This is a genomic window from Bacillus sp. 16GRE42 (assembly GCF_019837435.1).
GTDB lineage: Bacteria > Bacillota > Bacilli > Bacillales > Bacillaceae_G > Bacillus_A > Bacillus_A wiedmannii.
Map to the genome: position 1 here is coordinate 230686 of NZ_JADAXF010000001.1, position 115343 is coordinate 346028.

General features: G+C 33.1%; 120 protein-coding genes and 5 pseudogenes (2 of these 125 only partly in view). 32 read left to right on the top strand and 93 right to left on the bottom strand.

Going from position 1 to position 115343, the window contains the following annotated elements; translation table 11 throughout:
- The 3 genes from dnaN to ILS93_RS01250 all read left to right on the top strand — a co-directional run.
- Positions 1-166: the 3' end of a DNA polymerase III subunit beta gene (gene dnaN / locus ILS93_RS01240; protein ID WP_222659730.1), read on the top strand. The gene continues 965 nt to the left of window position 1, outside the view; 166 of the gene's 1131 nt are visible here — the last part of the coding sequence; its start codon lies off the left edge, out of view; it ends in the stop codon at positions 164-166.
- A gap of 22 nt (positions 167-188) precedes the next feature.
- Positions 189-668 carry an NUDIX hydrolase gene (locus ILS93_RS01245; RefSeq protein WP_064475405.1) on the top strand — a complete coding sequence of 160 codons (480 nt, stop codon included), beginning with the start codon at positions 189-191 and terminating at the stop codon, positions 666-668.
- A 130-nt stretch (positions 669-798) separates the two neighbouring features.
- A complete protein-coding gene (locus ILS93_RS01250; protein WP_064475406.1) occupies positions 799-1737 on the top strand; it encodes a hypothetical protein in 939 nt (312 codons plus the stop codon).
- Between the two features lie 60 nt (positions 1738-1797).
- On the opposite strand, the gene ILS93_RS01255 is transcribed toward ILS93_RS01250, so the two are convergent.
- Entirely contained in the window at positions 1798-2760 is a 963-nt protein-coding gene (locus ILS93_RS01255; RefSeq protein ID WP_064475407.1) for an MBL fold metallo-hydrolase, read from the bottom strand.
- Positions 2761-3056: 296 nt separating this feature from the next.
- Here ILS93_RS01255 and ILS93_RS01260 point away from each other — a divergent pair.
- Positions 3057-3649 (top strand): annotated as a pseudogene (locus ILS93_RS01260) (hypothetical protein).
- A gap of 152 nt (positions 3650-3801) precedes the next feature.
- The gene (locus ILS93_RS01265; RefSeq protein ID WP_064475408.1) at positions 3802-4197 is read left to right on the top strand and encodes a RidA family protein; all 396 of its coding nucleotides are present in this window, start codon (positions 3802-3804) and stop codon (positions 4195-4197) included.
- A 723-nt stretch (positions 4198-4920) separates the two neighbouring features.
- Here ILS93_RS01265 and ILS93_RS01270 read toward each other — a convergent pair.
- From ILS93_RS01270 to ILS93_RS01295, 6 genes are all read right to left on the bottom strand, one after another.
- Entirely contained in the window at positions 4921-5736 is an 816-nt protein-coding gene (locus tag ILS93_RS01270; protein ID WP_222659732.1) for a YwqG family protein, read from the bottom strand.
- 78 nt (positions 5737-5814) lie between these two features.
- Positions 5815-6222: a DnaJ family domain-containing protein gene (locus ILS93_RS01275; RefSeq protein WP_064475410.1), complete on the bottom strand. Its 408-nt coding sequence runs from the start codon at positions 6220-6222 to the stop codon at positions 5815-5817.
- A gap of 21 nt (positions 6223-6243) precedes the next feature.
- On the bottom strand, positions 6244-7419 hold the full coding sequence (locus ILS93_RS01280; protein ID WP_222659734.1) for an alpha/beta hydrolase: 1176 nt from the start codon (positions 7417-7419) through the stop codon (positions 6244-6246).
- Between the two features lie 79 nt (positions 7420-7498).
- Complete coding sequence (locus ILS93_RS01285) at positions 7499-7864, bottom strand: hypothetical protein (RefSeq protein ID WP_088046690.1); 366 nt, start codon at positions 7862-7864, stop codon at positions 7499-7501.
- Between the two features lie 238 nt (positions 7865-8102).
- Entirely contained in the window at positions 8103-8474 is a 372-nt protein-coding gene (locus ILS93_RS01290; RefSeq protein ID WP_222659736.1) for a YxiJ-like family protein, read from the bottom strand.
- A gap of 12 nt (positions 8475-8486) precedes the next feature.
- Positions 8487-9338: a patatin-like phospholipase family protein gene (locus tag ILS93_RS01295; protein ID WP_222659738.1), complete on the bottom strand. Its 852-nt coding sequence runs from the start codon at positions 9336-9338 to the stop codon at positions 8487-8489.
- A 179-nt stretch (positions 9339-9517) separates the two neighbouring features.
- On the opposite strand from ILS93_RS01295, the gene ILS93_RS01300 reads away from it, so the two are divergent.
- Entirely contained in the window at positions 9518-9895 is a 378-nt protein-coding gene (locus ILS93_RS01300; protein WP_002032364.1) for a PH domain-containing protein, read from the top strand.
- A gap of 121 nt (positions 9896-10016) precedes the next feature.
- On the opposite strand, the pseudogene ILS93_RS01305 reads toward ILS93_RS01300, so the two are convergent.
- The 5 genes and pseudogenes from ILS93_RS01305 to ILS93_RS01325 all read right to left on the bottom strand — a co-directional run.
- Positions 10017-10487 (bottom strand): annotated as a pseudogene (locus ILS93_RS01305) (GNAT family N-acetyltransferase); the annotation flags it as partial.
- A gap of 1 nt (position 10488) precedes the next feature.
- Complete coding sequence (locus ILS93_RS01310) at positions 10489-11010, bottom strand: YfiT family bacillithiol transferase (RefSeq protein WP_064475413.1); 522 nt, start codon at positions 11008-11010, stop codon at positions 10489-10491.
- 17 nt (positions 11011-11027) lie between these two features.
- The gene (locus ILS93_RS01315; protein WP_222659743.1) at positions 11028-11555 is read right to left on the bottom strand and encodes a GNAT family N-acetyltransferase; all 528 of its coding nucleotides are present in this window, start codon (positions 11553-11555) and stop codon (positions 11028-11030) included.
- A 44-nt stretch (positions 11556-11599) separates the two neighbouring features.
- Complete coding sequence (locus ILS93_RS01320; protein ID WP_222659745.1) at positions 11600-12940, bottom strand: FAD-dependent oxidoreductase; 1341 nt, start codon at positions 12938-12940, stop codon at positions 11600-11602.
- Between the two features lie 62 nt (positions 12941-13002).
- A complete protein-coding gene (locus tag ILS93_RS01325; protein ID WP_088046686.1) occupies positions 13003-13782 on the bottom strand; it encodes an undecaprenyl-diphosphate phosphatase in 780 nt (259 codons plus the stop codon).
- 132 nt (positions 13783-13914) lie between these two features.
- On the opposite strand from ILS93_RS01325, the gene ILS93_RS01330 reads away from it, so the two are divergent.
- Positions 13915-14121 (top strand): hypothetical protein, encoded by a 207-nt coding sequence (locus tag ILS93_RS01330; RefSeq protein ID WP_222659747.1) that lies wholly within the window; start codon positions 13915-13917, stop codon positions 14119-14121.
- Between the two features lie 53 nt (positions 14122-14174).
- Here the strand turns inward: ILS93_RS01330 and ILS93_RS01335 are convergent, their stop codons facing one another.
- From ILS93_RS01335 to ILS93_RS01350, 4 genes are all read right to left on the bottom strand, one after another.
- Positions 14175-14555, bottom strand: a complete 381-nt coding sequence (locus ILS93_RS01335) for a nucleotide excision repair endonuclease (RefSeq protein ID WP_001048941.1) — start codon at positions 14553-14555, stop codon at positions 14175-14177.
- 77 nt (positions 14556-14632) lie between these two features.
- Entirely contained in the window at positions 14633-15196 is a 564-nt protein-coding gene (locus ILS93_RS01340; RefSeq protein WP_222659749.1) for a GNAT family N-acetyltransferase, read from the bottom strand.
- A 39-nt stretch (positions 15197-15235) separates the two neighbouring features.
- On the bottom strand, positions 15236-15808 hold the full coding sequence (locus tag ILS93_RS01345; protein ID WP_064475419.1) for a hypothetical protein: 573 nt from the start codon (positions 15806-15808) through the stop codon (positions 15236-15238).
- 74 nt (positions 15809-15882) lie between these two features.
- Positions 15883-17313, bottom strand: a complete 1431-nt coding sequence (locus ILS93_RS01350) for a PQQ-dependent sugar dehydrogenase (RefSeq protein WP_222659751.1) — start codon at positions 17311-17313, stop codon at positions 15883-15885.
- Between the two features lie 202 nt (positions 17314-17515).
- Here ILS93_RS01350 and ILS93_RS01355 point away from each other — a divergent pair, with 202 nt between their 5' ends.
- Together ILS93_RS01355 and ILS93_RS01360 are read left to right on the top strand one after the other, a co-directional pair.
- Positions 17516-17773, top strand: a complete 258-nt coding sequence (locus tag ILS93_RS01355; RefSeq protein ID WP_064475421.1) for a hypothetical protein — start codon at positions 17516-17518, stop codon at positions 17771-17773.
- A gap of 48 nt (positions 17774-17821) precedes the next feature.
- Entirely contained in the window at positions 17822-18271 is a 450-nt protein-coding gene (locus ILS93_RS01360) for an NUDIX hydrolase (RefSeq protein ID WP_064475422.1), read from the top strand.
- Between the two features lie 441 nt (positions 18272-18712).
- Here ILS93_RS01360 and ILS93_RS01365 read toward each other — a convergent pair whose 3' ends face one another.
- The 8 genes from ILS93_RS01365 to ILS93_RS01400 all read right to left on the bottom strand — a co-directional run bounded on the left by ILS93_RS01365 (position 18713) and on the right by ILS93_RS01400 (position 24892).
- Entirely contained in the window at positions 18713-18901 is a 189-nt protein-coding gene (locus ILS93_RS01365; protein WP_048560902.1) for a hypothetical protein, read from the bottom strand.
- Between the two features lie 16 nt (positions 18902-18917).
- Positions 18918-19595, bottom strand: coding sequence for a DNA alkylation repair protein (locus ILS93_RS01370; protein ID WP_222659753.1), 678 nt, complete (start codon positions 19593-19595; stop codon positions 18918-18920).
- A gap of 470 nt (positions 19596-20065) precedes the next feature.
- A complete protein-coding gene (locus tag ILS93_RS01375; protein WP_064475424.1) occupies positions 20066-21181 on the bottom strand; it encodes an NAD(P)/FAD-dependent oxidoreductase in 1116 nt (371 codons plus the stop codon).
- A 126-nt stretch (positions 21182-21307) separates the two neighbouring features.
- Positions 21308-21961: a YdeI/OmpD-associated family protein gene (locus ILS93_RS01380; protein ID WP_064475425.1), complete on the bottom strand. Its 654-nt coding sequence runs from the start codon at positions 21959-21961 to the stop codon at positions 21308-21310.
- Between the two features lie 153 nt (positions 21962-22114).
- Positions 22115-22885 (bottom strand): arylamine N-acetyltransferase family protein, encoded by a 771-nt coding sequence (locus ILS93_RS01385; RefSeq protein WP_222659756.1) that lies wholly within the window; start codon positions 22883-22885, stop codon positions 22115-22117.
- A gap of 194 nt (positions 22886-23079) precedes the next feature.
- Positions 23080-23583, bottom strand: a complete 504-nt coding sequence (locus tag ILS93_RS01390; RefSeq protein ID WP_064475427.1) for a MepB family protein — start codon at positions 23581-23583, stop codon at positions 23080-23082.
- A gap of 102 nt (positions 23584-23685) precedes the next feature.
- Positions 23686-24057, bottom strand: a complete 372-nt coding sequence (locus ILS93_RS01395) for a DUF4180 domain-containing protein (protein ID WP_064475428.1) — start codon at positions 24055-24057, stop codon at positions 23686-23688.
- A gap of 157 nt (positions 24058-24214) precedes the next feature.
- A complete protein-coding gene (locus tag ILS93_RS01400) occupies positions 24215-24892 on the bottom strand; it encodes an HAD family hydrolase (protein WP_222659758.1) in 678 nt (225 codons plus the stop codon).
- Between the two features lie 461 nt (positions 24893-25353).
- On the opposite strand from ILS93_RS01400, the gene ILS93_RS01405 reads away from it, so the two are divergent.
- The 4 genes from ILS93_RS01405 (at position 25354) to ILS93_RS01420 (ending at position 28685) form a co-directional block, all read left to right on the top strand.
- Positions 25354-26019 (top strand): response regulator transcription factor, encoded by a 666-nt coding sequence (locus ILS93_RS01405; RefSeq protein ID WP_064475430.1) that lies wholly within the window; start codon positions 25354-25356, stop codon positions 26017-26019.
- Complete coding sequence (locus ILS93_RS01410) at positions 26012-27487, top strand: sensor histidine kinase (RefSeq protein WP_222659760.1); 1476 nt, start codon at positions 26012-26014, stop codon at positions 27485-27487. Before ILS93_RS01405 ends, ILS93_RS01410 begins: the two co-directional genes overlap by 8 nt.
- Before the next feature lie 324 nt (positions 27488-27811).
- Positions 27812-28348: a DinB family protein gene (locus ILS93_RS01415; RefSeq protein WP_222659762.1), complete on the top strand. Its 537-nt coding sequence runs from the start codon at positions 27812-27814 to the stop codon at positions 28346-28348.
- A 154-nt stretch (positions 28349-28502) separates the two neighbouring features.
- Entirely contained in the window at positions 28503-28685 is a 183-nt protein-coding gene (locus ILS93_RS01420) for a hypothetical protein (RefSeq protein ID WP_000273229.1), read from the top strand.
- 295 nt (positions 28686-28980) lie between these two features.
- Here ILS93_RS01420 and ILS93_RS01425 read toward each other — a convergent pair whose 3' ends face one another.
- Entirely contained in the window at positions 28981-29658 is a 678-nt protein-coding gene (locus ILS93_RS01425; protein ID WP_000447847.1) for an ABC transporter ATP-binding protein, read from the bottom strand.
- A gap of 11 nt (positions 29659-29669) precedes the next feature.
- Complete coding sequence (locus ILS93_RS01430) at positions 29670-31100, bottom strand: ABC transporter permease (RefSeq protein WP_098274239.1); 1431 nt, start codon at positions 31098-31100, stop codon at positions 29670-29672.
- 667 nt (positions 31101-31767) lie between these two features.
- Here ILS93_RS01430 and ILS93_RS01435 point away from each other — a divergent pair.
- Positions 31768-32724: an alpha/beta hydrolase gene (locus ILS93_RS01435; protein ID WP_222659765.1), complete on the top strand. Its 957-nt coding sequence runs from the start codon at positions 31768-31770 to the stop codon at positions 32722-32724.
- Positions 32725-32810: 86 nt separating this feature from the next.
- Here ILS93_RS01435 and ILS93_RS01440 read toward each other — a convergent pair whose 3' ends face one another.
- The 7 genes from ILS93_RS01440 to ILS93_RS01470 form a co-directional block, all read right to left on the bottom strand.
- Positions 32811-34265 (bottom strand): pyridoxal phosphate-dependent decarboxylase family protein, encoded by a 1455-nt coding sequence (locus ILS93_RS01440; protein ID WP_064475436.1) that lies wholly within the window; start codon positions 34263-34265, stop codon positions 32811-32813.
- Positions 34266-34320: 55 nt separating this feature from the next.
- Positions 34321-41331, bottom strand: a complete 7011-nt coding sequence (locus ILS93_RS01445; RefSeq protein WP_222659767.1) for a non-ribosomal peptide synthetase — start codon at positions 41329-41331, stop codon at positions 34321-34323.
- 32 nt (positions 41332-41363) lie between these two features.
- Positions 41364-42341, bottom strand: coding sequence for a SagB/ThcOx family dehydrogenase (locus ILS93_RS01450; RefSeq protein ID WP_064475438.1), 978 nt, complete (start codon positions 42339-42341; stop codon positions 41364-41366).
- A gap of 781 nt (positions 42342-43122) precedes the next feature.
- Entirely contained in the window at positions 43123-45687 is a 2565-nt protein-coding gene (pulA, locus tag ILS93_RS01455) for a type I pullulanase (protein WP_261783865.1), read from the bottom strand.
- Positions 45688-46179: 492 nt separating this feature from the next.
- A complete protein-coding gene (locus ILS93_RS01460; RefSeq protein WP_088046675.1) occupies positions 46180-47883 on the bottom strand; it encodes a M4 family metallopeptidase in 1704 nt (567 codons plus the stop codon).
- An 890-nt stretch (positions 47884-48773) separates the two neighbouring features.
- On the bottom strand, positions 48774-50720 hold the full coding sequence (locus ILS93_RS01465; RefSeq protein ID WP_064475441.1) for a bifunctional metallophosphatase/5'-nucleotidase: 1947 nt from the start codon (positions 50718-50720) through the stop codon (positions 48774-48776).
- Between the two features lie 590 nt (positions 50721-51310).
- Positions 51311-51826 carry a DinB family protein gene (locus ILS93_RS01470; protein WP_064475442.1) on the bottom strand — a complete coding sequence of 172 codons (516 nt, stop codon included), beginning with the start codon at positions 51824-51826 and terminating at the stop codon, positions 51311-51313.
- Positions 51827-52361: 535 nt separating this feature from the next.
- Between ILS93_RS01470 and secY the strand changes: the two genes are divergently transcribed.
- Positions 52362-53666 carry a preprotein translocase subunit SecY gene (secY, locus tag ILS93_RS01475; RefSeq protein WP_088046673.1) on the top strand — a complete coding sequence of 435 codons (1305 nt, stop codon included), beginning with the start codon at positions 52362-52364 and terminating at the stop codon, positions 53664-53666.
- 17 nt (positions 53667-53683) lie between these two features.
- Here secY and ILS93_RS01480 read toward each other — a convergent pair.
- A pseudogene (locus tag ILS93_RS01480) lies at positions 53684-54554 on the bottom strand (DnaA N-terminal domain-containing protein).
- Positions 54555-54689: 135 nt separating this feature from the next.
- The gene (locus ILS93_RS01485; protein ID WP_222659771.1) at positions 54690-55607 is read right to left on the bottom strand and encodes a DMT family transporter; all 918 of its coding nucleotides are present in this window, start codon (positions 55605-55607) and stop codon (positions 54690-54692) included.
- Positions 55608-55753: 146 nt separating this feature from the next.
- Between ILS93_RS01485 and pdxR the strand changes: the two genes are divergently transcribed.
- Positions 55754-57187, top strand: a complete 1434-nt coding sequence (pdxR, locus tag ILS93_RS01490) for a MocR-like pyridoxine biosynthesis transcription factor PdxR (protein ID WP_064475445.1) — start codon at positions 55754-55756, stop codon at positions 57185-57187.
- Positions 57188-57313: 126 nt separating this feature from the next.
- Here pdxR and ILS93_RS01495 read toward each other — a convergent pair whose 3' ends face one another.
- Positions 57314-58240 (bottom strand): NADP-dependent oxidoreductase, encoded by a 927-nt coding sequence (locus tag ILS93_RS01495; protein ID WP_064475446.1) that lies wholly within the window; start codon positions 58238-58240, stop codon positions 57314-57316.
- Between the two features lie 186 nt (positions 58241-58426).
- Between ILS93_RS01495 and mleBCA the strand changes: the two genes are divergently transcribed.
- Complete coding sequence (gene mleBCA / locus ILS93_RS01500) at positions 58427-59281, top strand: BCA family alpha/beta fold macrolide esterase (RefSeq protein ID WP_064475447.1); 855 nt, start codon at positions 58427-58429, stop codon at positions 59279-59281.
- Positions 59282-59399: 118 nt separating this feature from the next.
- On the opposite strand, the gene ILS93_RS01505 is transcribed toward mleBCA, so the two are convergent.
- Together ILS93_RS01505 and ILS93_RS01510 are read right to left on the bottom strand one after the other, a co-directional pair.
- Positions 59400-59735, bottom strand: a complete 336-nt coding sequence (locus ILS93_RS01505) for a hypothetical protein (RefSeq protein WP_064475448.1) — start codon at positions 59733-59735, stop codon at positions 59400-59402.
- A gap of 11 nt (positions 59736-59746) precedes the next feature.
- A complete protein-coding gene (locus ILS93_RS01510; protein WP_222659773.1) occupies positions 59747-60916 on the bottom strand; it encodes a ParM/StbA family protein in 1170 nt (389 codons plus the stop codon).
- 210 nt (positions 60917-61126) lie between these two features.
- Between ILS93_RS01510 and ILS93_RS01515 the strand changes: the two genes are divergently transcribed.
- On the top strand, positions 61127-61528 hold the full coding sequence (locus ILS93_RS01515) for a hypothetical protein (protein WP_222655614.1): 402 nt from the start codon (positions 61127-61129) through the stop codon (positions 61526-61528).
- Between the two features lie 139 nt (positions 61529-61667).
- Here the strand turns inward: ILS93_RS01515 and ILS93_RS01520 are convergent, their stop codons facing one another.
- The 9 genes from ILS93_RS01520 to sleB form a co-directional block, all read right to left on the bottom strand.
- Positions 61668-62252, bottom strand: a complete 585-nt coding sequence (locus ILS93_RS01520) for an SMI1/KNR4 family protein (protein ID WP_222659775.1) — start codon at positions 62250-62252, stop codon at positions 61668-61670.
- Positions 62253-62348: 96 nt separating this feature from the next.
- Positions 62349-62777: a hypothetical protein gene (locus ILS93_RS01525; protein ID WP_064475451.1), complete on the bottom strand. Its 429-nt coding sequence runs from the start codon at positions 62775-62777 to the stop codon at positions 62349-62351.
- A 150-nt stretch (positions 62778-62927) separates the two neighbouring features.
- Positions 62928-63464 carry a DUF1697 domain-containing protein gene (locus ILS93_RS01530; protein ID WP_064475452.1) on the bottom strand — a complete coding sequence of 179 codons (537 nt, stop codon included), beginning with the start codon at positions 63462-63464 and terminating at the stop codon, positions 62928-62930.
- A 67-nt stretch (positions 63465-63531) separates the two neighbouring features.
- The gene (locus ILS93_RS01535; protein WP_064475453.1) at positions 63532-63990 is read right to left on the bottom strand and encodes a GNAT family N-acetyltransferase; all 459 of its coding nucleotides are present in this window, start codon (positions 63988-63990) and stop codon (positions 63532-63534) included.
- Positions 63991-64184: 194 nt separating this feature from the next.
- Entirely contained in the window at positions 64185-64682 is a 498-nt protein-coding gene (locus tag ILS93_RS01540; RefSeq protein WP_064475454.1) for a GNAT family N-acetyltransferase, read from the bottom strand.
- A 26-nt stretch (positions 64683-64708) separates the two neighbouring features.
- Complete coding sequence (locus ILS93_RS01545; protein WP_064475455.1) at positions 64709-65065, bottom strand: hypothetical protein; 357 nt, start codon at positions 65063-65065, stop codon at positions 64709-64711.
- A 106-nt stretch (positions 65066-65171) separates the two neighbouring features.
- Positions 65172-65768 carry a YhcN/YlaJ family sporulation lipoprotein gene (locus ILS93_RS01550; RefSeq protein ID WP_064475456.1) on the bottom strand — a complete coding sequence of 199 codons (597 nt, stop codon included), beginning with the start codon at positions 65766-65768 and terminating at the stop codon, positions 65172-65174.
- 26 nt (positions 65769-65794) lie between these two features.
- A complete protein-coding gene (gene ypeB, locus ILS93_RS01555) occupies positions 65795-67135 on the bottom strand; it encodes a germination protein YpeB (protein WP_064475457.1) in 1341 nt (446 codons plus the stop codon).
- A 15-nt stretch (positions 67136-67150) separates the two neighbouring features.
- Positions 67151-67912 (bottom strand): spore cortex-lytic enzyme, encoded by a 762-nt coding sequence (gene sleB / locus ILS93_RS01560; protein WP_064475458.1) that lies wholly within the window; start codon positions 67910-67912, stop codon positions 67151-67153.
- Between the two features lie 144 nt (positions 67913-68056).
- Between sleB and ILS93_RS01565 the strand changes: the two genes are divergently transcribed.
- Positions 68057-68389: a DUF3889 domain-containing protein gene (locus ILS93_RS01565; RefSeq protein WP_064475459.1), complete on the top strand. Its 333-nt coding sequence runs from the start codon at positions 68057-68059 to the stop codon at positions 68387-68389.
- A gap of 45 nt (positions 68390-68434) precedes the next feature.
- Here the strand turns inward: ILS93_RS01565 and ILS93_RS01570 are convergent, their stop codons facing one another.
- From ILS93_RS01570 to kynU, 5 genes are all read right to left on the bottom strand, one after another.
- A complete protein-coding gene (locus ILS93_RS01570) occupies positions 68435-69058 on the bottom strand; it encodes a Pr6Pr family membrane protein (protein WP_064475460.1) in 624 nt (207 codons plus the stop codon).
- A gap of 16 nt (positions 69059-69074) precedes the next feature.
- The gene (locus ILS93_RS01575; RefSeq protein WP_149173567.1) at positions 69075-69992 is read right to left on the bottom strand and encodes a serine hydrolase domain-containing protein; all 918 of its coding nucleotides are present in this window, start codon (positions 69990-69992) and stop codon (positions 69075-69077) included.
- Between the two features lie 117 nt (positions 69993-70109).
- Entirely contained in the window at positions 70110-70949 is an 840-nt protein-coding gene (gene kynA / locus ILS93_RS01580) for a tryptophan 2,3-dioxygenase (RefSeq protein ID WP_002127699.1), read from the bottom strand.
- Positions 70950-70982: 33 nt separating this feature from the next.
- Positions 70983-71612 (bottom strand): arylformamidase, encoded by a 630-nt coding sequence (kynB, locus tag ILS93_RS01585; RefSeq protein ID WP_064475462.1) that lies wholly within the window; start codon positions 71610-71612, stop codon positions 70983-70985.
- A 2-nt stretch (positions 71613-71614) separates the two neighbouring features.
- Positions 71615-72901: a kynureninase gene (gene kynU, locus ILS93_RS01590; RefSeq protein ID WP_064475463.1), complete on the bottom strand. Its 1287-nt coding sequence runs from the start codon at positions 72899-72901 to the stop codon at positions 71615-71617.
- Positions 72902-73060: 159 nt separating this feature from the next.
- Here kynU and ILS93_RS01595 point away from each other — a divergent pair, with 159 nt between their 5' ends.
- Positions 73061-73672, top strand: a complete 612-nt coding sequence (locus ILS93_RS01595; protein WP_064475464.1) for a TetR/AcrR family transcriptional regulator — start codon at positions 73061-73063, stop codon at positions 73670-73672.
- Positions 73673-73930: 258 nt separating this feature from the next.
- Here ILS93_RS01595 and ILS93_RS01600 read toward each other — a convergent pair whose 3' ends face one another.
- The 6 genes from ILS93_RS01600 to ILS93_RS01625 form a co-directional block, all read right to left on the bottom strand.
- The gene (locus ILS93_RS01600) at positions 73931-74170 is read right to left on the bottom strand and encodes a DUF3953 domain-containing protein (protein ID WP_064475465.1); all 240 of its coding nucleotides are present in this window, start codon (positions 74168-74170) and stop codon (positions 73931-73933) included.
- 20 nt (positions 74171-74190) lie between these two features.
- Entirely contained in the window at positions 74191-74436 is a 246-nt protein-coding gene (locus ILS93_RS01605) for a DUF3977 family protein (RefSeq protein ID WP_064475466.1), read from the bottom strand.
- Between the two features lie 111 nt (positions 74437-74547).
- Complete coding sequence (locus ILS93_RS01610; protein ID WP_064475467.1) at positions 74548-76398, bottom strand: sigma-54-dependent Fis family transcriptional regulator; 1851 nt, start codon at positions 76396-76398, stop codon at positions 74548-74550.
- Positions 76399-76712: 314 nt separating this feature from the next.
- Positions 76713-77051, bottom strand: coding sequence for an NIPSNAP family protein (locus ILS93_RS01615; protein WP_064475468.1), 339 nt, complete (start codon positions 77049-77051; stop codon positions 76713-76715).
- A 4-nt stretch (positions 77052-77055) separates the two neighbouring features.
- Entirely contained in the window at positions 77056-77607 is a 552-nt protein-coding gene (locus ILS93_RS01620; RefSeq protein ID WP_064475469.1) for a GNAT family N-acetyltransferase, read from the bottom strand.
- Positions 77608-77619: 12 nt separating this feature from the next.
- A complete protein-coding gene (locus ILS93_RS01625) occupies positions 77620-78390 on the bottom strand; it encodes a DeoR/GlpR family DNA-binding transcription regulator (RefSeq protein ID WP_064475470.1) in 771 nt (256 codons plus the stop codon).
- Positions 78391-78640: 250 nt separating this feature from the next.
- Here ILS93_RS01625 and ILS93_RS01630 point away from each other — a divergent pair, with 250 nt between their 5' ends.
- Positions 78641-79132, top strand: coding sequence for a hypothetical protein (locus ILS93_RS01630; RefSeq protein ID WP_149173564.1), 492 nt, complete (start codon positions 78641-78643; stop codon positions 79130-79132).
- A 49-nt stretch (positions 79133-79181) separates the two neighbouring features.
- Here the strand turns inward: ILS93_RS01630 and ILS93_RS01635 are convergent, their stop codons facing one another.
- A complete protein-coding gene (locus ILS93_RS01635; protein ID WP_064475472.1) occupies positions 79182-79838 on the bottom strand; it encodes a DUF4085 family protein in 657 nt (218 codons plus the stop codon).
- Between the two features lie 220 nt (positions 79839-80058).
- Here ILS93_RS01635 and ILS93_RS01640 point away from each other — a divergent pair, with 220 nt between their 5' ends.
- Complete coding sequence (locus tag ILS93_RS01640; protein WP_064475473.1) at positions 80059-80655, top strand: hypothetical protein; 597 nt, start codon at positions 80059-80061, stop codon at positions 80653-80655.
- Positions 80656-80737: 82 nt separating this feature from the next.
- Here ILS93_RS01640 and lpdA read toward each other — a convergent pair whose 3' ends face one another.
- From lpdA to ILS93_RS01675, 7 genes are all read right to left on the bottom strand, one after another.
- Positions 80738-82117 carry a dihydrolipoyl dehydrogenase gene (gene lpdA, locus ILS93_RS01645; RefSeq protein WP_088046845.1) on the bottom strand — a complete coding sequence of 460 codons (1380 nt, stop codon included), beginning with the start codon at positions 82115-82117 and terminating at the stop codon, positions 80738-80740.
- 15 nt (positions 82118-82132) lie between these two features.
- Entirely contained in the window at positions 82133-83332 is a 1200-nt protein-coding gene (locus tag ILS93_RS01650) for a dihydrolipoamide acetyltransferase family protein (protein ID WP_064475475.1), read from the bottom strand.
- Between the two features lie 27 nt (positions 83333-83359).
- Positions 83360-84394 carry an acetoin:2,6-dichlorophenolindophenol oxidoreductase subunit beta gene (acoB, locus tag ILS93_RS01655; RefSeq protein ID WP_222659777.1) on the bottom strand — a complete coding sequence of 345 codons (1035 nt, stop codon included), beginning with the start codon at positions 84392-84394 and terminating at the stop codon, positions 83360-83362.
- A gap of 17 nt (positions 84395-84411) precedes the next feature.
- Positions 84412-85410: an acetoin:2,6-dichlorophenolindophenol oxidoreductase subunit alpha gene (acoA, locus tag ILS93_RS01660; RefSeq protein ID WP_064475477.1), complete on the bottom strand. Its 999-nt coding sequence runs from the start codon at positions 85408-85410 to the stop codon at positions 84412-84414.
- Between the two features lie 169 nt (positions 85411-85579).
- Complete coding sequence (locus ILS93_RS01665) at positions 85580-86059, bottom strand: DinB family protein (RefSeq protein WP_048560849.1); 480 nt, start codon at positions 86057-86059, stop codon at positions 85580-85582.
- A 41-nt stretch (positions 86060-86100) separates the two neighbouring features.
- Positions 86101-87297, bottom strand: a complete 1197-nt coding sequence (locus ILS93_RS01670) for an MFS transporter (RefSeq protein ID WP_064475478.1) — start codon at positions 87295-87297, stop codon at positions 86101-86103.
- Between the two features lie 123 nt (positions 87298-87420).
- Entirely contained in the window at positions 87421-88380 is a 960-nt protein-coding gene (locus ILS93_RS01675) for a helix-turn-helix domain-containing protein (protein ID WP_064475479.1), read from the bottom strand.
- Positions 88381-88515: 135 nt separating this feature from the next.
- Between ILS93_RS01675 and ILS93_RS01680 the strand changes: the two genes are divergently transcribed.
- Together ILS93_RS01680 and ILS93_RS01685 are read left to right on the top strand one after the other, a co-directional pair.
- A complete protein-coding gene (locus ILS93_RS01680; protein WP_064475480.1) occupies positions 88516-89361 on the top strand; it encodes an oxidoreductase in 846 nt (281 codons plus the stop codon).
- A 40-nt stretch (positions 89362-89401) separates the two neighbouring features.
- A complete protein-coding gene (locus ILS93_RS01685; protein WP_222659780.1) occupies positions 89402-89920 on the top strand; it encodes a GrpB family protein in 519 nt (172 codons plus the stop codon).
- Positions 89921-89992: 72 nt separating this feature from the next.
- Here the strand turns inward: ILS93_RS01685 and ILS93_RS01690 are convergent, their stop codons facing one another.
- The 6 genes and pseudogenes from ILS93_RS01690 to ILS93_RS01715 form a co-directional block, all read right to left on the bottom strand.
- A complete protein-coding gene (locus ILS93_RS01690) occupies positions 89993-90373 on the bottom strand; it encodes a DUF4181 domain-containing protein (protein ID WP_064475482.1) in 381 nt (126 codons plus the stop codon).
- A 21-nt stretch (positions 90374-90394) separates the two neighbouring features.
- On the bottom strand, positions 90395-90835 hold the full coding sequence (locus ILS93_RS01695; protein ID WP_222659782.1) for an NUDIX domain-containing protein: 441 nt from the start codon (positions 90833-90835) through the stop codon (positions 90395-90397).
- A gap of 27 nt (positions 90836-90862) precedes the next feature.
- Entirely contained in the window at positions 90863-91186 is a 324-nt protein-coding gene (locus ILS93_RS01700; protein WP_081257260.1) for a DUF4181 domain-containing protein, read from the bottom strand.
- A gap of 68 nt (positions 91187-91254) precedes the next feature.
- Complete coding sequence (locus ILS93_RS01705; protein ID WP_222659784.1) at positions 91255-92079, bottom strand: PP2C family serine/threonine-protein phosphatase; 825 nt, start codon at positions 92077-92079, stop codon at positions 91255-91257.
- A pseudogene (locus ILS93_RS01710) lies at positions 92063-92544 on the bottom strand (HIT family protein). Before ILS93_RS01710 ends, ILS93_RS01705 begins: the two are co-directional and overlap by 17 nt.
- Positions 92545-92637: 93 nt before the next feature.
- A complete protein-coding gene (locus ILS93_RS01715) occupies positions 92638-92808 on the bottom strand; it encodes a glycine zipper domain-containing protein (RefSeq protein ID WP_064475484.1) in 171 nt (56 codons plus the stop codon).
- 218 nt (positions 92809-93026) lie between these two features.
- Between ILS93_RS01715 and ILS93_RS01720 the strand changes: the two genes are divergently transcribed.
- Positions 93027-93263, top strand: a complete 237-nt coding sequence (locus ILS93_RS01720; RefSeq protein ID WP_064475485.1) for a hypothetical protein — start codon at positions 93027-93029, stop codon at positions 93261-93263.
- 48 nt (positions 93264-93311) lie between these two features.
- Here ILS93_RS01720 and ILS93_RS01725 read toward each other — a convergent pair whose 3' ends face one another.
- Entirely contained in the window at positions 93312-94148 is an 837-nt protein-coding gene (locus tag ILS93_RS01725) for an ABC transporter permease (RefSeq protein WP_098112026.1), read from the bottom strand.
- Positions 94141-95346 carry a quaternary amine ABC transporter ATP-binding protein gene (locus tag ILS93_RS01730; RefSeq protein ID WP_064475487.1) on the bottom strand — a complete coding sequence of 402 codons (1206 nt, stop codon included), beginning with the start codon at positions 95344-95346 and terminating at the stop codon, positions 94141-94143. Before ILS93_RS01730 ends, ILS93_RS01725 begins: the two co-directional genes overlap by 8 nt.
- A 171-nt stretch (positions 95347-95517) precedes the next feature.
- Between ILS93_RS01730 and ILS93_RS01735 the strand changes: the two genes are divergently transcribed.
- On the top strand, positions 95518-96375 hold the full coding sequence (locus tag ILS93_RS01735; protein WP_222659786.1) for a glycine betaine ABC transporter substrate-binding protein: 858 nt from the start codon (positions 95518-95520) through the stop codon (positions 96373-96375).
- A 45-nt stretch (positions 96376-96420) separates the two neighbouring features.
- Here ILS93_RS01735 and clpP read toward each other — a convergent pair whose 3' ends face one another.
- A complete protein-coding gene (gene clpP / locus ILS93_RS01740) occupies positions 96421-97002 on the bottom strand; it encodes an ATP-dependent Clp endopeptidase proteolytic subunit ClpP (RefSeq protein WP_000991621.1) in 582 nt (193 codons plus the stop codon).
- A 21-nt stretch (positions 97003-97023) separates the two neighbouring features.
- On the bottom strand, positions 97024-97710 hold the full coding sequence (locus tag ILS93_RS01745) for an RNA polymerase subunit sigma-70 (protein ID WP_064475489.1): 687 nt from the start codon (positions 97708-97710) through the stop codon (positions 97024-97026).
- A 143-nt stretch (positions 97711-97853) separates the two neighbouring features.
- Here ILS93_RS01745 and ILS93_RS01750 point away from each other — a divergent pair, with 143 nt between their 5' ends.
- The 3 genes from ILS93_RS01750 to ILS93_RS01760 all read left to right on the top strand — a co-directional run bounded on the left by ILS93_RS01750 (position 97854) and on the right by ILS93_RS01760 (position 99382).
- Positions 97854-98174: a 2Fe-2S iron-sulfur cluster-binding protein gene (locus ILS93_RS01750; protein ID WP_001125375.1), complete on the top strand. Its 321-nt coding sequence runs from the start codon at positions 97854-97856 to the stop codon at positions 98172-98174.
- A gap of 1 nt (position 98175) precedes the next feature.
- The gene (gene rpiA, locus ILS93_RS01755; RefSeq protein ID WP_064475490.1) at positions 98176-98841 is read left to right on the top strand and encodes a ribose 5-phosphate isomerase A; all 666 of its coding nucleotides are present in this window, start codon (positions 98176-98178) and stop codon (positions 98839-98841) included.
- A 106-nt stretch (positions 98842-98947) separates the two neighbouring features.
- A complete protein-coding gene (locus ILS93_RS01760) occupies positions 98948-99382 on the top strand; it encodes a GNAT family N-acetyltransferase (RefSeq protein WP_222659788.1) in 435 nt (144 codons plus the stop codon).
- A gap of 179 nt (positions 99383-99561) precedes the next feature.
- Here the strand turns inward: ILS93_RS01760 and ILS93_RS01765 are convergent, their stop codons facing one another.
- The gene (locus ILS93_RS01765) at positions 99562-100164 is read right to left on the bottom strand and encodes a DUF6944 family repetitive protein (protein ID WP_222659791.1); all 603 of its coding nucleotides are present in this window, start codon (positions 100162-100164) and stop codon (positions 99562-99564) included.
- Positions 100165-100865: 701 nt separating this feature from the next.
- On the opposite strand from ILS93_RS01765, the gene ILS93_RS01770 reads away from it, so the two are divergent.
- Entirely contained in the window at positions 100866-101330 is a 465-nt protein-coding gene (locus ILS93_RS01770; protein WP_154132146.1) for an exosporium protein D, read from the top strand.
- A 303-nt stretch (positions 101331-101633) separates the two neighbouring features.
- Here the strand turns inward: ILS93_RS01770 and ILS93_RS01775 are convergent, their stop codons facing one another.
- The 8 genes from ILS93_RS01775 to ILS93_RS01810 all read right to left on the bottom strand — a co-directional run bounded on the left by ILS93_RS01775 (position 101634) and on the right by ILS93_RS01810 (position 107826).
- The gene (locus tag ILS93_RS01775; RefSeq protein WP_222659792.1) at positions 101634-103001 is read right to left on the bottom strand and encodes a lytic polysaccharide monooxygenase; all 1368 of its coding nucleotides are present in this window, start codon (positions 102999-103001) and stop codon (positions 101634-101636) included.
- Positions 103002-103358: 357 nt separating this feature from the next.
- Complete coding sequence (locus ILS93_RS01780; RefSeq protein WP_222659794.1) at positions 103359-104552, bottom strand: macrolide family glycosyltransferase; 1194 nt, start codon at positions 104550-104552, stop codon at positions 103359-103361.
- Between the two features lie 69 nt (positions 104553-104621).
- Complete coding sequence (locus ILS93_RS01785) at positions 104622-105299, bottom strand: formylglycine-generating enzyme family protein (protein ID WP_098112176.1); 678 nt, start codon at positions 105297-105299, stop codon at positions 104622-104624.
- 32 nt (positions 105300-105331) lie between these two features.
- Positions 105332-105850, bottom strand: coding sequence for a DNA topology modulation protein (locus ILS93_RS01790; RefSeq protein ID WP_103655053.1), 519 nt, complete (start codon positions 105848-105850; stop codon positions 105332-105334).
- 21 nt (positions 105851-105871) lie between these two features.
- Positions 105872-106258, bottom strand: a complete 387-nt coding sequence (locus tag ILS93_RS01795; RefSeq protein ID WP_222659796.1) for a ribosomal maturation YjgA family protein — start codon at positions 106256-106258, stop codon at positions 105872-105874.
- A gap of 65 nt (positions 106259-106323) precedes the next feature.
- The gene (locus tag ILS93_RS01800; RefSeq protein WP_064475496.1) at positions 106324-107031 is read right to left on the bottom strand and encodes a class I SAM-dependent methyltransferase; all 708 of its coding nucleotides are present in this window, start codon (positions 107029-107031) and stop codon (positions 106324-106326) included.
- A gap of 21 nt (positions 107032-107052) precedes the next feature.
- Entirely contained in the window at positions 107053-107406 is a 354-nt protein-coding gene (locus ILS93_RS01805) for an MmcQ/YjbR family DNA-binding protein (protein WP_064475972.1), read from the bottom strand.
- 15 nt (positions 107407-107421) lie between these two features.
- Positions 107422-107826: a GNAT family N-acetyltransferase gene (locus tag ILS93_RS01810; protein ID WP_064475497.1), complete on the bottom strand. Its 405-nt coding sequence runs from the start codon at positions 107824-107826 to the stop codon at positions 107422-107424.
- A 307-nt stretch (positions 107827-108133) separates the two neighbouring features.
- Here ILS93_RS01810 and ILS93_RS01815 point away from each other — a divergent pair, with 307 nt between their 5' ends.
- A complete protein-coding gene (locus ILS93_RS01815) occupies positions 108134-109519 on the top strand; it encodes an S-layer homology domain-containing protein (protein ID WP_064475498.1) in 1386 nt (461 codons plus the stop codon).
- 2 nt (positions 109520-109521) lie between these two features.
- A complete protein-coding gene (locus ILS93_RS01820) occupies positions 109522-109734 on the top strand; it encodes a DUF3006 domain-containing protein (protein WP_064475499.1) in 213 nt (70 codons plus the stop codon).
- Between the two features lie 67 nt (positions 109735-109801).
- Here ILS93_RS01820 and ILS93_RS01825 read toward each other — a convergent pair whose 3' ends face one another.
- The 8 genes and pseudogenes from ILS93_RS01825 to ILS93_RS01860 all read right to left on the bottom strand — a co-directional run.
- The gene (locus ILS93_RS01825) at positions 109802-110608 is read right to left on the bottom strand and encodes a GH25 family lysozyme (RefSeq protein WP_098103153.1); all 807 of its coding nucleotides are present in this window, start codon (positions 110606-110608) and stop codon (positions 109802-109804) included.
- Between the two features lie 285 nt (positions 110609-110893).
- Complete coding sequence (locus ILS93_RS01830) at positions 110894-111310, bottom strand: GNAT family N-acetyltransferase (RefSeq protein WP_064475501.1); 417 nt, start codon at positions 111308-111310, stop codon at positions 110894-110896.
- 32 nt (positions 111311-111342) lie between these two features.
- Positions 111343-111714, bottom strand: coding sequence for a hypothetical protein (locus tag ILS93_RS01835; RefSeq protein ID WP_064475502.1), 372 nt, complete (start codon positions 111712-111714; stop codon positions 111343-111345).
- A gap of 207 nt (positions 111715-111921) precedes the next feature.
- Positions 111922-112434, bottom strand: coding sequence for a GNAT family N-acetyltransferase (locus ILS93_RS01840; RefSeq protein ID WP_033662712.1), 513 nt, complete (start codon positions 112432-112434; stop codon positions 111922-111924).
- A 43-nt stretch (positions 112435-112477) separates the two neighbouring features.
- A complete protein-coding gene (locus ILS93_RS01845; RefSeq protein ID WP_222659799.1) occupies positions 112478-113479 on the bottom strand; it encodes an HAAS signaling domain-containing protein in 1002 nt (333 codons plus the stop codon).
- A complete protein-coding gene (locus ILS93_RS01850) occupies positions 113466-113813 on the bottom strand; it encodes a PadR family transcriptional regulator (RefSeq protein ID WP_061679735.1) in 348 nt (115 codons plus the stop codon). Before ILS93_RS01850 ends, ILS93_RS01845 begins: the two co-directional genes overlap by 14 nt.
- A 169-nt stretch (positions 113814-113982) precedes the next feature.
- Positions 113983-114314, bottom strand: a pseudogene (locus tag ILS93_RS01855) (DUF952 domain-containing protein).
- Between the two features lie 82 nt (positions 114315-114396).
- Positions 114397-115343: the final stretch of a HelD family protein gene (locus tag ILS93_RS01860; RefSeq protein ID WP_222659801.1), read on the bottom strand. The gene runs 1129 nt beyond the window's last position; 947 of the gene's 2076 nt are visible here — the last part of the coding sequence; its start codon lies off the right edge, out of view; its stop codon occupies positions 114397-114399.

Consider the following 115343-nt stretch of genomic DNA (forward strand, 5'->3'; position numbering starts at 1 on the left):
ACAATTAAATATATCTTTTGATGGACGATTTATGATGGATGCCTTAAAGGCAATAAAAGAAGAAACGGTTACTTTAAGTTTCAGTGGTTCTATGAGACCGATATTAATTGAAGCAGGGACACAATCTGCAGCAGTACATCTTATATCTCCAGTAAGAGCTTATTAATAACAAAGGAAGGAATCACATTATGTACAAGCACACTTTATGTTTTATAAAGAGAAATGAAGAGATACTTATGTTAAATAGAGAATATGACCCTGTAAAAGGATTATGGAACGGGGTAGGTGGAAAGATAGAAAAGGGAGAAACACCTTTAGAAAATGCGATTCGTGAAATAAAAGAAGAGACTAATATAGAAGTTAAGCATGATCAAATTCAATTTAAAGGCATTATTAAATGGGAGGATTCTTCATATTCTGGCGGTATGTATATTTATCTAGTAGAGCTACTTAGTGAATTTACATATCAAACTCCCAAAAAAGCATCAGAAGGAATTTTAGATTGGAAAGAGATTTCTTGGATTTTAAGTGACTATAATTACGGCGTAGGAGAGATGATACCTAAATTTTTATCTAAAATACTCCACAATGAATTAATATTAGAACACAACTTTGTTTTATCTAATCATAAATTAATAGATTATAGGAATGAAGAATTGGCTAAGTAGGACAGTTCTATAGATAATATAGTTCAATTATAAAAAGCAGGAATTGTAATCTATAATACACAGCACAATCATTATAACCTAAATATAAAAGCCATAGATTATTCGAAGAGTAGCCAAGGAGAAAACTTATATGAGGATGAGTGTAATGAAGAAAATAATTATTTTACTCATAGCTGTAGTTCTAATTACTTTTGCTTTTTATCAATTCAATAAAAAAGATAGTTTAGCTAAAAATGATAAGGTGTATGTAGAAGACTTTAAAGGTAAAAATGATTCAAACAAAATACAATCTGCTATTAATAAAGCAGAGGCTAGTACAATTAAAACAGTATTGCTTGAGGATAAGAAATATAAAATTACGTCACCAATCGTAGTGAAAAAAGGTGTAAAATTATTATTCGGTTATGGAACACAGTTTGTTGTTGAAGGTAATTTTAGAGTTCTAGAATTAGAAAAAAACGCTTCTATCGAAGGAGCTTATATAGCGATAGACGATCCTACATTTAATTCTGAAGTTATATATTTAGACGGAAAAAATAAGTATTATAACACTTGGCACAAAACACAAATAAAAGATATAAATATTATTAATTGGACAGAAACGAATAAAGGTACCGGAATTTCATTGTATGCTGGTGGGAAAGAAAATGAAATTTCATTTATTAACTTTGAAAATATAAAAGTTGTAGGAATGGAAACTGGGCTGAAATTAGTAGCAAAGAAACCGCAATCTGGTTATGCTTGGATAAATGCCAACCGTTTTATGAACTTCTCACTTGAAGATTGTGTAAATATGATTTATATGGATAGTAATGTAACTACACCAAATGAAATTAGTGGGAACCAATTTACAAATCTACAAATACAACCATCAAGTAAAACGAAAAATATAGTAAGAGTAAGTGGACAGTATAACGAGTTCAATGGAATGGTGTGGGATTTACAGAAAATCAATCACGAAAACGAACTCATTGAACTAACTGATAAAAGTATGAATACGGTTATTAATATTACCTCTGTACAAACAAATAGAGTTTTAGATAGCGGGAAAGCAAACATAGTGAAATAAGTTTACATACAGAAAAAGAGCGAATTCCTTATAAAAGGGTTCACTCTTTTTTATTTATAATTAAATTTCTCTCCACCAGGCTGATGACGGATAGTCTGTAGATTTTAACGTAGTCGATTCACCAATTTGCGGCGTTGCGATTTTAACTCCTAAACGTTGTGCTTCTTTCGTAACTCGTTCAATCGGATCACTCCATTCATGTAATGCTAATGTAAAAGCACCCCAATGAATCGGAAGAAGTAATTCTCCTTTTACATCAATATGAGCTTGTACCGTTTCTTCAGGCAACATATGAATCGCAGGCCATCTCGGATCATATTGCCCGCATTCCATCAATGTAAGATCAAATGGACCGTATTTATCACCAATTTCCTTAAAGTGAGGAGCATAGCCGCTATCACCACTAAAAAAAACCTTAGTCTCTTGACCAAGAATAAGCCATGAACACCATAACGAACAATCTCTATCTGTCATACTTCGTCCTGAGAAATGCCTTGCAGGTGCACAAACTAATTTTATATTATCAAACGCAATTTCGTCCCACCAATTATGCTCACTAATTTTACTAGGTGAAACGCCCCATTTCATTAAATATTGCGCAACTCCAGTTGGAACATAAAAATGTTTTGCACGATCTTTTAACTGCATAATACTCTTGTAATTCAAATGGTCATAGTGATTATGTGAAATGATAATCGCATCAATTTCTTGAAGCTCTTCACGTTCTAAAGAAAAAACACCACTATAACGTTTACTATTAAACAGAGGAAATGGGGAAGAGGCATCTCCAAACATCGGGTCTAATAACAATGTTTTACCTTCTATTTTTAAAAGAGAAGCAGAGTGCCCAAACCATGTCAGACTCTCTAAAGATTCATTATTTTTATTCGATAAAACAGTAGGTAAATTCTTTACAGGACGCAGCTTTGTTTTCATTTTAAAGTAATCCGTCATTAAACCTATAATATCTTTCGGTTTAAAACTTACATCAGTATGAATTTGATTTATATATTTCTTTTTCATTCGTTCTCCTTTTTACGTTTAACAATATACGTATGTTGTTATTGTAGCTAATTGTAGTTTAAACGAAATCATTTTACCTTTCATCTTTAATGCAGTACCTTTCATAAATTTGTAAAATTCATTATTCTTATATATAAAATACAAATCATATAGCAGCAGATAAAACCAATATAAAGTAAATGTAAATTGTTTTAATTTAGTAAATACCTTCTTATACGCAACGAAGAACATACGTTTCATTGTATGTTATAGAAGTAAATACGCCTTTAAATAATAAAAGGAAGGAGAATTAATAAATGCAAGTAATTAGAAAAAAGTACTCAAAATGTAAACTATCAAAATCTGAAATAACGCAGCTATATGCAGAAGGGAAGAGCACCTCAGAAATCGCTACACTTGCTAATGTTTCTGCTAGGTATATTCGTATGGTGTTAACAGAGAATAACGTTCCAAGGCGCGCTATAGGGAGTTGGAAGAGAAAGTATGACATAACAGAAGATTATTTTAAAACGTGGTCAAATAACACAGCTTATATTTTAGGGTTTATAGCAGCAGATGGTATCATACAGAAAGAAAATCAATACAACTATTTTCAAATTGGATTTATAAAGACAAAGATATTTATTTGCATAGAAAATATGAAGTGTTTCAGAAAGAAAGTCTAAGTTTAGACCAAGTACAAGATCGAAAACTAAAACAAACTCAAACTGCCGTTAAACAAAGAAAACAAAATTTCCTTAAAGAATATGTGAAAAATAAATGCAATGCTACAACTTGTTCAAATTTAGAAATAAGCGAATCGACTTTTAAACGTTGGTTAAAAAATGATAATCAATTTAAAAGAGAGTATGAAGAGATTAATTTGACAAGTTCCACTAGCGATAACTAAATATAAAACTCTAGAAAACCTTAGTATAGGTATGAAGATAGCTATACTAAGGTTTTTAATTTGAAATCATTAAAGGATTCTTAGTTTTATTTATGGAACATAATAAATACATGGATTTTACAATTAATTTACTAAAAAAGGAGAGAGACACCATGCAAAAGAAATTTATCAATCCAGAAACGATGCCACCAACTTTTGGATACTCGCATGTAGTCGAAATTAGTAACGCAAAACGAACAATTTACATATCTGGGCAAGTAGCAATAAATACTGATGGTCAAATAGTTGGTGTTGGTGATTTAGCTACACAAACGCAACAAGTATTCGAAAATATTAAAAGTGCATTAGAAACTTCGGAATTACAATTTAATGATGTAGTAAAATTAACATTTTTCTTAACAGATATTTCTCAAATGGCCATTGTTAGAGATATACGAGATCAATACATAGATACTAAAAATCCACCAGCAAGTTCAGCTGTAGAAGTTAGAAAGTTAATTACCGATAACTTATTAATTGAAATTGAAGCAATTGCTGTAGCAAACTAATTTTAAAAACTTATTATTAATAATTTATCCATGCAATTCGTTTAATGCGTTCATTTAAAACGAATTGCATTTTTTATTGTCTTAAATATAATTTATACTTGAAGACATTATCATCAAGAACTTATAAAACAAATAACTAAACAATCCATCACACAGAATGATTTAAAAGAAAAAGGGGAGGCTAACCACTAAAACTAACTTATAATAAGTTTATTACTTTTCACTAGTTAACATAATATATATTATAGGTAGTTATAGAAACAAAGCAATCTCAGGTATCAAAAACCAAGTAAACTATACTTAATGAGACGAAACGGAGATTTTTAGTGAAATTTAAATAAAATCGTATCTAAACGAATTTCTACAGTTTTTATCAATCTTTTTGTTATAAATCCATCACATCAAATTCAAATCAATAATCCATTAAGATTTAACGAATTAAAATCATTTTTGATCGGCAAGAAATTCTCATGTAAAAAATTATTTCTATACAAAATATAAATTAGTAATTTTATTTTATGTTTTACTTAATGAATTTATATTGCTATTTACACACGTTTTATAACTTTACTTTATTTGTTGTTATTTCTGTTATTTACGCTTGACTTTCCTTACACTCATTGCTCTTTATTCTAGTTAACATAACGTTTATTTTTAACATAAAAAAATCTCCCTCACCTTTAGGAAGATTTTTTAGCTTGCTAGTATTTCATTTATATATTTTTAATAACAATCCCAATTGTAAATAACATTGGAAAAATCTAGATTTAATAAATCTTCTTTCTTTATAAAGAAATTAGCAACACCAGAATCTCCCCACATAATATTTAATGAATCATCTGTATCAATTTGCAACAATAACATGTCATGTTGCTGGTATTTTTCTTCCCATTCCCTTGGATCTGTCTGTGTGAAAAATGGATAACCACCAACTTTATGCCCTTGATCTTCACATAAATCATCATACAGTTCGCCTAATTCTGTATTATTTTCTTCATCAACAATTTCTTCCCAATCAATTTCCTCGCTAAACATCTTTTCAAATCGATAATCCCTTGGTGTTACGGGTTGATAACCTAATTCAAACTTTAATTTTGCTGCTTCAGGTATGATAAAGTCCTCTAATTCAAAAGTATTTAAATAACTAAAATCAGTAATAACCTTATTCAAATCTTCTATAATTGTAGAATGATAAATAATTCGAAAGTCTTTTTGGGTTGTTGGATGGTCAAAATCTGCTCCGTAAAGTTCATCTTCAGCACTTACGAAAAACTGTAACATTCCCTTTTGAGGCATATATAAAACATGCGGCATTTCTTCAAAGTTTAACTGCGCAAGTAACATCATAGGTTGTCCATTTGAATCTTTAGGATGCTCTTGATCTATAGGTAAATACGGATAACCACCAAACTTACTCTCAAAAAGCGTTGTCTCTGCTTTCGCTCCAGACACTTTAATATACGGCTTCACACTTTCTTCTAAAATACTACGATACTGCTCTAGTTCTTTCGGAATTTGAAGTTGATACGTATTCTTCATTACATTTGCCTCCCTTTAATAATGAATTGAAAATGCCTTACTTAATTATATAGCAAGAGATAGCTGCGTTGAAAATCGTTAAATATCAGTTTTCATCCTCGTTTTTTGCGCACTTGGTGGACAAAGTAAATTATGTTCTAAAACTTTTTTATTAATAGTTCGAATTAAATTAGCTGCTTCTGCAGTATTTGTATTTTCTTTTAGTCTCTCTTTTAAATCATCAATTTCTTTTGAAAGCTCAATCCACCTAGGTAAAACATGATTATTCTTTAGCGTTCTATACAGTTGCTTTTCAGGATTGTAAGAAAGATCATTATCAAGATTAAGAGGCTTCCCTTTACCGGGTAAATTATCAAAAGACCCTTTCTTTTCTGCTTCTTTAACGATAGAACTAATATGATCCTCATACGTAAAGGACCAAACCTTCTCATCTTTTACTAATATCTCTTGCTTTTTTAGTTTTTTATCTAGTTCTTCTTGATTCATAGACTCTCTCTCCTTTTTAATTTAGAGTGTCGTTTTTGTAAGTTTTAATGCTTTCAATCCATCAAACAACTTTTCTCGCCACCAAACACCGTCATGTCCGCATTGAAACTCTTCATAAGTAATTTGGTATCCTTTTCCTTTTAAAGCTTTATACAGGCGTCTATTAGCTGTTAAAAGAGGTTTGTTTTCAAGTTCTCCTGCTGCAATATAAAAATGAGGTTGAATCGCATTTAAATCTATAGATGAAATTTGATTTTCATAACCATCCTTTTTCCAATGCACGGATCCAGACATTGACAACACGTTTCCGAAAACATGTGGATTTTGAAGCGCTGCATAAAACGCTGCTATGCCACCAAGACTGAAACCAGCAATTGTTGTATGATTCTTTTCTTGATATACGTGATACCTAGCTTTAATCCACGGAAGTAGTTCCTCCGTTAAAAATGTATTCATTTTATCGTTATAAGTTAGCTCTTCTAGTCGATCAACAGAATCTATTGCAACAGCAATACAAGATGGGATTTCTTTTTCGTATATTAAATAATTGAGTGTTCTTGCGATTGAAAGGTTATGAATGAATGAATTCCCATCAAACACAATGAGAAGTTCTTGAAGATGTGAAGTGTGAGAATAGTCATGAGGCGTATAAATATAAATTTTACGTGTGTTATTTAAAATCGTACTATGAAAAGAATATGTTTCAATTTTTCCGGATGGATAATGGTTTGAAGGAAAACGACTGCTATACTGTATTTCCATCCCTATGTTTAACACAGACGCTTTATTGGCACCGTCTTCAAATGTATTTCCATTAAATTTGTCTAGTTCGTACTGTTCACTACGCTTTATCCAATCATTTTCAAAAAAATCGTTTACTGAAAAATAATAAGTTGAAATAAAACTCTTATCTGTCCTAAACGTTTTATACCATATATCTGTCTGTAACAATCGTTTTAATTGATTTACAGACAGATCCCAACCAGGAAAACTACCGAATACATAAACATTTTCAGTTTTTTGGTCTCCTAACCATATATACGTTATAAGCTTATACTTATTATCTACAGGACATTGTTCTATTAGTGGTGTATTATTCGACTTTATTTCATGTAAAAAAGTATAAAAAGCTGTCTCATTTCCATTCTTTAATTGATTATTAAGCTCCTCTAACTTAGGACTAATTATTGAAGTCACCCATCTTCCTCCTTTGTATTTCTTTTCACTAGATTGTTTTTATAAAAATTAGGATTAGGATGTTATGTATTTAGATGAGTTATTTATTAGAAAGTTTATCAATTGCCTGAATTGAAAGTTCCAATGCTTTTATCCGTCTTGTTAAAAGCGTTTTTTGAGGACTTCCAGCTTTAAACTTATCATAGGCCCTCTCAATGGATGGAAGCAAACCAGCAAGGACATTACGAGCTTCTGCTAACTCTTCTTGACTATACTGGTGACTTTCTTGATTCCAAACGTTTTCTAGTACTGCTAACCCTACGCAAACTGCTTTAAGTCGTTTTTTTACTAATGTAGTATTTGCACCTTTTTGATTCATTTGTGATAGCGCATTTTCAAGTTTACGAATAGTCGATTGTAAAGATTTTATTGATTCCAATTTATCTATATTTGATACGTTTTCCATTTTACTGTTGTTCCTCCCGTTTTAATTTCACTCGAAATATTTTAACATAAATAACAAACTTTATTCGAGTTGGACAATGCATTAAAGGAAAACAGTCGTTAAACGCCTCTCCCTCCCTTATATCTTTCTATATGTACTTCTTTCTTCGTATTAGAATCCCTATATAAACAATGGATAAATATTGTATTTTTTATGAACAAAAAAACGCACAAGCAGCATAACTTGTACGTTTTTATTTTTATTCAGTAAGATAATACAGTAATAGTTTCCGGGCCTTCTCATAATTCATGAAATCTCTATACAAAATGGGATACTTCACAATTTCTGTTTCTATAAAACGATATTGCGGAAACCATTGAAAAAACGATTTCTTTAGCCACTTTATTTGATCAAACACAATCTCCTTTTCGTTGTTATTAAGTATGTAACTTAAAGTACCTGCTGTATGCATCCAATAATAATTTAAATCAGCGCTTATGCAATCATCTTCTGTAAACATATTATTAAAATCTTTTCGTATTTTTCGAAGGTCACAATTCGGAAACGGTTTAAGCAGCGGACTATGCATTTTCTGCAATTCATTAAAAATAACCTTTTTACCTAATAGCAACTTTCCACCCCTTTATTTCTCAATCCAATTTAATAATTTTTCATAATGATATTGAGCATCTGTATAGCCGAGATTATATAGGTTAACAAGTTTCTCTTTATTTCTTTCTATTCCGCTTATAGGAAGCTGTGCGCTTGGCTGAATTACATAAAAATTATCTTTTTGTTCGTTGTGATTCATATAAGATACAGTTTCATTATAAAAACGATAATGTTCTACTAAATGCTCTGCGATTTTTGGATATCTTCTATATAAAATTTTAGCTAGTCCAGAAAATTTATTACGCTGCTTCTCGTATCCTTCTGGCTTTGTCATTATAACAACGTTTTTTAAATAACCATCATTTTGCGCTTTAAAAACTGGAATAGGATCTATAATCCCTCCATCTAACAATTTTCGATTATCATATTCTACAACAGGTGCTATAAACGGCACAGAGCTTGATGCACGAATAATTTTTAAAATATCATTTCTATGTTCTGTTTTATTATAATAAACTGCCTGTCCTGATTCACAATCAGTCGTTCCGATTACAAACTGTTCATTTGAATTTAGGAATGTTTGAAAATCAAACGGTACAATTTTGTTTGGTACTTCATCAAATAAAAAATCCATTCCAAATAATTCACGTTTTTGAATTAAGTTTCGATAAGATATATACCTGTGATCTGCTACTAGCTCTGTATTCACTTTTTTATTTCTTCCTTTTTGACGTGACAAATATGTTGCTCCCATACACGCTCCGGCGGATACACCGACTACATACGGAAAGAATAAGTCCCTTTCCATAAAATATTCGAGTACTCCTGCAGTATATAATCCTTTCATTCCGCCGCCTTCTAATACTAAACCGATATTTTTCATGCTATATCCCTCTACTTCTGTTTTCTTAATTATATGTTAGCACAAGATTTTAGGATGAGGTTATATAAATTGGTTGCAATAATAACAAAAAACTATTGAAGCAATGTCATAATCTATTAGCCATTCGCATGGTACAATATAAGAAACTCATTCCACATATTATAAAGGAGGAATTTTATATGGGTTTATTTAGTGGTATTTTAGGAAATGCATCAAGTGCGAGTACAGAAAGCGTTGAACGTGATTTAGAAAAGATTATGCTAGACGATGAGAAAGTTGAGCATGCTTATAAATTAATTCGTGATTTAATCGTATTTACAAATCGTCGTCTTATTTTAGTAGATAAACAAGGAATATCAGGTAAAAAAACAGAGTATCATTCTATTCCTTATAAAAGCATTACACAATTCAGCATTGAAACAGCCGGACATTTTGATTTAGATGCTGAGCTTAAAATTTGGGTATCTAGTTTAAGTACGCCAATTACGAAAGAATTTAAAGGTGACGATAGTGTTTTAAGCATTCAAAAAGCGTTAGTAACATATACGACGAAATAACGCCTTTTAGTATGTTTATTCATTTTTCAAATTACTAACCCGAGTATTTTGGAATAATATGCATTAGTTTTGTATATTTAATCTCGAATTACATAAAAAGGTAAAGCTTATTTTAAATGCTTTACCTTTTTATGTAATAAATAAGTGTAGTTTTATCATTTAATTTCTTTATTTCTTCCGTTCTTTTATACCCCATCTTTTCGTATAGAAAACAATTTCTTTCTTCTTCTAAAATCGTAGCAAGTTCAAAGCTCCGTGTTTCTGGAAACATCTCTTCAATTAAAATAAGTACCTTCTGAGCGATTCTTTTCCCTTGATAGTTTGGATGAATAAACATTGGACTGATCCAAAATTTATAAGGTATTTCTTTTTGGGATATACAAATCGCTCCAACAAGTTTCGAATCTATTATTATCTTATAAAAATTACTGCTGGGATTATTTATTCTTAAAATAGTTTTTTCAATAGATTCATTTGCTGGATTTGTTTCATAGTCTTTATATTTATTTAATAAAGGACTAAATGAGTCTATTTGCATTTGAAATAAAACTGCTGCATCATTTTCTGTCGCTTTCTCTAATGTAATCTCCATGTTACCAATTTAGTCGCTTTCTTAATGAAGTTATATGCGCTGTATGATGACGTCCGTGCCATGCATAGAGTCCAATTGCAGCAGCAAGTTTTGTTTCACCAGTTTCCGGATGATTAAATGTCTTTTCTAGATGTTGTAGTTCTAGAGAATATAATAGGTTAACCCATCTTTTATGTAACGAATCTAACATTACTAGTGAAACGTCTACTGGTAATTTAGAATCAGGTAGTTCGGCCCACTTCTCTTCTTTATATGGTTTAATAGTTGGATTCTTTTCTGTTAGTGCTAATTTAAAGCGTATGTAGCTATTCATATGGCTATCAACAACGTGATGGACTACTTGACGAACTGTCCATCCACCAACTCGATACGGTGTGTCTAACTGCTTCTGATCTAAATCTTTAATTGCTTTTGCTAGTTCATTAGGTAAATCTTCAATTTCTTGAATCCATGTATCAATCATTTCTTCAGTTATAGGACGTTTGTATGTAAATTGCCCAATTGGATAACGTAAATCATTCATGTATAAGTCCCCCCTTATTATAAGCGTGAAGTATTTCTCCATATATAATGTACAAACTTCACATGTTCCCCGTTTAATTCTACAGATGTTGTATTTGCTTCGTTATGATAAGAAGAAAATCCGCTTTTTTCTAGTACAATTTGTGATGCGAGATTATTAATAGTTGTTTTAGCATGAATCTCATTAATTTCATTATTTTTCGCTACGTCTAAAACTAATTTTACAGCTGCTGTTGCAACTCCTTTTTTAGTAAACTTTTCTCCGACTCGATAACCTAACGAACTGCTCCGGAATTCCATATCTATATCTACTAAATTTATTCGTCCTACAATTTCTTTTTCTTCATTACGAATTAAATAAAAATAAGAATCTCCATCCGCTTGTTCTATTAATAAATCGTCTAATAGCTTTTGAAAATATTCAAAATCAAAATATTGCGAGCCACGATTTGGTACCATTGTTTCAAAAAAAGATTTATTCGTAAGTTCAAACGTAAATAAATCCTTCGCATCGTGTTTCTTTAATTGTTCTATGTATATTTTCATCTCGCTTACTCCTTCTATATATACTAACTGTTATATATTCTTTTTTAATCGATTATTTTCCTGCTATTTTTACGCTTCAGTAACACAGCAAGTAGTACTTTCGGATGAAATAGATGCAATGGACTACGAATTAAATTCATCACTCTTACTAATCGAATATAAACGTCAGAGTCAGTTGCAGATAGTTGATATATTTGTTTCGTATACCATAGCTGAAATTTTTGCTTTATCGTTAATTCTCTTTTTAGCTGAGGATGACGTGATATTTCCGTTGTAGTCATTTCCCAAGGGGTTTGTATGATATGAGCAGTCTCTTTATAAAACTGCTTTGTAAATGCTTTATCAAGCTTTTGTTTCCTTTGTAAAAGTAACTGCAATTGGTGAGCTTCTATAGCTGCAACTGAAACACCTTGCCCAAAAACAGGATCGAAACGACAATGTGCATCCCCAACTACTAACAATCTTTCGGGTAGATGATTCACTAAATCAAATCGCCTACGTACTTGATATGGAATTTTGTACGTTTTGATATTTGAAATTTCCTCAGCTTTATTTAGAAAATCTGTCACATTAGAAATTGATAAGTTTTCAGCAAAATCATAAAATCCATCATCTGTTTGTGGTGCTTTCTCATTTGCATATCCGCTGAAAGTAACAAAATAACGATTATCCTCAATCGTTTGAATAAGTACGCCATACGGATTGTCAGGGAAGCTTGGAGACATTAGCATATTACAGCAGTCTAATTTCTCATTTTCTTTAAGTTTAAACATTCTAGTTGCGTAAAATAAATCAATACGCACTTTCTCTTCTTGCACTTCAATATTGTATTCACGTAACCAAGCTATACTTTTTGAACCGAATCCACTCGCATCAACAACAATATCTGCTTGAATGTTTTCTTGTGTGCCAGTCTCTAAACATTTAGTTTTTACTGCACATACTTTGTTAAGCTTCCTATCTACTAATAACCCTTCAACTAATGTTCCAAATTTAATAGTAATATTTGAAATTTGATGTATTCGTTTTTGAATATGCCATTCAAGCAAATGCCTACTTTGTTGAATCATATGTACTTCTCCTGTGAATGGTTGTTTCCATAAACCAAATTGATGCCATTTTAAGTCACGAGTAAAGTTATTTATGATACTACCCGCTTCAATTAATTCATTAGTGATAGTAGGAAACAATTCCTCAATCGCTTTTTCTCCACCTTTCAATAACACATGAGGATGATTACTTTGTGGAACTCTTTTTCTTGAAGACTTTCCATCCCAGCTTTCACCAGCTTCTATAATGATTACTTCTTTAAAAGTAGATGATAATGCTTTTGCTGCGAGTTTTCCTGCTATACTTCCTCCGATAACGATAGCCTTATTAAACATATTTGCCCCCTTAATGAAAAAAGACCCTGCCTTGTATGAATGAAACAGGATCTGTTACTAAATTAAAACACATGAGTATATTGCAACGTTAAAATTATAATGCCTAACCCCCATACGTAATACGCGAATACTTTTAATGAGTGACGTTTTAAATATTGAATCATCCATGAAACGGCTATGTAACCGAAAAACGCCGCTGATAACGTTCCGACAATTAAAGATGTACTAGAAATAGATTCTGCTTTCCCTTGATAAACATCTGCTAATTGCAAAATAATGGCTCCGACAATGGCTGGCGTTGATAATAAAAAAGAAAAGTAAGCAGCTGTTTCGCGGTCTAACTGCCTCCATAATGCAGCGACGATTGTCATACCAGAACGAGAAATCGCTGGGAAAATAGCAGCAGCTTGAAAGGAACCGATAATTAGTGCATCTTTATATGTAATGTCATCCATTTTTTTACGACCATTTTTTTGTCTATCTGCCATGTAGAGAAAGAACCCTGTCACTAAAAACTCCCAACCAATCGTAATACCTGTTTTTGAAATATCCTCAAAGAAGTCTTTAAATAACAATCCGATTACAACTGCGGGTATCGTCCCAACAATAAGTAGTAACATTAGTTTTGAAAATGGATTTTTAATTAAATATATAAATTCTTTTTTGTAATAAATAAACACTGCAAGTAAAGTCCCAATATGCAGCATCGTATCTAAAAACAATCCTGCTTCATCTAATTGAAACAAATGCCTTCCTAAATAAAGATGACCTGTACTACTTATCGGTAAAAACTCTGTTAAACCTTGTATGATCCCTAATATAAAAGCTTCTAACCAATTCATGATGGTCCCCTTTCTCGTTTGCTTGTACCAATATATGAAGGTTAAATTTTCGATATGAAAAAAACTATATTTCTCTATGAATTTATTTTCATTTTATGGATATATATGTAAAAAAGAGTGAGGAGGGTTACTATGTGGCAACATACGAAATTCAGTAATGTATTACTGTGGGCAGGACCTATCCTTGTGTTTATAGGGTTATGTATGACAAATGTTATTTCTGATATTCCATTCTTTGAGGGAAAACATAAATCAATTGGAATTGTACTTATATGTATAGGTGTATGCTGTTTTATTGTTGCTAATCATTTAAAAAAAGGAGAAAAATATGAGGAATAAATTTAAATAAAAAAACAATCCCAGTATATGCGCTAGGATTGTTTTTTTGTTACTTATTTATAGAACACTTTATCAACGTTATATTTTGCTTTGTATTCATTAATGATATATGTTTCGTAAATTTCTCTTTCTGTTGGATCTTCTACGATACATGCATCGATGCGGTATACTTCATCACGGTGATTTTTAATTGGTGAAACATTGTCTTCAAAATGCTTCTTAATACGTTGTCTAATTTTACGAGCTTTACCTACGAAAAGAAGTTCGTCATTAATATTGTAAAACATAAAAATGCCGCCTTTATCTCTAGGGAACAAGTGGAAATCGATAAAACCATTAATTGGAGTGATTATTGGTTCGTCTCCTTTAATAACTTGTTTACGTTCAGTAATTGAAACATCAGCTTCAGGAATATTAATTTTAATCAAGTTCATTCACGTCCTCTTTTATTATAAAGATAAATAATAGCATACATATGTAAGAAAAGCTACGTTCAGAGGCATATTTCATTTTATAATTCAAATATTAAAGGTGTATCATGTAAACTCTTCTTCCAAATCATATGATCACTTGATTCTCCCCAATAATCCTTCAGTACATAACTAGGTTCTCCAAACTTCTTCGTCCATATACTTTGTGCTTTTTTGTATCCACTATCTAAACAGTATTCAGTTATTCCTCTGCTAAGTAACGTAATATACATAGCATTTAGTAATAAATTACCTATGCCCTTTCGTTGATATTCATGTCGTACAAATACAGTTCCTATTTCATATAAATCTTTAAACACACCACCTGTACAACTATGAATCAATGTACTTGCTGGACCGATTTCAATTGTTCCAATGATTTTATCGTTACTTGTATCAATTGCTAATAAAAAGTAACGACTTTCTCCATTACTCTTCAAATCATTTTTCAAATACTGTTTTTTCGTGTTAATTTCATTTTCTATGTCATCTAATAACTGTGATAACCCTTCATATTTAAATGTATCAGTAATAACAAGACGAAAAAACATATTCAGTTCATCTACATCATCCGAATTTGGTCTTCTAATTTTAACGTTATACACCACGTGAATCTCCAATCTTTAAAAATATATAAGAAATTGTTAAGACCATACTTTATATACTCTATTCAACATTATTCTACAAATGCCTGCATAGATCCAACAGTATAGAAAGCTCAGAATACATATTGATAGAATAATTTTCATATCAAAAGTTGTATGAACAGTAGGACCTAATACAGGAAATCGAAACACATTAAGAACAATCATAATTCCAATAACAAGACATAACGCAGAAAAGGAAACAATCCAAATCCTTCTCTTGAATTGTATAAAGGATACTCCTAACGCTATACCTAATAAACCTGTAGTAAAAGGAAAGACAATTAGTTCGCTTGGCTCAATAATAAATAATAGGAGAATAGTAAGAATGTAAGAAAGTATTCCCGTGCGAGTAGAATAACAAATAGCGAAAAATATAGGCAACGTCGCAAAAGGACTAATAAATAAGCCGATACCAGGGATTAAGTTCCCGGCAGATTGAAAAATAGCAGCAAGTGAACCAAGTAACGCTGTAATGACTAACCTCTTTGCTGGCGTCACCTTTCTTTTATGAACAAAATTCGCATCATGCGCGATCATCAGTTGATACCAATAGTTGCTAAAGTGATTCATCAAAATCCCCCTAAAGATATCTAATTATGCAATGGACGATTATATAATGAATGATTCTGAGAGTATGTATCATATTAAGGAACGATTTCAAAAATAGTACCTTTGTTAAAGTCTGTTACTTTCATAGAACCGTAAACTCCTAAATATAATCTAGTCTGATCTAAATTTGTTCCTAAACTCATATAATAAGCTGCCTGCTCACCGAAATCATAATGGGTTTCAATAACATGAAAGTCAGTATTTTTACCATGCGTACCAGCTCTAGAATAAGCTAACGCACCCTTTACTGGAGACTGAGATTCTGCTTTCTTAGCAAGATCAGTAAACACGATACTACCCGTTAAACTAGGTATTGCAGTTCCCATATATGGCTGGACTCCTGTAAGTGAAGTTCCTCCAAATTTATCTGGTCTGGAATCTTTATGAAAATAACTGATTAGAGGCTGGATACGCTTCGCGGTTGTTTCTATTGTTTCATTATAATAAGCCATTGTTCTCTCTTCTAAAGTAGGATTCTCAGAACAGTGCCTTATAAAAGAAGTAGGTAATTCTCCTTCCCATCCTCTCCAACCGAAATTAATAAATCCATATTGATCAGGAGTATCTCTCATTAAATTGGTTTGAACAAGTTCGGTAACTGGTATTGGTTTGTATTGAACAAATGAAAAAATAGACTCTACTATATCTTGCCCGACGTTTCCGGCATATTTGATATATTGATTATAAAACCTTTGAAATGAAATACCTGTTATATTACGTACGCCTTTTGCAATTAATGTAAGAGTTTCTCGAATAGATAGAGGAAGTTCATTAAAACGTGTAACTACTGGAGGATTATTTATGGACGTATTTTTACTTACATCGATTTCAATTATTTTACCTGCTATTTCTAAATCATCCTGGCTTAATCTAAACGGATCATAGCCAGAACCACCATCTCCATTAGTAAAAACAAGTTTTCCAGTCTCAGGTGAAAAGTTTAAGCTATTTACGCCGTTATGATTAAAAAATGGCCTTTTTATATTAAGTAAAGTTCGTCGCTTTTGAGGTTGACCGTTTGATTGTAATATCCATTCTTCAACTGTATCAATATGATCATATTGAGTATCTCTATTTGTCCACTTTAAGTTTAGAGTTTTTGGGTCACACGGATTCGGTTTAAATTGTTCTGAAAGTGCACCAGGTCCTTGGGTCCCGGCTACTGAATAATGAAGATAAAATAAGCCGTTATCATTAAATTGTGGATGGAACGCTAGTCCGAGCAAGCCGCGTTCATCATAACCGCTACTAGAAACACCTTCTTCAAATGTGCCTAGTTTAATAATTCGGTGACGAATATTTAAAAATGTCTTTATATCTCCGTCTCCTATGTAAAAAACCTCTCCTAATTGGGTTGCGATAAATAGTCTTTCGGTCGAATCACCTGGAAGTATAGTTGTTTTTATTACAGTTGGTAAATTTATGTTATGAACGATGGGCCGTAAACCAACTTTGACTTTTGTCAATTAACTGTACACCCCTTTTTATTCTTTTTAATAGAAGAATATGATTAGAGTAGTTCAATTAGTATCAAAACTATAGACGTGAAAGCGTGATATCCCTGTTTGTACAAGTCTGTTTTCTGATTAGCATCAATTAACTTACATTCCTTTTTATTACATTTTTTGATATGATATAACTATAAAATATAAATCAGGGGGACAATCCATGGCAATCTTACTACAAATCATCGTACCACTTATATGTGCAATATACTTTTTTACCCTCTATCATAATAGAACATATGGATCAGCTGCATTTCTCTTAGCAGTCATAATAGGCATTTTCGGTATAGAAAATATTTTTCAATATGCTAGTTTAACAGATCATGCTGTTTATCCATATTGGGGGAGTTTGAAGGTCGTAATCTTTATTTTATCAGTTGTATTTTTATTCAAAAGAACACCCACTCCATATAATAATTAAAAATTATTCATGTTTATTTAAAGCTTATTTTCGGGAAGAGGTTATGCAATGAGAGCGCCATATCAAGTATTAATATTTCCTTATATAATAACTGATGATTCTATTCAATACGCTATTTTTAACCGAAGTGATTACGGTTATTGGCAAGGAATAGCTGGTGGTGGAGAAGATGGTGAGACTCCTATTGAATCAGCAAAACGAGAATCTTTTGAAGAGGCTGGTATTTTAAGAGAATATCCCTATATAAAATTAGATTCTGTTTCTTCACTACCAGTAGAGGATGTAGTTGGAGGATTTCTTTGGGGAGAAGATGTTTATGTAATAAAAGAATTTACTTTTGGAGTTAAAGTTCCTACAAAAAACATTGCATTATCCAAAGAACACTTCAATTATAAATGGTTATGCTTTGAGGAAGCAGTAATGCTGTTGAAATGGGATAGTAACAAAACAGCATTATGGGAATTAAACAAAAGGTTATTAAAAGAATTAAAGTATTAGCTAACAAAGCCGTTAGTGCAACAAGAATTAAACAACTTCAAAAACCTTGCTGCATTGGGGGTATTTCCGAATTCTTAGGTTAATAGGCATGTGGCGGAACCCCAATTAGAATTTCTGAAAGTAGTTAATTTATCGCAACGAAAGATAAAAGCAATAAAAATGTAGGGGTTTGTGTAGCAATGGAACCAAATCACGCAATAAGCATTAGCGGACATTGTTTATGCATAAAAATCACCTTACCACTATTTTGTGAAAACTATATTCTAAGACATTTTTCAAACCAAAAACCCTTGATTTTCTACTCAACGTAGATAAATCAAGGGTTTCATTTATATTCTTTTAATTTATCTATTTTCATATAGATTATTGTTATCTGATCAGATATATAGAGACTGATATAGTCAGTTGTATAAAATTTAGTTGTTTCACAGTTTCTTTGTATTATGAAACAAACTCACATTTCAAGGTATTTCGATTTACTATAATATATTTACCTGTTGATTTATTCATTACTTGAGACACTTCCTTGGTATGTGTTACCTCAAACCAATCATTTTGTATATCCACCAATAATTTTATTTCCACATCACTTTTTCCATATTTTAAACCACTATAAGATACTTTCGTCATTGTGATCGTCCCTTTCTTAATGATTATAATCATTTCGTCGTTTGTTAACTTCAATCGTAATGAACTCCGGCAAATAGCTGGGAGTACATCCTTTTGCTACTATTACATCTTTGTAAAGACCTGTTTTCTCACCAAGTTTAATACAACGTGCACGATTCTTTTCATCATAAACGCCTATCCAGCCTGCGGTGAAGTTCATAGCCCATTGAACTTCCGGTTCTTCCTGCGTAATATTAGCTTCTAATGCAGATAGCAAGTCTGCGGTGTTATCAGGCGGTGTTTGTCCAGTCCATCTCAATCGCCCTTGATAATACCAAAAAGCTCGCCTTTGAAGAGCAGAAGGACTACTTTCCCATGACTCCATCAATGCAATTTTCTTCTTGTCTTTGGTGAGCTGATTAGCCATTAACCAATCCATTAAGTTATTTCGCTCATCAAAAGTGTGAGTCTGCATATCCTTATCAAGCTTATTTAGCACATCTTGTGAAAGAAGTTTTTTGTCCATAATTAAGATTGCTAATAGCCTGGGCAAAAACTCTTCGGTTGACCAAAGTTCCATAGCTATTACGTGATCTTTTTTAATGTCCTTCGCGATTTTTCGTAAGTCGCCTAGCTTAGTTTTACTATTGATCTGAGATATAATGTTTTCTGCTTTTGAAGAGCGTTTTATTTCTGTATCTTTTTTTTCATTCATTTTATACAACTCCTTTATTTAAGCACTGTTTCATAATATATCCTTGACGGGATATATCAAGAACTTAATTTCATCATAAGTCTTATTGCAAACGTTTTTTCATTTTGATGGAAATTCGTCTCCTTAACTTGATTGCGATGTATGGTGACCCCTAATAATTAAGAAAAAGCTGATTTTATACATGGAAATAAATAAAAGTCTATGACCTATTTTCACACGTATCTCGGCTGTACCCCAATTATACTCATCATATCTCGCCCACTTTGTCAACTAAATATTTCAAACACTCTTCCTTTTTATCTTTTTTATATAAATTTCGCCATTTAAATCAATTGTTTTCAATTAACATAACCATCTTATCTGTAGTCAACGATGCATATTTTTATGGGAGTAATTAAAAATATTAGCTTGATGGGTATGTCGTGCTACCCCAAATAAAAAAGATTAGGAGCGAATCCTAATCTTTTTTATTATTCAATTGCGCCCGCAACGTCATAATCGTTTAAATCTAATTCTATTGTTTGGCCAAGTGCTAGTTTAGCTAATTCTGATCCTAAATATGGGCCGGCAGTTAAACCTGAAGCGCCTAATCCGTTCGCAACGAGAATACCTTCGAAGTTAGGTAGTGGCCCAATAACAGGTAAGAATCCTGGTGTAAATGGTCTAAACCCAACTCTCGTTTCAAGCATAGTACTATCTTCTAAACTAGGTGCAACTGCTAATGCTTTATGGAATACTTCATGTAAACCACCTGCCGTTACACGATGATCGAAGCCCGTTTCGTTTTCATGGGTAGCACCAATTACGACATGACCATTGTCAAACGTTAAAATGTATTGATCGTTTGGCGGCATAACAACTGGCATATTTTCTGTTGCTGTATTTTCCGTTTGCAGGTGAACAATTTGTCCTTTTTGGAATGTAACTAAGAAATTGATACCTAATGGATTCAATATTTCATTCGCCCATGCGCCTGCGGTTACAATCACCTTTTCTGCTACCATTGTTTCATCATGTACTTTAACTCCAGTAATATGATTACCTTCACGGACTAATACTGCATCTCCTTTTATAAAAGTTGCACCATGTTTTTTTGCAGCACTTATTAATGCGTTACGTAATGATCTTCCATTTACTCGTGCAGCGCCACTAATATGAACAGAACTATATTCTTCTGATAATGCTGGGAATAATTTTTTTGTTTCTTCAGCTGATAAGCGAGTGATTTCACCAATCTCTGGTGCATCTTCACGTCGTTTATAAGCGCGCTCTTCCATTTTATCTAACTTTTTCTCATCAGTATGTAAACTAATTGCACCTACACGTTTGTATCCTGTATCCGTTTCACCGTCTGCTTCTAATTGCTGAATTAAAGAAGAATAGTAACGTGCACCGCCTTTAGCAATTTTATACCATGCTTTATTACGACGCTGTGAAAGCCATGGACATACAATACCAGCCGCTGCATCAGTTGCTTGACCTAGTTGTTGACGATCCACGATAGTAACATTCGCACCTGCTTTAGCGAGATGATAAGCAGTAGACGCTCCTAAAATACCAGCTCCAACTACAATATACGATTTCATTTCAAACACCTTTTCTCTTTTGCTAATTATTTAAATATAAGAACATACTTTAGTATACTGAAAGTAATCCTTTTTTCAATGTGCTAAGCATAATTAATTGTTGCATCATTGTGACTTTCCTAACCATTATTTTTTCTTCTTACGGAATAATTCAATTGTTTTATAGCCTTGTGATAGGATTTCAATCATTTTCTCAAGACGTTTATCGCGTGTTTTTTCTTGTTTTACAGAAAATAAATTACGTGCCCAGTCTTTTTGATATCCAGGTGTTAAACTTTGATAAAACTTAAGTTCATTCGGATGATTAGCCAATAATGCTTCAACATCTTGAATACGATCTGCATAATCGGCAACACATTGACTCATAGCAGGCGTTTTCTTCTCTTTTTTCTTTTCACGCTTTAAACCTACAACAGTAAAGACATCGTCCATACTTACCATACGAGCAAATTTAATAGCGCTTTGCTCTACATACCCATCTTCGCCAACGTTTAATGCTGGAAACATTTCATCACGGTGAATAAACGTACTATATCGACAATTACCTTTTTTCGGATACGCGAAGAATATATAGCCTTTTTCAATTAATAATTCTTCATTACTAATAATAAAATTCGTTTGTTTCACCATTTCATCAAGTGTTTCTACAAAAATAAAAATGGCATCATGATCTTTGGAAAATACGGTTTCTTTCCCTGCAAAAATGTCATAATCACTTGGTTCATTAATCACGACCATGTTTGTATACTTATTAAGTTTCAATTTATCAATAATTGACATAAAAATCTTCCTTTACATTCAAAATCATTATTTATAATTTTCCATACTGTTCTAGTGTATTATATCTAATTAGAAAATCAAACTTTAATAGTAGTTTTAAAATAAAGTTAATAAAATAGCCGATTCTGTGTAAGAACCGGCTAGCTATTCGTTTCATGACAACTGAATAGCAAATAAAGTATTTAATAGCCCTCTATATTGTTCTTCTGTAATTTCACGTTTCGTTTTTTCCCCATGAATCATTTCAGTTAAACTAGTATTCGTTAAAGAAACATGGCCAAAGTCCGTCAATTTAACTGCAATTGGTCCTTTATTGAAAATAGATTTCTCATCTTCTATTACTCTTCTTTGAACCTCATTTACTACTGCCTCATCAATGATACAATTATAAAAAGCATGACAAACTTTCCACTCTCTGTTCGTATCTTTTCTTTCTAGAATGTAATTTCCTTTACTCGTATCTTTTTGTCTCACTCGATACGTACCATTTTTAGAGGAAATAGACTCACCGGTAAAAGGTACAGGGACCAGAGGTACTAAAGAAGCAATACCTACATCAATTAAGTATCGTTCGTTAGCATACTTTAGAATAATCGTTATATGTCCATCCTCAAGTGCCCATGCGTTGATTTCATTTTTATATACGGTTCCAAGTGCAAGTTGTACATCATAACCACAATCTTTTAAAAAGTAGTAAAACAGAGTATTTAATTCATAACAAAGCCCGCCGCGGGATGTAGTTAAAATTTTATTCTGTAAATTTTCCATAGTAATTGTATTCGCATTACGTGCTATAACATCTAAATTCTCAAATGGTATAGTGTGTGCAAATGCAAAGAGAATTTTATTTAATTCTTCAAACTTTACTTCCGCACGTTTTTCAAGGTTCAATCTTGTAAAAAGCTGATCTTGTAATCTTGTCATATTCAGCACCCCTAAATAAGTTATAAGTTAAAATAGTATATGCTGATTGTAATTTTGATGGGGTACTGAAACAATGTACATTTCGTTTAACTGTACCGGTACAAAAAAAATCATAAGATAACTGAATATGAGAATTCAAATAAAAGACATCATACTTTGGGATACGGCAACAAATTCACATACAAAACTAAAAGCTACGAATACAAAGTTAATAGTTTGTCTATAGGTAAATTATTAGGATTGCTTAAATCAACAAAATATTGAAGTTGCCACATTTGGCTCTTTTTCGCTTGATTGCTAACAGGAGTATCCCAAAGCGGATAAATCCTCATAGCCATCTTTCCTTTTTGACTTTGCGTTTTCAATATTTTTTCTTTAAGTAGAATTTCTTTAGGGAAAATAAATTGCCCTAGTTTATTATCATTAATACAAGTGATAACTAATAAGTCAGGAGCAGCGTCATAAGAGAACGCTTGATTTTGCATATTTGCATCTTTTTCCCAAAAAGAAACAAATTGACCAATTTTATTAGGCGTAATTTTTGATACTCTAAAACGGATAGTTTTCTTATTTAAGTGAAATAAACATCCTACATATTCTGCGTTTTGCTTTTCTTCTATTAGATCCGTAATCATTAAATTGTTAGGTTTGTAAACTAAATTGTTTAAATTTCGGATTGTGTCATTAAAATTGTTCAAAAAAATTCCCCCTTTATTCACCTCTTAGTTTATCACAAACATCAGTTCTTATATGCTGTAGATAATATGTGACGTGAAAAAGAGGGATATTTTACTGAGGTATTATTGCTTTAATGTACTTAGTTTTTCAATTGCTTGTTGTTCAGTTGCTAAGTAAAAAATATCTTTACCTTTATTACATTCATAAATAAAATCCTTTAAGCTTTTACTAGTATACATAGAGAAATCTCCAATGATAGCAATCTTTACCTTGTAGTTTATAAACTTTTGAAGAATATCACCCGCAAGCCGTGTTTTTAAGTCAAAGAAGCTTTCGCTTATTAATGATTTGTCGATAATAATATGTTTCGCATCGACCTCATATTGAACTGTTGCCATAAAATCCAATGCCGTTTGAACATCGGATATTAGTACTTTTTCATTTCTTATGACCGCAATGTTTATTCCGTCAATTACTACTTTCTTTATTTCCATAGTATCACTCCTCCATAATTTTCATATCATGCTTTGTTAGTTCATTTGAAAATACTAATATTGGTAGCGGAAAGAGATTTAAGTGTCTGTGTCTGTTTATTTTTATTTTTTATATTACGGTGAATGAAATCCTTTTAATGATCACTCCATAGCATTTTCACTTATTATAAAAATATTGTGGAGTAATGTAACTTAATAAACTATCAAAAGTATCAATCTCAGAATACGGTTTTATTTCAGTCCTATTTGTGATTCTATGAGGATTAAACCATATTCCATTTATATTTGCATTTTGACAACCAGCAATATCCTTTTCTAAGTCATCCCCAACAAATAAAGTATTTTTCGGCTGTACATTTAGCTTATTTAACGCTAGTTCGAATATACGTTTATCAGGTTTACTCAATCCTAATTCTTCAGAAATAATAATCGTATCAAAGTAATTGTTTAAATTCGTGTTAATTATTTTAGCTTTTTGTCTATGCGTTGAGCCGTTTGTTATAATTCCAATTTTAAAGTGACTCTTTATATGATTTAAGAAATGAATAGTATTTTGGTCTATTGAAAAACATGTAGGGAAATTTTCATTCCAAAAATCTTGGATATAATTGTGTGGCAATCTATATATCGGCGCGAATTCATCAAATAATGATTCTAAAACTATCGTTTTATTACTAATGCCGTATTCCCTTTTATCGTATTCTTTGAATTTCTGTAACATATTGTTTTTGACTGTATCACTAACATTCTCATAACACTTTTCTAAAACTAATAAAAACAAGTTATCTACTGCCTTATCCCTATCAAGTAACGTATCATCTAAATCAAACAGCATCGCTTTATAACTCCTCAAATAATTTCACAACCTTTCTCACATGATTTAAATAATCCCTTGTTCGCACCTTGGGCCTTTACTAAATTAGCAAAAAAACTACAAAGTTTGTGGCGTACGCTCTAGAATTTCGCTGGCTTCTTTTATATTTAAATTCATCTCCCTTTCTCCTTCTAGTAAAGTATCGAAAGTATATTTTCAAACAGTTAAAAAACTACATACAATTTACATTATTATACATTAGTTTTTTTGTAAATATTATCGTTCAGCTTTTTATATGATAAGTTTTTTCAAGCACGCAAATATTTCTCCATAAAAAAGGAATATGGGTAATAATACTTTTTTATGGAGAATACAGAATCTTGAAAATGGAGTTAATACGTTAAACGTCCTATGAAGTTTCCTACTGTATCTCCACATAAACTACAGATAGTACGGCTATAATGACTACCAGAGGTGATATTATGAAAAACTATCATATCCTCGTGGTTGAGGACGATCAAGAAATTCAGGAATTAATTAAACAATTTTTAATGACACAACAGTATACAGTGGTAGTTGCTTCAGATGGACTAAAGGGTATGACACAATTTAATAAGCAATCCTTTGATTTAGTTCTTCTAGATGTAATGATGCCCAATCTTAATGGATTTGAAGTTGCTAAAATGATTCGAAGTCAGTCAAACATACCAATTATTATGCTAACTGCGTTAGAAGAAGAGGAAGATCAAATGAAAGGGTTCGATCTTGGGATTGATGATTATATAACAAAACCCTTTTCGTTTCATGTTTTGATTAGACGAGTCGAAGCTGTACTTAGAAGAAGTTATGATAAAAATGTAAATAATCATTTGGTATTTAAAGAAGTGCGCATTGATGTTGATGCATATAGAGTATATGTAACTGATGTTGAAATTTTGTTAACGACAAAAGAGTTCGAAATTCTACAACTACTATTTCAAAATGAAAGAAAAGTACTTACAAGAGAAAATATCGTAGAAAAAGTTTGGGGATACGATTATTTTGGAGAAACACGAATAATAGATACGCATATTAAAAATCTACGTAAAAAACTAGCCATCCCCTATATTAAAACAATAAAGGGTATTGGGTATAAAATTGATGAATAGCATTGTAAAAATCATGAAGATGAAGCAAATTACTTATAAACTCTTTATGACTACATCTCTCATTTTGTTATCCTTTGCAGTGTTGATTTATTTAACTTTATATTTCTTTCTCCCTACGTTTTATGAGCAATACAAAACAGATCAACTTCAAACAGGGATAAAAGAAATAATTGATAAGTCCAAAGATCTTACGTTTCAAGATGCGATACCATTTTTTGATGAATACGCAAAAAAAAATAACGCGATGCTTTCGCTTCAAAATAAAGAAGGAATAATTATTTACTCGCCTTCATTTTCTTTTATTCAAAGTGGTACACAAACAACAGTAGTTACTAAAGCAGCACGATTTGAGAATGCAGGTACCATTAGCAATTCATATAATGTTACGGAACCAATTCAATTCCAAGATGGTAGTTTAACGCTTGTAGTGTTCGCAACATTTCAACCGATTGATGAAGCTTCGCAAGTATTAGTGCGTTTTCTCCCCTATATTAGTATCATTGTGATCGTAATTGGTATAGGGAGTGCTTATTTCTATTCCAGGTTTATTACAAAGCCACTTATTTATATTAATGAGGGTGCACAAAAGATGGCAAATTTAGATTTCTCCGAAAAAATTGAGGTTCGTTCTACAGATGAGTTAGGAGAATTATCTAATAGTTTGAATGACATGTCTATTAACTTACAACAAGCTATGTTTGATTTAAAAAAAGCAAATGAACAATTAAAAAATGATATTGAAAAAGAAAGAGAAATAGAAACAAAACGCAGAGAGTTTTTTGCAATTGTAGCACATGAATTAAAGTCCCCTCTTACTGTAATGAAAGGATACTTAGAAGGGATGATATACAATATTGGCCCTTATCAAAATCGTGATCAATATTTAAAGAAAAATCATCAAATTATTGAAAGTATGGAACAACTAGTTCGTGAAATTTTAAGTATGTCAAAGTTAGAACAACACACTTTTAAACTAAAAATAGAAGAAATTAATCTTTCAAAGTTAATAGGTACAATCACAAAAGATCTCGAATTTTTCGCTTCTCAAAAAAGCATCCAAATAATAAAAGAAATTGACTCTGACCTTTCTGTTTATACAGATCGTGTTCTTTTTGAAAAAGCATGTAAAAATATTATCCATAATGCAGTTATGTATTCACCACATAATGAAAAAGTCTATATAAAGTTAAGTAAGGATTCTAAACAAGGTCAAATTAAAATGCAAATTATAAATACAGGTATCAATATTAAAGATGAAGATATACAACAAATTTTCAAACCATTTTATCGAATTGAAAAATCTCGGAATCGAAATACCGGAGGAAGTGGTTTAGGTCTATATATTGTTAAACAAATTCTTGAAAGACTAGATATAAAGTATTCTATAAAAAATATGGAACATAGTGTGCAATTTAGCATGCGTATTCCATTATCTAAACACAAAAACAAACAAACTCGTCCTATTTAAAGGAGAGTTTGTTTGTTTTTGTAGTAAGTATAAACTTATTAACAGGCTTTTCATTTAATGATATATGCTACTTCTTAAATTGCGATTGTCATAAGTAGTGACAAACTGTATCCAACTTAAATATTCACCTTCTACTATAACAGCAAAAAAACAAAATTCCGCTTAGCAGCAAATTAGATTCTCTTATTTGAGATGCATTTCATCTATGCAACTGAAAAGGAAGATGAAAAATGCATATTTGCCTCCATTTTTCAGATTAATTTGGAATTCTTTTATGATAAGCTATATGTAAAGATTAAATATAAAACATAAAGGATGCTTCGTATGCAAATAAGACCAAAGGTAAGTGAATATAACTCCTATTATGCAACGTATACCAACTTGGTATCAGACGGAAATATCATACATATTCTAGAACAACAAATGAAGGAAACGAATCTTTTATTAAAGAGAATTTCTAATAGTGAGGGACTTTTCCGGTATGCTCCTACTAAATGGAGTATAAAAGAAGTAATCGGTCATATAGCGGACACAGAACGTATTATGGCGTATCGATTGCTATCTATTGCTCGAGGCGAGACAGCAGAACTTCCAGGCTATAACGATGATATGTATGTTCTTAGAGCTGCTTTTGATAAGCAATCTATGCAAGATCTTCTTGAGAATTTAATAGTTGTTCGCCAATCTACCGTGTATTTACTTAGAAGCTTAGATAAAGAAGCTTGGTCACAAAGAGGAAATGCGAATAATTCTGAAGTTACAGTTCGTGCATTAGTATACATCATTGCTGGTCATGAGCTTCATCATCTTCAAATTATAAAAGAACGCTATCTTGGTTCTAATGCATATCCAGCAAGTTAATACTTGAAGAAACATAATCTTATTTATGTAGGGCTCTTTTTCAGTATTTATAAAATTCACCACATAATATTAAGTTATCCCCTTGTATTCTGTACATAATTTTCTTCAGGCTGATATACTATAAACACAATAGTTCTGGAAAGGTTATGATGTTATGTATGAACAACAAAATAATAGAGATAGAGATCAAAAAATGATGTTTTCTATGCAGGGAGTTCCCTCAAATAAAATTAACATGAATCAATTACCTAAATGGATTAGAATTTTTGGCTATTGTGCGTTTGGTTGGATAATAGTATTTAGTTTAATTATGATTGTAGGTTTAATTCTGCAATAACTATACAGATACACAGTTAAACGGGACAGCATTTAGATTATATATCTAGGTAATGTCCCGTTTTTTATGTGTGATTATCCCATGATATAGGTAACCAATTATAAGAAAAAGAACTTGTAGAATATCCTACAAGTTCTTTTTCAAATATTATTAAAAAGGGAACAACAAACTATTTTAACATTCAGCACAGGGAGACCATTTTGATTATGGCTTGATTTTATTATAAATCAAATATAAGCTTTTGAACGGGCTAAATTTTGAAAATTATGTGAATTGAACAGCTACGATGTTTATATTAGATTTCATTTACGACCAACTTCTTCTTACTTAAATACACTGCACGATCTGATTTTTTAGCAACTTCCTGTGAGTGCGTCACAACAATAATGCATTTATTCTCTTTATGTGCAAGTTCTTGAAACAGTTCTATTATATCCATTGTGGTTTCCTCGTCGAGGTTTCCTGTCGGCTCATCTGCAATTAGTAAATCAACATTACAAGATAGTGCTCGAGCAATTGCTACACGCTGTTGTTGCCCACCACTTAGTTGCAGGACATTTCGTTTCGCTTCAGCTTCTGTGAGTCCTACTTTCTCTAATAACTCTAATGCCCTTACCGTCTTATTTTTCACTTTAACACCTGTAATTTCCATTGCTGTTAAGACGTTTTGAAGAGCTGTCATATAGGTAATTAAGTTATAAGATTGGAAAATTACAGATACATTTTGATTACGGTATCGATCCAAACCAATTTTTCTAATATCTTTGCCATTATACAGTACATAACCATTTTTAGGGACATCCAGTCCACAACCTAAGCTTAGAGTTGTAGTTTTACCAGATCCAGATGGTCCTAAAATCGTGTAGAAATGCCCTTTTTGAAAAGAAAAGTTGACATTGTCTAGTATTGCTACATTTTTCCCATTACTTTCATAATAATAATCCAAATTTTTAAATTGTAAAATCGTTTCCATATTAAGCCTCCTTATTCATCTTTTAAAAGAATTTGTTTTGGATTTAAACGTAGAATAGATAATGCTGGAAGAAGCGTTGCTATTATAGCAATAGCTAGTCCAATCCCCCCCATTTTCCCTACATCTTCTCCTGTTACACTTACATCAATTTTATCAATTGGATCTTCTTTTTGATTTTGTAGCGTACTACTACCAGATCCAGACATCATTACAGTACTATTTCGCGTAGTGTCCGTTTCTTCGTTTGCTGTAGCAATTTCACTCGAAAGTAAATTATCCCCGATATATTGAGAAACCTTAGCTCCTGTTGTTATGGATAATCCAAATGCTAAAATAGCGACACATACTACTTCTACTACGAACTGTGCCATCAGTTTCCACTTTTTCTCTCCAATAGATAACAGAATCCCCATTTCCTTACGACGTCCTTTAATTGATAGCATAATGATTAACCCTAATATAATCGCACCTGCAATTGATACAATATAAATAATCATTTGAGAAGTAGAAGAAATATTTTCGATAGGACCAATCATTTGTTTGTACAATGAATCATGTGCATCTAATTTATAATAATTAAAATCAATATTAGATTTTTTTGCTTCTTTTTTAAATGCATCAATATATTGTGGATCATTCAAGAAATAAACGACTTGAACACTACTTATCCCTTGATCTACTTCTAATTTTTTCATAGTTGAATGCGGCATATATAGTTTATTAGCTGGATCCATTATAGGAGGGGCCTGTTGACCCATTGCTTGCTCATTTGTTTCGTAAATACCGATAATTTCAATCTCAAGGGTTTCCTTCTTATCCCCTGATTGCACTTTAACTTTGTCTCCTACTTTCAAATTGTTTAATTCCGCTAATCGTTTTTCCATTAAAGCTACATTCTGATCCTTCATTTGCTCTGTAATTGGTTTTCCATCAATGATTTTACTTTTTCCGTTTTTAAAGCTTTCTTGTAATGCAGTCTTGCGGACCCCCTCAATCATAAAAGAAGCATTCATATCTATTTCTGTACCAGAGCTTGAACCGCCTCGCACAGCCGCCATTCCCACTTTACCTTTTCCTTCTTCTCCTTCTGAAGCTCCTACTAGTTTAAGTCCATCAGAAATACCGAAAGTGCTGCCTATGTAATTATAGTCTTTTACATATTTTGACTCCGCTAATTGATCCGCTTCTTTTGTATTAAGCTTCGGTGGATTAGGCATCTCTCCAGTTTCCTGAGCTTGTTGACCTAATTTGTCAAAATCAAGACTTAAAGTAACATCTGCACCTAGTTTTTTTCTTGCTGCATCCGCAGCTTTTTTTGATGCATTTTGGATTGTGAACCCTGAAAGAACCAAATTTGTAACAATCAGAAAAACTGCCATCAAAATTAATGATGTTCCTATCCTTTTTTTCATACTGAGAATTGCACGTTTCATAAAATTCATTTTTTCTTACCTCCTTGATAACTTGTATTCTATATAGGTTATCTAGAGTCTATATGGAGCTAATCGGTAGTTTATCTAGAGATATAAGGAGTTTATGTGTAGTTATTCAATGACCTGGTCAAGAAAAACCGGAACACGAATCCAAAAACGTAATCGTTTTTGAATATTGGCAAGGAGGTTTTGGCCTTAGCTAGCATTGAATGAAAGCATAAAAATCCATGCTTGAATCTACTCCTTTTTTAGCCAAATAAAAGGATTTTTTTTAAACAGTTATTTTAATTTGTACTGTTCTCCTATATTAATGCCTGCCCATGAGTATTTCCCTGAATTATATATTAAGGAATGAAAATGTATTAATTCATTCCGAGTATGAATTCAAATAGGTATCACTTGCAATATGTCATTAAAATAAAAGGATTATCACTTGGTTTAATTAGAAAACTAAGTGTACATAAATACAACGACATGAAAACACTTTGCTCCTAGATCCACTACTTGTATTATTGGTTACTTGAAACTCCTTCTTGAGAAAGGTTTTAATTTCCGAATATTCTGTTGACTGTTATCGCATATCCAATTTACAATTTAATTGTGATGTTCTTTCACAATTAAACTACTTAGAACACACTTCATTTATTTGAAAACAATTACAAATAGAGGTGTTAAAATGAAAACAAGAGTAAATCCAGAGTTATTACAAGGGTTAGAGATGTTTCCAGATCTCGATTTACGCCCAGAAAACTTGCAAGCAATCAGAGAAGGAATAGCTCAAATGAGACCACCTACCGTTGTTGATGACTCCCTTTCGTTAACAGATGAAGTCATTGTTGGACCAGATGCTAATTCGTTACCATTAAGAATTTATCGCCCAAAATCAAATCATGAATCTTTACCTGTCTTATTATGGATACATGGTGGTGGTTATATCTTAGGGTCTATAGATGATAACGATGATACTTGTATGAGGTTTGCAAAAGAAGTTGGCTGTGTGGTCGTATCTGTAGACTACCGCTTAGCTCCTGAACATCCTTACCCAGCACCAATTGAAGATTGTTATTCAGCTTTAAAATGGATTGCTGATAATGCAGAGTCATTAAACATTGATTCGAATCGAATTGGGGTTGCAGGAGTAAGCGCTGGAGGTGGACTAACAGCAGCATTATCATTATTAGCCCGAGATCGAAAATATCCTTCGATTTGTTTACAAATGCCACTCTATCCAATGATTGATGATCGAAATAATACACCTTCAGCCAATGAAATTAAAGAGGGATTTGTTTGGAATCAGAAGGCAAATGAAGCTGGTTGGAAAATGTATTTAGGAGAAATGTATGGAGCGGATCATATCCCTGCCTATGCAGCACCTTCTCGAGCAGAGGATTATAGTGATTTGCCATATACTTATACATTTGTTGGTCAATTAGATCCATTCCGTAGTGAAACATTGACCTATGTAAGCAAACTAGCGCAAGCTGGTGTTGATGTCGAATTTCATTTATATCCAAATTCTTATCACTGGTTTGAAGGATTAAATCCAAATGCCGATGTATCTATTTACGCTGTGAACGAAATGGTACAAGCAGTAAGGACTGGTTTCAAAAGAGTATCTAAGGTTGAGGCCTAATCCCTTTACAAGAAAAACACTCCGTAAATATAATAGCCGATTCTCATTTAGAATCGGCTATTAATATGTAAAATTCACCTAATATATCAAGGTTGAGAAACAGATATAAGATGTTTAGGCGATGTGTTTATTTCCTCTGCCAACGCCTTAATGCTCATCATGATTTGAAGTATTTCTTCTAATGTTGTCCTCGGGTTGATAGAGCAAAGTCGAATTACTACTTTTTCTTTTAATTTAGTCGTACTTAGCATAGCAAATCCTCTTTGATTAATTTCTTCCACCAGTTTTTTGTTTATTTCATGAATTGTTTCTGTAGACGTTCGCTTACAAGGAATATAACGAAAAGTAACAATTCCTAATTGGGCAGGTGTTACTACTTCCCAATCTTTTTCTTTCCTTAAAAACTCTTCAACTTGTTCAGCCAACATAATACCATGATCAATTGCCTCACGAAAAGCTGTGACTCCAAATGCTTTAAAAGAAAGCCATACCTTTAATGCCCTAAATCTACGAGAAAGTTCAATTCCACGCTCCCCAAAATTCACTTTTTCTTCTATATTAGTTTCCGTATCCTTAATATACTCTGGGATCATACGGAACGTTTCACTTAAATATTGGCTATTTCGAATAAGTACACAACCAACATCATAAGGCTGAAAAAGCCATTTATGCGGGTCTAATGTCAAAGAATCAGCACGATGAATTCCTCTTAATAACTCCCTTCCTTTTTCACTGAGAATTGCTGCAGCCCCATAAGCACCATCCGCGTGTAGCCATACATCTTCATCACCACATAGATCAGCCAATTCATCGAGGGAGTCCACCGCTCCGCAATTCGTTGTCCCTGCATTAGCAATAACACAAAATGGTTTTTTCCCTTTTAATCGATCTTCTTTTATTTGCTTTCTTAAAGTACTAACTGAAATTCTTAAATCTTCATCTGTTTCAATTCGGCAAATTTGATGATGTTTAAAACCTAATACTTTAAGTGCTCGATCTACAGAAAAATGAGTTTGGTTAGAAAAATACACAATGGCATTTTCTATGTCATTATTCAGCTTGACCTGTCTCGCTACAGTAAGTGCAGTCAAATTAGCCATGGAACCGCCACTGACAAATAGCCCTTCAGCTGAATCAGGGAATCCTAGCATTGATTTTAACCAGTTGATTGTCGTTAATTCAATTTGTTCAGCACCTGCACCTACTATCCAAGCTGTAGGAAATACATTAAACCCACTTGCTAAAAAATCTGCTACTACACCAACATAATTATTAGGACCTGGCACAAAAGCCATAAAATGAGGATGATCCACATGAGTAATTTGATTAAACACATTGTTATTAAGAAAATGAAGTAACTCTTTTGGATTGGATCCGTTTTCTGGAATCGTTTCAATTAGCTTGTCTCTAAAAATATTACTATCAATCGTTTCCGAAACTGGTTTACTTTTTAAATGATTCATATGATCAACAATCAAGTCCACCGCTTGATATCCTAACTGACGCATCTCTTCGGCTGATAACTGCAAGTTTTTTGTCATTTGGTTTACTCCTATTCTATTTAAAAAGGCGAGTTCTTGCTCGCCTTTTCATTTTTTATAATTTGTAATCACCGATTGCCTGTATTGGATTTTGAAGAATCCTATTGATTAACTGATGGATGTGATTCAATATTTCCTGTATTTTCTCCGCTTCATATACGGATTGATCATATCCAAACTTTATTGTAAGTTTCTCTTCAGGGAAGCACATAATTCCATACTTTACATGAGGCTCATCAACAACTTCGTAATCTGTGATGGCAAAATTTCTGTTTTCATTTGAAGAAAAGATAGCTGAGTTAGTCGGATAGTTTTCAAAAACCCAAAGATGGTCAGTCAACTCAGTTTTTAATTCACTTTGTTTTTGTATATCAACATATGAATAGTATGCATACTCATTACATTTCAATGTTTCTAGTTGTACTTTTTGCAGGAAGTCCACAAAAGATTGCGTTTCTGTCCATGCTAGTCGGATAGGCAAAACATTTGTGAACAGACCGAACATATTTTCAATCCCTTCTACTTCGGGAGGTCTGACTGATACTAGATTAGGTAATACTACTTCTCTCATTCCGTTGTATTTGCCAAGCAATATTCCCCATACAGCTAGTAATGCCGAATTCATAGTTATATTGTTTTTAGTTACAAATGTCTGTAACTGATTAGTCAAATCCTTATCTAATATTAAATCCATAAATGTGAAATTTAACCCTTCACTTTGAGTTGATACTTTCTTTTTAGGAATACTAATTTTTCGATTGTATCCTGATAAATAATCCCGCCAAAAATGACGTGCTTTCTCATGATCTCGTGCTACAGTCCAATCTATGAATGTCTCAAAAGGTTTCACCATAGGTAACTCTGCCGTAGTTCCCGCATTTATTAATTCATAGAGCTGGAATAATTCGTCTATCAAAATGCTGACGCTCCAACCATCACATAATAGATGATGGGAACTCCAAACCACCTTATGCTCGTTATTTCCTAGCTGGAATATACAGAGACGGGTCATGAGTTCATCTTTTTTGAATCCTTGACTTGAATTTTCATTCATCCACTGGTCTAGGAATTCTTGCTGTTCTTGTTTCGTCATCTCAATCAAGTTTTTTATCTCTGAAATCATTTGAACATCGTGTAAAACAGCTTGCCAAGGTTGTGCTTGTTCATCTTGCACAATTATCGTCCTTAAAGAATCATGACGATCAACTAATTGTTGGAAACACTGAATAAAGAGATTAATATCCAGCTCCCCCTCAAGCGCCCAAATTGTTTGTTCGAAATATGCATTTGTATCAGGTTCAGTCGCAGCATGTTCATAAATAACTTCCTGGAAAGGTGCCAATGGGTAAATACGTTCTATTTTTATTTCTGGCATTTTTTCTTGTATTTTGATAAGTGTATGTTGATTAAGTTGTTTGTTTTTACCATTTAGTGATGTAATTTTATTATCATTCATTTTGTTTACATCACTTGTTTGCGAATTTGGAAGATGATCAAGCTTTTTAACAAATTGAACCATGTCTCCTAATATAGGAAATGAAAATAAATTTTTTGGCTCTAGCTCAAATCCTTGTCTATACAGTCTGACGGAAACTTGAATCGCTTTTATCGAATCTCCACCTAAGGAAAAGAAATGATCATTTACTCCAATCCGATCTACTTTGAGTACTTCTTGCCAAACACTAGTTAATATTTTTTCCATTTCAGTTTTTGGAGCGATAAATACTTCATTTGTTTGTTTCTCCGGAGTAGGGAGCGCTTTTCTATCTAATTTCCCGTTTGGAGTCAAGGGCAATTGTTCCAAATAAACAAAATAAGAAGGAATCATGTAATCTGGCAAGTGATCTCGCAAATGCTTTCGTAGTTCTGTTGTGCTAATATTTTGCTCAGTTACCACATATGCGACTAAAAATTTTATACCATACTCATCTGTCTGATCAATCACTGCTGCATGTTCGACTTGTTTGTAAGTGAGAAGACAATGTGCGATTTCTTCTAACTCTACTCGATATCCTTGAATTTTAACTTGATAATCTTGGCGGCCTAAAAATTCAATATATCCCTCAGGATGCATTTTTCCACAGTCTCCTGTCTTATAAATAAGACCAAAATCAGAATGTGATACAAATGCTTCATTTGTTTTCTGTTCATCATTTAAATATCCTTTAGCAAGGCCCACTCCCCCAATATATAAATCTCCAATTACACCAACAGGGCACATTTTCTTTTCATAGTTCAACACATAATACGTTTGGTTTGCCAAAGGTATCCCGTATGGAATACTCTTCCAATTCGATTCCACCTGTTTGACCGGATAATAAATTGACCAAATCGATGCTTCTGTTGCTCCTCCGAGTGAAACTACTTCCGCAATCGGAAAATGTCGTTTTATTTTTTCTGGTAAAGAAAGTGGAATCCAATCTCCACTATGTAAAACTAAACGCAAGGAAGAATGTTCAAAATGAGAACCTACTTGATCTAATGCCAAATCCATAATTGCAGGTACTGTATTCCAAATTGTAATTCCTCTACGTTCGACAGTACGGATTAATTCTTGCATGTCTCTTGGGTCACGAATCATTACCAACATTGCACCTGTGCTTAACGTTCCGAAAATATCGTATACAGATAAGTCAAAACACATAGAAGAAATACCAATAATACGATCATCTTCATTTACCTGATATTTTTGATTAATATCTTGAATGGTATTTGTAACCGCTTGGTGAGTAATAATTACTCCTTTCGGTTTTCCTGTACTTCCTGAAGTGTAGATAATATAGGCAAGATCTTCCGGACCAGCAATAGCAGGCATATCTTCTGTTGTATATAATGACAAGCGGTTTTCTGCATAAAGACTAGATTCTAATAAAAGTTTGCATGAGCTATTTTCTAAAATATATGTTTGGCGATCTGAAGGATGGTCGGGATCAATTGGAACATAAGCGGCACCTGCTTTTAAAATACCTATCATATTAGCAATTGTGTCAACTCGTCTTAGTGCTAAAAGACCAACTTTGTCACCTAGACCAATTCCTTGTTCTTTTAAAAAGTGCGCAACTTGATTGGAGCGCTTATGAAGCTCGGAGTATGTTAAGTAGTCCTGTTCAAAAACTACTGCTACTTCATCCGGTGTACGTTTTACTTGGTCTGTAAATAATTGATATAAAGTAGTCGACGGTATTTTTTCTGTTGTCTCATTGTATTGCTCAATTAAAGCATGGTCTGACTCTTTCATCTGCAAAGATGTTACGTCACTTTGTTTCACTAATTGTTCCAATAAGTCAACAAATTGGTGAAACATCGCTTCTATCACATCAACATCAAACAATTCTTCAACATAGTTCCAGCTAATTAATAACTCTCCATTTTTTTCAATTACCACATTATCCAAATACACTTGTGGAGTCCGAGCATGAATATGGCGAAGTGAACCAAGCTGTTCCCAAGCAAAAGCCCCCGCACCTGCTAACATCGAGGTGAAAACAATTGGCATAACTGCTTTTGGCGTCATTTGATGATATCGAGTAAAATCTCGAATGAAATTAACTCCATCGTAATGGCGATGTTCGAGACCATTTAATAAAGTAGATTGCGTTTCTTTTACTCTAGTAAAGAAAGATTGATCTGGATTCACATCAACATCCAACAAGATGAGTGAAGTGAAATCTCCCACAATTTGCTCTACTTCTTCATGAACAGGATAACGGTTAAATACAGTCAAATTAATTGCCAATCGACGTTGATTACTCCAATATGCCAATACATCACCATATATTGTACAAAGCAGAGCCGAAGGAGTTACTTCTTTCTCTTGTGCTAACTTTCGTAGCTTTTTCCATATTTCATTGTCCAGGATCTTAGTAAGTGATTGGAACTTAGGAGTAGCAATCTCTGCCGGATCCTTTTTTAACAGCAAAGAAGGCGCAAACGGAAAGGCAGGAAGCTTACTTGTCCAATAATCTTTTGCTGTTTTATATTCTGTACTTTGTTCCAGTTCATCATAGATAAACATGTAATCTTGAAAATCAAAAGATAGAGGTTCTAACCTTTGCTCTGGTTTATAATAATAATGAAACAAATCCTGTCCAACAATGTTCATACTAGCTCCATCCATTAATAAAGCATCGTATCGAAAACATAATAAATACGTGTCTTCTTTTACAAGAAAGGCTTTTAATTCAAACAAAGGCCATTGCCCCAAAGGGAATACATGGTTAGTCATTCGAGAACGTTCTTCTCGCAAGCGAGCATTTTGTTTCCCATCATCTAAATCTATGAGGCTCACTATTTCAATCTCGTAATCAGGAATATTTTCTAATATTTGCTGTTTTCCCTCTGGTAAAATTACAGCTCGCAACATTGGATGACGATAAATTACCTTTTGAAGACTTTTTGAAAGACGATTGATATCCAATTCTGTTTCATATTCAAAATATGTTTGAGGTGAAATACCACTTAATTCAAACTGTGAATTCCTTCCTAACATATACGCTGTCTGAACTTCTGTTAAGGGAAATGGCTTAGACAAATTTTTAACATGAGTTGGTCTATTTTCAAACCTTTCCTCTTTATGCTCTACCTCTATACAAGAACTAAGTTGAGCAATCGTAGGGTGCTTAAAAAAATCTGTTGTACTTATTTTCAAACAGTCTTTTCTTAATAAATTTATTACCTGTAATGCTTTAATCGATTCTCCTTTTAGTGCGAAAAAATTATCATGAATACCAATTCCCTCAATCTCCATAACTTTTTCCCATGCATGCACCAATTTTTGTTCAATTTCATTGCGCGGGGCAACGTATGGAATTGATACATAATCTGTTTGTGTTATCTCTAATAACCTTTTCCTATCTACTTTCCCATTTGGATTCAACGGAATCTCTTCCACCTGAATCATTTTTTCAGGAATCATAAACTCAGGTAATTTATCACTTAAATATTTTCTGATTTCATCAAAAGAGACCTTATTATCCGATACATAGTACGCAGCTAATAATTTCCTATTTCCATATACTTGATCAACAACGATAGCTTGGTTTATTTCTGGATATTCCCTTAACTGGCTTTCGATTTCTCTTAATTCAATCCGATATCCCCGAATTTTTACTTGATGATCCATTCGACCTAGATATTCAAGTTCTCCATTAGGCAACCAACGAACGAGATCACCCGTATGATACATCATTTCTCCTGCTGTAAAAGGACTCGGTACAAACTTTTCATCTGTCAGTTTAGATTTCCCAAGATACCCTCGTGCTACCGCCACGCCACCAATGCAGAGTTCACCCGGAATTCCAAATGGTTTTAATTGACCATACTTATTCAATATATAGGAATGATAATTCGGGTTGGGACTTCCAATCGTAACTTCTTTGGCAGAGCTCAAATCCTTTACTGTTGCACAAATGGTTGTTTCTGTAGGACCATAAATATTTAAAATTGTCGCTTCACTGATGCATCGGATTTTTTCAACCAAATCAATGGAAAATGCTTCTCCTGCTAACAAAATAGATTTTAAATCTTTTAGAAAACTTGCCCCTTCTGGATCACTCAAAATCACTTCCATTCGCGATGGCGTTGATTCCCATAAATCCACCTTATGTTCTTTGACCAAATAAGCTAATTCTTTTGTTGCGAACTGATCCTCTGTAGCAATAACTACTTTCGAACCTTGTGTTAAAGGCAGACATATTTCTAACAAGGAGATATCAAAAGATACACTAGCAAGAAACAAGAATGACTGATTATCTTTTACTTTTTCTCTCATTACACTTAAAAAATGGACAAGCGATTTCTGTTCCACCATTACTCCTTTTGGATTTCCTGTCGATCCTGATGTGTAAATAACATAAGCCAAATCATTAGGATGACTTTCTCGAACTAAATTACTTTCTTCACCTTGGAAGAAATGCCCCTCATCAAGATACAGCACTTCACCCGCAAATTGTGGCAATTCTACTTCTGTTCGCTTGCTCAGTAAACATTTTGCTTGACTATCTTGTAACATATATTCAATTCGTTCAGTTGGATAGTTAGGATCGATAGGTAAGTAAGCTGCTCCTGCTTTTAAAATCCCCACCATGCCAATGATCATTTCCAATGAACGATCTACCATAACCCCAATAATACTTTCTTTCGAAACACCTTTACTTTGAAGAATAGAAGCCAATTGATTTGCTTTCTTATTCAATTCTCTATATGTCAAAGATTGATTATTACAAACAACAGCAATTTGATCTGGGGTTTTTAACACTTGCTCCTCAAACAAATCTTGAAATGATTGAGACAATTCTATGTCCGCCTGACCTTGATTCAATTCTTCTAGCAATTCTTTCTCTTCTTCTGAAATGATACAAATATCTTTCACAGCCAAATTCGAATTTGTTGACACTTGCTTTAAAACATAAAGATATGAATTTGCAAACTGTTGCAAAGAAGAAAATGAATGAGACTTGAAAGAAATTTGAATTTCAAATTCATTATGTATTTCATTCCATTTTCTTTGTATCCAGATGGCTAAATTATTCTCTGCATATTCTTCTAGCAAATTTTCGTTATGTAATCCTTCCATCCCAATAACAATTTGAAAAGGAGTTAAATTGTGTTTAATTAATAATTCAGAGAGCGGATACTCCTGATTTTCATACCCGAATAAAGTCTTTTGTTCAATCTGATTTACTACTTGTTTAAAGCTGTGATGCGGATGGATTTCATTTCCTAAAGGAATCAATTTATTAAGATTCTCGCTTTGTTCAATATTCTTTTCAATTACAGGAATACCAATAGTAATCCTTTCTTGATCTGTATAGTGTGCCAAACAAATCCTTAACGCGGCCTGTAACCAGCTAAATAATAATAAATCTTGAGACTTAATTATTTTTTGTATACTTTTACTAAACTCTACATTCATTATGACTTGAACGTGCTCGCAAGGATTTTCTTTATTTAGTTGGTAACCGCTATTAAATACAGAAAAATCGAGAACCTCGGAAGATAACTGCTCCTTCCAAAATGCCTCTACCCCTTTATTTTCATGAATCGAACTTCGATCTTTAATGTGCATTTTTATCTTTATCCCCCTAATATTCATTTCATCTATTCGTTAATCTTCAGACCAATTTCAAGCCCATGGAGAAATACTTGATGATTATCCAAACATAAAAACTGCTGAATCTCTTCAAATTTCATATGACCAACTGAACAAACGCCTAAATTCAATGTCTCAGCCACCATATTTAAGGTAGCAGTGATAATACCAGACTCAATACAAGCAAATAAATATCCATCTGAACCGTATTTCGGGATGGAAGCGTTCGCATTATAGACCAAATAAACTGAAAAGGCAGACTGAGTAAATAAATCTTGGTTAATTAACTCATGATCACTTTTGATTACTTGATCAATATTATTTACAATCACAAGACAGTTTTTTGATGGGTTATAATAATAAAACCCAGCTTTCATACCTTCTATACGTTTGGGTTTTATATAAACAAAGATATCAATAGGGTAGAGTCCGCCTGCACTTGCGTAATGATAGTATATATTTTCTTTCCTAACCTGTTTTAGAGTTGATATGAATTGGGAAAATTCTAAAAAACTAATATGTTTTTTCATATCAAATTGGCGACAAGACCTACGTTCCTTGATTATAGTGGGTAGATCATTTGTTGTTTCAAGTTGAATTTCGGTTGACCGCACAGCATGGTGCGTTCGATTCAATTGTTCACTCATATACTTATCTAAATCTTCTTTAGAAAAGCGAATCTGGTTGCTATATGGATTTGGAAAAATCTTTTCTTGTGTGGAAAATACTTCTCTTGGCGGTAATATGTTACTTACTAACACACGATTTTTTATCATAAGCTCTATTGTTTTTTGTGTCTCTTCTACATTTCCTAAAGAAAAGCGTTCTACTAGTTCACTAATTTTCACACCTTTTTGAGTCAAAAAATAAAACTCAGGAAACCACTCAGACAGAACGCCTGTAAATCTCATTTCCCCTATCAAAACTTCATTATGCAACTTCTCCCAATGTTTAATAGGAGACCAATAATAAATTTTCTCGCTCATATAACCCTCCATAAACTTTTAACTTAATTTTTAAATACACTTTTCTAATCTACAAAAATAATTTTTAGATTCTTCCTCTTGTCTCGAAGTGATTATAAATACATGTACTTCAATAAAGCTTGAGAATAATAAAATAACTTTTTCTTCATTAAAATTTTTTATTTCATCATAAAAAATATTTTTTTATTAGACATTTCACATCCTTTCCCATAGTAATCCTATAAGGTATAAACCATTTAGAACATTGGGAATATTCGTGTATTTCCAATGTGAAATTATTGTAATGGATTGGAAAGCAGATGGATATAGTTATTAAACACAATAATATTGAGAAAGTTTTATTTGTTATAGCGATAAAATTTTCTAATGAGATTTATTACATATAGATTAAGAAAAGAATTTAATATTTTTCTTTTGAAGTTAGTGTGAAAATGCAACTTACTTTTACATACAAGTTAATTACTAACATATCGTATTTAAAATAGAGAAAAGACACCTTAAATGGTGTCTTTTCTCTATTTTAATTCCATATACTTTTTCATCTTTGCTATTTTTTAAACGATTTGTAGGAATTAATACAAAGATATCTTCTCCTCCTACTGTTACAATAGAAATAATTTCTTGTCTATTTCCTTTATTAAATTGTAATATAATTACAGTATGTGAAATTATATTAATTTAATTTTAAAAGCGAAGTGAAAATAACCGTCACTTCGCTTTTTGCATGTACAATCCTTATTACATGTACTCAATTCAGTATATACTTCCACATGACTTGCTTTTATTTAATCGGTTTCGCTGTTTTTAAAACGAATGAACTTAATGCAGGAACTTTAATTTTATTATTATGGACAACATAAAGTGTTTTACTATCTGCCTGCTTACCATCTACTAGTACTTTCCAAGGACCTTTCGATGGCAAAGTTATGTCAACGGATTCTCTATTTGCATTGTGAGCCACCATAAAGTTTTCATTTTTATTCCCATTCCCCTTTCCATCTATTGAATAAGCTATAACATTTTTGGGAGCATCTATAAATGATATATGCTTTTTAATTTGCTCAGTAGATGTCATTCGAAAAGCTGAGTACTTTTTGCGTAAATCTATTAAGCCCTTCATATATTCTACCTCATTATTAAATGCTGCACGGCGTAACCAGTCCATCTGGTTAATTGAATCAGGAGATTTGTAACTATTATGATCACCATACTTTGTGCGCATAAACTCTTGTCCTGCATGTAAGAATGGAATACCTTGTGATGTTAGTAAAATCGAAGAAGACAATTTGTGCATTTGTTTTCGCACTTCTTCGCTGTCAACTGGATTAGTCAACTCAAGTTTGTCCCATAATGTATGATTATCATGTGCTTCCACATAAGTTAGCACCTGCTCCGGATCTTTATAAGTAGACGAATTTGTATCGTAGTAAATGCCTGCCGTAATCCCTTTTTTAATGCGGTCTTCCATGTTGTCCTTTCCATTTACAAACCCATTTTCCTTCTCCTCAAATACACTACCTTTCAATCCATCACGTATATTATCGTTAAAATGAGCAATCCCTTTCATTTTCTCCGCATTTTTTTGACTTGCTTTCAACTCAGCTGCAAGAGGTGTATTTAAATCCCACCCTTCTCCATGCAGTATAATAGAAGGATCAATTTGATTAACAGCTTTACGTATTTCATTGATCGTTTCATAATCATGAATACCCATTAAATCAAAACGGAATCCGTCTAAATTGTATTCTTTTGCCCAGTATGTCACCGAATCCACCATAAATTTTCTCATCATTTTTCGTTCTGAAGCTGTATCATTTCCTACTCCGGTTCCATTTGCAAATGTTCCATCTTCATTGTAACGGTAATAATAACCTGGAACTAACTTATGAAAATTAGATTCAGCAGCATTATACATGTGGTTATATACTACATCCATTACAACACGAAGATTATTATCATGCAGTGTTTGAATCATTTGCTTTAATTCAGTTATTCGAACAGTTGGCTCATATGGATTTGTAGAATAGGATCCTTCTGGAACATTGAAATTTTTCGGATCATATCCCCAGTTATATTGTGGTTCATTTAAACTCTCTTCATTTACTGATGCATAATCAAATATCGGTAAAAGCTGCACGTGCGTAACACCAAGATCTTTCATATGATCAAGGCCTGTTTTCACACCTTCAGGACCTCTTGTTCCTTTTTCTGTTACCCCTAAATATTTTCCTTTCTGTTTAATACCACTTTCGGGCTGAATAGAAAGATCACGTACATGCAATTCATAAATAATAGCATCTTCCGGATTTTTAAATTTTGGTTTTTTGTTTGCTTTCCATTTTTTCGGATTTGTTTCTTCTAAATCAACAACTGCACCTTTATCTCCATTTACTGCAGCAGCACGTGCATACGGATCAACTGCTTCAGTCCACTTATCACCAATTTTCACCTTATACGTATAATAGAGCCCTTTTTGTTTCCCTTTAAGTTCTGCTTTCCAAGTTCCTTTTTCACCTTGTTTCATGTTTATTTCAGTACCTATTTTATCGTTCCATTTTTTATATGTAACTAACTTCGCTTCACTCGCAGTAGGAGCCCATACACGGAACTTAGTGTGTTGCGGCGTATATATATTACCTAAATCGTTACCAGCATAATAAAATGAATGATCAAATTCCTCACTACGAATGACTTTACCGATTTCAGTATTCGTATCAGCTACGTTTTCGATTTTAACTTTGTATGTCTGTTTTAAATCAATTTTCTGCTCCGTAATTATTTTAACCTTATTAGTAACATTTCCACTGTTTATATCATAAGGACTAATATCCTTAATTTTAATGCCTTCAATTTCAATATTCCGTTCCTTAATATGAAACGGCACATTAGTCGTTACAGTAATTTCATTGAAACTATCAATAGTTGCTTTTTGAATGGATAGATCCGAAGAAGGCTTAGAGTTATATACTTTTTCATCACCAGAAAGAATCCATACTTCAGCACGACCGTCCTTTATATTTTCAATCCAACGATCGCCACCATCTTTTTCCCACTCATTCGTACGAATGATAAATCCTACACGTTCATAGTCATCATCTATATTAATCTTAGCGTACTTTCCAAATTCATCTTCACCAGTAAATTCATATGATTTACCATTCGCATTTTCTCCCCATAACCAAAGGTTCCAATCCTTTGTATTTCCAGACTGTTCTTTGTAATGAATGATAACTTCAGTTGTTTTCGAATTTGAAACTGCCTTTACACTTTGAAAAGAGAAAACAGAAGATAACATAACGATTATAGTAAGTAATAAAACTGATTTGTTAATTAATTTTTTTAACATTTGCACCACATACACCCTTTCTTTAAATAGTACGCACAATTTAATATGTTCGTACTAAATTACACTACTTAAATTAATCTAGAAATCTCTTTTATTTCACCCCCCATATTGGCAATTTTCACATATGGATTTCCATGATCTTTTTAATACGAAAACGTTTGCATTAATGTTTAAAAAATAGATTTATTTATGTCTACATATATTTGTAAATACTAAAAGATCAGGGAAATCATTTTAAAGCAATCGTTTGTTATCGCTTTCATTCTATAGCACTTTCTATTAAGAGGTCAATATATTATTAATTTTCTGTTTTTATATACTTTAAACCTTATATATGTGTCGTAAATTCAGAAAGATAGACAACCTAATTATTGCTTATTAAGTGTATTTTCAATCATACATTGCTGTATAAAAAACAGCTACTATCTTTAAAATGACAGTAGCTGTTTTTTCATAATGTAATAATATATGAATGAAAACTATATTTCTAACTTACTTAATTTTCGCTGCATCAAATGCCTTTTGAACTGCTTGAACTTCAGCAGTATTTGCTCCATATTTATTAGTTGCCACTCGAATACATGCTGATCTCAATTCTTTGAAATTAGAAGTCATGTTTAACTCATCTGTATTTGCATAATAGAAGATATCAAACATTTTATCTTCACCAATTCCTTTAACAGTTACACCGTTATGAGTTCCACCTTTTGCAATGAGATACGCCACTTTATTAATAATACTTGAATTAAAATGAACGCCACCTTGATCCCATCCATTAAAATCGTTAAATTCACTGTAATCATCTGGATAAGGTACTCCAAGTGAAGATGGAACAGAAGCCGGGTTTTCCATATCACGGAAAACAGATCCAGTTTGTTCTCCCATCGTCCAGTTAAAGCTTCCATTATTTACGTATTTCTCAATAGATGTTCCCATAATATCAGAAAGCGCCTCATTAATCGCACCAGATTCACCGTAATATTCAAGATTAGATTCGCTAGAAGTAACTGCATGTGTAAATTCATGGCCAGCTACGTCGTATGCCTTGACGATAGGATCTCCGTATACAAGCATACTTCCATTATTCGCACTTAATGCATTCTGCCAATTTTTCGGATCATTCGTATCTCCAGAATCCCAAGCATGTACAACTGAAACTACCTTTTGTCCCTTATTATCAAAGCTATTACGCTTGTATTTATCTTTATAAAAATCAAATACTTTTGTTGCTAAGTAATGAGCACTTACTGCTTTTGGATCGTTAAATGTTGTTGAAGTACTAGTTGCTAATGTACCAGGATAATAGCTTTCTTCTTTAGTAATGTCTCTATAATTCACATCATATGTTTCAATTCCTTGCCCTCTTGTATAATCAGCAAGAGCATATTTTCCATTACCTTGTTGAGAGATTCCAAATGTACGTGATATACCTAAATCATCTTTTCCTGTTCCAGTTAATGATGTAAGATTGCTTTTTTTACTCTTCTTTAATGCTCCAACTAGTTTTTCACTTGCTTTTAAGTTAGATTCTTGTACCATATTTTTTAACATATCACCATTTTGTGCATTTACTAAATAAGTTCCAGAAACATATTTTGGTGTTGCAGCTTCAAATGTAACCTGGTATGCATTGCTAGCTTGTCCATTATTTTCATCAACAAAAATAACTTCTTTAACTTCTGGCTCAGAAATAAAATTGATATCGTTCCCGTACTTCGTATAAATATATTGTTTTGCTTCATCTTTTGATAGATTAATAGGTTTTTTCAATTCTTCTTGTTTTAAATTTTGCGCACTATCGCCTGAAATACTTTTAATAACACCGTTATTATCTACGTGTGCAGTTAATTGATGGCCATATACTTCTTTTCCTTCGTATGTTTGCTGAATACGTACAAGTGTAGTCCCATCATATGAACCACGTTTTTGAAGAACTTTATAATCTACTCCAGTTTCTCCATTTACTTGCTTTGGAGAAAGAGCTTGTTCTGTTTTCTCCTTAAGAGCATCTTTTACTACATTTTCGGGTGCCTTTTGTGACGGTTGTGTAAGTTCACCCGAACGGAACGATTCTTCCTGAATTTGAACTTGTAGTTGTTCTGTTTCCTCTGCATAACCTACTCCGTATGGTGCTACAGCTGTTAAAGCTAAGCCTGTTGTTAATGCTACCTTAGTTAATGTCTTTTTGTTTTTCATTTTTTTCACCTCGTATAATTTTTGAAATAGAAAGCTTGTACAAAGTATACTGTCTATTTCTGTCGGAAAAAAGAGAAAATACAAAATTCATGTAACATTATGCAAAATTACATATATGTGGTCGATGATATAAATAAAGAACGACACATATATGTATATTAATTTCAATAAAAAAGAGCTCTTTTAGGCGCTCATCCAATTGGTTAGTTGTCAATTATCTATATTCATTCTAATCAAAGTACCCTTACATCTAAATAACAACATAAAAACCCACTCTTTACTATTTTAAGAGTAGGTTTAATGCTATTAAAATAACAATTATTATAGGACATCTTATAATTTATATTACTTATTTAAACTTATATTTCGGACATGAAGTTGATTTAGGATAAAGATGGATCAAATGAATACTAATGACCTTGATAAACAAGAAGAAGAAAGTGCGTGTTTTGTTTTATGATATATATAGTATATAAATACTTTAGTGAGGCAGCGCATCTACAATTTAGATTTTTTAATATAATGTTGTTATGTATGTCTATAGCTGCATGGATTGTAACATTATGAGATAGCTGAAGTCTCATATGAGTTTCAGGCTTTTTTATTTTGTCAAAAATATCTTTAATTTGTCTCCCATTAAAATATAGTAAAAGACACATTTATTGCATGTTATTAGCTCAAGGTATGTTCTTTTAAAGCATATTATAAATATGCATAGTAAGAAATAAAACCAAAATTATTCAAATAAAAAATCCCCCGGATTTGTTTAATAATCCAGGGGATTTTTTATCGTTGATTCTTTATATTTCCATACCAATCACAAACTTTTTTTAGGATAATGGTATGTCCAAGTTTAATAGTTTTTTGCACGAAAGCTATCTATTTTATATTTATTTAATTATCCTACTAAGTTTTTTGTAAAATTCTCCTTTTCTTTTTACATGATTAAACTGATTTGGATTAATATTAGCTTTTTGTGAGAGTGCTACAATCTCTTCTTTTGTAATTGAATCTTTAGTATTTATAGATGCTATATTTGTATATTTTCCATCTTCAGTTTTTGGAATTTCTAAAATCCCTTTATTTACAAGATCCACTACAGCCCTATGCTCTGAAGAATGTGTATTCACGCCAGTAATTTTCCAATTATGCATAACTTTTGGTGTGTATACACCATTCTTTACCTCTTTTAAATATGTAATAGCAAGGTTACGAATGGTTCCACCAGTTTCTCCGAATGCATTCTCTTGTTTAGATGACCAAGTTTGTTCAAATTTCCGTCCCTCTAAAGCTCCCCCTTTTGCCTGAAGAGCCTCCATTCTATACGCATTCATTCCTAGCGTCATAACATCACTCATTTTGATTGGTTTATTTGTACGAATAGAACGTAAATTTGTAATTCTACTTCCATATGGTTTTGTTAAGTCAATTTCATATTTTACGCCTCCAAAGAAATCATTCGTACTGTATTTAGAAGCACGACGGGTTTTATCAAAACTAACTGTTACATCTCCGGCACGAGATGAGTTAAAGTACCCTGCCGCCCATTCCATATAGTCTTTTAAGTCTTTCCCAGTTACCTTATAGACCGTAATTTCTCCCAAAGCATATTGATAATTATACGCAATATCTTTTTTCTTAATAGGACCTACATCCAAACGAGCATTATCGTTATCAATTTGATGGGCTACTACATCTGCTTTGCTGTAGTAGAGCATGACTTCATGAAAGAAATCTGATAAAGGTGTCTCTTGAATCTGCACACTTGGAATACCCTTTATTTCATTTTCAGGAACAAGGTTTCTACCCTTTAATTGAGCGACAACAACATTTGCATCTCCTCTCGCATACTCGTGAAAAGGTGTCAGTGTGTCTTCAAGTGTGGGATCAGATACTATTGTTGTTCCATCAGTATTTTTTACAGGTATAGCGGTAGCATTTTTATTTTTTAGAACCATCTTTCCATCTTGCTTTGTAAAAGTAAGATCAATACGTGAAATATGTGTTCCATATTTATCTGGTTCTGTAATAATAACGCCATTTACAACTTCTTTTTTAACAAGTTTATGCATATGAGCTGCAAAAATAGCACTTAGTTCCGGACAAGCATTCGCAATATCTTGAACACCAGTACCTGGGATTCCATTCTCATTTTCTAGTCCCATATGCATAACCCCTACCATTACATCTACTTTACCTTCTAATTCTTTAATTGCCTTTTTTGTCTCTTCTACTGGATTTTTCACTACCAATCCATCCAAATGATCTGTCCCTTTTTCGAAATCACTAATCATTGGTGTATTCATACCAATTATCCCGACTTTAATTCCACCTTTTTCAACAATCGTATATGCAGGAAGAAAACGCTCTCCATTTTCCTTATAAATATTTCCTGCTAACGTCTTTCCCTTATATTGCTCACTAACTTTTTTCAATGTATCTAATCCAAAGTTGAATTCATGATTTCCAAATGCCCAGGCGTCATATCCCATTGTATTCATCGCTACCATCATTGGCGATTGTGGCTTATCATTGAATAATTCTACTGAGTTTCCTTGAATTGTATCCCCAGCATCTACTAATATGGTATTTGGATTTTCTTGACGTACCTTCTTTATAACCGTATAAAGCTGTGTTAAACTTCCGCTCGTATTTGCTCCATCAAGTGCATAATCCCAAGGCATAAATCTACCATGAATATCTGCAGTACCTAACAATGTAATATTAACATCAGATTCCTCAGCTTTTGAGATAGATGGCTTGACTATTACTGCTGTTCCAAGAAGTATAAAAATAACAAAATAACATAAATAGGTCTTCCATTTCATTTTTTGCATAATAACAATATTTCTCCCCTTTTTGTACTGCTATAAAGTTGCTTGAACTTTAAAAATGTAACTTATTATTCGGAAAAATTCAACTGCAAAAGATAATTTTGGAGGTGGTTCTGCTGTGAAAATATAGAGAATAAAATACATATCCCCCCTAGCAGAATCGTATTTTCTTCTTCCTCTAACGTGTGAAGAGCGCTAAACCAACGGTAGATGTATATGTACTGTCAAAATTATGGACATATAACTCATTTCCGGAAATCATTATAACTTAAAGATATAGTGTGTAATGCTGGTTACATTTTCGGATTTCATTGCTAATTTATTTCCTTCTAAATAAAAATGCTGAGATCACTTCCAAAAATAATAACCCCGTTCTTCATTTAAGACGGGGTTACACTTATACAGCAATTCGGATTCAGTTTTTTTGAATGTTCGTTTCCTATTCAAGAGAAAGATCTGCTAGTTTCGTATTTTCTTCTGCTTATTGGTTGCTTTCAACTAAATTCATCATAATTTTAATCAAGACTTGTATTTTATCACTCAAACCCTTGATGCTATCCTAAATCGCTCAATAAATAAATAGATAATAATTTTTACTTTTCAACTTCACAAAGCAATTTTACCTCTTTGATTTGTTCTATATGACGCTGTTCATGCAAATAGATTAATTCTATCCACTGATCAAGAAATAATTCTCCAAGAGCTGGATGCATCACTGATTTTTTTACCAATTTAGATTCATCTTCTATTGTACTCAGAAAACGCATCAATTCTTTTCTAGAGTCGTTTAACAAATCAACCATTTGCAGCACTTCAAATGGTTCTATACTTGGTTCAATCATTTCTGGTGCTATAAATTTTATCGATCTATCTAATACAATAGTATGAATTTCTTTACGCTCATTTTGGAAACTATCCATCTTTTTTAATCCTGACGAAATAACCGTTATAACTCTCTCATCTAATAAAACTAAGTGATGACAAATTTGTGCTATACTCCATTTATCCTTATCTGATTTTCTATTAAATTGAGCATCACTTAACAAAGTAATTTCCTCAAATAATTGATTTCTCGTTTCATAAAACTTGTCCTTTACAAATGTATTCATGTGAATTCTCCTTTCATTAGAACCTATATACTTAGATTCCTGCGTTAGAAATATTCTCTATAGAAGAAAGATTTTCCTTCACTACTATTTCATTCAAATCTTTTCTTGCTTTAATAGTTTCTCTAATTCACGACTAAATATATGAGTTTTGTCAATATCCTCGAAGATTTCCTTGAGGTTATCATGTGCTACAGCTACACCATAATACTTTCCACGGAATCCTTTCAATACAACTACATAAAACGTTCCTAATTATCAATCTAGCATTACATAAATGTAAAAAATGCCCCTATTCATTCATTTTTCATGCGTATGTATGTACATTTGTTAATTTATTCGATATATTATGTGTATTGAATGATTACGAAAAGCTTATTGGTCGCTAAAAAACACCTTATATTTTTATATCCGAGAAAACTACAAAATGTATAAAATTCCATTTGTCAAATGAATTTAATGCGGAAGGAGGTTTGTGGTTACTTCATCGGGATATAATAATCAGTTTTGAACTGATAAAAATATAGGAGGCGACATAATGTTTCGTACGATTTCAAATTTCATGAGAGTAGCTGAGATAAGAAACAAAATTCTTTTTACACTAGCGATGCTAATTGTTTTTCGAATTGGCACGTTTATTCCAGTTCCTCATACTAACGCAGAGGTATTAAAAGTACAAGATCAAGCTAACGTTTTAGGTATGCTAAACGTATTTGGCGGAGGAGCATTGCAACACTTCTCAATCTTTGCTGTAGGTATTACACCATATATTACAGCTTCCATCATAGTACAATTACTACAAATGGACGTTATACCTAAATTTTCGGAATGGGCAAAGCAAGGAGAAATGGGCCGTAAGAAATCAGCTCAATTCACTCGATACTTTACAATCATTCTCGCATTCATACAAGCCATTGGGATGTCTTATGGTTTTAATAATATAGCAGGTGGACAATTAATTACAGATCAAAGCTGGACTACATACTTATTTATTGCGACAGTTTTAACTGCAGGTACTGCATTTTTACTTTGGTTAGGTGAACAAATTACCGCTAATGGCGTTGGTAATGGTATTTCGATGATTATCTTCGCAGGACTTGTTGCGGCAATTCCAAATGTTGCGAACCAAATTTATTTGCAACAATTTCAAAATGCAGGCGATCAATTATTCATGCACATCATAAAGATGATCTTAATTGGTCTCGTAATTTTAGCGATAGTTGTTGGCGTTATTTACATTCAACAAGCTGTACGTAAAATACCGATTCAATATGCAAAAGCTGTTTCAGGAAACAATCAATACCAAGGAGCAAAAAACACTCATTTACCTCTTAAAGTAAATAGTGCTGGTGTAATTCCAGTTATCTTTGCTTCCGCATTTTTAATGACGCCGCGTACAATCGCGCAGCTCTTCCCTGATTCAAGCGTATCGCAATGGTTAGTTGCAAATCTTGATTTCGCACATCCAATTGGAATGACGCTTTATGTCGGTCTGATCGTTGCTTTCACATACTTCTACGCATTTATTCAAGTAAACCCTGAACAAATGGCTGAGAATTTGAAAAAGCAAAATGGCTATGTGCCTGGTATTCGTCCTGGTAAATCAACAGAACAATATGTAACTAAAATTTTATACCGTTTAACATTTATCGGGGCAATTTTCTTAGGGGCGATTTCAATTTTACCGCTCTTATTCACGAAAATTGCTACATTACCACCTTCTGCACAAATCGGTGGTACAAGCTTACTTATCATCGTCGGTGTAGCGCTTGAAACAATGAAGACTTTAGAAAGTCAGCTTGTAAAACGTCATTATAAAGGGTTTATCAATAAAGCGAATTAAGTAAAAAACACAGTTGGTTATTTTTCCAACTGTGTTTTTAATTCTACTACCTCTAATTTTCCCACTAATGTATCTATTACATTTTCCAACTTCACTATTTTTCCTTCTAAAGCTTGAATACGTTTATCGCTATCTTCTATATCATTACTTTTTAAATTATCAGTAGTGACTTTGAGGTGCTTCTCTAATTTGGAAATAATATTATCAATAGTTGATTTTGATTTTTCACCATTATTGCTTGCAATTGTATTTGATTTTAATTCAAATTGAAGCTCATATGTATTTTCAGTTAACTCTTTTGCTATATGCAAAATTAAATCTTTATAAGACTTTTCAACCCACTCTTGTTGGAATTCGTTTTTAAAATAAATAGTCAATGAATTTTCATTTAAACTGGCTGTAGTTTCTTTGATCCATGTTTCATATGAAGGTCTTGAAATTGTTACTTGTACTTTATCTTTTATTTGATTCCAAATTATTTTTGATTCCTCTTGTCCGTAAGTGAGTTGCTTATTTTGCATATGATGAATTTGTGCTATTGAAGCGGCGTTTGATCCTATTTCGAACCAAATTTGATATTCTTCATTAGTAATTTTCTGTACGGTACTTGAAATTATATTTTTATACTCCCCTTCAAGTAAATCACGATGAAACGCATTTTCACAAAAAATTATTAATTTATTATCTTCTATAGTAGCATTTGTATTTCTAATCCATGTCATAAATGTGTTCTCTGCTAATTTTGGCCTTAACGCTTTCTTTACTTCATCCCAGCTATTACGTTTTTCTTTTTGAACATCTTTCCACTTAGATGGTTCGCCATTACTAGGATGGTTTTGAAATTTGCGGTCGAATTTTTTCCTTTACTTCAGTCCAGTTTATTTTCATAATAACTCCCCCTCTTTTTGTGGTTCTCTTTCATATAGCTTAATAATATTACGACTTTCCAATAAATAAAGTCAATCCGTATCATGAATAAAATTCAAGCATCCCTGTTATATACAGGGCTGCTTCTTTATACAACTACATTTCCTTCTCAAATAATTTCCCTTGTTTGAAATAGCTCCGGAGTGTGGATCGATTAGCTAAAAATACACCAACCAAAATAAAACAAGCACCTATTCCCATTGTAGGGTTTAAAGGTTCTCCTAATATGATATATCCTACAATAATAGCAATTAACGGTGATACATATAACCACGTTGACGGGAATACAGGATTCGTTTTTGATAAGAGCCAGTAATATAATCCGTGCCCACCAATTGATCCGATAAAGATGAGATATAAAATAGGCCACTGTACACTCCATGAAGCTAATACAGTTACATTCGGTTGTTCTACTATGACGGATACGATTAGTAATAAAACTCCTCCGTAAAACATTTGAATACCATTAATGAGAAATGGTGATACACTTTGTAAATCCGAAAGTATTTCTTTTGAGCGGATAGAGCCTATTCCGTAAAATAACTCTCCTATTATTAAAACAAAACAAGCGATACTCCATATGAAACTTACTTCTTGTTGCATTCCTGGTAAAGAAACAAAAACAACACCTATTAGTGCAATAATTAATGCTACGAGTTGCTCTTTTTGTAATTTTGCCTTATTTCTCTTTGCCTGTAATAATAAAATCATCATCGGCCCCGTAGCAGAAAGTACAGCAGCTAACCCTGAAGAAATATATTGTTCCGCCCAGTACAAAGTTGCGAATGTCATAAACGTTAAGCAAAAACCAGCATATATAATACGTTTTGAAAATACATGTGGCATAATTTTTTTTCGCTTTAACTTAAATATAATCATCAGAATTACGCCTGCTAACAAGAAACGAATTCCTGCTGAAAATAATGGGGGCGCTCCTGCTTCAATTCCGATTTTTATCGTTAAAAATGTTGTTCCGAAAATAATACATACTAAAATATAATTGAAAATGACCATTTTTCTTCCTCCTTTTTACTCTTAACATGAGTATAGAAGGTATGGTGTATAACAGTGTATCTATGTATATAACAGTTACTTAAAATTGTAGTTGATTCCCTTTATATTTTTCGCTTTAATAAAATAAAAACGAAAAAGGTGAAACCATGAAAATTGTCCTTCGTAAAGAATCCAACATACCGTATTACCAGCAAATATATATGCAAATCGTTGAAAGAGTACAAAGTGGCATGCTTTCACATGGTGACTCACTTCCATCTTTACGCTCTATGGCCGAAGATTTGCAGATTAGCCTATTAACTGTTCGTAAGGCATATAAGCAATTAGAAAAGAAAGAATATATACGCATTGAGCAAGGAAAAGGTGCTTATATACATAAACATGTAAAGAAAGATTTCAAACCAATTCCGTACAAATGGCAACAAACGAAAACGATTAATGTTATGCGATCTCAATATGCAATGAATCAGCACCGAAAATATTACGATTTTTCACAAGCGATTTTGTATCCACGTTTATTGCCAAATCCATTCTTAGCAGACGAAATGCATAAAATACTCAATAAAGACCAGATGATCCTAGCAACTTATGGGCCAGTACAGGGTGATTATGAACTGCGAGTTGAAATAGCAAATTACTTAAGTGAACACCAGAATTTAGTGACCGATCCATCTCAATTATTAATTACAAGCGGCGCACAACAAGGAATTGATTTAATTGCTCAAACATTATTAAAGCCTGGTGATATTGTATTAGTGGAAAGTCCTTGTTATAGTGCTGCGCTTGATATTTTCATCAATAAAGGTGCTCAAATTATACCTATTTCTCTTGATAATCATGGAGTTCGCTCCGACTTAATCGATGATATTTGTCAAAGTAAAAATCCTGTTTTATTGTATACGAATCCAACTTTCCAGAATCCAACAGGTACAGTAATGAGTAAAGAACGGAGAATGGAACTTATAGAACTAGCAGAGTTATATGAGTTTTTTATAATTGAAGATGATTCTTTCGGAGAAATATATTTTGAGGGTGCGACTGTTCCCCCTCCTATCAAAAATTTTGATATAAACGGCCACGTAATATATATAAAAGGATTTAGTAAAACGTTAGCACCAGGATTGCGTATCGCATCTCTTATTGCCGATGGGCCTATTTTTGAATGGTTATATGCTGTAAAAGGTTCAATGGATATCGGTAGTCCTTTATTAACGCAAAAAGCACTCCTTCCTTTTTTACGTGCAGAACGTATGAAAAACCATTTAGAAAAATTACGTACCGCTTTACAAATTAGACGTGATATAACGATTGACTTGTTATCACCACTTAAAGAATTACGATTTGAAATACCAAATGGTGGCTTTAATTTATGGATTACACTTCCGGATTCGATAGATCCCTTTACCTTATTACAAAAAGCAAATGAAGTAGATGTCTCTTTTTTACCAGGAACAGCTTGTCTATTAAATACCGATATAAATAATAACAAATTACGGATTAGCTATTCAATGTTAAATGAAAAAGATATGTTGATTGGTTTAGAGAAATTACATGATACAATACGAAACTGTATATTATAGAGATAACATTACATGTCCAATAATAAATACTATCCCAAAATGAAAATGTGAATTTTGGGATAGTATTTATTTCTAAGTTTTTTTCTGGTTCAAATTCACTTTCTCTACAAGCCACTATCTTCATTATCATCCGACTTTCATTACAATCTTACCTCTAACATGTTGACCTTCACTCAAAATATGAGCTTCTCTAGCCCCCTCTTCATTAAATGGCACAACTTTACTTATAATTGGTTTTATTTTTCCGTGTACAATTAAACCTGATAATTGTTCTAGTTGTTTTCCGTTTGGTTTTAGCCATAGAAATCCTGATTTTATCCCTTTTACTTTTTGAATTGGCTCATGAACAATCGAAACTAAAACACCACCAGATTTTATAATTTGAAAGCTTTTTTCTTGTACTTCGCCACCTATTGTATCTAATACAATATCGAAATCTGATAGTAATTCTTCAAATTTATCTTTTTTATAATCAATAACGAGATCTGCTCCTAAAGACTTTAAAAACTCTTCATTCTTACTACTTGCAGTTGTCGCAACAAAAGCTCCAAATGATTTTGCGATTTGGATTGCCAAACTTCCAACTCCACCAGCTCCAGCATGAATGAGTACTCGGTCATGTTCTTTTATTTTTGCGTAATCTACAAGACTTTGCCACGCTGTAAGTCCTGCCAGAGGAATAGAAGCTGCCTCTTCATAACTTAGATTAGTAGGCATATAGGATACTAAATCCGATTTTACTGTAATGAATTCAGCATAAGAGCCCTTCCCTATATTTTCAGGTTTCGTAAATACTTTATCTCCTACTTTGAAGCACTCTACCTCTTCCCCAACTTCTTCAATAACACCAGCTACATCTAACCCTAAAATAATTGGAAATGAAAATCGTAACTGTTCTTGTAAGTCTCCTTTTCTTATTTTCCAATCAACAGGATTAATAGATGTTGCGAGAATGCGTATTAATACCTCGTTATCTTTAACAACCGGTTTTAAAACTTGTCTTTCTTTTAATTCTTCAACATTACCATATTGATCTATAACAATTGCTTTCATTTCCATTCCTCCTTGCTATTTATTTTAATAACATACAAATATTTCTCAAAATTTTTTGCCTTGAATGGCTATATACTTATTTTTAGGGGTTATTGCACTATTAATTCCAAAACGAAACTTACATACACCTTAGAATCACTCAACATTGTATTTTTAATGAAATTCAAAAGAAATGGGGAGAACTCTATGACTGAAAAGATATTTAAAATAAACGGGATTGATATATGTACAGAAAGCTTTGGGAACCCTAAAAACCCAGCTATTTTATTAATTATGGGTGCTACGTGTTCAATGGTGTATTGGGATGAAGAGTTTTGTGAACAGTTGGCTAACACAGGGAAATTTGTTATTCGTTTTGATAACCGGGATGTGGGACGCTCTGTTACATATGAACCTGGAACTTCCAATTATACAGTTACAAATATGGCTGAAGATGCAATTGGGGTACTAGATGCTTATCAAATTGATAAAGCACATCTATTTGGTATGTCTTTAGGTGGTATGATAGCTCAAATTGCTGCTGTAAAATATCCTGAAAGAATATCGTCGTTAACATTACTAGCTACAAGTGTAATAGGCTCTGACGATAACACGCGCGATTTACCCCCGATGGATGAAAGGATTTTAACACATCACGCAAATGGCACGCATTTAGATTGGACAAATGATAAAGTTGTAGCAGAATATTTAGTTTCCGGATCTCGCCTATTATGTGGATCCAAACGAACATTTGATAAAAAAAGAGTCTATACTCAAGTAAAACAAGAAATAGAACGCGCAAACAATCTATTAAGTATGTTTAATCACGCTTTACTTCAAGGTGATGATGCTTATGAAGGTGTGCTTCACTCCATACAAGCACCTACATTAGTTATTCACGGAACAGACGATACAGCGCTCCCTTTTGAACATGGTCTCGCACTTATTGATGAAATTCCTAACTCAGTCCTACTAACCCTTGATGGCGCAGGACATGAAAATCATCCTGATGACTGGGCAGACATCATTCATGCAGTTACTGAACATACATCTAAAATATAGATAAATAACGAATAGAAGGGGCACACCACAATTTGTGCCCCTTCTATTCGTTACATGTAAAAAAGCCCATCACTGTATCAGTATGTATAGTGATGGGCAATACTTATTTTTTCTATGTTTAAAAAAACGGACAATCTAATTGATCAACAGATTCCCATGATTTTTTTTTTATATTATCGGTGGATTTATTAGCTTCTAGTGGCACGTTTTTAAAGGGATTTACTTCGACCTTTAATAAAGATGATGGCTCCACGTATAATGAGAAAACATGGCTACTAGGTATAGCTTTTGACACATCAATATCTCCTACTTGTTTAAAGAGTTGCTGCGCTGCAAAGAAAAAGAAATTGGTTGGGTTTGATTGTTTATTCAGCCATGCAATCATTTCAGGTGATACTGATTTATGAATATTGATTTTTACTCGATCACCATGTTTATATCGCCTAGATCGCATACTTCCACCAACTAACTTATCGTTAAGTTTGTAAATCCTAACTCTTTTTGCTTATGCTCTCTATATTTTGGCGAACAAGTGTAGACTAATAATCCACGTGCATTTGTAAATAACGGATTATCTACAAAGATTACATTTGTTAGTCGTCCTTTTTGTTTTAAAATCATTTTTAAACTGTTTTTAATAATTACTGCGCCCCCACCATAAATAAATACGTATGGATCGTCTTTCATATCATCAATTTTGTTTATGATATCCGTTGCGACACGCGCTGCTAAACCTAATAATGCTGGCTGTGATTCTTCAACTAGTAACGCATTTCTTGGGTGCTTTTCATTTAAATAAATTTGGTTAAATTCTGTAATACTATCAATCGTCTTTGTTGGATACTTCCGGTTCCATCTTGTAATAATTTGTAGTAACGTTTCTTTCACACCGTATGATAAGCCCTTACTTAGTTGTGGTCTAAAGTTCACACCTAGTGAAACTACTTCTTCTGTCGTCCCTGCACCAATATCAAAAGACAATAAAGTTTTATCAACAAAATCAATTTCTGAAACTTGATTTTGTTCACATTCTATTTTATGTTTCACAACATTTCCTTCTTCATCATATACAATGCCCCACGTCCCAGAAGCGCCCTCAGGTAGGCATTTACAATATTCGATTGAAATATTAATTGTCACATCACGTCCGTTTGGATAATGGAACACAACTTTATGATTGCCCATATAACGTTTCGCATTTTCCGCAGCTATTTCTTGTGTAATAAGTTGCATAGGAAGAGCCACAGATAAATCATAACGAATATTAATATGACTAGAAGTTGGGCTTTGACGCATAGCACTTACCGCTAAACCAGATAGAATTGTAATAACCATTAACTCATCAGTTGACTTATTTGATTTCTTCTCAACCTCAGTACCTTTTAATTGATCTTGAATGACTTTTTCCCCAACGATATACCGCACGTTATTTAACATTAGCGATGGAGAACTAATGGTCACATCAATGTGATTTTCTAATTCAGATAATGAAATATCACTCTCATCTAACAATCCTGTAGGCTCTCCTATATATAAAGAATATATACTCGGAATAAAAATAGGGTCTTGCCCTTTCACCATTAACTTCAAACCGTTATTTCCTGCATCAGCACCAGCTTTTAATAGAATAGACATAACTACCCCCTAAATTAATCTGACATCCCTTCCAAATATATGCGAGCCCATTCTTTTACATTCAAATGTAATGTAATTTTTTATAAATCGTAAAAACAAAATACCATATTATTGCACCATTTATGTAAAAAGTATTTGACATTAAACTTTTCCAATTTTATACTATGGATGTAAAGAGTTTTTTACATCACTGGAGGTGTCATTTCTAAATTGAATCATAAAAAATTTATTTTCATAATTATCGTTTTATCATTAATTGGAGTCCTCATACATGGCGTATATAAATATGTAACGGAAGGTTCGATTTTTGGAGGGACAATATTCGCTTTTTCGTTAATACTTGGTAATTTAATTAATCAAATTACTTGGGGAGATCCAAACGGAGTATCGGAAGAAAGCAAAGATGAAATGGGACAACAAATTAAATATAAAAGCTTTAAAATTGCTTATTTTGCACTTATATGCCTTATGTTTTTTATTGTAATATTATCAGAAGGATTTTCATTCCTATTACTCGATGAAATAAAGAATCTTCCTCTTTTTATCGCACTTTGTTCTTCGTTCTTTATTTATCCTATCGTCGAACTTATAGTCGCAAAACAATATAAATAAAAAGATGAGATTTTGTAAAGTGATAATAATGTTATTTAATTTTGATTAAAAAATATAAGAGCCTCGCTACAAATCATATTGTAGTAAGGCTCTTTAAAGTTGTTTAATTTCTAACCTTTTAAATGAGTTTGTAGACAAATTATTGGGATTCTTCTTCTAGAAAATTAAAATCACCATTAATAAGATTCTGTAAATACTCATCAAAGCTGTTTGCAATCACTTCATATTCATCAGGGTCGTGCAAAAAACGAATGATTTGACCACATACACCTTCATCAGAAGGGTTAAAATCAATATAGAGTCTTGATGTTCCACCATTGTTCATACAGTCTGAAAAATGAATATAAGTGCCAGGGAGAAGTCCTTTTGGATTTATCTTAGAATCAACAGCATCCTCGTCATCTTGGTATTCTAAAAGATAGAATACGTCTTCTTCTTCTTTTGAACTTTCGAGCATCTGCTGTGTAGAAAGCAAATAATATGGATACTCTTCAACATCTGAGCCTAAAATACATACCGCAACTTTGTTTTCTCCATATTTCCGCCAATATGTACCATCAATATTTTCAAGAAAAGAGATTAGTGATTCTGGACAATTTGGATATTCTAGCCTTAATGTATCAATATCCTCTTTTGTAGCACCGCACGCTTTATTTAGTGTTTCGAGATCATCTGTTGATAATGCTGCTCTCAAGCCGTTTAAAAATTTGTTTACCAAATCCATTACTTCGTCCTCCCAATAATAAAATATAAAAATTTTTTATTAATCTATATACCTAACATAAATAAGATTTGACTTTTAACTGTTTTCACATCTAATTTAATTTGTACCATTACACTCTATTCCTTCTCGATTAAAGTATTGTTCTAGTAATTCTTTACCTGTTTTGATTGTAGTATAGTACTCTCCACCATACAGTTTCCCTTCTGATGGATTGTGAAAATCTTCGTATTTCTTGAAGTCTTCATTTTCTTCAAATGATTTCTTTGCAAGTTCCATGTCTGTTGTTTCAATCGCACCAAAAACTCTACCAATATCAAAAACCCCTTCTTCATCAAAACTCTCTTCTAAAAAATAGTGTTTATCCTCTTCTATAGACGTTATCTTACCTTTTGTAACTGAGTATAGGTGCTTCGTTTCTTCTACTTGTACCATGATAAAAATCCAACCAACTCTTATAACTGTACATGGTGCTACCCCCTCTAATGTAAATGCAACTACCTTTTGGTCTTTCACAAATTTCCCCATCTTACATACCTCTTAATTCGTTTTATTTTATACTATAACCATTGTCTCTTAAACATTTATCTACCCTAAGTAATACGTCTCTAAGAGTTTTCTTTTCTGTAGATGTTAATCTATTGTCAATCGTATTCCAATATACTTTACCGTATTTCTTTACATCCCCTCAACTATCGCTTTTAATTTATTCACAGTCCGCCAATTTCTTACTGTAGCTGGTGTCTGTAACTTTTGAAACTGGTTCATTAATTTAGAATTTCGAATGCTATTTTTGAAAAATAAATACACAAATTTTTCATGAATATAGCAATCTTCAGTCTCATTTTTTTGCATAAGCAGCTGATCTTTTTCTTTTTCAGAAAGTTCATTTGCTAAGAAAGCAACATGTATACTCTCACCTTCTAGCAATGAATCAGCTTTATAGGGGCATCTTTTTATCATATTTATAAATTCATCATGTGTACTTAACATGACAGAAACATCAAAATCAAAAACGTTTTTAATTTCAAATTGTATTCGTTCCTTTAGAAATATTATATCTTCCTCAGATTGGAACACAATATTACCGCTTTGAATATATGTTTTTACTTGTTTTAACCCTATGGATTCAAACATTTCTTTTAAATCTGCCATTTTCATTACCTTATGCCCGCCTACATTGATTCCTCTTAGTAATGCAATATAAATTGTCATATCATTTCTCCTCGTTTAAATGTGTTTCAAAGTTGATGTAAAGATATTTAAATAAAAAGTGCTTTTGTTATAGAGCCGTTGACTTTTTAAACAAAGGTATGTACCCTCCACTAGGCCCATAAGCAACTCCAATTTTTTCCCATCCATATTTTTCATAATAGTCTTTAAGATCTGAAGTAAGATAAAGAAATTGGTACCCTCTCTTTGCAGCTTCTAGCAATCCATGATTCAACAATTTTGCTCCTACAGAATTACCCCTAAATTTTTCGTTTACAAACAAACATGCTAGCCAAGGGCTCAAATCTTGACGACTATTTAAATCATTGCGAATTAATGCATACGTTCCGATGATCTCATCATCTACTTTTGCAATGTAAAAACTCGGTATGCCATTTGGATCAGTTAAAGCATTAATCATACAATCTTCATAGAATGCGCGCCCACCTTCCTCACCCCATTCTTTCCAAAAAACATCTATGGCCTTATTAAATAAGTCATCCTTCTTTAGCAATTGAATGATTTCCATAAAGCTACGCCTCCCAAAAGTATGAATTAATGATTGTATAACTATAAAGAATAAATGTACTTCAAGTATCTATATTTTTTATGTAACTATCTATAATTTTTTTACTCTTAAATTTAGCCTATTAATATGTATTCTTTGATTGTCTACATAAAAAAACTTACTACTTTGTTATGCAAGAGTAAGTTTTTTTCTCGTTATTTCATGATAGGTAAATGCATAATAATTTGTTGACCAATTGGTCCCATTTTTCTAAAGCCTTTATTTTGGAAGCCGACTTTTTCATATAAATTTTGTGCCGGAATATTTTTTTCATTCACTGCAAGTACAACTTCATTTTTTATCGGAAAATAACGTTTTACAAACTCTTGTAATAAAGCCAATGACTTTTTAGCATATCCTTTTTTTTGTCTATCTTGATTTATAGAAAACGAAGTTAAAAGTAAAGCGTTTTCATTATTTGTGAATTCCTGTACTCTATCTCCAGTTTGCAATGCGAAAAGACCAACAGGTACCCCATTGTAATCTAAAATAACAATGACATTTTTTGTTCGATCACTTTTTGCTTTCTCCAGTAATTCACCTGGGTCTGATGTGAATTGAACTTGTTCACTTGGTAAAGTAAATGTTTGTATAATTTCTTTATATTTCTCTTTATACGGAACTAATTGAATTTCCCCTGTATGTATGTTCATGCGAAACTCTCCCATTTTTCAACATATTAACTTAAACCTTGCTGCGCTTTTGAATGCACTTTTCCATCTAAAAAGGTAATTTCAACTAATGAAGTTGGATCGCTTCCCTTCCAAGAAAAAATTTGTTTAATTTGTGTAGAATCTTCTACACCTTCTTCTATAAGTAAATTACCATCAAAACCAATTACATCTTTCACTTCTGTATAAGTCATTCCTTCATTTATGTTCGAGAAATGATTTAAATTGATAGAATCTTTCTTCTCACTTTCCAACACAGTAGAAGAAGTCGCTGTTTGTTTTTTCATTTCCTTCTTCTGTTCACACGCTGTCATACTGAAACCTAAGCATAAACTACATACTATTAATGCGCTTTTTTTCATCATAACAGTTGTCCCTCCCATCATAATTAAACCATATATTCCCTTAAAAATAAACTGAATATTAAATATTATATTGAAAATCCCCGTACATTTTAGTACGGGGTTCGTTTTATTTATTCAAATGATTATTTGATTGGTCATTCTGTTCTTTTCTTAGTTCTTGTTCTTCATCGTTTGGTAATTGTTTATCATTATCTTTAATTGGATTCGTTTCTCGATTTTCAATCATGTCATTTGGAACTTGTGGCATTACTCGGCCAACAATTGCTGCTAACTCATCAAGTATACCTTCACCTGTTTTTCCTTTTTTAATTTGCTTTCCAATTTGTTTGAGTCGTTCATACGTATCAACATCCGCTACAACGACTGCATTTGCACCATCCGGATCGTTTTTTAAACTTTCTGCTACAGAGTATTTAATGGACTCCACGCGAGTTCGATCGAGTTTCGCTTTTACATCAATACCTACAATAGCATATTTGCCGACTACTACGGCTGTTGCATCATTCACACCTGGCACACTTGCGGCTAAAGATGCTAAATGGTCCGCCGCTTTTTCATTTGGCTTATTTGATTTGTTCGTATAATTAACATTTTTCGTCGAAACATTTTTTTGCTCTGGTTTTTCGTTTGGATTGTCCTTTTTTCCAATACTGCATCCAGTTATAAACAAGCAAAGCATTAACATATATATTAGGATTTTCATTATTCTCACCACTTTACTATTAAAGTTTAATCATAAATTTTTTCAACAGCTTGCATTTTCTTCACTTTTTCCTCTGCTCCACTATTTGCATTAATGAAAATTTGGTACGTATCTTTCCCTAAAGTACCTACAAATTCATAGCAAAGTACTTCATTATGCAAATCATTTACTACGACAGCTTTGCGCTCTTCCATAACTTTAACATCTGGATTGATTTTCTTTCTTGCTTCTGCTGCAGTTAGCTTTGCTGATGGAACTGTTCGTTTTTGGTGTGATGCTAAATATTCTTTTGCGGAAAATCCAACGATGGAACCGTCATCTAAAGCGATTTTCATTTGGATTGCCTCTGGGTAAATTCGTACGCCGTTCTCATTTACTACATACGTAAATATTCCAACGTTATCATATTGTGAGCTATCATAAAGCTCCATATTATTAAACTTATGGTCCTTTAAGAATGTCAAACCTTTATTTCCTGCATCGTTTAAACTAATTTTCTGTTCCTTGATTTCTCGATTATTCATAACCCAAATTGGATATCCGCCTTTTCCGGTAATATCCATATAAAACTCATTATTCGTTGCGGAATCTTTAATTTTCACACTATAGAAAGATTCTTTTGCACCTTTTCCGCTTTTCTCAACATCTACTTTTTCATTTCCTTTTAAATTTAAAAATGATTTTGCAATTTTTGCCGCTTCATCTTTAGAAATTGCTTTTCCTTCTGCTTCAAATCCGCCTTTTTTATTTTTTTGCGCACTTGTAAAGGTCGGTCCGAAGTTTGTAGACGAATACGATGTTACGTTTTTCTCCACTGTTTTTAATCCGTCAATAATTGTATTGTCTGCAGGATCACGATTTGATGCAAGTGCCATCTCAACATCCATCCAGCGTAAATTATTTTTCAAAACAAGATGTTGTACTTTTCGTAGTTCATCTTGAATGTTACCTGCGTTTGAATATAACGTTTGCAATGTTTTATATTCTTGATCATTTAGCGGCTCTTTTTCTAAATCACGAATGGCCGCACGGTAACTAAAATCACCGATATTTGCTAAGAATTCTTCCGTTTTATTAAATGGCATCAACGTTAATGGTAATTGCCCTACATCCGATCGCGCTTCTGATGTTAATCGCCATACATCTGCTAATGCTGGTGATAAAGATGCACGTGAATTCATCGCCAGCGTTGTTCCAATTTTATCGTGCAATAAATCAACTTCGTATGCTAAATCATGAAACGCACGTTGATAACTATTTTCCGCTCGAATTAATACAGCATTCTTCTCTTGGTGCTCTTTATAGCCCCAGTATCCAGTTCCAACTACACCGACTGTTAATAATACGATTATAATACCTCGTAACATAGTTCCACCTCCGCTCTATTTACAGAAAATATGTTTCCCAATCTTTTTAATTTGTGGACGAGTCCAAATCCATTTACTCGTTGCAGTATCTGGATTGAAATAATACAATGCATTTCCTGTTGGATCCCATCCATTAATTGCATCTAATACAGCTTTTTTCGCTGTTTCATTTGGCGTTAAATATATTTGTCCGTCTGCTACCGCTGTAAATGCTCTTGGCTCAAAGATGACACCCGAAACGGTATTTGGGAACGATGCACTTGTAACCCGATTTAAAATAACTGCAGCTACTGCAACTTGCCCTAAGTACGGTTCACCACGAGATTCTCCATATACTGCGTTTGCCATAAGCTGAATGTCATTTTGAGAATAACCGTTTGGAACATTTGTCCCTTTATTTTGAGATGGTTTATTTCCTTGTGCAGTACCACCACTATTTCCTTTATTAGCAGTTGACTTGTCATACTTCGTTGCCTTTACGAGCATTTGCTTCGTTTTAGCTCCCGCTAAACCATCAACAGGTAGTCCGAATTTCTCTTGAAAATTTCGAAGTGCCCAGTATGTACCCCATCCGAAAACACCATCCACTTTTCCCGTATAAAATCCGTTATATTTCAAACGAGATTGTAGTTCAATGACATCTTCACCAGATGCTCCTCTTTGAATGACTTGATTAGAAAAAGCTTCTACATTCTTTAGTTGTATACTACTGACCATCAAAGATAGTCCTATGAACACAAGTAAAACTGCTATTTTAAAAATAGCTTTTTGACGCATAATTTTCCCTCCTTAATTACGGAAATGATTTCTTGGTTATGTTTTGTAAAAGCCTCGCTTTTATGTAAAGAAGACAAAAAAATCCAAACTCATATCGTTGAAAAAATATGTAAACAATATGAAAAAAGATAAAAGGAGTTCATCATGAAGAAATTGTTAAAGCGTATCGTACTCGTCATTCTGTTCATAACAACATGTTCAAATGTATATACTGGCCCATCAATTGTTCATGCGCAGCCACCGTATGCCAAATGGGGGAAACTTGCTGTAGAAAAGACGAAAGAACAATACCCAAAAGCGGAAATTATTGATTACCTTCATATAGGTAGAAAACCGAAAACCGTTCAAATAACAGTTGAAAAATTTAAATTGTGGCTACGTGAAAATGGAAAAGAATATGGTGTTTTTGTTGATGTAGAATTTGAAACGAAGACAGATAAATTTATAAAAATGTCGTTTCAGAAGACGAGTAGATAAAATGAAAACCCCACTGTTAAAATGTTAACAGTGGGGTTTTCATTTCTAAAATTCTTTCCTAAAATCTCGGTTCCCTAAAAATCTTACCAATATACAAATAGCACCAATTACAACTGCTATCCCTATACTGTATATAAGTACTCTACCATATCCACCTATTCTCGGATCTAAAAACGGATATGGATACCAATTTACGATTGGACCACGAATTAAGCTGTACACAACGTAAAAAAACGGGAATAAGAGCCAACTTGCAGCTTGTTTCCAAGTGATTTTCTTACTAGGTGGATTTAAAATCCAATCTAAAAGCATGGCAATTGGCATGATATAATGTAGCACCGTATTCACCCATGGTATTGCGGTTTGAAGTGATTCTTCTAATCCTCTTAATAGCAAAAAATAAATGAGTCCTGTCGTAAGTATATATACAGTTGCGGCACCACGAAGTATACTAAACTGCTCTGATCGACCGAATGTAGCTGTTCCAATGCTACTTAAAAGGAGAATACATGCAACTAAGATGTTACTTTCAATCGTAAAGAAACTAAAAAAGTTAACTGGATTGAACGGTTTCACTTGTGCCCTTATTATAAATTGCGTAATAATGGCGCTACATGCTAGAAGACTTAAACATAGTCTAAATAAAGCTAATGTTTTTACACCTCTCATACATTCTCTCCTCTTCTTATATCAACTTATCATTCTCTTGTACATGCTCAATAAATAATTTCAATGGAACGAGTCCGCGTTTTGGCATATGGCTACTAATAACTGCTACCAGTTCTAACTGTGGAATGATAACGATGTATTGTCCGCCGTATCCCATAGCAAAATACATACAATACGGTATGTGAAATCTTTCGTTATTCAATACCCACCAGTGATATCCATATGCCCCGACATGTTCATACGTTTCAAATAGAGGTGTACTTGATTCTTCTAACCATTTCGAGGATACAATTTCATTACCCTGCCAATATCCATTCTGCAAACATAATATTCCGATTTTTAATAAATCTTTAGATTTCATTTTCATACCAAATCCACCAACATATATGCTTTGAGGATCTTGCCGCCACTCATATTCGGTAATTTCTAACGGATCAAATAAATATCTTTTTGCAAATTGTTCTGTCGACATTCCAGTAGCTTCTTGAATAATATAACTAAGCAAATGCGAAGACCCTGAGTTATAATTCATTTTTGTAACGGGTTCTTCAATTATTGGTTTTTCTAATATGTATTGCACCCAGTTTTCTGATTCTACAAAATCATTTGGGAACACTACTCCATTTCCGAACTCTTTCCAATCTTCACCTGTAGTCATTGTTAATAGATGATAAATTGTTAATTCGTTTTTTTCTTCTGGTATATTTGGAATCCATTTTGTAATCGGTGTATGTATATCATTTATATAGCCTTTATCGATTGCAATACCAATTAATATAGATACAATGCTTTTTGTAATCGAATTTATTTTAAATAGATTATTTTCACACTCTAACGTTTTATAATACTCACTTGTTAACTCACCTTTTTGATAAACGAGAAATGTATTTACTTTTTTCTTTTCAAATTTATTTTCTAGTGGCTTGAAATCCAAAACTTTACCTCCAATTAATTCATTACCTAATTTATTATATCTTGTAACTTTCATTAAAACATAATTGCGTTCAAATAAAAAACAAACCTGCCAGTAATGAACTGACAGGTTTGTTTTTTATAATTTCGTGCGAACATTCCAAAGCTCTGGGAAGAAACATTGATCAAGTACCCTTTTCAAATAAGATACGCCAGAAGATCCACCTGTTCCCATTTTATGACCAATAATTCGTTCTACCGTTTTCATATGACGGAAACGCCATTGTTGTAGCCAGTCTTCAATATCGATTAATTTCTCTGCAAGCTGATATAAATCCCAATATTTCTGCACGTCCGCATATACTTCTATCCAAGCCGCTTCTACAGTTGCATCCTCTTCGTAAGGCTGCGTAATATCACGATTTAACACATCTTTATGAATTGGGAATCCTTCTTTAACAAGCGCTTGTATCGCCACATCATATAAACTTGGTGTATGAAGTGCTTTATGAAGACGAGCATGTAATTCTGGGTCCTTTTCATAAATCTTTAATGCATGTGGTGTTTTATAACCAAGTGCATATTCAATCATTCGATATTGATACGATTGAAAACCTGAAGCCTGACCAAGTGAATCACGAAACTCAATATATTCTGATGGTGTTAATGTCGCAAGAATATCCCAAGATTGAATAATTTGCGACTGAATTTTTGATACACGTGCTAACATTTTAAAAGCTGGTGGTAATTTATCTTGTTTAATAGATTCAATTGCAGCATTCAATTCATGTAAAATTAGTTTCATCCAAAGCTCACTCGCTTGGTGGATAACGATAAATAACATTTCATCATGATGATCTGATAATCTTTGTTGACTAGATAATAAGCTATCTAGCTGTAAATACTCTCCATACGTCATATTCTCCTTAAAATCCGTATGAATCCCTTTTTCCATAATTACCTTTTCATTTTCTTTCATATTAGCCAAACGCCCCTTTGTGTTCATTTCTACTTATATTGGTCTAATAACAGCTCGAACTGGACTTCCATCTGCATCTGTTAAGGCAAGTGGTAATGCTATTAATTCATAATCACCGTCTGCTACATGATCTAGTACGACATTTTCTAAAATGTGTATGCCATGTTTAAACAATTGATGGTGCGCCGCTAATTCTTTATCATCTAATGGATCAACTGATGGTACATCCACGCCAATTAAACGAATTCCCTTTTCAGAAAGAAAGGCTGCAATATCTGCGCGTAAATGCGGGATTACATCTGGGAATTCATTTGCTTTACCATGTGAAGATGTACGTAATAACAATCGTTCTACACCTTCTAAATGAAAGTTTTCTAATTCCTTTTTCCCGATGCTTTCAAGATTAGAAACGTCAATGATTCGCGCTGGGCCAACATAAACTTGAATATCTAAATCCAACACCTTCTTACCGTCATTATCAAAATGAAAAGGTGCATCAATATGAGTACCTGTATGGATACTCATCGTTAACTTTCCGACATTTACTGAACCACTGTTTTCTTTTGACCATGAAACTTCATACGAGAACGGTGTATCCCCTGGCCATGTCGCGATATCATTATTTAGCGGTTGTGAAATATCAATCCACTGCGATGTTTTCATGCTTACGCCACAACCTCTCGCTTATTTTCAAAGTTTTTATATTCTTCATTTTTCATAATTTTCTTTAAAATTTGTACAGAGTTCCATACTTCCTCATACGTATTGTATAAAGCAACAGGCGCAAGTCTAACTCCATTAGGTGCACGGAAATCAGGGATAACTCCATTTGCTTTTAGCGCTTTACATATGCGTGCTGCTTCTGCATGTTCTAAATAAATGTGCCCGCCTCGTTTTTCATCCTCTAATGGATTTCCAATTATAAATCCGAAATCTTTTAATTCATGATCAATTAAATCCAGCATGTATCTTGTAATATGTAGCGATTTTTCACGTAAACGTTCTATACCAGCATCTTTAAATATTTCAAGAGAACCAATTAAAGGTGCAGTACTTAATACGTGCGGTGTACCAATTTGATAAGCACCTGCATGATCAGCAGCTGTTAATATATGTTCCATATCGAACTGCTTATCTTTTCTAGAACTAAACCAACCTGATAATCCTGGAATTCTATTAAAATGCTTTTTATTTATATAAAGACCCCCAACTCCACCTGGTCCTGCATTTAAATATTTATAATTACACCAAATAGCGAAATCAACATCCCATTCTTTGAAATGATGCGGAATAGAACCGATTGAATGACATGAATCGAATCCGATATGAATACCACGCTTATGTGCTTCGGCTGTTAAACGTTTCATATCAAGAATTTGGCCACTTCTATATAGTACAGAAGGTAATAAAATTAACGCGATATCATCTGTCATTTCCCGAATAATATCATCTTCAAAAAGTGTTCTACCATCTCGGCTCTTCACTCGTACTAAATGCTCATCTGGATCTAATCCTTTTAAACGAATTTGACTTTGAAGTGCATATATATCTGACGGGAATGTTAATTCATCCGCAAGAATTTTTGTACGTATTCCTTTCGGCTCATAAAATGTCGCAATCACTTGGTGTATATTAGTCGTTGTAGAACCGGTTACAATAACTTCTTCCGGTAAAGCTCCAATAAGAGGCGCTGTCAATTCACCTAATTTCTCCGAAAGGAAAAACCACGGATGCTCTCCTTCAGTCCAGCCGTCAATTCCATACTCCTTCCATGAATCGAGCAACGTAAGTAACGATTTCTCTGCTCTTTTTGAAAGTAGTCCTAATGAGTTTCCATCTAAATATATTGTTCCTTCTTTTTTATAGAATTCAGTTTGAAAATCTTTCAGTTCATCATGTTTATCACATTCAAGCGCATATTCATAAGTTGATTGAAATGGTTCTTTATACATGGTGTCACCTTCTTTTAATTTTCTTTTTATTCTAACTAATTGAAATATATCACCATAGTTGATATAACGTCAATGATATTATGTCAGTTGACTTTATATATGAATTTCTTTTACAATACAGTTATATTTTCAGATATTTCAGTATAAAGAGGTGATTCTTTGAAAAACAATACTCTTTCATCAAGAAAACACCGCTCCATAGAGACAAAGAAGAAACTATTACATGCTGGTTACACTATTTTTATACAGAACGGATTTCAAAAAACGACAATTACACAAATTATTAAACATGCAGAAACCGGTTATGGAACGGCATATGTATACTTTAAAAACAAAGATGATCTCCTCATCGTTTTAATGGAAGATGTTATGAATCAATTTTATGATATTGCTGAGCGCTCCTTTTCGCCTCAAACGAAAGAAGAAGCACATAAAATGATTCAAAATCAAGTTAGAGCATTCCTACAACTAGCAGAAAAAGAACGAGCTATATTGCAAGTTGTTCAAGAAGCTATAGGATTATCAAAAGAGATACGTCAAAAATGGGACGAGATACGGGAACGCTTTATAAACAGTATTGCGCAGGATATTACATACTCTCAAGAAGGTGGCTTAGCACAGCCTGAATTAAATAAAGAAATTGTAGCTAGTGCTTGGTTCGCGATGAATGAGATGTTTCTTTGGACAATTGTGAAAAATGATAAAAAATTAGAATTAGAAGTGATAGTACATACATTGACGGAAATGTATACGACTGGGCTATATAAATAGCACACTCATTTATATAAGTGTGCTATTATATGGTCTATATGTGGGTATGGTTATGCTAAAAGTGTTGTTTTAAATAACAGGAATGTTTTAGTAATATTTCCAAGGTAAGAAAAAAGAATGTATTCTCACCTCTTTTGAACTTACTTATTGGATAACAGAAAGATTTTGTATTGTTAAAAAAATGTGCAAAACAGCTACTAGAATTTTAATGAGAAAACTTAAAAAAATAAACTGTTACTCGATATGTTGAGTAACAGTTTATTTTAAATATTTTATTAAAGATACAATGATACAAAATAACGATGTAAGTAAAAGCAACAGTCCCATATTCTTATTCTTTTTTTCATCCTTCTTAACATTTTGTATCCCCATACTAGCAAGCATAAAACCTAATAATAATTGCAAAATAAGCATGCTTTGCTTCGAATCATCATTCCAACTGTAAATAGAATAGCCCATTACAATAAAAGCGAGTATGAATGTGGTAATTCTAATCATAAAAACACCCCTATTTAATTCTATTGTTTTAACCTACTTACGATTCCAACAATAAACTTATATTCAGCTCTACTTTTTCTTGCGTTCTTAAACCCTTCTTTCGTATCAAAGATAAAACACGTTTTCCGAAACCAAATTCGTACATATAAAGACTCAAAATAAATAGGTTTTATAATTCCTTGTTCCTCAAATTCAGTTCCATCTTTATTTTCAGTTTCCGTTCGAACGAACCACCTATTTCCGATGCCAATTTCAATATACTTCACATATTCCACCTTCCGAAAATTATTTTCTAACTATTCTATTATTTCCCCGGCAAGCGCACATTCCGACAGAACATGAGCCCACAAAGAAAAAGTAGATTACAAAAATCTACTTTATAGCTTATATTTTTGCATTCGCTTATAAAATGTACTTCGAGGTACATCTAACAATTTTGCAGCTAATGAAACATTTCCGTTCGTCTTTTCTAGCGCTTCAATCATGCTATCACGCTGTATTTTTTCACGGAAATTTAATGTATGCTCCGTTTTATTTTCTACTTGCAATGCAAGTTGATGTTGATTTCCCATCATGGTTTGTAATAAAAAAGAAATTTGTTTTTCGCATATTTCCTGACCTTGCGACAAAATGTAAATACGTTCTAATACATTTAGTAACTCTCGAATATTTCCGGGCCATGTATGCTGAGAAAATTGATTACAAATACTTTTTGGAAATACAACCTTCCAATCTTTTTGTTCACAAAAATGTTGTATGAAGTATGGAATATCCTCTTTTCTTTCCATTAACGATGGAACATATAGCGGATATACATGTAAACGATAATATAAATCTTGACGGAATTTCCCTTCTTCTACTAATCTCAGTAAATCTTTATGTGTCGCAGTAATAATACGAATATTTACTGGTACCTCTTTTGAACTACCAATTGGGGTTACTGTTCGTTCTTGTAAAACACGCAATAATGCGACTTGCATCTCTGGCGGTACTTCACCAATTTCGTCTAAAAATATTGTCCCTCCGTCTGCTTGTTCGAATTTCCCTTTATATCCTTGGCGCCGTGCACCTGTAAACGCTCCTTCAACATAACCGAACAATTCACTTTCCATTAATTCTTTCGGCAATGAACCACAGTTAACAGCTATAAAAGGACCATTTTTTCTTGGACTATTTTCATGAATCGCTCTCGCTACATATTCTTTCCCTACACCTGTTTCACCACAAACATATACACTAGCGTCAGTTGGAGATACAAGCTTAATTTCTTCTAAAGTATGTTGAAATGCATTGCTTGTCCCAATAACTCCAGGGAAAGTAATTCCGTTTATAAATGGAGAAGTTGAAAATACATTTCCTTGTTTATTTTCCTTTACATAAATACATTTCCCGATCATTCTTTCATTACTATATACCGGTACTTCTAATTTAGATTTCAATCCATATTGCATTAAAACTTCAAGTTTCATTCGTGACCAATTAGAAACACGTTCCCGAATCCTCTTACTAGCAGAAACGATAACATCACGATGATTACATATAACAACCTGTTCATCACTGTCAATTACATCTAAAAAACGATGGATTAAGTGTAGTTCGTTTTGATGCACTCGAATACTACATTCACGTTCAATCGCATGTGCAATCGAAGTTACCATCCCTAGCATATATGGATGTGAAAATTCAATTGGACAGGAGAAATCTAGAACTCCAATTAATTTCCCATCATCATTATGAATGGGAGCGGCCGCACAGCTCCAGCTATGAGATGCGATAGAATAATGCTCTGTACCACTTATCATAATAGCCTCTTCAATCTGTAACGCGGTTCCTATCGCATTTGTACCAACAGCTGCTTCCGTCCATTTCACACCTTCAATGAAATTAATATGTTTCGCTCGTTTTAACGTTTGTTGATTTCCACTTAACGATAGAACGTAACCGTTTGGATCAATTAATAATGCCATCATTTGCAGCTCATCAATGGTTTTCCTCATATTTTGTAATTGAGGTATTGCTATATCAAGGAAGATTTCACTCTTTTTCTTTTGATCTTGAAAAACATTAGAAGACAAAATTTTCTGACCTTTATTCATATGAGGATTCACATTTGCTTGTTTACATCGATGCCATGACTCTGAAATTCTTTCGTTCATACGGTTCGAATCAAGGATTCCTTCATCAACAAACTTTTTCCATGTATGTAAGTAAAACGGTGAAGCTAACATTGTATCATCTCCCTATTCATTATTTTGGAGATTTGTAAAAACATACTTTTATTATAAAACTGAATAAAAGCGTTTTCAATAAAACTAGAAAGACGACACAAATATGTTAATAATTCGAATATCTTAATGCACTTCTTTATTCTTTTTTAGTAAAACTATATTTTGTATAATAGACGCAAAGAAAATACATAACCAAAACCACTTTTGTGGAGTATCATTTATAAAGAAAACTATGACCGTTATTGCAAATAAAATGGTAGAAGCTAAACTAAAATATAATTTTGTTTTAATTCTCATAATCTCTCACTCCTCTATCACTTTACAGTACATACTAACTCTTCATTTTTTAACTCTAATATGTACTTCTGAAAAACATATTCTCTTCCGCCATGTTTTTCATACCAATCATGTATTCTTTTAATATGCATCTCGTCGCTTCTAATTTTCGATTCAATTTCTTTATACTGTTTATAACTATCATATTCCCATATGGCGAATATTTCAGTTGTACCATCATTATTATCTTTCATCCAGCGTCCTATTAGCCTGGAACCATGCTTTAACTGGTTAGGTAAGTTTGTGTTAGTAAAATGCTCATTAAATATTTCTACAAATTCATTTTTTACTATATAGTACTTTCTTCTGTAAAACATCCCACTACACCTCTTTTATGAATCTTCCCATTACAACCGTATTATAATACTTCCCATCCGACAGCTTTTTGTCATTTTTCAAAATACCTTCTACTTCAAAACCTAATTTTTTATAAAGTTGAATAGCTTTTTCATTTGTCTCTAGCACTTGTAATGATATCTTTTTCACTTCATTTTCATCAGCCCACTGAATAGATTGTTGCAAGAGACTTTTACCAATTCTATATCCCCAAAACTCTCTTAAAATACAAACACCAAATTCTACTTTATGAGTTAATCTCTTCAAATTTGATCCTTCACATCTTGAAAATCCCACGATTCGCTTGTCCACTTCTGCAACTAAAAAGAGATTTTTCGTCTCTTCACTATCTGTTTTTATTATTTTTTGAAAACCTATCTTATCTATAAATCCCTCTCCAGCTTCTCTATCCATATTTTCAGTTTCGCCATCGATCTGAGCTCTAATTTCCGATAACTGCTCAGCATCCGTTTCAGCTGTAGAACGAATTGTAAAAGTTAATCCATTTATATGAAACTCTTGTCCTTTTATAATCATTTCAAACTCCTTTTAAATGGGGGTTATTGACGCTATTATAATTTCTTTACCTTGTTTCTCAAATTGTTGAATCGTTTCTTTACTAGCCTCTTCATCTGTTATTATAAGGTCAATTTCTATTAGTGACTCTCCTTTAATAAAGCAGTCTATTCCGAGTTTATTATGAGGAGCTAAACAAATGTTTCTTCTAGCAATTTTACTTACTGTTTTTCCAAAATAAGCAACTTCCGGCGTTGCAGTACTTATACCATTCAATGAAATGCCCCCACCTGTAGAGAAATAAAGATCAATAGATAATCTACTTATCATTTCAGAGGCAATTGTATCTGTCATATTCCCTGATGGTTTCACCTTTCCACCAATTAAGTATGTATCAATGTTCTTATATTCCCGTAAGGTACTAGCAATTTCTAAAGAATTCGTAATCACTGTAAATGACATTTCAGGTAAGTATTTTAACATAGCATAATGAGTAGAAGCCCCGCCAATAAAAACGGAATCGCCTTCTTGTATGTAGGATACAGCAACTTTCGCAATCGCATCTTCCTCTATTGAACTATCACGATAACGTTTCGTTGGTTCGGCAGCTAAGTTTCTCACTCGCGTAAGTTCGATTGCACCTCCATGTGTTCTTTTTAACAAGCCATCCTTCTCCATAATAGACAAATCTCTTCTTATAGAATCAATAGACATATCGAAACTTTCCGCAAGATCTTTAGCAATTACCCTTCCACCTTTCTTAAGTAACTCCAAAATTTTCTCTCTACGCTCTTCAGTAAACATATACCCACCGCCGTTATTGAAGATTCTGAAATCTCATCCTTATTTTAATTATATGCATGTCTCTTCCGTTTTACAATATTTTCAATTCTTATTCACTCCGTTTTATTCAGCTTTTTCCCTCTTTCTATACCATTAACTTTATAACGAAATAAATGTATATTTGTATATTTCACAAACATACTTCCATTTAACTTCCTATTGATGTAAAATTATTCCTATGTTTTACTTTTTAACACAGAAAGGAATTATTATGAAATCTATAATTAAAGTAACTTGTACAGCATTATTATTTACAGGAATAATGGTAGGATGTAATGGTAGTACTACACCAAAACAAGAAAAGAGCGCTCTTGAAAAGGATGCAATGCATTATGGGGAAATATATAAAAATGAATACTATAGAGCAACTGTTGAAAATGCTAAATTCGAAAAAATAGACAAAGAGTGGCGTCTCACAGCTCGTGTTACTATGAATAATGCTCGTGCTGACGGACAAACGATAGATCTTTCAGAAATAAAATATTTCATAAAAGATGAAAAAACAGGTGAAAAACACGAAGGTGAAGTTATACAAAATGAAAATGCTAAAAAGGTTCCTTCTGAGTTTTCTTTAACTACCGACATTGTATTTAATATGAAAGCTTCTCCAAAAGATTTAAATAATATGTATTTATACATAGATAGCAAAGCTGCGCCGTTAACAGATACTTATTGGAAACTTGATAATTTAGCATCTAAATAAAAAACAGTCTTATAAGACTGTTTTTTTGTTTGTAAAGTTATAAAGTTTACTAGTTACCTATCTCAAGCAATACGTCTTTTGCACAAATTGTCACTTCTTCAAATGGGCAATCAAATAAAACACCCAATTCGAACCCTTCATTAGTAAGATCTATTTCATGACATAACCACCAAGCACCTTCAAAATCTTCCGGAATAGAACATTTCGTTACCCCTATAAAAGTTACTTGCAGTTTATCAAATTCACTGAAAGTACCACTGCAATCTAAAGTTATTATTAGCTTATCTTCTGACCTTCTTTCTACTGATTTGACTACACTGTCATGTAGTGAGTATTCATGTAGTTGAACGACATTCTGCGCAAGCTTTTCTTTTATAGTATTATAATTATCTAAATACGCTTGTTCTAAATCACTCATTCTTTTCTCATAATCTACTGTCCACTCAAGCGTAAGTTTCTTTAATTTTTCCGATGGGTATTCTGAATTAATTGTATTTTCATGAATGTATGGATGTAATGACTTAGGTAGACACTTTAATAGATCTTCTTTCTTTTCTTCCACGTCTTCTCTTAAACCTTGCTTGTAATCCATTCCTATCTTTTTGCTCTCTCGCAACAACTCTTCCCATTCTTCTACTGTTTCTGGGAAAATTAAAAATCCAGATACTTGCATTTCTTTATACCAATCTTTATTGAAATACTTCAATCGCTTCCCTCCTAAAACATTTTAACATCCAACAAAAGCAATACATCTATTTATTATATCATTCCAATAACTATTTTTTCTAAAGAAAAAATGCAAAACTGTAAATATTCCGCCTTTTATTTCTAAAACTTCAGAATATTTACAATAGTTAATAATTAGAATACATTTTACTAGTACAAAGTTTCACCTGTACAAAATCTAAACAAAAAGGGATGGTTATATGTTGAAGAAATTAGTAGCAGGTACACTAGTAGCGGGATTTGCATTCACTGGAGGACTAGGAGTAGCAAGTGCTGAAGAAAAAAGTAATGTAATTAAATCATTTGATTATTTAAAAGTTGATGAACAAAATGTTACTTCTTTTGCAAAATTAAGCGAGCAGGAGAAAAAAGACATCCAAATTACTATGGTCCTACCTGAGCAAAATGAAAATGGAGATTGGTTAGCTTACGGGTTTACTAGTAGAGAAACATTGGATGCTTATGTTGAAAAGGATAAAAAAGCGCTTAAAAATAAAATTAATCCTTTAGGTAGCGGTGCTGGTAGTACTGATTTTTATGAACATAAAGATAAAGGTGGCCAATATATTTACTGGAGCAGCGGTTTTAAAAACTTGCCTTCTAGCTGGAATGACAGAATTTCTTCTGTAAGTACAGCATCGCCTTCAGCAAGTTATTCAACGACACTTTGGGAGCATACTTCAACACAAGGATATGGAAAAGGTGTTGTATTCAAACATGCTGATTGGTACGGTAAAACTGCTAATTTAGCTGCTGATTGGAACGATATTACTTCAGCGATTGACGTTAAAAAGTAAAAAGTTATTTAATTTCTTCTATAAAAATCCAAACCACTATTCTCTCATTCATTTAGAGAATAGTGGTTTATTATATTTTCATTTAAGCATGTACAGCATGTCCTATAGCTTGTAATAACGCTTCATGAATCGCTTCAGATAAAGTTGGATGTGCTGCAATATAATCTCTCATAATATCAGCGGTAACTTCTGTATGAATCATTACAGTTCCTTGTCCGATTAGTTCCGTTGCACGAGGACCGATAATAGAAATCCCAACAATTTCTTGATATTTAGGTTCCACAATAACTTTTACTTTACCCGTTTGTTCTCCAATAATAAGCGCTTTTCCGTTCGCTGTAAAAGGAAATTCTCCGATAAGAATATCACCATATTGTTCTCTTGCATCTTTTTCGCTTAAACCAACACTTGCGATTTCTGGGGATGTGTATATACATCGAGGTACTGCATGATAGTTAACTTTTACATCTTCTCCGCTCGCATGTAATGCTGCTGTCATCCCTTCATGGAAGGCAACGTGAGCAAGTTGTATTCCACCAATCACATCACCTGCTGCGTAAATATGTGATCTGTTTGTTTGCATATGTTCATTCACAGAAATTCCTTTATTTAAAAATTGAATACCTGCTTTTTCTAAACCTAATTCTTGTACACGTGGTTTTCGGCCGACAGAAACGATAACATATTCCGGATTGGCTTCTTGGATACTTCCTTCATATTCAAATGAAGCTTGCTTCTTATAATTATTTAATCCTTTTAAAGCAGCTCCTGTAAATATTTCTGCGCCATCATTTTCTAGTTTATCTCTTAAAATATGTGCGATATCTTCATCTTCACCAGGTAATAATTGCGATGCCCTTTCAACAATCGTAACTTTTGTTCCAAGACGACTATAAATACTTGCAAACTCGCAACCTATTACACCACCGCCAACGATTAGTAATGATTTTGGTATACTTTCTAGGGACATTGCATGGCTACTATTTAAAATCCACTTCCCATCAAATGGAGCAAAAGGTAATTCAGTCGGTTCTGATCCTGCCGCTATAATGAACTGTTCTCCATCTACTACATCCTCTTTATTATCGTTTGTAACTCGTACTCGGTGATCCGTTTCAAAATTCGCTTTACCTTGTATAACTTTTATTTTATTTTTCTTCATTAAATATTGAATTCCTTGGACGAGCTGCGTTACGATTTGTGATTTCCTCGCCTGTATTTGCTTCCAATCAATTGATATACTTCCATTGTTAAGTGCAATTCCATAATGATTCGCTTTTCTCACAATGTCATGCACTTCTGCACTTTCTAACAATGATTTCGTAGGCATACAACCAACATTTAAACAAGTCCCGCCAAGATCCGCTTCATCAATAAGAGTGACATCTTTCCCATTTTGAGCCGCGGTAATTGCTGCTACATAGCCAGCAGGTCCGCCTCCAATAACGACTAATTTACTCATTCTCTCACCTTCTCTTTATAAAAGAATTGTTACAGATTCTTCTAAATAACGTTTAATTGTGCGTAAAAATGCAGCTGCTGGTGCACCGTCTAGTACACGATGATCGAATGTTAAACTTAAAGGTAACATACTTCCTTTTCTTAATTTTTTCCCTTTATATACAGGGACATGTTCAATTGCACCAACACCTAAAATACCAGTCTCAGGTGTATTTAATACCGGCGTAAAATATTCAATACCGAAGCTACCTAAATTACTAATTGTAAAGGTTGTTCCTTGCATATCATCACTATTTAAACTGCCTGCTCGTGCCTTTTGTGCCACATTTTTAATTTCTTTAGATAACTCTACTAAAGATAAATGATTAGCAAAGCGAATAGCCGGAACGACTAATCCTTTTTCTAACGCGACTGCCATGCCTAAATGAACATGTTCAAATTGATGAATTGCATCATCTATATAAGCGCTGTTCATTTCTTTATGCTCCGCAAGTGCTAATACAACAGCGCGAGAAACGAAATCCGTAATGGTTAGTTTGTTATCGTATCGTTTTTGTACAACTTCCGCTATGTCTTTATGTAAAGCAACTAAATCTGTCACATCTACTTTCATCGTTAATGTTAATTGCGCACTATTTTGTAAGCTTGTATGCATACGGTTTGCGATTGCTTTCCGCATACCAGTAACAGGAATGACTTTACTTCCCTCTTGTTCAAGTATTTCTGGAATTGTAACTCTTTCCTCAAGTGCCTTTAAAACATCTACCTTTGTAATTCTTCCGCCAGGACCTGTACCAATTAATGATCTAATATCAAGATTTTCAGTTTTTGCAATTTTCTTCGCAACAGGAGATATTTTGACTCTTTGCTTCGTCACATCTATCGCATATTGTTCTGCATGTTGTAAAATTTTAGGTTCTGGATTCGGTGTTTTCTCTTCTTCAACATTTGTACTTTCATAGACATCTACTTTTTCGCTCGGTTTACCGATATAGCAAATTACAGTGCCAGGTGGAACTCCCTCATCTTCACTTACAGCTATGTCAAGAACAGTTCCATCAGCTGGTGCTTCTATTTCCGTTTCGATTTTTTCTGAGTTAATACTAGCAATTAGTTCACCTTTTTCTACATTATCACCTGCTTTAATATTCCAGCTCGTAATAATACCTTCTTTCATCGCCATACCTAACTTTGGCATTACAACTTCTACAGCCATAGTTCTCTCTCCCTTCTAATCGTTTCATTACACATGTAATAAAGATTGGTCTCCGATCATTTCTGATACAGTTTCAATTACTTTCTCCGGCGTTGGTAAATATAACTTTTCAAGTGGTGGTGAGAACGGAACTGGTGTATGTGGTGCTGTAATTCGTTTAATTGGTGCATCTAACAAATCGAATCCTTTATCCGCTACAATTGCTGCAATATCTGTTGCGATACTACATCTTGGATTTGCTTCGTCAATAACAATCAGGCGATTCGTTTTTTCAACAGATGCTAAAATCGTATCTTCATCCAGCGGTGATAAAGAACGTGGATCGATTACTTCTACTTCGAGTCCCTTTTTCGATAATTGCTTTGCAGCTGCAAGTGCTGTATGAACTTGTTTTCCAATTGCGACGATTGTTACATCAGAACCTTCACGTTTAATATCTGCTTTTCCTAAAGGAATTGTATAGTACCCTTCTGGCACTTCACCTTTCATATTGTAAAGTGTTTTATCTTCAAAGAAGATTACTGGATCATCATCTTCAATTGCCGCCAATAATAAGCCTTTTGCGTCATACGGAGTAGAAGGAACGACGACTTTTATACCTGGAATGCTCGTAAATAAAGCATATAAACTTTGTGAATGCTGCGCTGCTGCACTAAAACCAGCACCATGCATCGTACGTACTGTAACTGGTACTTTCGCTTTACCACCGAACATATAACGGAATTTTGCACCTTGGTTTAATATTTGATCAAGACAACTACCGATAAAGTCATTAAACATTAATTCAGCAATCGGACGTAATCCTGTTGCCGCAGCTGCCATCGCTGCTCCCATATAACCAGCTTCAGAAATTGGAGTATCTAAAATACGATTTCGGCCAAATTCTTGTACAAGTCCTTTCGTAACACCAAGAACACCGCCCCATGCTTCATCATCTTGCAAGTGATCAACTTGTGCACCTCCTGCAACGTCTTCTCCTATCAAAATTACATTTTCATCACGACGCATTGAAACTTTCATCGCTTCATTAATTGCAGTTGACATACTTACTGTTCTAGTCATTATTTTTCACCCTCCTCTTATTTGTAAGAAACGTATACATCTTTTAATAATTCTTCATCCTCTGGATATGGACTATTTTCACTAAATTCAATCGATCTTTGCACTGCTTCATCTACTGCCTTTTCCATATCCACAAGTTCGGATTCCGTTAATAAAGCTTCATGAATTAAATGCTTGCGGAAATGCACAATCGCATCTTTTTCATTTAAATGTTCTTCTTTTTCTTCCGCTGTTTTATACGTTTGTGCTTCTCCTTCAAAATGACCGTAATTACGATATGTCATGCATTCAATTAAAGTTGGGCCACCGCCATTACGTGCACGCTCAACAGCCTCTTCCGCCGCTTTATATACTGCTAATAGATCTTTTCCATCTACTTGAACACCCGGAATGTTATATGCTTTTGCACGATCAGCAATAGAGTTACAACTAGAAGCATATTCAAATGTCGTTGCTTCACCGTAACCGTTATTTTCTGCGATAAAAATAACTGGTAACTTCCAAATCGCTGCTAAATTAACCCCTTCATGGAATGTTCCTTCATTATTTGCTCCGTCACCGAAGAAGCAAACACTTACATCTTTCGTTCCTTTATATTTAGCTGTTAATGCTGAGCCGCAAGCAAGTGGAAAACCTCCGCCTACAATCCCATTTGCACCAAGCATTCCTTTATTTAAATCGGCAATATGCATGGAACCGCCTTTACCTTTACATAACCCTGTCACTTTCCCGAAAAGTTCAGCCATCATCCCGTTTAAATCACAGCCTTTTGCGATACAATGTCCATGTCCTCTATGCGTACTTGTAATACTGTCACTATCTGTTAAGTGGGCACATACACCAACTGCTACTGCTTCTTCACCAGCGTATAAATGAACGAAACCTGGCAGAACGCCTTGCGCGAACAATTCATGCACCTTGTCTTCAAACTTACGAATCTCTAACATTTTTTCATACATCCAACGAGCTTGTTCTTTCGTAATTTCATTCCCTTTACTTTCAGTTGTTTTTAACATGTCCAGCCCTCCTATTTTCTTGTTCATCTTTTATATTGCAAGTACTGTGCCAAATTCTAATCCTTGATTTCATGGGTTTTCTCATTTCTTTCATAATAAAAAAGTGGACAAAATGAGACATATGTCTCGTTTTGTCCACTTTTGTTCACCTAATTTGAGAATTATTATCTTATTCATTCTCAAAACTCTTCTGTAACTTCCGGATGTAAATAATTTGACCAATATGATAAGCATTATGAGTTGTTACATTCGCCAATATTTCCCACCACTTTGCGGAAACAGAAAATCCAACTACATCACTTTCCACCTTCTCTTCATTTATAAGCTTTTGCCATTGTAACAGTTTCTCTAGTAGTTTTTCTCTCAACTCATCGAAGGTTTGATTATTTGAAAGCATAAAACTTTTGTTATTATCACCAATAGCGGGCACGGCATCCACATTCGATTCTTTGTACCTAGTTTGCCACGTTGAATTCCAATACAGTAAATGTTGTACAATTTCAGCTATACTATTACTCTCTTCATTCGGTTTCCAGAAAGCTTCTCTCTCAGGTAGATCTTTCACTGCATCTGAAAATGGAATATACCAACTAGGATCGTTTGCATTCGCTAATAATTGATCTGCTAATACATCTTTCACATGTACCACTTTACGTCCTCCCTTTAAAAAGATTCATTTCATGACAATACTCACTTCTCTAAATACGCTGAGTTTGTAAGATTTCCTCTTTTTAAACGCAATCCCATACATATACATATAAAGAAACCGAACGCACCTAATCCATAAGCAGCTGTATAACCACTTGTTTCAATAATCCAGCCTGCAAGTCCTGGTCCAATCATTTGACCAACTGCATAAAAAACAGATATAAAACTAATTGCCATCGATACATACTTTTGGGATACTTGCTTTGATGCTGCAACTTGTATTAATAAAAGGATACCACCGAGGCTAGAACCCCAAATTATTGCCGATACGATAAAACCCATTATGTTTTCAAAAAGGATTGGCACCACATCACCTATTACAGCTAATATAAGTGCAATACATAACGTTTTCTTTATGCCAATCCGATCTGAAATCAATCCCCAGATAGGAGCTCCTACTATTGAAAACATACCGGCAATTGCATAAATAGTTCCTGACATCGCTGCCGAAATACCACTATCAATCATAAAACTAGTTTGATATAAATTCGGAATTAAGTAAACAATGCCCACAATAAAATACATCCATGCAATAACATATAGTTCTTTTGTTTTCCATAAAAACGATTTATAATTCCCTTTTTCCTCATCTTCGGTTACATCAGGATTTTTCAAAATAATTGAAGCGATACATACTACGATACATGTAATAACCCCAAACAAAAACCATACACCACGCCAACTGTACGCAGGAAATGTACGTACTACATAAGGAACAATTATTCCACTAAATAACATACCTATGCCAGCACCGCTTAATAACAGCCCCATTACAGTTCCTCTTTTGTCCGGAAACCATCCTACCGTTATTGACATGAGTGGTGTATATACTAAAGCACTACCAGCTCCAGCACATAGCATACAAATAGCGACTAGCCAAAATGAATAAACAAAGGCTAATCCCAATAAGCTTACAACAACAAGCCAACTCCCTATTAATAAAACGGATTTTGCGCCGAAACGGATAGTAAATATTCCAGATGTTCCTACAGTTAATAAATATCCTAAAAAAAGTATTGTTCCTAACATACCTGATTGAGCTGTAGATAAATGAAGTCCCTCTTGCATAAATGGCAATATAATTCCATATGCCATACGTGCAAAACCGGTTGTTGTTATAATAAGAAACATCCCTGTTAATACAAATAGCCAAAAATGACTTTCATTCCGCTCTTTCATTTAAATTCCTCCATAAAAAATTATTTCCAATTGGATGTTGTTTGTAATTATAATGACCATTACAAAAAGCAACTACCAAATAACGGAGGAATTTACGGTATAGCGGATTATTCCTGTTTTACGTTAATAAATACGTAAAAGTTTTGATGGATTCATTCCATACTTTTTACGAAATAACTCTGAAAAATGACTGACATTATTGTACCCAACTGCAAATGCCGTTTCGGTCACATTACTATTTCCCGAACGTAGTAAATCTATCGCATGTTCCATACGTTTTTCTCGTAAATATGCAAATGTGGACATCCCAAATAATTCTTTAAATCCAATTTTTAATTTATAATCATTTAATCCTACTATTTTAGCCAATTCTAATAATGATGGGGGTGATTCCATTCGTTGAAGTAAAATTTCTTCAGCCTGTTTTATTTTATTCAAATCCTTTTTTGATAATTGACTCCTTTTATTTGCGTCACAATCATTAAGCAACACTCTCCCAAAATGTATAGAAAGCAATTCGAGCGCTTTACTTTCTAATTCTAGTTGACTAATACGATCCTTTTGGGGAGGCTCTATCATTTTCTTAATAAGATTAGATGTTATAGAATCAATTGGATTTTGAAACTTTTTAAAAGATTGATTTCCTAATATAGAATGAAAATCAAGACTTTTTTCAATAGCATTATTCATCATGAAATGATTAAATAATTGTACAGGAATCCCAATTGCTAATGAATATAGAGGCCTTTCTTTTTCATATTCAAATAACACATCAAAATCATTCATAAAATATAAATAACTATTTCCAGTCATTAATTCATACGCGGAATGACCAACTTGCACTTCTCCGAACCCTTGTAAACAAAAATTAAGCTCAACCATTGCTGCATCAGATGCAAACTGGATGCGATAATTTTTATGAAATTGATAATTTGATAACACAATTTCCATTCCTGAAAATGAAGTCCATCTTCGTATTTCACCCTTACCTATTGTTTTGGGCATATTCATATGCCTTTCCTCTACAACTTGTAAACCATGAAAGTATTTATGAAAAATATCATGAAAACCGTTAGTCTCCATGAAATCCACACTCCTTTTATGTGAAAACTAAATTTAATTGATAACCATTTTCAATTATAACAAATATCTTTATACAATAAATAGATTTTATCCCCATAACTCGTTATGATAAAAGAAAAAGAAAGCTGGCGGAAAATGGATAAAAAAATCGCAGTTATAACTGGGGCTTCAAGTGGTTTCGGTCTTTTAACAACACTTGAGCTTGCGAAAAAAGACTATTTAGTCATAGCTACAATGCGAAACCTTAATAAACGAGAAGTTTTAATATCTCAAGCTACTCAACTCAACTTACAACAAAACATAACAGTTCAACAATTAGATGTAACCAATCAAAATTCTATACATAACTTTCAATTATATTTAAAAGAAATAAACAGAGTAGACCTACTGATTAATAATGCAGGATATGCAAATGGGGGCTTTGTAGAAGAAATTCCAGTAGAGGAATACCGTAAACAATTTGAAACGAACCTTTTTGGAGCTGTATCAATTACTCAACTTGTATTACCTTATATGAGAGTACAAAAAAGTGGGAAAATCATTAATATAAGCAGCATTAGTGGTCAAGTTGGATTCCCTGGTCTATCCCCTTACGTTTCTTCAAAATATGCGTTAGAAGGCTGGAGTGAATCACTTCGTTTAGAAGTAAAACCGTTCGGAATAGATGTTGCTTTAATTGAACCTGGTTCTTATAACACAAATATTTGGGAAGTTGGTAAACAACTAGCTACAAACCAATCTGATAGACCTTCTCCTTACAAAGAATATATGGTTAAAATACAAAAACATATTAATAGCGGCAGTGATACATTTGGTAATCCGATAGATGTTGCTAATAAAATTGTAGAGATTGCTGAATCTAAGCGTACGAAATTACGATATCCGATTGGAAAAGGTGTAAAATTTATGATCTTTGCGAAGAAGATTCTTCCTTGGAGATTGTGGGAATACCTTGTTTTGAGAAGCTTTAAGAAAATGTAGTTTACTTTTTTGATAACATTTTGAAAGAGGTGCTAATCAAATGTTAGGTTTACCGTTTGGAAAAGTGTTTTTAGTTCCATGGACTGAAGAATGGCAAATTGAGTTTATGAAAGAAAAACAACTCATTGAAGAACAAATTGGCAAACATATTTTAGCGATACACCATATTGGTAGTACCTCTATTCCACATTTAAGTGCAAAGCCAATTATTGATATTGCAATCGAACTAGAAAATTATACGGACGGTTTAACATGTATAAAAAAGTTAGAACTACTAAACTATAAATACAGAAAAGATGTACTGCCTGAACGATATTATTTTAATAAAGGAGAACCACGAACTCATCAAATTCATATATATGAACAAGGCAATACATATTTAATAGAACAATTACAATTCAGAGATTACTTAATTGACAATAAAACTTCTCGTATACAGTATGAACAGTTAACGGTTCAACTTTCACAAGCTAATCCTAATGAAAAACATCAATATGCAGAGGATAAAACAAATTTCGTTACATCCATTTTAGCTAAAATAAATGATAAATTTAAATAAGAAACCATTTACTACTCAATGGTTTCTTATTAATTAGTTAACTCTTGATTTGTACCATTAATAATCACCTTATTATGCAGCAGGTGGAACGAAATAAACTAGTATTGAGAGCATCAATATAAATGCAACCATTCCCGTTATTGAAAGTATATATTCTTTTGATTCTCTATCATACTTCCATTCCATCCATGCTCTTAAAGTCAATGATATCCCTAAATAAGTGAACATAACATAAGCCATTTTAGAGTTTTCAAATTTAAACATATAATAACAACTACCTATTATATAAATAATCATAAGCCCTATTTCCAATTTTACATGTAAACTATTCACATGCTTATATCCAAATAATCCTCTTTTTTCCGCATTCAACTTTCTTCTTAAAAACTGTTCTAAAAAGTAACCACCTATAGGCAGTCCAATAATAATAATCAAGATTGTAGAGGTACTCATTGTTGTTCCCCTCCTATTACTTTATTTATTTTTAGAAATAAAGTGGACTATATTTCGGTTATTCTCTTCTAAATAACTTACAATCCCTTCAGGATATGTGGGCTTCTCCTTTAATTCATTTATACTTTTCCAAGTTAATATAATATCCTCATATTCTTTATTTCTTATTTCATTTGTTATTCTCTCTTTAACAGATCCCCAATGCATCAATGTGCAATGATGTCCTTTTTCGTTATTCCACTTGAAAATATCCTCATTTACAACGGCTAACTCTTGAACATCAATCTTCAAATCGTATTCTTCTATTAATTCTCGTATTATTGCTTCTTTTGATGTTTCACCAAATTCAATAGAACCGCCTGGAAAACGATAAAATGTTCCCCTTAAATCACATTGAACAAGCACTTTAGAATGGTCTTCATTTAAAATCATTACTTCAGCACGTAATTTAGGATTTTTCATTTGTCTCCCCATTCATTCCGCATATGATTAAATCCAATAGTTATAAAAGAATAGATTAATCATAATTCCTGTTATTATTAATAATGGAACTGTTCCTAAAGAAATGACATATTCCCTCGACTCTTTATCATATTTCCACTCCATATATGATTGAAAGCAGTATAAAGTTATTAAAAATAATATGGGTAAATTACTAATATAAATAGGATTTAAAGTGGCACATATCATCGTTACTATTATATAAGAAATGATAAGAGCCCTAATGCCCCATTTATGAGCGTTGTTTACATATTTACTATTCCAGTCAGTTTGTTTCGGTATATTTAATTTTTTTCTCACTACTTTTTCCAAAATAACTAATAATATGATCCATAATACTAATAAAATCCCTTTAACTAAAAGCAGTGATGTCTCCTCCTTTACCTTTTATCCGGTTGATCACTCGGATAAGTAGCATTCTCTTTGTTTTCAACGTCCCAACTAATAATTGTCGCACTATCTCGTCCGAATTGATGATGAACTTGCTCTAATACATGATGAACACTTTCTTCAAGTTCTATATTATTTCTATTCATATCATTATACAGATTCAATGGTGTTTCATAATGACGTTCCCCGCATTCTAATACCCCATCTGTAACCATTACAATTCGATTCTTTCCAGCACGTAATTCACGAATTCCTGTTGAATAGCAAGGGACTGGTAAATGAAATGTATTTACATTTCCAATCCATTCGTAAAAATGGCGTTGATTTAATGCATATTGTCCTAACTTATGTAACTCTTCATGAAATACATAAACTAAACAATCACCAATAGATAACCACCATATGTAGTTTTCTTTTCTTACACATATTAAGCACGCTGTTTCACCTTTTACTTTTTTGCACTTTTCTTTAAATGAGGGGGATTTAAAGATTGTAAGTAGATGATTTTCAACCGATCGAAATACTGTATCAATCGATTCATTCAACATTGCTTTTATATGTTCATATTCTTTTTGGATTGTATTTACTACTAAATCAACACTTTCCGCACTATTATGTCCATCTAAAATAGCTGCAAATTCCCAATCACCATTCGACCAAACTAACGCACCATCTTCATTCTTTTTTGCTCCAGCACTTATATTCCCGCCATATGCACCGAGTACGATATCACCATATTGTTTTACTGAAACTTCGTCTAAACACATCTTCTTATTTCCAATCCATGAACATTGTCTATTATTTGTTGTATGCATATTCACTCACCATATACTTTCGCATAGTTTTTTGATTTTTTCTGCGTCACCATATGGTGCACCAGTCCATTTCGCTACTTCAGTCGGTGACCAAAACTCTTTGGGTGTATTTGGATAACGCGGTATAATGTGCATATGCGTATGTGGTACACCATTCCCTGAAACAAAAGTGTAAATATGTTCTGCACCTTCACTTTCTTTTAGCGCTTTACTTACTCTACTTGTTATAAGTCCGAACGCTTTCGCTTCTTCATCTGTTAGTTCAGCAAGACCAGGTACATGTCTTTTTATATCTATCATTACATAACCGAGGTATGTTTCTTCACTATCCCAGTGGACATGTCCTACGTAAACGAGTTCATCTTCGTATATAGCTCCACCTGGAACTATTATGTTTCCTCTATGTTTTTCGCAAATAAAGCAGTTTTGTTCTACTTGATTGTTTGTTGACATATCCATCACCATCCTTTTTATTTATAATATCATAAAAAAAGGAAAAACAGGATTTATATTCCGAAAATCCATTTAACGGGGTAATTTTTGAAATGATTTTAATACTCACTTTTTCTTCAAAAATGCAACGCCAATTACGATTCCTATCACAATTCCGATTACCAAATTATTAGTAAAAAACCCTTGAAACACACCGATTACAACCCCTATACCGATACCTATTGCCAAGGCTTCATTTCTTTTATTATTTTTAGCCAAAATTGCATCTCCTCCCATCATTTCTCCCTAAATAACATACATTTACTTGAATGTATTAATATATTCACTACCTCACTTGAATATTTCCAAAAAATGTACCTTAACTTCACATAATAATATTTTCCATTTTCTGTACATACTCCTTTTATCATAATAAAATTTCAAGTAACCATTAATTATACATAGGCATTTACTATAAAAAAGCTTCGTAATTTATTGAAGGAGGAAAGGTTTAAATGCATCCTCACTGGAATCCAAATATAAATCAACAATATGTGTATTCCCCACATCCCGTAAGAAATACACTGCATCATGATTCACAATATATGATGCAGCGTATCGCAAGTCTTGAAAGTCAATTAGCGAAATTAATCTCATTAATCGAAGAGAATAATCATTTAATTAAATCAATGGAACAACAACAAAACCATGTTTGTGCACCAGCTGGTAGTTCTGTTATCGTTCGTATGTAATTTTTCCGAACAAAAAACACACTTTGTATAATAAAGTGTGTTTTCCTTTTATCTTCTTTTTTGATGAAATCCTTGTGTAATACGGTCTAGTATAATTGCAATGACAACAATAGCTAGTCCGGCTTCAAATCCCATTCCGATATTAACTTGTGTTACAGAGCGGTATACATCAACTCCAAGACCTGGCGCTCCTACAAGAGATGCTGTTACTACCATCGATAAAGAAAGCATAATACTTTGGTTCACACCAGCCATGATTGTTCCAGTTGCGAGTGGTAATTGTACTTTAAATAATTTTTGTGATGCAGTAGAGCCAAACGCATTCGCTGCTTCAATTAAATCTTCTGGAACTTGTCTAATTCCTAAGTCAGTAAAACGAATTGTCGGTGGCATTGCAAAGATTACGGATGCGATAATCCCAGGCACTACACCTACTCCGAAAAATGTAATTGCAGGAATAAGATATACGAAAGCCGGCATTGTTTGCATAAAGTCTAATGTCGGTTTTAAAAATTTTGAGAAGCGTTCATTTTGAGAAGCTAAAATTCCGATTGGGATTCCTAAAATAATTGAAATAATAACAGACGTAAGTACAAGTGCTAATGTTTGCATCGTCTGTGCCCAGTAGTTAATATTTAAAATAAATAATAAACCGATGAGTGTAAAAATAATTAAAGATACCTTTCTCGTTGTGTACCAAATGAGGAAACAAAGGATAATAATCATCAATATGGCCGGTATTATTGTTAAAAAATTAGTGAGTAAATCAACGAATCCACCGATAATATAAGAGAATCCTCGGAATAAGCCTTCAAGATGCTCATATAAACTTGCAACAAATGAATCGACCCATTCCCCTAATGGAATACGTGGTATACTACTCATCGTCTTTCACCTCTTCCTCAATATTACCTGCAAGAGCTTGAATGACACTTTCGCGTTTAATAATTCCTCTTAGCCTTTTCTTCTCATCAATTACGGGTAACGGATATTTCATCTCCGCCATTTTTGCATATGTTTCTTCCAGTAAAGTATCTAAATACACGTGCGGAATATCGTTTAGTAATAAATCAGCAATTGGCCATTGTTTTTGAACGGCTTTACTCGCATCATCCGCAGTTAATATACCTAAAAACTCATATTTTTTGTTAACAACATATACAGTTGAAACACCTGCATTTCTCATAATCTGAAGTGCTACACGTGGTCCACGATCAATTAATAAAGTCTCTGGTCGTTTTAATATAGATTCCGCCGTAATTACTTTTCCTAAATTTACGTCCGCAACAAACTTCTCAACAAATTCATTCGCTGGACTCATCATAATTTCTTCCGGCGTTCCAATTTGAACAATCTCTCCATCTTTCATTAACGCAATCCGATCGCCAATTCGAAGCGCTTCATCTAAATCATGCGTAATAAATATAATTGTTTTCTCCATTTTATCTTGTAGCTCTAACAATTCATCTTGCATTTCTTTGCGAATCAGTGGATCTAATGCACTAAATGACTCATCCATTAACAATACATCTGGATTATTTGTTAATGCCCTTGCGATTCCAACACGCTGCTGCATACCGCCACTAAGTTGACTCGGATAATTATCTTTATGATGATCGAGTCCTACTAACTGTAGCGATTCTAATGCTTTATTTTCTCGTTCCTCTACTGGAACTCCTTGAATTTCTAACCCGTACGCAACATTTTGTATCACTGTACGGTGAGGGAATAAAGCGAATTTTTGAAACACCATGCTCATCTTCGTTCTTCTCACTCTTCGCAACTCTTCTTTTCCCATCGTTGCGATATCTTCACCATCTATGTATATATGCCCCGCCGTTGGTCTAATTAATTGGTTTAACATACGGACCAACGTAGATTTTCCGCTACCAGACAAACCCATAATTACAAAAATTTCTCCCGTGTATACTTCAAACGTTGCCTTTTTCACACCAACGTTCATTCCTGTCTCTTTTAAAATTTCCGATTTGCTTTTTCCTTCTTTTAATAAAGACAGCGCTCTTTGCGGGTGTTTCCCAAATACTTTTGTTACGTTTTCAACACGCACCTTTGTATTATCCATGTCACTACTCCTTTTCTACCCATCTATTCATATAGTGTTGCGATTTTACAAAGAAATATTACATAAAAATGACATTCATAAGATTTCTTTAAAATTCGCGTTTCCGTTCATAATAAGAATGCTTACTTATACATTTATTTAAAAAGGCAAACGTTTCTTAGGAGGGTTTCGATGAAAAAGAAAATATGGCTTATATGCCTTGCATTATTTATTACTATGATTTTCTCTTCATGTAATGCAACAAATGCAAATTCGAAAGGAAAAATTAAACTTGGTGTAACAAGTTGGAAAGAAAACATTGCAACTGCAAACATGTGGAAAGTTCTATTAGAACAAAAAGGCTATAAAGTTGAACTCATGTATTTAGAAAAAGCTGCGATTTGGACTGGCGTTGCTCGTGGTGATGTGGATGCGAATTTAGAAGTATGGCTACCCGTTACGGATAAACCGCTAAATGCTCGTTATAAAGATGATATTGTCTTAAAATCCAAATGGTATGAGGGTACTGGGCTAGGCTTAGTCGTCCCTTCTTATGTGAAAAACATAAACAGTATCGAAGATTTAAATGCTCATAAAAATGAGCTAGATAACAAAATTGTCGGTATCGAACCCGGTAGTAGTCTTATGAATTTAACAAATAAAGCAATGAAGGAATATGATATAAAACTAAAGCTTGTCCAATCTTCTGAAGCTGCGATGATGAGTGAACTAAAGAAAGCATATAAGAAAAAGAAACCAATCGCTGTTACGCTTTGGAATCCGCATTGGGGCTTTTCAGAATTTGACTTAAAATATTTAAAAGACCCTAAGAAAGTATATGGTGAAAAAGATGACATTTATTACTCTGTTCGTAAAGGTTTCGAAAAAGATCATCCGGATATCGTGAAATACTTTGACAAATGGAAAATGAATGATGAGCAGCTTGGCACATTAATGGTCACGTTAAATAAAACGAAAGATCCCGAAGAAGCTGCACGAAAATGGATTAAAAAAAATCAAGCACTAGTTGATGAATGGGTAAAAGATTAATAAAACAGGCTAGAGGATTAGCATATCCTCTAGCCTGTTTTTATCTTATTTTTTTGTAACAACATCATCTACAATCCCATACTCCTTTGCCTCTTCAGCAGTCATAAAATAATCTCTTTCTGTATCATGTGCTACTCTTTCAATCGATTGCCCCGTTTTTTCTGCAATCATTTTATTAATATCACGCTTTAACTTTAGTATTCTTTTCGCTGTTATTTCAATTTCTGTTGCCTGTCCTTGCGCACCACCAAGTGGCTGATGAATCATAATTTCACTGTTAGGGAGTGCAAATCGTTTTCCTTTTGCACCTGATAATAATAACAATGCACCAAATGATGCTGCAAATCCCATACAAAGTGTTTGCACATCTGGTTTGATTAGATTCATCGTATCTAATATGGCAAAACCTGCTGTCGTTGAACCACCTGGGCTGTTGATGTATAAATAAATATCTTTCTCTGCATCTTCCGCTTCTAAAAATAATAATTGAGCTACGACACTACTCGCTACTTGATCATTAATTTCTGAACCGATAATAATAATGCGGTCTTTTAATAACCTTGAATATATATCATAGGAACGTTCTCCTAATTTCGTTTGTTCTACCACATATGGAATTGCATTCATTTTAAATCCCTCCAATAATTGTTATGCCGCTAAAAGCATACAACTGTAAGAAGAAGGTTTTTTCGCATTAAATAATAAGACTGGCTGTTTAGATGGTAACTTAGTAAAATCTATTGTCGGAAGAAGCTTAGTTAACAATTCCGGCCTTTCTTCCCGAATAGACGTTACTACAACTTCAATATCATCTGTGAATTCGACTATCTCAATCCCTTCTTCACTTACAGTTTTCAGCCTATTTCTACTCCGAAATAAAGAAGCTTTCACTGCACCTTCTGATACGGAACATACTTTAGCAATATCAGCTATACTATATTGAAACACATCTTTTAATAGTAAAATTGCGGATTGCTGTACATTTAATGACGATAATACTTTCCCTACCATTTCATGCAAATCTGCAATGTTCTCTTGTGGGGCATCAAAAATAATTTGTTTCTTTATTTTTTCATGAACTGATTTTGATTTCATCTGGTCTATCCAGCGATTTCTAGCTATTTTATATACAAGCGTCATACAAATATCTTTCTTACTATATTTTTGAAGAACTTTACAAACCGTTTCTTGGGCAAGATCTTCGCCGTCCCATTTATTTTTCGTTAAAAATGTACAATACCTTTTCAACTCTCCGTATTGCTCAATTAAAAAGTTTATATTTGAATGATTTATATCGATATGATTCTTTAAAATATGAGTTACTTTTGTGCACAAAATAACCACTCCTTTTCAGCGCTTACTTAATTAACGATTCAACAAATAAAAAAGTTACGGGGCATATAAAAAAATTATGTTTATGTTCAATAATTCGCGGTCATAAATATGTTATGTACAATTTTACTTGAGGAGGAATAAATTTGCCAAAATTAACAATTGAAGGTGCGGGAACTTTCGATGTGAAAGAAGGCACAAAGTTAGTATTAGCGATCGAAGATAACGGTGTACACATTCTCCATCGCTGCGGCGGGAAAGCCCGCTGTACAACTTGTAGAGTAGAAATTATAGCAGGTGAGTTTTGTGAAGCCAGTTCTAATGAAAAAAATGCGATTACAGAAAAAGGAATTGAAGATCACTTACGTTTATCATGCCAAATGCACGTACATAAAGATATAGTCGTTCGTCCTATACTTACAGTAGAAAATTCAGGTCTTGATGCAGGCCCACGTCCAGCAGAATGATATGCTAAATTTCAAACAGCTCGCTGGTGAATATGCTGCTAACTTTGTAAAAGATGGGATGAAAGTTGGACTTGGTACAGGTTCTACTGTATATTGGACGATACAAAAATTAGGTGAGCGTGTAAAAGAAGGATTATCATTTCAAGCTGTACCAACGTCAAAAGAAACGGAATTATTAGCTAAACAACTAAATATCTCTCTAATTTCGTTAAACGACGTACAAAGTCTTGATCTTACAATTGATGGAGCGGATGAAATTGATGCTAATTTACAGCTTATAAAAGGTGGTGGTGGCGCATTACTTCGCGAGAAAATTGTTGCCACTTCCTCCAAAGAACTAATTATTATTGCTGATGAATCGAAACTTGTAACACATTTAGGTACTTTCCCATTACCTGTTGAAATTATACCTTTTTCATGGAAACAAACCGAAAGGAAAATTCAATCTTTAGGTTGTCAAACAACGTTACGTTTAAAAAATAATGAAACGTTTTTTACCGATAACAATAACATGATTATTGATTGTATATTCCCTCATAACATAACTAATCCTGCCAATTTACACACTCAATTAAAAATGATTACAGGTGTAGTTGAAACAGGGTTGTTTGTTAATATGACTAGTAAGGCGATTATTGGAACAAAAAATGGGATAAAGGAATTATAATGAAAGCTGACTCTTACAGTCAGCTTTTTATATTTTCTCTTTATTTCGTATCATTATGATATACTATGAAAACAAAAGCACATCACACTAGAAAGGGCTGAACAATTTGCACTCCAAACTCATAACAGAACTTACAGATTTAAAAACTGCCTTTCATATTCGAAAAGAAGTATTTGTAAAGGAACAAAATGTACCTCTTGAAGATGAATTCGATACATTCGATGAAATCGGTGAGGAATGTAAACATATTTTAGTTTATTATAACGAGCTTCCTGTAGGTACAGGTCGTATACGATTTGTTGAGGGCGCAGGAAAATTAGAACGTATTTGTATTTTAAAAGACTATCGTAAATACGGATTAGGTAAAGTCATCATTCAAATGTTAGAAGAAATTGCTCGTAATGAACAAGCTACAAAAGTGAAATTACACGGGCAAACACAAGCTGAAGGATTTTATAGGAAATTAGGCTACGAAACTTCTTCTGATATATTTATGGAAGATGGTATTCCACATATACTTATGATGAAAGTGTTATCATAATAGAAAGATGGCTATATTGTTTATTCATATAGTCACCTTTCTGTATCTTATTCACTTGAAAGCAAAGAACCTAGCATACATAGTCTTAAAAGAACCTTAATGAATTGGCGTTCTCTAGTTTTCTATTCGCACTATATTCTGTTTGCTTTCACTTTAAAAAGATTATTTTATTAAACTCACTATGAATTGTTATCTACTATCTCTTGTCTTTCTTCTCTTATTTGACCGATTAATGAAACTACAGAACCAACTGCTTGAATCCAGCTCCCCGTAATTACTATAATCTGTCCATCCTCCTCATTGCCTTCCGAAATCCCCTCCACTTTATCCCGACTAGCTTTCAATTCATCAATTCCACCTATTGCCTGTAATGAATTTCCGGTCGCTTGTAACACATTCCCGGCAATGTTATACGATTCATCTATATCGGAACTATCCTCTAATTCTCCACCTATTGCTGTAATACCACCTAATGCTTGTATCCAATTCCCTGCAATCACTACTTTTTTTTGTGTATTATCTTCAAATTCTATAATGAGTCCTGTTAAAACCGTTACATTACCAATTGATTGGATTTCATTACCGATTTTTTCAAGAGATATTTCCCCTTGTCCATCAGCTTCCAGACCGTTCCCTGTTGCCTGTAATACATTCCCCCATATGTTTAAATCTCTTCTTAATTCGTCGTTCAATTTTTTAAAAAGTGTACTACCAACCGCAGCAATAATTGTCCCTACTGCAACAAACCAAGCACCAACTATCTCCTTAATCGGATCATCCATTTTCAATCTATCCCGTCATTAATTTACTACTTACAGGATATGAATTTATGCATCTCCATGTTAATAGCCTACTTCTCTCCATTTGAATAAAACTCGATATTTCGTTAATACTATAAATACATCAAGTGTGACATCCTTGTTTGGAGCAGTTAGCTTTTGCTAATCGCTCTTTTATTTCGTTCTTGCTTCTCGAAGAATTCTTTAAATACGTTTCCCAATACGTACACATTCTGTATTCCCCCTCGAATACAATACATAACTCAATATAATATCTATGTATCTAGATTACTACCCCTGTATCGATTAGTTAAAGTTGGCTAACCACTTCATTATTTGCAATGAAATTAAATTTCAGATTTTTTTAAAAATCCAACTCGATATTCATAATTCCAAACATCTAAAATCAAAAAATATAATTGTATTATCACAGGAAAATTTTCCGAATAACTTTTTTGTTAAAAAGTTTTCACCTTAAAATTAGACAAGCATATGTTATTGAATGGAGATTCTCCATTCATAAGATTCTTACCTTTCTTATCTAGAGCACACTTTAATGTGTGCTTATTTTTAGTTAGAAACTACAACATCCTCAAATATATTTCTTTTTTTACAAAAGCGGATATTATTCTTTTGTACAAGCACTCTTTCCTTTTAATTAATAATATATATTGATATTACAAAGAAAGGAGAGCAAAATATTTATGGCTAATTATTTTTATAAAGATGGTAAAAAATATTATAAAAATCAATCGCATTCGAACGATCAAAAAAATAACTGTTTTATTGAAACTCATACGATAACTGGTTCTGCAGAAAATGCAAATGGAAATATACCTTTATCTGTTTTCCTTGAAACCACCGCGCCACAAACTGTATTTGAGGATTTCACAAACAATCATAATAAAACATTAATTCAGTTATTCGTTGTCGGGATGAGTGCACCCGTTCAAGTAACTATTCTAACAAGAAAATCTAGCCGCCCAATTACTGCAACATTACAACCTGTTCAAACAAAAATATTTCAAGTTGAAGATTTTCAAAGTCTTACTTTTACCAAACAGGAGGGTCCTACTAGTATAGTTAGTTTATTTGCGCAAAAAACATTTTGTATTTGCTGTAACGATAATAAGGATTCGTGTGATGAATATTATCAAGATTGTAATTAATAGATTAACGCAGCAAAAGAAACCGTTTTATACAGGGTTCTTTTTATTTCGCTCCATACATTTTCAAAAACATTTTAGAATCATACACTATGATTTTTCTTTAAATCTCTCCTTCCCCGTTATTTTATAAAAATAACACTTTAGTTTAATTACGGGACTTATCATCATTTAATGAAGGAAAGTAAAATTTAGAAAAAAAGACGACGTATTCAACGTCGTCTTTTTTATAAACAGAAAAGTGAATTCTCAAGATTTCCTTTTACGTCAAAGCCCATCATCTCTTAGTTCATACCTAGGTAAAGCTTACACTGTTTTCCATAATGATAAGGCATAAATCCAGTTTGGATCCCCATTTCCTTGATAGCTCTGGACTGCTTCATATACTTTTCCTTCGTGTAGAACTCTATCTCCCTTTTCATATGCTTTCTTTGCATCCCAACCTTCATATGAAGCGCTTTCAGTTTTTGTAGTAATTGTGAATATATCACTCTGTACAGATTCATTTCCAGCTACATCAACAGCTTTCACTACATATTTATAAGTAGTATTAGAGAGTAAATTTTTATCCATATAAGAAGTCGTATTAGATGTTGCAATCTTTTTCATTGATCCTTCTATTTCTCTATAAATATCGTAATGGTCTACACTAATATTATCGTCAGATGGACTCCACATTAAATCAACACTTGATGCTGTCGTTCCCATACTATGTAATCCTTTTGGCTGTGTTGGTGCTTCTGTATCAGGAGCCTCAACTGTTGTTTTTACTGTAAGCGCTGCACTTTCTTTCGAGACATTTCCAGCTACGTCAATTGCTTTTACAGTATAAGAGTATTCTGTACTTGGTTGTAATTTTTTATCAATAAAATGAGTTCCTGGTACTGTATCAATCATCTCTCCGTTACGGAAGATTTGATACCCTTTTACCCCTACATTATCCGTAGAAGCGTTCCATGCTAGTTCTATACTATTCGCTGTTACTTTTTGTGCCTGAATTCCATTTGGAATACTTGGAGCTTCTGTATCTAGTTTTACGTCATTGATAAGATTAACATCGATTACATTATAGAATGCATTTGCTGTATCAGCTACATCCCATACTGCTAAAATCACATGATATCCACTACGATCAGTAGGTACATTGATTTTGTGAGTTAAATGATTTGAGGCTGCAGAACCATCATGTTGTACAGTTCCAATTGGTTCAAAATCTGCTCTTGTGAGCGCTTTATTTGGATTCCATCCTTTTTTTGTAATATAGTAATGCCATTTGCTCGTTAAGTGAGGCGCTGTATACTTCCAAGTAAATGTATTTTCTCCACCAGTGATTGTATTTTTAAACCAACGATTTGCTGTTTGTTGATCTAAAATACCACCAAATTTACCACCTGCAGAAGCGATTTGTCCATCAAGTGGGCCACCTTGCGGGAATCCTTTTGGTGCTTCTAAGCTTTGCGGTTCATACATAACACTTCCGCAGTTTACATTTAGTGCACCATAAGTTGGACTACATAAAGCAGATCGACTGCCAGGCTTTTCAACAAAACCGTGCGCGTATGCGTTTTGAGGAATAAGTGTCGTGCCAATAATTCCGGCTGTTAATGCAACAGCTCCTAGACTTTTTTTGTTCATTTTCATGTTTTGTAGTTGTTTTAAAAATCGATTATTCATGTTTCTGTCCCCTTCTTGTTATACTTCGTAGTGTAATGTGGGCTTTGATGTAAAAGAATAACAAGAGACAATCTTGTATCGATGTATGTGTTAGTAATTCATACACCATAGCGAGAATATATTTCGTTTCTTGTGAAATATTTCACTTAATGAATATATCATGACATAGAAATTACCAAAACATGTGCAAAAGTTGTGCAGAAACTGTGAAATCATTAGTAACACGTAAAACTATCACCTAAATTTATAATGCAGGATATTCAACCTTTCAAAACAATCGATTCTTCGCTCCATATAACAGAAGAGTGCCTATATCCTTTCATATAGACACTCTTCTCATGTTTAATTTTCTATTTATTACTGACCAGCAAATGTAGTAATTTCATCAACAGCTTGCTTATATCCACCAGACTTCCGGAAAGACTCCTTCAAATTCAAAGCAGATTCTTTATATGAAGGATTATTTAATACAAGTTCTACACTTTCACGTAGTTGTTCCTCAGTCAATTCTTTCATGTGCAACTTAACCCCAGCTCCGAGATTCTCCACTTGCTTCGCGATAACTGGCTGATCTGCACTTTGCGGAATTACAATAAGCGGAATCCCGTTATATAATCCTTCATGTGTACTGTTCATTCCGCCATGTGTAATAAATAACATTGTATATGTAAGTAGTTTCGTTTGTGGTACATAGTTTTTTACAATGAAGTTTTTAGGAATTTCACCTAAATCACTTATTCTCGTTTTATTACCAATAGACATCACAATTATATGATTACTATTCTCGAACGCTTTAAAACAAAGTTTATAAAAATCAAGTGCTTCATTAAAAACAGTACCTAGTGAAATGTAAATCGGGCTTTTCCCTTCAATTGTAGTAAAATCAAACTCTTCATTTTTTACTTGTGTAGAGATAGATGGACCTACAAATGTAAATGTTTCATCAAACATGTCTCCAAAAGGTTGGAACTCCTTTATTGTATACACAATAGTAAGTGGCGCTGGATTACAAAAAACTTCATACGGTGAGTTTATTTCAACACCGTATTTTTCCGTGATTCCCTTTGTTAATCTTTCAAAATCATTATGTATCCTATTATGAACTTCCACTGGGATATTTTTAGACAAGTGGTCTAACATTTGTTCAAATGATTTTTCATCCTGTGCAAACGATGTGCAGGAATTTATTGCTGGAAGCTTTAGAATTTGAGCAATTATATGGCCACAGCCAAACATCGAATCATGAATGATGTAATCAAAATGTTCCCCTTCAATTTGTTCAAGAACATTTGGTATAATAACATCTGCCGTATGTAAAAGACCATTTATTCTCTCTGATAAATAATTTCGACCACCAGAAAGAAAAGCTTTTAAAAACTTTTGCTCGTCAATTGTTCGTACAGTAGCACCCGTTCTCTCAATACGATCTCTAAAAGATTCAATTGAAAAACAAACTACCTCTTCCCCGCGTGAAACTAATTCTTCTACAACTTGCAACGTTGGATTTATATGTCCTTCTGATCCAGTATTAATGAATAAAACACGTGCCACTTTAAACACTCCTTAATTTAAATCTTGTCTATGTTGCCATTAGTATTATAGGTATTTTGTCTTATTCTTCTAAATGGACCTAGCAAGCCTAAACCCAAGGTCATCTATATGAAATGTAGGATGACTACGGCGACGACAAGTCGCACCGCAACCTCTAGCTGCTTCAGCCCAGCTACCGCCGCGGAAAATTCGGTATGATCCGTACACTTGTTCATCATATAAATCATAGCACCATTCCCAAACGTTTCCTAACATATCGTAAAGTCCCCATGCATTCGGTTCTTTTTTTCCGACCTCATGAATATATCCACTTGAATTTTCATTGTACCAAGCAATCTCTTTCAGTTCTCCATATATGTATCCCGTAGTTCCTGCCTTACACGCATATTGCCACTCTGCTTCAAAAGGTAATCGGTAGCCATTTGAATCTAAATTACAACTAACAATTAGACCATCTTCACTAATAGAATAATATTCTTTTAATCCCGCTTTTTTGGAAAGTAAATTACAAAATATAATGGCATCATTCCATGAAATATTTACAACTGGTTTATTTTTATCTTTCAATAAACTTGGTTTGTTATTCGCAATCGCATCATATAATTCCATCGTTACAACATATTTTGCAAGAAGAAATGGTTTTATTTGTACTTGCCATTGTTTTTTTATTCGATCATCTCTTAATTCTACTTTTCCTGCTGGAATTTTCACCATATTAGAATCAACGGAGCCAATGAATCTATTCAATGCTATTCCCCCATTTGACTTCTTTTTATAATCTAACAATTTAAGTGATCGTACTTCTCTAAAAATAGTCTTACTTCATTTGAAGATTTTAAAATAATAACATCTTTATCTTTACTCAATTGATTTAACCTCTTTAAAATTGAAGGTCGTTTCGTTTTAGGATATTCCCATATCCATTTAAAAAATTGCAAATCAAACCTTTCTTCACATCCAGCACCCATATCCGGTCTTGTTTTATTCCGATATTGTACAACCCTTTTAAAAGCACGATAAACACATATTGTTCTATGAATATCAAGAAAGATGATTGTATCAGCTGCGTTAATTCTTATGTCCATTGTCCCGCCATAATTCCCATCAATAATCCACTCATCTTCTTTAACTAATTCATTTTGAACCGTTCTTTGCTCCTCTTTGGAAACCCCCTCCCAATTTGGTTTCCAAAATAGTGCATCAAGATGATGCACCTTAATATTTAGTTTGTTTCCTAATTGTCTTGCTAATGTAGATTTTCCTGAACCACCAGAACCTATTAATATTATTTTTTTCATAAATACCCCTTCTTACATCTATTATTTCTTCCGTAACATAAACTCACAAAACATTCCAATCCCAACACCAATTGTATAAGCAACTAAATCACTCCACAAAAATCCGTAACCTAATACGAGTCCGCCTAAAGTCGTTGCACGAATGCTATCTATCCATCCGGCATGATACAATTGGCTCACTTCAATCCCATAACAAAACAGCAAACTTATAAAAGCCAATTTCATCGTGTTTATTTTAGGAAATAAAAATCCGCATCCAGTAAAAATCATACATGCCCATAAAGCATCACCTAAGTACTCGTTTAATAGATGAGGTAACGCAAAAGCTAACTTTCTTGAGCTAAGACCTAAAATAATTATAACGATAGTAAATAGCGCATATAATAATCTACTTCGTTTCTTATTCATCTCAAAATCTCCTAATATGTAATTTAAAACTGTAAATAGCTAGTAAAATATAATTATTTTACTAGCTATTTTTTAATCGCTTTCATAATAAGAAAATGTGGATTTGTATTTAGATAATGATATGATTTTTCGTTTACTTCTCTCATTTTTTCAACTGGCCTCGGTTCCTCTATTTTATCTAACACAAAATAATTTGTTGTTTCATTAATTATATCTTGGAGTGATCTTCTAAAAAAACTAACTTCTATTGTAATATTTGGTTTAACCCAAGTATCTACTAATAATTGTTTTTCGAAATAATTTTCACAAGGAAACTTTGTAAAGTCCATAAAAGGATGATGAATGGAGTATATAAATTCGCCATCTGGCTTCAATACGCGATGAAACTCCTGAAATACTTTATTCCAATTTTCTAAGTAATGAAGCGTTAACGAACTTACAATAACATCAAAAGTATTATCTTCAAATGGTAATACTTCTTGCAAATCATGACAAAGAAACGTTGCTTTATTACCCGTACTTTCCTTTGCAGCTTTTACCATTTCAGAACTTACGTCAATTGCAGTAACATTTGCTCCTCTTTCTAAAAATTGAGAAGTATACCATCCAGCTGCACATCCAGCATCTAGTATACTCTTCCCTTCTAAATTCTTTGGAATCATCTCCATCATCGCTGGTCTTTCATAATAGCTATTATATGGATTTGCCACATCTAGGTTTTCTTTATATGTACTCGCTAATTTATCATATGTACCTTTAATCGTGTCTTTCAATACTGCCACCCCTTATACATATTAATTTAATAACTCTTGCTGCTTTTTCTTTGAAAATGATTGTAGAACTAAATCATATGACCAATCAATCATCTTATTAATTTGCTCTTGCTCTACATCTTTATGTATATACACTGTATTCCAATGCTTTTTATTCATATGATACCCCGGAATGATTGCTTCTGGATACTCTTCTCTTAATCTTAATGCAAGTTCTGGATCACATTTTAAAGTAATCGCAGCTTTTTCTCCTTCTTCATGGTTTACTATCGCAAATATTTTATTATTAAGCCTCATACATGTTGCATTCCAACCATCAGGAGAATCTTCTGTTGCTTTTCTTTTTGATAAACAATATGTTCTTGTTGTATTCATTCTCATTGGCACCTCTTATTCTTTCACTATTTGATTACGATGCATCACAATTTGCTTTGTCGCTTGAAATTTCTGTTCACCATAAAACTTTATTAATTTCTCTCCACAAAATAGACTAACAATATGAACATGAGATATTTCTTGAAGTAATATTGTAAGCATCTTCTCTCCAATACCTTTATTTCTTACATTCTCATGTACGACAACATCTTCTATGTACGCTCGAAAAACGCCATCAGAAACAACTCTAGCAAATCCAATTAATTCATTTTCTTCCCATACCCCAATTGCTATACTATGCTTTAACATTTTTTGAATATCGATTGCTTTTCTTTCTGGCCACCAACCGACAGAGTCATAAAGTTTTTTTATTTTTTCTACGCAAATTGGTTGTTCATTTTGCAATTTATATGTGTACATTTTCCTTCTCCCATCAAATTGCTCATTATATATAATTTGTCTTACTTTACTTCTTTCCATATAAAACTATAGAATCCAACCTGTTACAAAAAACCTTCATAAAATAAATTTATTATATCGATTTTACAATTGCAATCGTTACTCTCATCCTTTCATATTAATTATACCAAATATACAAAATAAGAGAAAATCAATGAATATAACACCAAAAGTATTTCTATTATAATATTTACCTATTAAAACTTGAATTTATTGAAAAAAATGGTAAAGTTAATTAGGTAAAAAATACATAAAGTGAGGCGATCTTTTGAAAAAGTTTAGTTTATTATTAACAGTATTTGTCATAATCTTATCATTATTCATCCCTAATTTTACAAGTGCTAAATCTTTCTCTGATGTCCAATCTAATCATTGGGCAATTAAAGAAATTAACTATTTATCGGATAAAGGTATCATTAAAGGTACGCCAGAAGGAACTTTTAAACCGAGTGATGATGTAACTCGTGGACAAATGGCCTTAATGCTAGATTTATCATTAAAATTAGAAAAACCATCTAGCTATAATCATATTTTTTCCGATGTAGCCAAAGGTATCTATTACTATGATTCTGTACATAAGTTAGCACATAATAACATTGTACAACGTGAAACAAACTATTTCCCTGACCGCTCATTAACTCGTGCAGAAATGGCAGTAGTTTTAGTTAAAACTTTTAATTTGAAGCCTACAGGTGCAGACGTCAATTTCCCTGATGTTCCATCTAATCACTGGGGTTACAATTATGTCAAAATTTTAGCACAAAATAATATTACTACTGGATTGCCTGATGGTACATTTGGTCCAGGTGTAAAAGTAACTCGTGAGCAATTCGCTGCATTTTTGGCTCGTGTATTAGAACCAAATTTCCGTCCAGCTCTTCCTAAGCCAAAAGGTAACTTAGAGGTACATTATATTGATGTCGGACAAGGTGATGCTACTTTTATTAAATCTCCAAGTGGAGAAACGATCCTTATTGACGCTGGTAACAACGGCAAAGGTAAAGTAGTAGCAAATTATTTAAAAGGATTAGGATTCCAAACTATTGATTATATGATTGCCACTCATCCTGATGCTGATCATGTAGGCGGATTAGATGAAGTGCTTTATGCTATGAATGTAAAAAACGTTTATGCCCCTAAAGTAAGTCATACGACACAAACGTTCAAAGACTTCCTAACTGCAGTAGCTAACAAAGGATTAACAATTAAAGAAGCGAAATCTGGAGTAACTTTACCAATCAACGGTTTAAACTCACAATTTTTAGCTCCCGTGAAAGAATACGGTAACGATCTAAATGAGTGGAGTGCGGTATTAAAAGTAACACACGGTAGCAAATCTTTCTTATTTACTGGTGATGCTGAATCTAAAAGTGAAAAAGATATGGTTCTAGCACATGGTTCTAACCTAAAATCTGATGTATTAAAACCTGGTCATCATGGAAGTAAGACATCTTCTTCTCAGCCATTTTTAGATGCAGTGAAACCAAGTATCGCTGTGATCAGTGCCGGTGCAGGTAACCGCTATGGCCATCCTACACAGGAAACTTTGGCAAAGTTAAATGCAATGTCTGTTAATGTATATAGAACAGATTTAAATGGAACTGTAGTTATTAATAGTGATGGTTCAAAAATTTCTGTAAGAACGGAGAGATAATTATGAAAAGAGGTATTATTGACCGTTTTGAAGGCGAACTAGCAGTTATTGAAGTAAATAACGTAACAATTGATGTACCTAAATCAAAACTCCCTTCTACTGCAAAAGAAGGTGATATTCTTATAATCGAGGATGATACGTATACAATTGATAAGAACGAAACAGATAAAAGAAGACGTGAAATCCAGAATTTAATGGATAAATTATTTGAATAGCAAGATTCAATAATAATTTGAGAAGAGCCGTCCTGTTGGATGGCTCTTCTTTTTTCACATATAGGAGCTATTTAACTTCATACCACCAACCTTTTTGATCAAGCCAGCCTTTCATAGCATTTAATTGCGTATCACTGGTAGGTTCAGTAACAAAATACGTTAAACCATCCGATTGTAAAATGAAGGTAGCAGTCATTTTTAAAGAAGTTAATGCTCCCATAACATCTGGAGTTTCATAAGGTGAAAAGGCTCCAGATTGGATAATATTTTGTTTAGAAACTTGTGCCTGTATATTTTCTTGTTTTGGTACTGATTCAGTAAACCAGAAAAGTGGCTTATTTCCTATTAATTGATTTAAATCACATTTGCCAATACCTGGTACATCACCTGTCTCGGTGTATTGCCAAATATCACAAGGATATGCTGGTTTATTACCTCCATATCTAGGAATCCATACAAAATCACTTTTTACGTTCGCCATACCGAATGGTTCATATACATGATGACCAACATATAAGCCAACTTTCTTAGCTCCTAGTCGGCGTAATTCATCGATAAAAGCTTGTGTACCGGCTCTCATATCATCCATTGTTTTTACTTCTACATCAGCCGCCCAAACTGTAGCGCTCTTATCACCGCGATTCCAAAAATCTTGCGCTTCCTTCTTCGCATCAGAAATTGAAATAAATCGGCAAAATGCATAATTACCGAAAGGAATATTTCTTATTTTCATTGCTTGAGCGTAATTTTTATATAAAGGGTCTACGTAATTCGAACCATCTTGTACCCTAGCGATTACGAAATCTAGTTGTGGAGCTGCTACATCCCAGTTAATGTTACCGTTCCATTTTGAAATATCTACAATATAACCCATTGCTTAACACCTCCTTTATCATTATTATATTCAGAGCTCGTCTTATTGCTCTTCCTCTCCTAAAAATTCAATAGTATTTATTAGTACATATAGTAAATACGACAAGTGTCTTTTACAAAGACAGTAACTCATTTACAGTAAAAAAGAAAATCATAGCTATACGAATCGTACTATTTGTCCCCATAATTACATCAGCTTGAGTAGTTGCTATAAATTAAAAATAGCATCACCTTGTTTGGTGATGCTTTTAAAATCCACTTTCCTTCTAGAACACGAATACTATTACTATAACCGCTTCTCTAAAAAGTGTTGACTATGTCCTTTAGGATGATCTTCAACTACACCATATTCTCGGTATCCGTGCTTTTTATAAAATTCTGGTGCTTGAAAACTAAATGAATCTAATAATATTAATCTACAACGTTTTTCCTTCGCAATGTCTTCAATTTTATGTAACAGTTGACTACCATAACCATCATGACGAACTGATTCATCAACCCACAAAAAATCTATATGAAGGTGATAAAAATACATCGTTCCTGTTACCCCGCCAAAGATTTTTCCACCCTCATCTTTCACTACGAAACTTACTTGTTCCATCGGCTGTTTTGCTTCATCTGTTAAAATAGACATGTTATATTGAATTACTTTATTTTTTATGTATTCTCCTTCAGCGCGAGTCCCATTCTCTAAGTGTTTCATATATTTCTTCCTTTCAATTTAGTTAGCTACCATTAATTTTTCCTTTTCCTTTTTAAAATACTAATAAACACGAATCCACCATAAGTAACAAAACATGAAAAACCAATTATCCCTGGCACAGAGACATAGCCTATTCTTATATAACTTATAACGGCAAAACAAGCGATAGATAATAAAATAGATGGCCAAAATATAAGTGCTGTTTTTCTTCGTCTCTGTTTCGATGTACTTTCTTTCTCTTCAGAAACACGTGTGCCAAAAAGCAATACAATACAAATGAGGATTGCTGCAAAGTAAATTGTATCTAATGACAGATTATGATCGTAAATCGCGATTCCAACTTCCATAGCGATAATCGTTAAAATTAATATGATGATTGTTGAAGTTTTTAAGTTTCTTTTCAATCACTCACCCCTAGTATGCCTTTGCTATACTTTTTGTAAATGCATATCCATACCTCTTTTTATATTGTTTTATCATCTTCTCACAATTCGATATAGAATATAAAAAACCTTTTTGATTACATGTTATTTATCCATACAATAAAAAAGATAGCATGAAATTTCCCCATACTATCTTTCTAAAATACATAATTCGCATAACGCAAACATTTACTCTTCCGTAGGCTTTTTAGGACCATTAAGCTCCAATTGATAAAAAGCTAAATCTAACCACCTGTTAAACTTATAACCAGCCTTCTTAATTGTCCCCGCATGAACAAATCCATAGTTTTCATGTAAGGCAATGCTTTTCTCATTTTCTGCATCAATTCCAGCAATTAAGGTCATATATTCCCTTTCTTTTGCAACTGTAATCAATGCTTTCATTAAAGAAGTTCCTATCCCATTTTTTCTATATTCCTTATGAACGTACACAGAATGCTCAATTGAATATTTATAGGCAGGCCAAGCTCTAAACGGGCCAAATGTCGCAAATCCTACTATTTTATTATCTAATTCACATACTAAAATCGGATAGCCGTTAGCCTTTTTTTGTTCATACCAATCTATTCTATTTTCAAGGGTTACAGGTTTATACGTATAGACGGCTGTTGTATTCAATATAGCATCATTATAAATATCTAACATGTATGTTACATCTTGTTTCCTTGCTTCCCTTATCATTGCTTTCTTCCTTTCATAAAGTATATCTTCTTTCCTTTCACTACTACATACGAATACGAGCTTTTCGGAAACCATCAAATATATTTAATACCGCAGATAAAATATAAATGATAATACCTCCACCAATTAACCACTTTTTAAATTCCTCTGGAGAAGTAGTAAACACATTTGCCACATACGTAATAAATCCTTCGTTAAATAAATGCGGATTTACTACAATTACAATGAATACTATTGTTCCAGCTATTTGAAGTATAGCATTCCCGATTGCTAATCTTCGCGTCCATTGTCCCTGTACTAACTTATAAAGAGATATACCTATTTCAAATACAATCATAATAGCAACGATTGGCCAATACTGAATTAATACATCTTGATTAAACGTCGGCGCAATAAACTTCAATCCATTTTCCGTACCGTGGTATACGCCAACGAGATGATTCGCATAAAAGTAAAGTGTCGCCCATATTGCCGTCCACATTAGACCTCCAAACACTTCGAACTTTGAGATCGACTTTTTCTTTGGAACATACGAAGTATTTTTCAAATCATCAGGCGTCCATTTTTTTAAACTTGTCGTCAACGGTTGAGTACCTTTGTCTTTATCTGTTCTTTCTAAAATTGCAAATACAAGTGTCAACCAGAAAAATACATGGAGGCCTACTTCGACAATTTCCCCAATTCCTTTACCTATCAAATTTAAAATAACATTTAATACCGCTTGCTCACCATTATATCCTACAAAATTTTCTGCAACCATTGCAATAAGTGCGATTACAGCTGCTATTGGTATGATCATTTTTAACAATGTCGTATATACATCAAAATAACGTGGTCCAATTAAATGCATCGGTCTATCCAGATAGCCATTAGCCAATGAAACTGGGCTTCCCAATTTTTCAAGGACACTCTTTACATCTTCCTCATTATACTCATCAGGTAACATATCCTCGATAGTTGACCGTAGTTCAAGAATAATATCTTCACGATTTTTTTCAGGTAATCTCTTCGCTACTTCTTCGACATAAATATCAATCAAATTCATTCTTGTCCTCCTCCTTTAATAAGTTATAAAGTTCTTTCGAATCCTTTATCCATTCCTTTTTTAACTGCAAAAATATCTCTAATCCGTATTCACTTAAAACGTAATACTTACGAGGCCTACTCTCCGTTTTATCCCAACTACTCGTCACTAGCTCTTGCTTTTCTAATCGGCGAAGTAGTGGATATAAAGTACTTTGATCGATTGTGATCCCTGATTGCTCCAATAATTGGACAAGTGAATACCCATACTGCGGTGTTCTTAACTGGCTTAAAACCGCTAATGTTAATGTCCCTCTTCTTAGTTCAGTAATTAACGAATTTAATAAAGCATCCATTCACTCACCTCATTTCCATTACTATATGTCATACAGTATATGTTTTATACTATGTATCGTACAGTATTAGTGTGATAAAAACAATGCGTATTTACAAAAAATAGATAATAAAAAAGCACAAACTATATAATTTGTGCTTTTCTTGTTAATTTAAACGGCTATTACAACCTTAATTTTGTACCTCTTGTAATATAAACTCTCCTTTTTCTTTAGTAAATGGGGTAACACCTACAATTGCCTCAATATTAATTACTCCATATACATGCGGATATTCTTGACCGTTAGAAGCAAGTTCATATTTTATTTCTGCTTTTATTAAGGATGGATCGATTGTCAGTAATAAAACATCTTCTTCATGACTAAAATATTTTTCAACAACTTTTAAAGCTTGCTGTAAAATGAACAATGAATAAATCCCTCTTCTTTAAGTGAAGCTTCATTAACTTCTCCATCTACCTTTGCGATTTCCCAATTTCTTTTTGTTATTACTTTTGTTATCATAGTTATCCTCTCTCCATGTCTTTATATAGAAAAACAAGAGGTTCTTCTTTTTGTTACTAGAAAATCCTCTTGTATGTAATATTTATTTTAATCCATTAATTAAAGGCGATATTTCTCCGCTATGGAAAATCCATAAATCATGAAGTGACCTTGTACATCCGACATATAGTAACTTTGCATCATGTTTCGTATTTTTATAATGTTCTTCATCAACATCGATTAATAGAACAGCATCAAATTCTAGCCCTTTTGCCAAGTATACAGGTACTACTGAAATACCACCTTCATATTTACTTTGATCTGCTTCAATGACGTTTACGGCCAATCCTGCTTTTGTTAATTTTCCATATATATCGCGGCATTCATCGTCTGTTCTTCCTATTACCGCAATGGTTTTCACATCTTCGTTTTGTAGATGTTTTAACGTCTTCATAATCTCATTAAATTGATCTTCTGCATGGATTACCTTAACATCTTCACCACTGCGAAAAACTGGTGTTGCGAGCCCAACTGGAATCTCTGCATTTTTAATTATTTCGTTCGCAAATTCTATAATTTCTTTTGTAGAACGATAACTTCTCGTCAGTTCATAATAACCTGTTTCTTGGAATACTTCTTTAAAAGCACTCCAATCTTCAATCCCTTGATAATCATAAATTGCTTGAGATAAATCACCTAATATAGTAAAAGAATTACCTAGTGTAATTTCTTTTAATACATAAACTTGGAATGGCGAGAAATCTTGCGCTTCATCAATAACGACGTGATGGAATTTCTGTCCGATTTCAATACCTGTTATGCGGTGATGTATGTAAATTAAAGCTGGTAAATCTTCTACATACACTTCTTTTTTACGACAACTCTTTTCAGTTTCTTTCACAAGTTCTTCAGGTAATACTTCGAGTATTTCTTTACTTTTCAATATTGAACTATATAGTGAAAGTGCACTCATTTTCGGCCAAAACTTCATATATGTGTTCAATCTCTTTGTCGCTTCTTTTTTTAGTAATTTCTTCTCGTTTGTTTCTC

Coding starts and splice junctions, on each gene's coding strand:
- ILS93_RS01245 (WP_064475405.1), top strand. CDS start 189: ATGTACAAGCACACTTTATGTTTTATAAAGAGAAATGAAGAGATACTT.
- ILS93_RS01250 (WP_064475406.1), top strand. CDS start 799: ATGAGGATGAGTGTAATGAAGAAAATAATTATTTTACTCATAGCTGTA.
- ILS93_RS01255 (WP_064475407.1), bottom strand. CDS start 2,760: ATGAAAAAGAAATATATAAATCAAATTCATACTGATGTAAGTTTTAAA.
- ILS93_RS01265 (WP_064475408.1), top strand. CDS start 3,802: ATGCAAAAGAAATTTATCAATCCAGAAACGATGCCACCAACTTTTGGA.
- ILS93_RS01270 (WP_222659732.1), bottom strand. CDS start 5,736: ATGAAGAATACGTATCAACTTCAAATTCCGAAAGAACTAGAGCAGTAT.
- ILS93_RS01275 (WP_064475410.1), bottom strand. CDS start 6,222: ATGAATCAAGAAGAACTAGATAAAAAACTAAAAAAGCAAGAGATATTA.
- ILS93_RS01285 (WP_088046690.1), bottom strand. CDS start 7,864: ATGGAAAACGTATCAAATATAGATAAATTGGAATCAATAAAATCTTTA.
- ILS93_RS01295 (WP_222659738.1), bottom strand. CDS start 9,338: ATGAAAAATATCGGTTTAGTATTAGAAGGCGGCGGAATGAAAGGATTA.
- ILS93_RS01300 (WP_002032364.1), top strand. CDS start 9,518: ATGGGTTTATTTAGTGGTATTTTAGGAAATGCATCAAGTGCGAGTACA.
- ILS93_RS01310 (WP_064475413.1), bottom strand. CDS start 11,010: ATGAATGATTTACGTTATCCAATTGGGCAATTTACATACAAACGTCCT.
- ILS93_RS01315 (WP_222659743.1), bottom strand. CDS start 11,555: ATGAAAATATACATAGAACAATTAAAGAAACACGATGCGAAGGATTTA.
- ILS93_RS01320 (WP_222659745.1), bottom strand. CDS start 12,940: ATGTTTAATAAGGCTATCGTTATCGGAGGAAGTATAGCAGGAAAACTC.
- ILS93_RS01325 (WP_088046686.1), bottom strand. CDS start 13,782: ATGAATTGGTTAGAAGCTTTTATATTAGGGATCATACAAGGTTTAACA.
- ILS93_RS01330 (WP_222659747.1), top strand. CDS start 13,915: ATGTGGCAACATACGAAATTCAGTAATGTATTACTGTGGGCAGGACCT.
- ILS93_RS01335 (WP_001048941.1), bottom strand. CDS start 14,555: ATGAACTTGATTAAAATTAATATTCCTGAAGCTGATGTTTCAATTACT.
- ILS93_RS01345 (WP_064475419.1), bottom strand. CDS start 15,808: ATGAATCACTTTAGCAACTATTGGTATCAACTGATGATCGCGCATGAT.
- ILS93_RS01355 (WP_064475421.1), top strand. CDS start 17,516: ATGGCAATCTTACTACAAATCATCGTACCACTTATATGTGCAATATAC.
- ILS93_RS01360 (WP_064475422.1), top strand. CDS start 17,822: ATGAGAGCGCCATATCAAGTATTAATATTTCCTTATATAATAACTGAT.
- ILS93_RS01365 (WP_048560902.1), bottom strand. CDS start 18,901: ATGACGAAAGTATCTTATAGTGGTTTAAAATATGGAAAAAGTGATGTG.
- ILS93_RS01370 (WP_222659753.1), bottom strand. CDS start 19,595: ATGAATGAAAAAAAAGATACAGAAATAAAACGCTCTTCAAAAGCAGAA.
- ILS93_RS01375 (WP_064475424.1), bottom strand. CDS start 21,181: ATGAAATCGTATATTGTAGTTGGAGCTGGTATTTTAGGAGCGTCTACT.
- ILS93_RS01380 (WP_064475425.1), bottom strand. CDS start 21,961: ATGTCAATTATTGATAAATTGAAACTTAATAAGTATACAAACATGGTC.
- ILS93_RS01385 (WP_222659756.1), bottom strand. CDS start 22,885: ATGACAAGATTACAAGATCAGCTTTTTACAAGATTGAACCTTGAAAAA.
- ILS93_RS01395 (WP_064475428.1), bottom strand. CDS start 24,057: ATGGAAATAAAGAAAGTAGTAATTGACGGAATAAACATTGCGGTCATA.
- ILS93_RS01400 (WP_222659758.1), bottom strand. CDS start 24,892: ATGCTGTTTGATTTAGATGATACGTTACTTGATAGGGATAAGGCAGTA.
- ILS93_RS01405 (WP_064475430.1), top strand. CDS start 25,354: ATGAAAAACTATCATATCCTCGTGGTTGAGGACGATCAAGAAATTCAG.
- ILS93_RS01410 (WP_222659760.1), top strand. CDS start 26,012: ATGAATAGCATTGTAAAAATCATGAAGATGAAGCAAATTACTTATAAA.
- ILS93_RS01415 (WP_222659762.1), top strand. CDS start 27,812: ATGCAAATAAGACCAAAGGTAAGTGAATATAACTCCTATTATGCAACG.
- ILS93_RS01420 (WP_000273229.1), top strand. CDS start 28,503: ATGTATGAACAACAAAATAATAGAGATAGAGATCAAAAAATGATGTTT.
- ILS93_RS01425 (WP_000447847.1), bottom strand. CDS start 29,658: ATGGAAACGATTTTACAATTTAAAAATTTGGATTATTATTATGAAAGT.
- ILS93_RS01430 (WP_098274239.1), bottom strand. CDS start 31,100: ATGAATTTTATGAAACGTGCAATTCTCAGTATGAAAAAAAGGATAGGA.
- ILS93_RS01435 (WP_222659765.1), top strand. CDS start 31,768: ATGAAAACAAGAGTAAATCCAGAGTTATTACAAGGGTTAGAGATGTTT.
- ILS93_RS01440 (WP_064475436.1), bottom strand. CDS start 34,265: ATGACAAAAAACTTGCAGTTATCAGCCGAAGAGATGCGTCAGTTAGGA.
- ILS93_RS01445 (WP_222659767.1), bottom strand. CDS start 41,331: ATGCACATTAAAGATCGAAGTTCGATTCATGAAAATAAAGGGGTAGAG.
- ILS93_RS01450 (WP_064475438.1), bottom strand. CDS start 42,341: ATGAGCGAGAAAATTTATTATTGGTCTCCTATTAAACATTGGGAGAAG.
- pulA (WP_261783865.1), bottom strand. CDS start 45,687: ATGTTAAAAAAATTAATTAACAAATCAGTTTTATTACTTACTATAATC.
- ILS93_RS01460 (WP_088046675.1), bottom strand. CDS start 47,883: ATGAAAAACAAAAAGACATTAACTAAGGTAGCATTAACAACAGGCTTA.
- ILS93_RS01465 (WP_064475441.1), bottom strand. CDS start 50,720: ATGCAAAAAATGAAATGGAAGACCTATTTATGTTATTTTGTTATTTTT.
- ILS93_RS01470 (WP_064475442.1), bottom strand. CDS start 51,826: ATGAATACATTTGTAAAGGACAAGTTTTATGAAACGAGAAATCAATTA.
- secY (WP_088046673.1), top strand. CDS start 52,362: ATGTTTCGTACGATTTCAAATTTCATGAGAGTAGCTGAGATAAGAAAC.
- ILS93_RS01485 (WP_222659771.1), bottom strand. CDS start 55,607: ATGGTCATTTTCAATTATATTTTAGTATGTATTATTTTCGGAACAACA.
- pdxR (WP_064475445.1), top strand. CDS start 55,754: ATGAAAATTGTCCTTCGTAAAGAATCCAACATACCGTATTACCAGCAA.
- ILS93_RS01495 (WP_064475446.1), bottom strand. CDS start 58,240: ATGAAAGCAATTGTTATAGATCAATATGGTAATGTTGAAGAATTAAAA.
- mleBCA (WP_064475447.1), top strand. CDS start 58,427: ATGACTGAAAAGATATTTAAAATAAACGGGATTGATATATGTACAGAA.
- ILS93_RS01505 (WP_064475448.1), bottom strand. CDS start 59,735: ATGCGATCTAGGCGATATAAACATGGTGATCGAGTAAAAATCAATATT.
- ILS93_RS01510 (WP_222659773.1), bottom strand. CDS start 60,916: ATGTCTATTCTATTAAAAGCTGGTGCTGATGCAGGAAATAACGGTTTG.
- ILS93_RS01520 (WP_222659775.1), bottom strand. CDS start 62,252: ATGGATTTGGTAAACAAATTTTTAAACGGCTTGAGAGCAGCATTATCA.
- ILS93_RS01525 (WP_064475451.1), bottom strand. CDS start 62,777: ATGGGGAAATTTGTGAAAGACCAAAAGGTAGTTGCATTTACATTAGAG.
- ILS93_RS01530 (WP_064475452.1), bottom strand. CDS start 63,464: ATGACAATTTATATTGCATTACTAAGAGGAATCAATGTAGGCGGGCAT.
- ILS93_RS01535 (WP_064475453.1), bottom strand. CDS start 63,990: ATGGAAATCATTCAATTGCTAAAGAAGGATGACTTATTTAATAAGGCC.
- ILS93_RS01540 (WP_064475454.1), bottom strand. CDS start 64,682: ATGAACATACATACAGGGGAAATTCAATTAGTTCCGTATAAAGAGAAA.
- ILS93_RS01545 (WP_064475455.1), bottom strand. CDS start 65,065: ATGATGAAAAAAAGCGCATTAATAGTATGTAGTTTATGCTTAGGTTTC.
- ILS93_RS01550 (WP_064475456.1), bottom strand. CDS start 65,768: ATGAAAATCCTAATATATATGTTAATGCTTTGCTTGTTTATAACTGGA.
- ypeB (WP_064475457.1), bottom strand. CDS start 67,135: ATGTTACGAGGTATTATAATCGTATTATTAACAGTCGGTGTAGTTGGA.
- sleB (WP_064475458.1), bottom strand. CDS start 67,912: ATGCGTCAAAAAGCTATTTTTAAAATAGCAGTTTTACTTGTGTTCATA.
- ILS93_RS01565 (WP_064475459.1), top strand. CDS start 68,057: ATGAAGAAATTGTTAAAGCGTATCGTACTCGTCATTCTGTTCATAACA.
- ILS93_RS01570 (WP_064475460.1), bottom strand. CDS start 69,058: ATGAGAGGTGTAAAAACATTAGCTTTATTTAGACTATGTTTAAGTCTT.
- kynA (WP_002127699.1), bottom strand. CDS start 70,949: ATGAAAGAAAATGAAAAGGTAATTATGGAAAAAGGGATTCATACGGAT.
- kynB (WP_064475462.1), bottom strand. CDS start 71,612: ATGAAAACATCGCAGTGGATTGATATTTCACAACCGCTAAATAATGAT.
- kynU (WP_064475463.1), bottom strand. CDS start 72,901: ATGTATAAAGAACCATTTCAATCAACTTATGAATATGCGCTTGAATGT.
- ILS93_RS01600 (WP_064475465.1), bottom strand. CDS start 74,170: ATGATTAGAATTACCACATTCATACTCGCTTTTATTGTAATGGGCTAT.
- ILS93_RS01610 (WP_064475467.1), bottom strand. CDS start 76,398: ATGTTAGCTTCACCGTTTTACTTACATACATGGAAAAAGTTTGTTGAT.
- ILS93_RS01615 (WP_064475468.1), bottom strand. CDS start 77,051: ATGTTTTACAGAAGAAAGTACTATATAGTAAAAAATGAATTTGTAGAA.
- ILS93_RS01620 (WP_064475469.1), bottom strand. CDS start 77,607: ATGATTATAAAAGGACAAGAGTTTCATATAAATGGATTAACTTTTACA.
- ILS93_RS01625 (WP_064475470.1), bottom strand. CDS start 78,390: ATGTTTACTGAAGAGCGTAGAGAGAAAATTTTGGAGTTACTTAAGAAA.
- ILS93_RS01630 (WP_149173564.1), top strand. CDS start 78,641: ATGAAATCTATAATTAAAGTAACTTGTACAGCATTATTATTTACAGGA.
- ILS93_RS01640 (WP_064475473.1), top strand. CDS start 80,059: ATGTTGAAGAAATTAGTAGCAGGTACACTAGTAGCGGGATTTGCATTC.
- lpdA (WP_088046845.1), bottom strand. CDS start 82,117: ATGAGTAAATTAGTCGTTATTGGAGGCGGACCTGCTGGCTATGTAGCA.
- ILS93_RS01650 (WP_064475475.1), bottom strand. CDS start 83,332: ATGGCTGTAGAAGTTGTAATGCCAAAGTTAGGTATGGCGATGAAAGAA.
- acoB (WP_222659777.1), bottom strand. CDS start 84,394: ATGACTAGAACAGTAAGTATGTCAACTGCAATTAATGAAGCGATGAAA.
- acoA (WP_064475477.1), bottom strand. CDS start 85,410: ATGTTAAAAACAACTGAAAGTAAAGGGAATGAAATTACGAAAGAACAA.
- ILS93_RS01670 (WP_064475478.1), bottom strand. CDS start 87,297: ATGAAAGAGCGGAATGAAAGTCATTTTTGGCTATTTGTATTAACAGGG.
- ILS93_RS01675 (WP_064475479.1), bottom strand. CDS start 88,380: ATGGAGACTAACGGTTTTCATGATATTTTTCATAAATACTTTCATGGT.
- ILS93_RS01680 (WP_064475480.1), top strand. CDS start 88,516: ATGGATAAAAAAATCGCAGTTATAACTGGGGCTTCAAGTGGTTTCGGT.
- ILS93_RS01685 (WP_222659780.1), top strand. CDS start 89,402: ATGTTAGGTTTACCGTTTGGAAAAGTGTTTTTAGTTCCATGGACTGAA.
- ILS93_RS01690 (WP_064475482.1), bottom strand. CDS start 90,373: ATGAGTACCTCTACAATCTTGATTATTATTATTGGACTGCCTATAGGT.
- ILS93_RS01695 (WP_222659782.1), bottom strand. CDS start 90,835: ATGAAAAATCCTAAATTACGTGCTGAAGTAATGATTTTAAATGAAGAC.
- ILS93_RS01705 (WP_222659784.1), bottom strand. CDS start 92,079: ATGCATACAACAAATAATAGACAATGTTCATGGATTGGAAATAAGAAG.
- ILS93_RS01715 (WP_064475484.1), bottom strand. CDS start 92,808: ATGGGAGGAGATGCAATTTTGGCTAAAAATAATAAAAGAAATGAAGCC.
- ILS93_RS01720 (WP_064475485.1), top strand. CDS start 93,027: ATGCATCCTCACTGGAATCCAAATATAAATCAACAATATGTGTATTCC.
- ILS93_RS01725 (WP_098112026.1), bottom strand. CDS start 94,148: ATGAGTAGTATACCACGTATTCCATTAGGGGAATGGGTCGATTCATTT.
- ILS93_RS01730 (WP_064475487.1), bottom strand. CDS start 95,346: ATGGATAATACAAAGGTGCGTGTTGAAAACGTAACAAAAGTATTTGGG.
- ILS93_RS01735 (WP_222659786.1), top strand. CDS start 95,518: ATGAAAAAGAAAATATGGCTTATATGCCTTGCATTATTTATTACTATG.
- clpP (WP_000991621.1), bottom strand. CDS start 97,002: ATGAATGCAATTCCATATGTGGTAGAACAAACGAAATTAGGAGAACGT.
- rpiA (WP_064475490.1), top strand. CDS start 98,176: ATGCTAAATTTCAAACAGCTCGCTGGTGAATATGCTGCTAACTTTGTA.
- ILS93_RS01765 (WP_222659791.1), bottom strand. CDS start 100,164: ATGGATGATCCGATTAAGGAGATAGTTGGTGCTTGGTTTGTTGCAGTA.
- ILS93_RS01770 (WP_154132146.1), top strand. CDS start 100,866: ATGGCTAATTATTTTTATAAAGATGGTAAAAAATATTATAAAAATCAA.
- ILS93_RS01775 (WP_222659792.1), bottom strand. CDS start 103,001: ATGAATAATCGATTTTTAAAACAACTACAAAACATGAAAATGAACAAA.
- ILS93_RS01790 (WP_103655053.1), bottom strand. CDS start 105,850: ATGAAAAAAATAATATTAATAGGTTCTGGTGGTTCAGGAAAATCTACA.
- ILS93_RS01795 (WP_222659796.1), bottom strand. CDS start 106,258: ATGAATAAGAAACGAAGTAGATTATTATATGCGCTATTTACTATCGTT.
- ILS93_RS01805 (WP_064475972.1), bottom strand. CDS start 107,406: ATGAATACAACAAGAACATATTGTTTATCAAAAAGAAAAGCAACAGAA.
- ILS93_RS01810 (WP_064475497.1), bottom strand. CDS start 107,826: ATGTACACATATAAATTGCAAAATGAACAACCAATTTGCGTAGAAAAA.
- ILS93_RS01820 (WP_064475499.1), top strand. CDS start 109,522: ATGAAAAGAGGTATTATTGACCGTTTTGAAGGCGAACTAGCAGTTATT.
- ILS93_RS01825 (WP_098103153.1), bottom strand. CDS start 110,608: ATGGGTTATATTGTAGATATTTCAAAATGGAACGGTAACATTAACTGG.
- ILS93_RS01830 (WP_064475501.1), bottom strand. CDS start 111,310: ATGAAACACTTAGAGAATGGGACTCGCGCTGAAGGAGAATACATAAAA.
- ILS93_RS01840 (WP_033662712.1), bottom strand. CDS start 112,434: ATGATAAGGGAAGCAAGGAAACAAGATGTAACATACATGTTAGATATT.
- ILS93_RS01845 (WP_222659799.1), bottom strand. CDS start 113,479: ATGAATTTGATTGATATTTATGTCGAAGAAGTAGCGAAGAGATTACCT.
- ILS93_RS01850 (WP_061679735.1), bottom strand. CDS start 113,813: ATGGATGCTTTATTAAATTCGTTAATTACTGAACTAAGAAGAGGGACA.